Origin of the sequence: Bifidobacterium saguinibicoloris (genome assembly GCF_019331725.1) — a bacterium.
GTDB lineage: Bacteria > Actinomycetota > Actinomycetes > Actinomycetales > Bifidobacteriaceae > Bifidobacterium > Bifidobacterium saguinibicoloris.
In genome coordinates, this window is sequence record NZ_JAHBBF010000010.1 from 1 (window position 1) to 105,284 (window position 105,284).

65 protein-coding genes are annotated in these 105,284 nt (G+C 64.4%); 52 read left to right on the forward strand and 13 right to left on the reverse strand.

Going from position 1 to position 105,284, the window contains the following annotated elements; translation table 11 throughout:
- The 9 genes from KIH78_RS07240 to KIH78_RS07310 form a co-directional block, all read left to right on the forward strand.
- Positions 1-746: carbohydrate ABC transporter permease (locus KIH78_RS07240; protein ID WP_219131822.1), on the forward strand; the 746-nt coding region annotated here is incomplete at its 5' end.
- 190 nt (positions 747-936) lie between these two features.
- The gene (locus KIH78_RS07245; RefSeq protein ID WP_219131823.1) at positions 937-3,075 is read left to right on the forward strand and encodes a beta-galactosidase; all 2,139 of its coding nucleotides are present in this window, start codon (positions 937-939) and stop codon (positions 3,073-3,075) included.
- A 65-nt stretch (positions 3,076-3,140) separates the two neighbouring features.
- Positions 3,141-4,196, forward strand: coding sequence for a LacI family DNA-binding transcriptional regulator (locus KIH78_RS07250; protein WP_219131824.1), 1,056 nt, complete (start codon positions 3,141-3,143; stop codon positions 4,194-4,196).
- Between the two features lie 312 nt (positions 4,197-4,508).
- Positions 4,509-7,313: a family 43 glycosylhydrolase gene (locus KIH78_RS07255; RefSeq protein WP_219131825.1), complete on the forward strand. Its 2,805-nt coding sequence runs from the start codon at positions 4,509-4,511 to the stop codon at positions 7,311-7,313.
- A gap of 212 nt (positions 7,314-7,525) precedes the next feature.
- Positions 7,526-10,303 (forward strand): glycosyl hydrolase 53 family protein, encoded by a 2,778-nt coding sequence (locus KIH78_RS07260; RefSeq protein ID WP_219131826.1) that lies wholly within the window; start codon positions 7,526-7,528, stop codon positions 10,301-10,303.
- A 540-nt stretch (positions 10,304-10,843) separates the two neighbouring features.
- Entirely contained in the window at positions 10,844-17,488 is a 6,645-nt protein-coding gene (locus KIH78_RS10640) for an Ig-like domain-containing protein (protein WP_338024127.1), read from the forward strand.
- 265 nt (positions 17,489-17,753) lie between these two features.
- Entirely contained in the window at positions 17,754-18,608 is an 855-nt protein-coding gene (locus KIH78_RS07300; protein WP_219131827.1) for an aldo/keto reductase, read from the forward strand.
- 82 nt (positions 18,609-18,690) lie between these two features.
- The gene (locus tag KIH78_RS07305; protein WP_219131828.1) at positions 18,691-19,527 is read left to right on the forward strand and encodes an HNH endonuclease family protein; all 837 of its coding nucleotides are present in this window, start codon (positions 18,691-18,693) and stop codon (positions 19,525-19,527) included.
- 323 nt (positions 19,528-19,850) lie between these two features.
- Entirely contained in the window at positions 19,851-21,122 is a 1,272-nt protein-coding gene (locus KIH78_RS07310) for an Nramp family divalent metal transporter (RefSeq protein WP_219131869.1), read from the forward strand.
- Positions 21,123-21,279: 157 nt separating this feature from the next.
- Here KIH78_RS07310 and KIH78_RS07315 read toward each other — a convergent pair whose 3' ends face one another.
- On the reverse strand, positions 21,280-21,723 hold the full coding sequence (locus KIH78_RS07315; RefSeq protein WP_219131829.1) for a hypothetical protein: 444 nt from the start codon (positions 21,721-21,723) through the stop codon (positions 21,280-21,282).
- 298 nt (positions 21,724-22,021) lie between these two features.
- Between KIH78_RS07315 and KIH78_RS07320 the strand changes: the two genes are divergently transcribed.
- Positions 22,022-22,951: an endonuclease domain-containing protein gene (locus KIH78_RS07320; RefSeq protein WP_236034497.1), complete on the forward strand. Its 930-nt coding sequence runs from the start codon at positions 22,022-22,024 to the stop codon at positions 22,949-22,951.
- A gap of 697 nt (positions 22,952-23,648) precedes the next feature.
- On the opposite strand, the gene KIH78_RS07325 is transcribed toward KIH78_RS07320, so the two are convergent.
- Positions 23,649-24,650 carry an aggregation-promoting factor C-terminal-like domain-containing protein gene (locus tag KIH78_RS07325; RefSeq protein WP_214312086.1) on the reverse strand — a complete coding sequence of 334 codons (1,002 nt, stop codon included), beginning with the start codon at positions 24,648-24,650 and terminating at the stop codon, positions 23,649-23,651.
- A 523-nt stretch (positions 24,651-25,173) separates the two neighbouring features.
- Here KIH78_RS07325 and KIH78_RS07330 point away from each other — a divergent pair.
- From KIH78_RS07330 to KIH78_RS07380, 11 genes are all read left to right on the forward strand, one after another.
- On the forward strand, positions 25,174-26,733 hold the full coding sequence (locus KIH78_RS07330) for a sugar transferase (protein ID WP_219131830.1): 1,560 nt from the start codon (positions 25,174-25,176) through the stop codon (positions 26,731-26,733).
- A gap of 66 nt (positions 26,734-26,799) precedes the next feature.
- Positions 26,800-28,707, forward strand: coding sequence for a DUF4012 domain-containing protein (locus KIH78_RS07335; protein ID WP_236034498.1), 1,908 nt, complete (start codon positions 26,800-26,802; stop codon positions 28,705-28,707).
- A 122-nt stretch (positions 28,708-28,829) separates the two neighbouring features.
- On the forward strand, positions 28,830-30,266 hold the full coding sequence (locus tag KIH78_RS07340; protein WP_420830137.1) for a tyrosine-protein kinase domain-containing protein: 1,437 nt from the start codon (positions 28,830-28,832) through the stop codon (positions 30,264-30,266).
- 30 nt (positions 30,267-30,296) lie between these two features.
- The gene (locus KIH78_RS07345; RefSeq protein WP_274608280.1) at positions 30,297-31,427 is read left to right on the forward strand and encodes a glycosyltransferase family 4 protein; all 1,131 of its coding nucleotides are present in this window, start codon (positions 30,297-30,299) and stop codon (positions 31,425-31,427) included.
- Positions 31,424-32,833: a glycosyltransferase gene (locus KIH78_RS07350; protein WP_219131832.1), complete on the forward strand. Its 1,410-nt coding sequence runs from the start codon at positions 31,424-31,426 to the stop codon at positions 32,831-32,833. Before KIH78_RS07345 ends, KIH78_RS07350 begins: the two co-directional genes overlap by 4 nt.
- A complete protein-coding gene (locus tag KIH78_RS07355) occupies positions 32,826-34,055 on the forward strand; it encodes a hypothetical protein (protein WP_219131833.1) in 1,230 nt (409 codons plus the stop codon). Before KIH78_RS07350 ends, KIH78_RS07355 begins: the two co-directional genes overlap by 8 nt.
- Before the next feature lie 4 nt (positions 34,056-34,059).
- Complete coding sequence (locus KIH78_RS07360) at positions 34,060-35,088, forward strand: glycosyltransferase family 2 protein (protein WP_219131834.1); 1,029 nt, start codon at positions 34,060-34,062, stop codon at positions 35,086-35,088.
- A complete protein-coding gene (locus tag KIH78_RS07365; RefSeq protein WP_219131835.1) occupies positions 35,089-36,219 on the forward strand; it encodes a glycosyltransferase family 2 protein in 1,131 nt (376 codons plus the stop codon).
- On the forward strand, positions 36,216-36,797 hold the full coding sequence (locus KIH78_RS10815; protein WP_219131836.1) for a serine O-acetyltransferase: 582 nt from the start codon (positions 36,216-36,218) through the stop codon (positions 36,795-36,797). The genes KIH78_RS07365 and KIH78_RS10815 overlap by 4 nt, the downstream gene beginning before the upstream one ends.
- A 38-nt stretch (positions 36,798-36,835) precedes the next feature.
- Positions 36,836-38,266 (forward strand): lipopolysaccharide biosynthesis protein, encoded by a 1,431-nt coding sequence (locus KIH78_RS07375; protein ID WP_219131837.1) that lies wholly within the window; start codon positions 36,836-36,838, stop codon positions 38,264-38,266.
- 56 nt (positions 38,267-38,322) lie between these two features.
- Positions 38,323-39,441: a polysaccharide pyruvyl transferase family protein gene (locus tag KIH78_RS07380; protein WP_219131838.1), complete on the forward strand. Its 1,119-nt coding sequence runs from the start codon at positions 38,323-38,325 to the stop codon at positions 39,439-39,441.
- Between the two features lie 72 nt (positions 39,442-39,513).
- Here KIH78_RS07380 and KIH78_RS07385 read toward each other — a convergent pair whose 3' ends face one another.
- The 7 genes from KIH78_RS07385 to trxA form a co-directional block, all read right to left on the reverse strand.
- A complete protein-coding gene (locus KIH78_RS07385; protein ID WP_219131839.1) occupies positions 39,514-40,917 on the reverse strand; it encodes a hypothetical protein in 1,404 nt (467 codons plus the stop codon).
- Positions 40,918-41,013: 96 nt separating this feature from the next.
- Positions 41,014-41,568: an arsenate reductase/protein-tyrosine-phosphatase family protein gene (locus tag KIH78_RS07390; RefSeq protein ID WP_219131840.1), complete on the reverse strand. Its 555-nt coding sequence runs from the start codon at positions 41,566-41,568 to the stop codon at positions 41,014-41,016.
- A 176-nt stretch (positions 41,569-41,744) separates the two neighbouring features.
- Positions 41,745-42,257 carry a hypothetical protein gene (locus KIH78_RS07395; RefSeq protein WP_219131841.1) on the reverse strand — a complete coding sequence of 171 codons (513 nt, stop codon included), beginning with the start codon at positions 42,255-42,257 and terminating at the stop codon, positions 41,745-41,747.
- Between the two features lie 288 nt (positions 42,258-42,545).
- The gene (locus tag KIH78_RS07400) at positions 42,546-42,746 is read right to left on the reverse strand and encodes a helix-turn-helix transcriptional regulator (protein WP_219131842.1); all 201 of its coding nucleotides are present in this window, start codon (positions 42,744-42,746) and stop codon (positions 42,546-42,548) included.
- Positions 42,743-43,165 carry a hypothetical protein gene (locus KIH78_RS07405; protein WP_236034501.1) on the reverse strand — a complete coding sequence of 141 codons (423 nt, stop codon included), beginning with the start codon at positions 43,163-43,165 and terminating at the stop codon, positions 42,743-42,745. Before KIH78_RS07405 ends, KIH78_RS07400 begins: the two co-directional genes overlap by 4 nt.
- Before the next feature lie 166 nt (positions 43,166-43,331).
- Complete coding sequence (locus KIH78_RS07410) at positions 43,332-44,972, reverse strand: hypothetical protein (RefSeq protein ID WP_219131843.1); 1,641 nt, start codon at positions 44,970-44,972, stop codon at positions 43,332-43,334.
- A gap of 145 nt (positions 44,973-45,117) precedes the next feature.
- Positions 45,118-45,486 (reverse strand): thioredoxin, encoded by a 369-nt coding sequence (gene trxA / locus KIH78_RS07415; protein ID WP_214312158.1) that lies wholly within the window; start codon positions 45,484-45,486, stop codon positions 45,118-45,120.
- Positions 45,487-45,645: 159 nt separating this feature from the next.
- On the opposite strand from trxA, the gene KIH78_RS07420 reads away from it, so the two are divergent.
- The 20 genes from KIH78_RS07420 (at position 45,646) to KIH78_RS07515 (ending at position 72,926) form a co-directional block, all read left to right on the forward strand.
- On the forward strand, positions 45,646-46,263 hold the full coding sequence (locus KIH78_RS07420; protein WP_214312314.1) for an NUDIX hydrolase family protein: 618 nt from the start codon (positions 45,646-45,648) through the stop codon (positions 46,261-46,263).
- Positions 46,260-47,096: an alpha/beta fold hydrolase gene (locus KIH78_RS07425; RefSeq protein WP_219131844.1), complete on the forward strand. Its 837-nt coding sequence runs from the start codon at positions 46,260-46,262 to the stop codon at positions 47,094-47,096. The genes KIH78_RS07420 and KIH78_RS07425 overlap by 4 nt, the downstream gene beginning before the upstream one ends.
- A gap of 115 nt (positions 47,097-47,211) precedes the next feature.
- On the forward strand, positions 47,212-48,333 hold the full coding sequence (gene nudC, locus KIH78_RS07430) for an NAD(+) diphosphatase (protein WP_219131845.1): 1,122 nt from the start codon (positions 47,212-47,214) through the stop codon (positions 48,331-48,333).
- Between the two features lie 268 nt (positions 48,334-48,601).
- Positions 48,602-50,380 carry a L,D-transpeptidase gene (locus tag KIH78_RS07435; RefSeq protein ID WP_219131846.1) on the forward strand — a complete coding sequence of 593 codons (1,779 nt, stop codon included), beginning with the start codon at positions 48,602-48,604 and terminating at the stop codon, positions 50,378-50,380.
- 170 nt (positions 50,381-50,550) lie between these two features.
- Complete coding sequence (gcvH, locus tag KIH78_RS07440) at positions 50,551-50,955, forward strand: glycine cleavage system protein GcvH (protein ID WP_214312166.1); 405 nt, start codon at positions 50,551-50,553, stop codon at positions 50,953-50,955.
- Positions 50,952-52,196, forward strand: coding sequence for an App1 family protein (locus KIH78_RS07445; protein WP_219131847.1), 1,245 nt, complete (start codon positions 50,952-50,954; stop codon positions 52,194-52,196). Before gcvH ends, KIH78_RS07445 begins: the two co-directional genes overlap by 4 nt.
- Before the next feature lie 163 nt (positions 52,197-52,359).
- Positions 52,360-55,068, forward strand: a complete 2,709-nt coding sequence (locus KIH78_RS07450; protein ID WP_236034502.1) for a S9 family peptidase — start codon at positions 52,360-52,362, stop codon at positions 55,066-55,068.
- 149 nt (positions 55,069-55,217) lie between these two features.
- Positions 55,218-56,261 (forward strand): 3-isopropylmalate dehydrogenase, encoded by a 1,044-nt coding sequence (locus tag KIH78_RS07455; protein ID WP_214312178.1) that lies wholly within the window; start codon positions 55,218-55,220, stop codon positions 56,259-56,261.
- Positions 56,262-56,522: 261 nt separating this feature from the next.
- Positions 56,523-57,710, forward strand: coding sequence for a lipoate--protein ligase family protein (locus KIH78_RS07460; protein ID WP_219131875.1), 1,188 nt, complete (start codon positions 56,523-56,525; stop codon positions 57,708-57,710).
- Between the two features lie 268 nt (positions 57,711-57,978).
- The gene (locus tag KIH78_RS07465) at positions 57,979-58,674 is read left to right on the forward strand and encodes a Crp/Fnr family transcriptional regulator (protein WP_236034510.1); all 696 of its coding nucleotides are present in this window, start codon (positions 57,979-57,981) and stop codon (positions 58,672-58,674) included.
- Positions 58,675-58,874: 200 nt separating this feature from the next.
- Positions 58,875-61,154, forward strand: a complete 2,280-nt coding sequence (locus KIH78_RS07470) for a transglycosylase domain-containing protein (RefSeq protein WP_214312193.1) — start codon at positions 58,875-58,877, stop codon at positions 61,152-61,154.
- 360 nt (positions 61,155-61,514) lie between these two features.
- Positions 61,515-62,876 carry an NADH:flavin oxidoreductase/NADH oxidase gene (locus KIH78_RS07475; RefSeq protein WP_219131849.1) on the forward strand — a complete coding sequence of 454 codons (1,362 nt, stop codon included), beginning with the start codon at positions 61,515-61,517 and terminating at the stop codon, positions 62,874-62,876.
- A gap of 120 nt (positions 62,877-62,996) precedes the next feature.
- On the forward strand, positions 62,997-64,145 hold the full coding sequence (locus tag KIH78_RS07480; protein WP_214312195.1) for a quinone-dependent dihydroorotate dehydrogenase: 1,149 nt from the start codon (positions 62,997-62,999) through the stop codon (positions 64,143-64,145).
- A gap of 304 nt (positions 64,146-64,449) precedes the next feature.
- Complete coding sequence (locus KIH78_RS07485) at positions 64,450-65,259, forward strand: DeoR/GlpR family DNA-binding transcription regulator (RefSeq protein ID WP_214312203.1); 810 nt, start codon at positions 64,450-64,452, stop codon at positions 65,257-65,259.
- Positions 65,260-65,261: 2 nt separating this feature from the next.
- A complete protein-coding gene (gene galT, locus KIH78_RS07490) occupies positions 65,262-66,512 on the forward strand; it encodes a galactose-1-phosphate uridylyltransferase (protein ID WP_219131850.1) in 1,251 nt (416 codons plus the stop codon).
- A 115-nt stretch (positions 66,513-66,627) separates the two neighbouring features.
- Positions 66,628-67,875 carry a galactokinase gene (gene galK / locus KIH78_RS07495; RefSeq protein ID WP_219131851.1) on the forward strand — a complete coding sequence of 416 codons (1,248 nt, stop codon included), beginning with the start codon at positions 66,628-66,630 and terminating at the stop codon, positions 67,873-67,875.
- A 379-nt stretch (positions 67,876-68,254) separates the two neighbouring features.
- A complete protein-coding gene (locus tag KIH78_RS07500; protein WP_236034503.1) occupies positions 68,255-69,829 on the forward strand; it encodes a DHA2 family efflux MFS transporter permease subunit in 1,575 nt (524 codons plus the stop codon).
- A gap of 213 nt (positions 69,830-70,042) precedes the next feature.
- The gene (locus tag KIH78_RS07505) at positions 70,043-70,315 is read left to right on the forward strand and encodes an ACT domain-containing protein (protein ID WP_214312216.1); all 273 of its coding nucleotides are present in this window, start codon (positions 70,043-70,045) and stop codon (positions 70,313-70,315) included.
- Between the two features lie 105 nt (positions 70,316-70,420).
- The gene (locus KIH78_RS07510; RefSeq protein ID WP_219131852.1) at positions 70,421-71,785 is read left to right on the forward strand and encodes a PFL family protein; all 1,365 of its coding nucleotides are present in this window, start codon (positions 70,421-70,423) and stop codon (positions 71,783-71,785) included.
- Positions 71,786-72,254: 469 nt separating this feature from the next.
- A complete protein-coding gene (locus tag KIH78_RS07515) occupies positions 72,255-72,926 on the forward strand; it encodes a tRNA (cytidine(34)-2'-O)-methyltransferase (protein ID WP_219131853.1) in 672 nt (223 codons plus the stop codon).
- 460 nt (positions 72,927-73,386) lie between these two features.
- Here KIH78_RS07515 and KIH78_RS07520 read toward each other — a convergent pair whose 3' ends face one another.
- From KIH78_RS07520 to KIH78_RS07530, 3 genes are all read right to left on the reverse strand, one after another.
- Positions 73,387-74,526 (reverse strand): hypothetical protein, encoded by a 1,140-nt coding sequence (locus KIH78_RS07520; protein ID WP_219131854.1) that lies wholly within the window; start codon positions 74,524-74,526, stop codon positions 73,387-73,389.
- A gap of 468 nt (positions 74,527-74,994) precedes the next feature.
- Positions 74,995-76,959: a zinc ribbon domain-containing protein gene (locus tag KIH78_RS07525; RefSeq protein ID WP_219131855.1), complete on the reverse strand. Its 1,965-nt coding sequence runs from the start codon at positions 76,957-76,959 to the stop codon at positions 74,995-74,997.
- A gap of 106 nt (positions 76,960-77,065) precedes the next feature.
- On the reverse strand, positions 77,066-79,318 hold the full coding sequence (locus KIH78_RS07530; protein ID WP_219131856.1) for a WD40 repeat domain-containing protein: 2,253 nt from the start codon (positions 79,316-79,318) through the stop codon (positions 77,066-77,068).
- Between the two features lie 169 nt (positions 79,319-79,487).
- On the opposite strand from KIH78_RS07530, the gene KIH78_RS07535 reads away from it, so the two are divergent.
- From KIH78_RS07535 to KIH78_RS07585, 11 genes are all read left to right on the forward strand, one after another.
- Positions 79,488-81,248 carry a zinc-ribbon domain-containing protein gene (locus KIH78_RS07535; RefSeq protein ID WP_219131857.1) on the forward strand — a complete coding sequence of 587 codons (1,761 nt, stop codon included), beginning with the start codon at positions 79,488-79,490 and terminating at the stop codon, positions 81,246-81,248.
- Between the two features lie 230 nt (positions 81,249-81,478).
- Positions 81,479-82,411, forward strand: a complete 933-nt coding sequence (locus KIH78_RS07540; RefSeq protein ID WP_219131877.1) for an HhH-GPD family protein — start codon at positions 81,479-81,481, stop codon at positions 82,409-82,411.
- Between the two features lie 94 nt (positions 82,412-82,505).
- Complete coding sequence (locus tag KIH78_RS07545) at positions 82,506-83,165, forward strand: hypothetical protein (RefSeq protein WP_219131858.1); 660 nt, start codon at positions 82,506-82,508, stop codon at positions 83,163-83,165.
- 181 nt (positions 83,166-83,346) lie between these two features.
- The gene (gene rpoB / locus KIH78_RS07550) at positions 83,347-86,961 is read left to right on the forward strand and encodes a DNA-directed RNA polymerase subunit beta (protein WP_219131859.1); all 3,615 of its coding nucleotides are present in this window, start codon (positions 83,347-83,349) and stop codon (positions 86,959-86,961) included.
- Positions 86,962-87,108: 147 nt separating this feature from the next.
- Positions 87,109-91,233 carry a DNA-directed RNA polymerase subunit beta' gene (locus KIH78_RS07555; RefSeq protein ID WP_219131860.1) on the forward strand — a complete coding sequence of 1,375 codons (4,125 nt, stop codon included), beginning with the start codon at positions 87,109-87,111 and terminating at the stop codon, positions 91,231-91,233.
- 269 nt (positions 91,234-91,502) lie between these two features.
- Positions 91,503-93,224, forward strand: a complete 1,722-nt coding sequence (locus KIH78_RS07560) for a serine/threonine-protein kinase (RefSeq protein ID WP_219131861.1) — start codon at positions 91,503-91,505, stop codon at positions 93,222-93,224.
- Entirely contained in the window at positions 93,221-93,826 is a 606-nt protein-coding gene (locus KIH78_RS07565; RefSeq protein ID WP_219131862.1) for a hypothetical protein, read from the forward strand. Before KIH78_RS07560 ends, KIH78_RS07565 begins: the two co-directional genes overlap by 4 nt.
- Positions 93,826-99,132, forward strand: coding sequence for a hypothetical protein (locus KIH78_RS07570; RefSeq protein WP_219131863.1), 5,307 nt, complete (start codon positions 93,826-93,828; stop codon positions 99,130-99,132). Before KIH78_RS07565 ends, KIH78_RS07570 begins: the two co-directional genes overlap by 1 nt.
- A 222-nt stretch (positions 99,133-99,354) precedes the next feature.
- Positions 99,355-99,837 (forward strand): hypothetical protein, encoded by a 483-nt coding sequence (locus KIH78_RS07575; protein ID WP_219131864.1) that lies wholly within the window; start codon positions 99,355-99,357, stop codon positions 99,835-99,837.
- A 13-nt stretch (positions 99,838-99,850) separates the two neighbouring features.
- Entirely contained in the window at positions 99,851-101,266 is a 1,416-nt protein-coding gene (locus KIH78_RS10820) for an FHA domain-containing protein (protein WP_219131865.1), read from the forward strand.
- Between the two features lie 87 nt (positions 101,267-101,353).
- Positions 101,354-103,306, forward strand: a complete 1,953-nt coding sequence (locus tag KIH78_RS07585; protein WP_274608278.1) for a zinc ribbon domain-containing protein — start codon at positions 101,354-101,356, stop codon at positions 103,304-103,306.
- A 260-nt stretch (positions 103,307-103,566) separates the two neighbouring features.
- Here the strand turns inward: KIH78_RS07585 and KIH78_RS07590 are convergent, their stop codons facing one another.
- Positions 103,567-105,117 (reverse strand): hypothetical protein, encoded by a 1,551-nt coding sequence (locus KIH78_RS07590; protein ID WP_219131867.1) that lies wholly within the window; start codon positions 105,115-105,117, stop codon positions 103,567-103,569.
- Positions 105,118-105,284: the final 167 nt, after the last annotated feature.

Below are 105,284 nucleotides of genomic sequence, written 5' to 3' on the forward strand. Positions count from 1 at the left end.
CCCAGGCGGACTTCACCAGTACGTTCGGTCTCGGCTTCGGCCGTTCGTTCGCCCTGTGGGACAACATCGCGACGGTGTTCACGTACCAGGACGGGATCTTCGGCCGGTGGCTCGTCAACACGATCCTCTATGTGGTGGTGGGTGCGGGCGGCGCGACCCTGCTGGCGATCATGGGCGGGTACGCGTTGGCGAAGTTCCGGTTCCCGGGCAGGAAGGCCGTGTTCGCGGTCATCATCGGCTCGATCTCGGTGCCGGGCATCGCGTTGGCGGTCCCGCAGTTCCTCCTGTTCGCCAAGCTGGGCCTGACGAACACGCCGTGGGCCATGATCATCCCGAGCCTGATCAGCCCGTTCGGTTTGTATCTGATGTGGATCTTCAGCGAGCAGGCCGTCCCGACCGAACTGCTGGAGGCCGCGCGCGTGGATGGGGCGTCGGAGTTCCGCACGTTCTGGACGATCAGCTTGCCCTTGTTGGCGCCGGGTATCGTGACGACGGCGTTGTTCACGATCGTGGCGACGTGGAACAACTACTTCCTGCCGTTGATCATGTTGAAGGACGCGGACTGGTATCCGCTGACGATCGGTCTGAACCAGTGGAAGGACCAGGCCTCGACTGCTGGCGGCCAGGCGATCCAGAACCTGGTCATCACGGGGTCGCTGATCACGATCATCCCGTTGGTCATCGCGTTCCTGTGCCTGCAGAAGTACTGGCAGTCCGGACTCGCCGCCGGCGCCGTCAAAGAATGACCGCACAATACACAATCGGACCGCAGCGTGGGGCCGCCGCAAAGGCGACGGCCCCACGCCATCGGACCACCAATCGCACGGAGACGCACGGCCTCGGCGCCGCATCCCCGGACCACACACGCACCAGACGTTCCCGCCGGACCAAACGCATCGGACCCCGGAGACGTCACGCGCACACGAAGGACATGACATGACAACCCGCAGAGCATTCCGCTGGCCGGCGCTGCTCACCCCCAACGGCGCAGGCATCGCATACGGCGGCGACTACAACCCCGACCAGTGGCCGGACGACGTCATCGACGACGACATCCGCCTCATGCGGCAGGCGCACGTCAACACCGTCGCCCTCGCCATCTTCAGCTGGGACCGCATCGAACCGCGCGACGGCGAATTCACGTTCGACTGGCTCGACGGCGTCATCGACAAGCTCGGCAAGGCCGGCATCGCCGTCGACCTCGCCTCAGCCACCGCCTCCGCGCCGCTGTGGTTGTACGAAACGCACCCTGAAGTCCTCCCCATCGACCGCTACGGGCACGTCATCAACGCAGGAAGCCGCCAATCCTGGCAGCCCACCAGTCCCGTGTTCAAGGAGTACGCGCTGCGCCTGTGCCGCAAGATGGCCGAACACTACAAGGACAACCCAACCGTCACCGCATGGCACATGGGCAACGAATACGGCTGGAACAACCGCTACGACTACTCCGACAACGCCCTCCAAGCCTTCCGCGCATGGTGCCAGGCCAAGTACGGCGACATTGACGCGCTCAACCGCGCATGGGGCACCGCGTTCTGGTCCCAGCACGCCAACACGTTCCAGGAGATTCTCCTGCCGCGCCACATGGGCGGCGACAGCATGGTCAACCCCGCCCAGCAGCTCGACTACGAGCGCTTCGGCAACGACATGCTCCTCGACTTCTACAAGGCCGAACGCGACGCCATCGAAGCGATCTGCCCCGACAAGCCGTTCACCACGAACTTCATGGTCTCCACCGACCAATGCACCATGGACTACGCGCAGTGGGCCGGCGAGGTCGACTTCGTCTCCAACGACCACTACTTCCACGAAGGCGAATCCCACCTCGACGAACTCGTCTGCTCCGACGCGCTCATGGACTCCCTCGCGCTCGGCAAACCCTGGTATGTGATGGAACACTCCACGTCCGCCGTCCAATGGAAGCCGCTCAACGCGCGCAAACGCCACGGCGAACTCGTCCGCGACGCCCTCGCCCACGTGGCCATGGGCGCCGACGCCATCAACTTCTTCCAATGGCGCCAATCCGCCTCCGGTGCCGAAGCGTTCCATTCCGCCATGCTCCCGCACGCGGGGGAGGACAGCAAGGTCTTCCGCGGCGTATGCGGACTCGGACAGGCGCTCGAAACCCTCTCCGCCGCCGGATTGCAAGGCGCCGAACTCGAACATGCGGACACGGCGATCCTCTTCTCCGCCGAATCGGAATGGGCCACCCGCTCCGAAACCCTGCCCAGCATGAAGCTCAACCACTGGCACGACGTGCGTGACTGGTACCGCGGCTTCCTCGACGCCGGCCTGCGCGCCGACGTGGTCCCGCTCGCCTACGACTGGAGCGGCTACCGCACCATCGTGCTGCCCACCGTGCTCGTCCTGTCCGCCGAAGACGCGCGACGCATCGTACGGTTCGCGGAACAGGGCGGCAACGTCGTCGTCGGCTACGCCACCGGACTCATCGACGAACACTTCCGCACCTGGCTCGGCGGCTACCCGGGCGCCGGCGACGGCCTCCTGCGCCGCATGCTCGGCATCCGTTCCGAGGAATGCAACATCCTCGGGCCCGAAGCCGAAGGCGAACCCGACGCCGTCACCCTCACGAACGGCCTGACCACCCGGCTCTGGCAGAACGACGTGACCTCCGTCGCGCCCGACGCCACCGTCATCGCCGCCTACGCTGGCGACGCGGCCGACGAATGGGAGCTCGACGGCACGCCCGCCATCGTCCGCCACCCCTACGGCGACGGCGTCGCGTTGTACGTCGGCTGCGACCTCGACCGCCACGACATCGCGCGTCTCCTCGACGAGGCCGACGTGCGCGGCCTCGTCGCAGGCGACGATGCGACGGACGTGGACCTCGCCGCGCAGATCATCCACACCACACGCGTGTCGCCGGACGGCTCCGTCCGCTTCGACTTCCGCGTCAACCGCACCCGACGGCCCGTCACCGTGACCGGCGTCGCCGGTGAACCGGTCGTCGCCCACCGCAGCGAACCCTGTGAGAACGCTCCGGACGCATCCGGCGCCTACGTCATCGGACGCAACGGCGTGCTCGTCACCAAAACCGCGACGCCCCTAGGCTGACGGCCTGCGAACGGGTAGAATGGCGTGGTCCGATGTTCGGTGCGAGAACAATGGAGGCGAACGGCATGGGTGAGACGAAGACGGCCAGAAAGCGCGTCACGCTGCGCGACGTGGCGCAGGCTGCCGGCGTCTCGCTCAAAACCGCCTCCAACGTCATCAACCACACCGGGCGCATGAGCGAGGAGACGCGCACCAAAGTCGAGCGCGTCATCAAAGACCTCGACTACCGTGTCAACGTGGCCGCACGCAACCTCAACCGTGACCACACCGGATTCATCACCCTCGCCGTCCCCTCCCTCACGCCCCCATACCTCGCCGAACTCGCCAACCGCGTCATCGACGCCGCACGCCGGCAGGACTACTCCGTGTACGTCACCACCTACGCGGAAGGCTCCGCCAAAGGCGCGCGCAACCTGCTCGAACGGTTCAACACCACCGTGTCCGACGGCATGATCCTCTCCATGAGCGAAGTGGAGACCATCACCCCCGACGACCTCGACGTCGGCTTCCCGCTTGTCGTGGTCGGTTCGCGCACCACCTGGGGGCTCGCCGACCGCGTCACCACCGACGACGTGGCTGCCGCAGCCACCGCAGCCGGATATTTGTACGACCGCGGCTCCACGCGTCTCGCCGTCGTCGGCGCGCGCGGCGACTACGACGAGGCCGCCCTGCTCGCCGCCAAGGAAGGCAACGCGCAGCAGCGACTACGCGGCATCCTCGAAGAGAGCATGCGACGCGGCATCACGCTCGACCCGCGCCTCGTGGGCGCCACCGACCTGACCTGGACCATCGGCGTGGGTGCGCGCGTCACCCAGCGGCTCATCGACTCCGGCGTGCCGTTCGACGGCGTCGTGGCGTTGAACGACCAGCTCGCCATCGGCGCCATCGCCGCGCTGCGCGCCGCCGGCATCGACGTGCCGGGCAGCGTGCAGGTCATCGGATTCGACAACTCCGAAGAGGCCGAATACCTGCAGATCCCGCTCACCACCATGGACTCCCGCTTGGAATGGATCGCGCCCACCGCCGTGGAACGCATCCTCGGGCGCATCCGCGGCGACGTGGTGAAGCCGCAGCTCATCACCGGTGAGTCCGGTGTGGTGGCTCGCGCCTCGACGCGGTAGGGGTGGTGGCTGACGGGTTGCTTCGCTTGCAGTTCTCTCCGTGAATCGGTTCGGTCGATTCTGTCCTATTTGCTTCGCGGAGGGGCGGTTTTGCGAGGTGGTTGGTCGGTTTCGTGACGTGTTGATTCGGCAGGGCTGCACAACACGGTGGTACACCGGTTGACCATAGAGGCGTGGCCTGCTAGGATTCCGTTTCGTATGGTACACAGCTGTACCACTCGACCGGAGGTGCCTCGCAATGCAGTGAGAGGCGCTCCCGGCCGGGTGTTCGGAGGAGAACCGCGCCATCGCGTGCGAAGGAGCAATCACACCATGACACTACGGCATCTCATGAAAGCGGTGACCGCGCTCGCCATCGCATCGGGCATGGCGTTCGCCGGCGCCGGCGCCGCGACGGCCGCCGAAAGCGGCGCATCTGCGACAGCCGCCGCAACCGCCGCAACCGCCGCCGCAACCACGGCAGCCACCGCATCGCCCACCATCACCAACGACACGTTCTGGAAGGACACGGACGGCAACCCCATCTACTCGCAGGGCGGCGGCATCTTCGACTTCACCGATCCCGCAACGGGCAAGACCCTCCACTACTGGTACGGCGTCCACTTCAAGGAGGCCGAGACCTACGCGGCCAAGCCCACCGACCCGATCAACAGCAACACGTTCGTGTCCGTGGACGTCTACAGCTCCACCGACCTCGTCAATTGGAAGAACGAGGGCCAGGCGCTCACCCGCGAGCAGGCCGACGCCTTCTCCGCGGACTTCGGCGGCCGCAAGGCCGGCTGGGTGTGCCGCATGGGCGTCGCCTACGTGAAGTCGCTCAAGAAGTACGCCATGCTCATCCAGCATGAGATGCCCACCGACGACTCCGGCAAGAAATTCGACAAGAAGGTCCTCCTCGCCACCTCGGACACGCCCACCGGCCCGTTCACCGCGGAACGCCGCCTCGACATGAAGGACTACGGCCTCGGCACCACCAACACCGGCGACCAGTCGGTCTTCCAGGACACCGACGGCACCGGCTACCTCATCTACTCGTACGGCTCCGGACGCGGCTCCCAGTGGGTGGCGCAGATCGGCGAGAAGGACGGCCGCGTTGACCTCCTCAACCCCACGAAGGTCTACCAAGGCAGGGGCCGCGAAGGCAACGCCATGTTCAAGTACAAGAACAAGTACTACTACGCGTCCTCCGACCTGTTTGGCTGGGACTCCTCCCGCATCCACTACCTCGTGGCGGACAACATCTACGGCCCCTACACGCCTACGAACAGCACCGTCATCATGGACGGTAGCCGCGAGGACTTCGGCCACATCACCCAGACCGGCTTCTACTACACCGTGCACGGCAGCAAGCAGGAGACCGTGATCCATGCGGGCGACCGCTGGGCCGACTTCGCCGGCAACGGCCTCGGCTACAACCAGTGGAACCCGCTCTCCTTCTCCGCGGACGGCACGCCCAGCTTCAACTCGATGAGCCAGTGGTCGCTTGACGCCGCCACCGGCGAATGGGCCGTCGGCAAGGACAACAACTACGTGCTCAACGGCTCGTTCGAGGCCGACCGCGTCCCGCTCGGCGTGAACGGCTACAACGACAAGGACGGCAAGAACATCCCCGACCTGGCCGGATGGACGCGCACCAACCCGGCCGCCGTCTACAACGACGCCGACAAGGCCGGTCGCGTGGGCGACTACAACCTCCAGTTCAACTCCGCCTCCGCGTACACCGCGAAGATCGAGCAGACCGTCAAACCCGCGCGCTTCGCGTTCCCCGACGGAGAATACACGCTGTCCGTGCAGCACATGAGCACCAAGAACCTCAAGGAGGCGACGCTGTATGCGGTCTCCGGCGGCAAGACCTATGAGACAAGCCTCGCCGAATCCACCGGCGGCAAGTGGGTGGAGACCAGCGTGCCCGTCACCGTCTCCGGCGGCGAGGCCGTCGTCGGCATCAGCGTGGACGGCAACGCCGGCGACCTGCTGCGCGCCGACGACGTCACTCTCGTGCGCGCCGACGGCTCCGACGGCGACAACGGCAACGGCGGCGACAACGGCGGCACCACCGACCCGGACAACCCGGATCCGGACACCCCGTCCATCGACTCCAGCGAACGCCTCGTCAACGGCGGCTTCGAGGAGGGCTCGCTCGGCGACGGCGCATGGACGATCACGGGCCGCAACGGCGTCAACAACGCGGCCGTGGGCGTCAAGAACAAGGACGCCCATGACGGCGGCTACGCGCTCGGCTCCTGGACTTCCGGCACGCAGGACTACGCGCTCACCCAGACCGCGAAGGACCTGCCCGCCGGCTGGTACGAGCTGTCCGGCTGGTCCGAGGGCGACCCCGCCCAGTTCGACGAGATCACCCTGGACCTGCTGAACGGCGAGGACGTGCTCGGCTCCTCGAAGGTCGCGCTGTCCGGCACCGACCCGTCCAACCCCAAGGCGTACGTGTGGGGCCAGTCCAAGACGATGGTGTACTTCGCCGGCGGCGACCTGACCGCACGCCTGTCGGTCCGCACCGCCACGAAGGGCGCGTGGGCGTCGTTCGACGACTTCTCGCTCAAGCAGGTCGCCGCGCCCGCCGTCTCCGCGCTGGAGCTCGCGTCCGCGCCCTCCAAGACCGAGTACACGGTGGGCGACGCGTTCGACCCGTCCGGTCTGGCCGTCACCGCCGTCTACCTCGACGGCCAGGGCAAGGAGGTGCGCCTGCCGCTCGCCTCCGACGAGTACACGGTGTCCGGTTTCGACTCCTCCGCGGCGTCCGATGCGGTGACCGTCACCGTCGCGTCCAAGGCCGATCCGTCCAAGACCGTCACGTTCACCGTGAAGGTCGCCGCGAAGTCCGACGGCGGTTCCGGCGACGGTTCGGGTGACGGCACCGGCGACGGCTCCGGCGACAACGGCGGTTCCACCGACCCGTCCAAGCCGGGTTCCGGCGATGGCGCGGGCGACGGTTCCGCCGACGACGCGGCCAAGCCGACGCCGTCGAAGAAGCCGTCCGCCAAGGGCGAGGGCCTGCCGAAGACCGGCGCGTCCGTGACGGGCGCTGTGGCGTTCGCGCTGGCCGTGCTCGCCACCGGCGGCGTCGCGCTGGAGCTGCGTCGTCGCGTCCGCGACTGACATCAGCCCACCGAAGAACCGGGTTCCGGACCGCCCGACGACGGACGGTCCGGAACCCGGTTCTCCTGCGGCCGGACCAACCGGACCATCCGAATCGGAGACCTCACGGGCGTACGGCCCGTACCTCTGCACAACTGCCTGATGACGGCGACCATTGGCGGCCGTCGTCAGCCATCGACAACCCGACAACCATCACGCACCAAAGGAACCCCATGAACCAACGCACCACATGGCGACGCATCGTCGCGTCCGCCGTAGCCGCCACGACCGTCTGCGCGGGCGGCGCCTTCGCCATCCTGCCTGCCAACGCCGCCGAAAACGGACCCGTCAAAGCCGACGTGACCGTCAAAGCCATCGACGGATTGAGCGACGACTTCATCGGAGGCATGGACGTCTCCTCCATGCTCTCGCTCGAAGAAAGCGGCGTCACCTTCAAGAACGCGGACGGACAGGCGGAGGACCTCTTCACCCTTCTCAAGGAATCGGGCGTCAACTACGTGCGCCTGCGCGTGTGGAACGACCCGTTCACCGCCGACGGACAAGGCTACGGCGGCGGCAACGTCAACGCCGCACGCGCCCTCGTCATGGCCAAGCGCGCCACCAAGGCCGGCCTCAAGGTGCTCGTCGACTTCCACTACTCCGACTTCTGGGCCGACCCCAGCAAACAGCAGGCGCCCAAGGCATGGAAGTCGTTCGAAGGTGACGCCGACAAGACCGCCCAGGCCGTCTACGACTACACCAAGCAGACGCTCACCGAATTCAAGGACGCGGGCGTCGACGTCGGCATGGTGCAGGTCGGCAACGAGACCACCGCCAAGATCGCCGGCATCTCCGGCTGGGACGGCATGAGCAAGGTGTTCTCCGCCGGATCCAAGGCCGTGCGCGAAGTGCTGCCGCAGGCGAAGGTCGCCATCCACTTCACCAACCCGGAGAAGGCCGGCACCTACGCCACATACGCCAAGCAGCTCGACAGCCACAAGGTCGACTACGACGTGTTCGCCAGCTCCTACTACCCGTTCTGGCACGGCACCACCGACAACCTCACCAAGGTGCTCAAGCAGGTCGCCTCCACATACAAGAAGGACGTGATGGTGGCCGAAACCTCCTGGGCGTACACGCTCGACGACGGCGACGGCGACTCCAACACCGTGCCCGAGAAGGTCGCCGCCGCCGACCTGAAGAAGTACGACATCAGCCCGCAGGGCCAGGCCGACGAGATCCGCGCCGTGGCCGAAGCGGTCAACAACGTGGGCGACAACGACGGCGACGGCGCCAACGACGGCCTCGGCGTCTTCTACTGGGAGCCCGCCTGGGTGCCCGTCGGCACCGGCGGCAAGGACAACGCCGACCTCGTCGCCAAGTGGGACACGTATGGCGGTGGCTGGGCCACCAAGGCCGCCGGCGAATACGATCCCAACGACGCCGGCAAATACTGGGGCGGCTCCGGCGTGGACAACCAGGCGCTGTTCGACTTCGACGGCAAGGCCCTCGCCTCCCTGCCCATCTTCAGCTACATCCACACCGGCGCCGTGACCGACCACGTGTTCTCCAAGATCGATCCGGTGTCGATCGTCGCGGCCGACACGGACCCCGTCGCCGACATCAAGGCGCGCCTCCCCAAGGAGGTGACCGCATGGTACAAGGACGGCGTCAGCGAGACCGAAACCGTCACCTGGTCGGCCGACGCGCTCGACTGGATCCGCGGCGCAGGCACGTACACCGTGTCCGGCATCACCAACGCCGGGCACGACGTGACGGCCACCATCACCGTGACCGCCGCCTCCGCCACGGACTACATCGTCGACGGCGGCTTCGAAAACCCCGCCAACGACAAGAACTGGACCATCACCGGCACCGGCGCCTCCATCACGACCGACACCGGCAACACCGCCGACGGCACCCGCGCGCTCAAATTCTGGGCCGACAAGGCGTTCTCGTTCACCGCATCCCGGACCATCACCGGCCTCGAACCCGGCGAATACGTGCTCAGCGCCATGAGCCAGGGCGCAGCCGAGGACAACTCGTCCATTACGGACGGACTGACCCTGTCCGCCACGACCGGGTCGACCGGCGGTTCGGGTTCGGACGGTGGTTCGGACGGTGCGGCCGGCGGCAAGACCACGTCCGACGCGCTCGAACTCAACGGCTGGATCAAGTTCGACACCGCCACAGTCCCCGTCACCGTGGGCGCCGATGGCACTGTGACCGTCACCATCAAGGGCGACCTGCCCGCCAAGGCGTGGGGCAACGTCGACAAGGTCTCGCTCGTCAAGAAGGTCGAGACCCCGGCCAAGCCGGACACCACGGCACTCGACGCGGCGGTCGCCAAGGCGAAGGCCGTGGACCGCGACCGGTACACCAACGAGTCGCTCGCCAAGCTGGATGCGGCGCTCGCCGCCGCGGACGTGCTGCTCGCCGGCAGCGCCTACACCGCGCAGGACGTGGCCGACGTGACCTCGCTCGTCGACGCCGCGTTGGGTTCGCTCGCCACCAAGGAGATCACCAGCCTCACCGTCACGCCGTCCAAGACGGAATACACGGTGGGTGCGGCGATCGATCCGGCGAAGGACCTCAAGGTCGTCGGCAACTATCCGGCCGGCATGGGCAACGTCGAGCTGGGCTTCGGTGAGTTCCTGCTTTCGTACGACTTCTCCGCCGCCTCCGACGCCGCGAAGGTCACCGTCACGCTTGCGTCGAATCCGGACGTGTCCGAATCGTATGTGGTGAAGGTCGTCGCCAAGTCCGGTTCGGGCGAGGGTTCGGACGGTTCCGGTACGGATGGTTCCGGTTCGGGTGAGAACGGTTCGGGCGACGGTTCGGATACCGAAGCGAACAAGCCGAAGCCGTCCGCCGGGAAGAAGCCGTCCGCCAAGAGCGAGGGGCTTTCGAGGACCGGTGCGTCCGTGACGGGCGCCGTGGTGTTCGCGGTGGCCGCGCTCACGGCCGGCGGTGCTGCGCTGGAGCTGCGTCGTCGCGGGCGTAGCCGGTAGCGGCTGATGGGTCGGCGATTGGCTGGGCTGATCGCCGATTCGTTCCGGCGCTGATATGACGGTCCGTTTCACGGGGAGTGGTCTCCGCGAAACGGACCGTCATCGTATGTCCGGGTTGTTTCGCTGGGAGGCCGGTTCGCGAGGCAGGCTGGCGGATTCCTGACTGGTTGTTTCGCTGGGGAGGCTTGGCGGCTGTGAATCGCTACGGTGGTACACCGGTTGACCTTAAGGCGTCGCCCTGCTAGAGTGAAGTCCCGTATGGTACACAGCTGTACCACCTGACGGGCAATGCAGTGACCGCCGGGTGCATCGGAGGAGAGCAACAGGAGCTCGTAAGGGAATCAGGACATACATGACGGTGTCGAGCCGGTTCATGACGCACCTTATGGGCACGACGACGAGGGAGCGACAAGCAATGAACGGAACACCCAGACACAGTCGATCGGGAGGTTGGCTGCGCGACATCGGACGGCGGATCGGGAATGCGACGGGCTTCTGGCGTCCGCGCCATCGGGCCCCGACCACGCATCGGCATCGGGCGTGGCGGCATCAACCCGCGGAGGCGCTCCGCACGCCACCACCGACGGCGCCACTACCAGCGCCATCTCCGCCGCACCGCGCATGTCCCGCAAGGCGATCGGCGTGATCGCCGCGGCCGCCACCGCACTGGCCATGCTCGCCGTCGGCACCGCGGCCAACGCCAACGCCGATGTGACCAACACCGCGGCCGGCGCCACCGTCCGCCCGGTCGACAACATGGGCTTCGAATCCGGCCTGGACGGCTGGACCGCCAAGGGCGACGTCCAGACCGTGGAGGGCGGCGCCTCCGAAGGCGACCACTACGCCGACCTCGCCGCAGGCGCCTCCATCACCCGCACCATCACCGGCATCCCGCAGGGCAGCTACTCGCTGAACCTCAACGTCAAGGGCTCGGCGAGCAGGAACACCGCCAACCTCACCGTCTCGGACACCGGTGGCCCCAACTCGGTGCTCAAGCTCGACGCCTACCTCAAGGCCGGCCAGTGGACCGCCACCTCGCACCGCAACGTACTCGTCTACAACGGCCAGATGACCGTGACCATCACCGCGGGCGGCAGCGCGCTCGCCGTCGACGCCCTCAACCTCCAGCTCGACTCCGACGACTCCAACACCGTGAGCAACTGGGACTTCGAACAGGGTACGGACGGCTGGACCACCACCGGCGACGTGACCGTGGCGGACAAGACCGACGCGGACACCGGCTCCAAGGCCATGCGCCTCGGCGCCGGCGCCACCCTCGCCCAGACCGTGAAGGTCACGCCGAACACCAAGTACGTGCTCACCGCACGCACCAAGGTCGCTAGGCAGGACACGTTCTCCACCGAGACGCACAGCAACTGGCGCGGCCAGGACGGTCTGCTCGTCAACCGCGAATCCACCGGCGACCGCATCAACATCGGCGTCAAGGGCGCGGACGGCACGGTGCTCCGCCAGGCGCCCTCCGGCACCACCGGCTACTCGCTCGTCAGCGTGGTGTTCACCACCGGTAACACGGACGAGGTCACCGTGTACGCGAACACCGTGCACGACGAGGCGTACACGAAGTCCGTCACCCTGCACAACAGCAAGGGCACGTACGTGGAGGACCCGTGGACCGGCAACGGCCAGGACGGCGCGTGGGTGGACAACCTCGACCTGTTCGCCATGCATGACGCCAACGTCGCCAAGGGCGCGGACGTCTCGTTCCTGCCGGTCATCGAGGACAAGGGCGGCAAGTACTTCGCCAACGGCGTCCAGCAGGACTGCCTGAACATCCTCGCCAACCACGGCGTCAACTCGATCACCAACATGATCTTCGTGCAGGCCGGCAACGACACCTACACGAGCACGGCCAACCCCCAGAAGATGTACCAGAGCTGGAACGGCCCGGACGGCAACCCCATGCCGTACCGCATGGTGCAGGGCGGCTACTTCGACAAGGAGCATTCCGCCGAACTGGGCGTGCGTGCCACCGAACTCGGCATGAGCTACCTGCCGAGCTTCCACTACTCCGACTCCTGGATCAGCGCCGCCAAGGCGTACACGCCGCTCGAATGGCTCAACAAGGCCTATGACGGCACCTACTCCAACTCGGACCTCAAGCACATGAAGGCCATTGTGTACAACTACGTGCACGACTTCATGACCGAACTCGTCGACAGGCATGTGAACCTCGCCGGCGTGAAGACCGGCAACGAGCAGGACGGCGGCCTCATCAGGCCCGTCGCCCAAGGCGCCACCAGCGAAGGCCATGCGGCCATCATCACCGCCTCCTACGAGGCCATCAAGGACGTGGCTCCCGGCATCCCCACGTACGTGCACACCAACAACGGCTACGATCCGACCTACGCGTTCAACCTGTACGAGGGCCTGTCCGCCAACGGCGCCGAATATGATGGTGAGGCGCACTCCCTGTACGGCGGCCGTTCCAGCGGCAACATCATCAAGTTCTCGAACGCGATGAACACGAGCGACGCCCACTGTCGGCACGACTACGTGAACGTGGAGGCCGGCTACAGCTTCACCCGCTACAAGGCCACGTTCGACCAGCAGACCAGCCAGATGACGCAGGCCGCCTACGACGGCAGCCCGAACGGCCAGTACAACTGGCTGCTCGACTACATGCAGGCCCCGCTCGACGCCGCCAACCCGTACGGGCGCACGCGCGGATTCTACTACTGGGAGACCGACTGGATCCCCACGCCCGGCGCCGCCAGCGCCGACGGCAGCTCCGCCGACGTCAACCAGCGCATCATGTTCAACAACGGCGACCCGAACATCAAGGAGATGGGCAGCGCCGAGGCCGGCAAGGCCGGCGACATGATGGACTCCATGTACGCGTACCTCATCCGCGGCGTCGCCAAGACGAAGACCGCTGACGTGACCACGCCGCTGAGCAACGACAACGGCTACGCCGACGGCCGCTACGAGGTGACGCCCGCCAAGGCGACCGCCATCGGCTTCGACGAATCCGAGCTCACGCTCACCGCGGGAGGCATGTCCCGGCGTCTCCAGCCGACCGTCCAGCCGACCGGCGCGGTGCTGTCCGACGACGCGATCGCGTACGGGTCCAGCGACCCGTCCGTCGCGACCGTCTCGCCGCAGGGCTTCGTGACCGGCGTGAAGGCCGGCACCGCCACCGTCACCGCGACGATCGGCGGCGCCAAGGCCACCGCGCGCGTCACCGTCAAGGACGCGACCGAAGCGTCCGCCGACGACCTGACCGTCACCGTCGGCGGCAAGCAGGTGCATGACGGCGACGTCGTCGCCGCGAAGGCCCTCGACCACGTCGACATGTCCGCCGCGCTCGCCGACGGCGTGAGCGACCGGAGCGTCGCGTTCACCTCCTCCGACACCGACGTCGCCACGTTCTTCGGCGAGACCTGGCAGACCGCGAAGGGCCGCATGGAGCAGCGCGTCGACGACGGCTCCGTCGTGCAGCTCGACGTGAAGAACGCCGGATCCACCAAGGTCACCGTGACCTCCGCGGACGGCAAGGCGAGCCTTACGTTCACCGTCGACGCCACCAAGACGCCCGTCGAGTCCGTCACGCTCGACAAGACCGACCCGATCACGCTCAGCCACGGCCGCTCCACGCAGCTCAAGGCCACCGTGAACCCGAAGGACGCCACCCTGTACAAGGTCACGTGGAGCTCGTCCGATCCGGACGCGGTCAGCGTTGACCAGGACGGCAACGTCACCGCCGTGGGCGAGGGCGACGCCACCGTCACCGTCACGTCCGACGACAATCCGGACGCGAAGGCCAGCGTGCTCGTCCACGCCGTGCCCGTCCAGGTGGAGGGCGTCTCGCTCGGACGTGACAGGCTCACCCTCCAGCAGGGGAGTGCGAAGCGTCTCGACGTGCTCGTCACGCCCGACGACGCCGACGACAAGTCCGTCACCTGGAAGTCCGATGACCCGTCCATCGCCAGCGTCGCCGCCGACGGCACCGTGACCGGCCATGCGATCGGCGAGACCACCGTCACCGTCACCACGGTCAACGGCGGCTACACCGACAGTCTCGTCGTCAAGGTGCAGAAGGACGCGGTCGCCGCCACCGGCGTCACGCTCGACCGTCACGAGGTGTGGCTCAAGTCCGACGCGTTCAGCGAACAGCCCGACGGCAAGACCGCCACCGTGCAGCTGACCGCCGCCGTCACGCCCGACGACGCCACTGAAACCGACGTCGACTGGACGTCCAGCGACGAATCCGTCGCCACCGTCAACGCGTTCGGCATCGTCACCGCGGTGAAGCCCGGCGTCGCCGTCATCACCGCCACCACGAAGGACGGCAAGCACAGCGACAAGGCCACCGTCTACGTCCCGACCGTGTCCGAAAGCTTCGACAACCGCGACGCGGGCAGCAACGCCGGATTCGGCAGGTTCGCCAACTACGGCGGCCAGCTCGGCGCCAAGGTCGTCGACGGTTCCGTGGACTCCGACGACGCCTCCGGCCACGTGCTCGAGATCTCCGGCGGCGGCTCCGGCGGCCGCGCCACGTCCAAGACGTTCGCCACGGCCGTCTCCAACGACAAGGTCGTGTTCGACGCCGACTGGAACGTGGGCGCACCCGCCGGCTCCAAGGGCGCGTTCCTCACGCTCGTCGACGGCTCCAACCACCGCTACCTGAGCCTGCAGACCAACGCGGGCACGGAACTCGTCTACGCCACCGGCGGCCAGTCGTCCACCAAGGACACGAACAGCCCGCTGACGGACGCCACCGCCGTAGGCAGCGGATTCGACAAGAACGACACATGGTACAACGTGCACGTCGAACTCGACTTCGCCGCACGGAAGATCACGTTCACCGTCACGTCGAAGAGCGACGCGAAACTCACCGCCACCCACACCGTGCCATTCGCCGAAGGCGTCGACTACGACGGCTCCCTCGCCGGCATCCAACTGTGGGGCACCCGCGGCGCCGGCACGCTCAACTGGACCACCAGGCTCGACAACCTCGCCGTCTACGCGGCCCAGCCCACCGCCAGTGCGGTCAAACCCAGCGCGACCACCGTGAAGCTCGTGCCCATCAAGGACACGCTCAGTGCCACGCGCAAGGTCACCGCCACCGTGGAACCGGCCGGATACAGCCAGGACGTGACCTACACGTCGCTGAACCCGGACATCATCACCGTGAGCGCGGACGGCGTCATCGCGCCCGTCACGTACTACGACGGCCTCGACGCGGTCAAACCCGCCAAGGCCACCGTGCGCGTCGCCTCGAAGCAGTCGCCGAACGTATACGCGGACATCGCCGTGGAGATCACCAACACGCCCGGAGCCTCCGAGTTCTTCGTCGTCACCGACGGCGACGGCAACGACCTCACCGGAGGCAAGGCGAACCTGAACGTGGGCGACACGCTCGCGCTCACCGCCAAGAGCACCGGCGGCGACGGCGACGTGCTGCTCAAGTCCGTCGAATGGACGACCAACGCGCCCAAGGTCGCACAGGTCGACAAGACGACAGGCGTCGTCAAGGCGCTCGCCGGCGGCACCGCCACCATCCACGTGAAGGCCACGCTCTACAACAGCGACAAGCCGCTCGAAGCCGATGTGGAGGTCACCGTCACCGGCGACGCGCCCGCGGCCGCCGACGGCATCGCCGTGACGAAGCAGCCCGCCAAGACCGCGTACGTGATCGGCGACAGGCTCGACACCACCGGACTGGAAGTCTCCGAAACCGTCGGCGGCAAGACGCTCGGCACGCTCGCGGACGACCAGTACGAGGTGAGCGGCTTCGACGCCGACCTGCCCGGCGACAAGACCGTGACCGTCACCTCCAAGGCCGCGGACACCGCCGGCAAGACCGCCACGTTCACCGTGACCGTCACCGACCCCACGCTGCCCGGCGACAACCTGCTCGCCAACGGCGGCTTCGAGAACGACCTCGACTCCTGGACGCCCACGTGGAACCAGAAGCAGGGCTCCGTCAGGGTGAAGGCCCAGAACAAGGCGAACAACCTGCATGAAGGCAAGAAGAGCCTCGACGCATGGAACGCCTCCGCCATGGACTTCACGATGGAACAGCAGGTGACCGGACTGGCCGAAGGCTGGTACGTGTTCTCCGGCTGGCTCACCGGCGATACCGGCAAGAACGACGACATCCGCCTGTACGCGAAATCCGTCGACGGCTCGCCCCTGGGCGACGCGGTGCGCGCAGAACTGCCCGGCCAGGTGAACGGCGGATATGAGTGGAAGAACCCCACCATGCAGCCCGTGCACGTGGGTGAGGACGGCGTCGTCACCGTCGGCTTCAGCGTGAAGCAGGACGGCGGCGGATGGGCCGTGCTCGACGACTTCTCGCTCGTGCGCGTCGACGCCCCGGACTCCGCCGTGACCGGACTGACCCTGGTCAGCGGTCCGACCAAGACCGAATACGCCAAGGGCGAGGAGCTCTCCACGGACGGCATCGCCGTGCGCCGGCTCCTCGAAGGCGGCACCACCGCGCCGCTGTCCGCCACGGACGGCGAGCTCACGTACAGCGGCTACGACCCGTCCAAGCCGGGGACGCAGACCGTCACCGTGTCCATGGCCGTGGGCGGCGACGCCAAGCACGTGGTATCCGCCACGTTCGAAGTGACCGTCAAGGACGATGCGACGCCGGATCCGGACCCGGATAAGCCGGATCCGGATAAGCCCGACCCGTCCGACAAGGACACGACCGCGCCGGTGTTCACGGGCGTGGATGACGCGACCATCGAGGTCGGCGCGGCGTTCGATCCGCTCGCCGGCGTCAGTGCCAAGGACGACGTGGACGGCGACCTGACCGGCTCGATCACCGTTGAGGGCGCGGTGGATACCGCCACCGCCGGCGAATACCGGCTGACCTACACCGTGTCCGACAAGGCCGGCAACAAGGCCACCGCGAAGCGCACCGTCACCGTCAAGGCGAAGGACGGGCAGTCCGGGACGGATCCGGATCCGGATAAGCCCGGTACGGATAAGCCCGGTACGGATAAGCCCGGTACGGACAATCCCGGTACGGACAACCCCGGCGGTGGGGCCGGTTCGGGTTCGGATGGGAAGACCGACACCGGTAAACGTCCGGCCGGCCTGTCCAGGACCGGCGCGTCCGTGATGGGTGTTGCGGCGTTCGTGCTGGCTGCGCTCGCCGTTGGCGGTGCCGCGTTGGCGGTGCGTCGCCACGGTCGTGATCGACTGGGCTGATCGGCGGATGGGCTGATCGGCGACTGGGCTGACAGTCGCCGGGCCCATTGCCGATTCGCTCCGGCACTGATATGACGGTCCGTTTCACGGGGAGGAGTCTCCGCGAAACGGGCCGTCATCATATGTCCGTGTCGTTTCGCTGGGGAGCCATTCCGCGAAGCAGGCTGGCGGATTGTTGACTGGTTGTTTCGCCAATGGGGTGCTGGCAGGCGCTGACCGTCCGATGCAGTACAGTCATATGCAGCACAAGACCTAAGGAGCTCTCATGACCACCATCCATGTGCCTCGCATCACCCTCAACGACGGACATCTCATCCCGCAGATCGGTCTCGGCGTGCTACGCATCGACGACGACGGCGTCACGCCCGTCGTCGAAAGCGCGCTTGAAGCGGGCTACCGCCACATCGACGGCGCCGCCGGCTACAACAACGAGGCCGGCGTGGGCCTCGCGCTCGCCGCCACCGGCTACAACACGGGCGAGAAGCGCAAGGAGCTGTGGCTCACCACCAAGCTGCGCGACTCCCAGCAGGGCTACGATTCCGCACTCAAGGCGTTCGATGACTCCCTCGCCAAACTCCAGGTGGACTACGTCGACATGTACATGATCCACTGGCCCACCCCGTTCGACTGGCGCAGCGGCGAGACCTGGAAGGCGTTCACGAAGCTCCGTGAGGAGGGGCGTGTGAAGACCCTCGGCGTGTGCAACTTCCTGCCCGAGCATCTCGAGCGTCTGCATGAGGAGACCGGCGAATGGCCGTCGGTCGACCAGATCGAGCTGCACCCCACGTGGCAGCAGCGCGAGGTCGTCGCGTTCTGCAAGGCGCATGGCATCGCCGTCGAAGCCTACTCGCCGATGGCGCGCGGCGCCGACCTCAACGCAGGCGACGGCACCATCGAACGCATCGCCGAAGCGCACGGCGTCACCCCGGCGCAGGTGATCCTGCGCTGGCACATCGAGAACGGCACCATCATCATCCCCAAGTCCGTGCATGCGGACCGTCAGAAGCAGAACCTCGACTTGTTCGGCTTCGTGCTCGAGCCCGAGGAGCACGCCGCCATCGACGAGCTCGACGGCCCGACCCGCGCCGGCCACGATCCGCTCACCTTCACCTACGCGTGATGCATCATTCACCTCCGTGCGCCCCGGTCCCGTCCGGGGCGCACGTCGTTCAGGACACCTCTACGCCTACAGTCAAGGAACCATGCCCCGTAACTCGCGTAATTACCGCAACTCCTACCGTTCCCGCAGTTCCCGCAGCCGCGGCACGTACGGTTCGTACGGCCCGCGCGGCGGTCGCACGCATTTCCGCCGTCGCCGCTTCACCGGCACGAGCCTGACGGAACGGCTGCTCATCCTGCTCGTCATCGCCGTCATCGCGGGCGTGAGCGCCGGCATCGGGCTGCCGAAGATCAGCCCGACCCTCGCCAAGGTGACGGGGGAGACGGCGGCGTCCGGCCCCGCCGTCGACGTGCTGAACACGCTCGCCGTGGACGACGGACAGAACGCGTCCGGCTACGACCGCGACGCGTTCGGCTATCGCGAGACCGACGACGACGGCAACGGCTGCGACATCCGCGAGGACATCCTCGCACGCGACCTCAAGGACGTCACGTTCAAAGGCCTGACCGGACATGACGCATGCACGGTGAAATCCGGTACGCTCGACGATCCATACACCGGCAAGACCATCCGATTCACGCGCGGCGTGCACACGTCCACCGCCGTGCAGATCGACCACGTGGTGGCGTTGGAGAACGCGTGGCAGTCCGGCGCGCGCGACTGGGACACGGCGAAACGCTACCGGTACGGCAACGACCCGTACAATCTGCTCGCCGTGGACGGTCCGGCCAACCAGGAGAAGGGGTCGGCTTCGGCCGCGTACTGGCTGCCGACGAACGGCGACTACCGTTGCGATTACGTGGCGCGTCAGATCGGCGTGAAGGCCAAGTACGGCCTGTCCGTCACGACCGCCGAGAAGGATGCGATGCTCGCCGTGTTGCACGGCTGCCCTGGCGAGGAGGTCCCGAAGGACCGGTGACGCCGCACGTCGCGTCGCGTCGTGCGATGTGCGATGGTCCGTCGGTTGCGTCCGGTAACACGGGTGCGCTATACCGTTGCGCGGATACATGAGGGGATGTGGACGTGCAGAAGCAACAGCAGAGACTGAACGACGACCGTGTGGTGGAAGGCGCCAAGGACACCAACGATCCGACCATCGCGAACGCGAGACGTCAGGGCGTGGGCTACGGGCGCGGGCACGCGGTGCGTGCCGCGGCCACGGGGGCCGCCGGTAAAGGCTATGGGCGCCGGCACAGCGCGGACAAGCACCGCGACTATGTGCTCGCCGGCGGGCCGGAACGGGTGGAATCGGAGATCGAGAAGGAACGTCAGGCGGCGCGGCATGAGGCCGGCGTGGTCCGTCACGGGCATTCGCTCGCCAGCATCCTGGGTCCCGCGTTCGTGGCGGCCGTCGCCTACGTGGACCCGGGCAATGTGGCCGCGAACGTCACTTCCGGCGCACGATACGGCTACCTGCTCGTCTGGGTGCTCGTGGTGGCCAATGCGATGAGCGTGCTCATCCAATACCAGTCCGCGAAGCTCGGCATCGTCACCGGCAAATCGCTGCCGGAACTGCTGGGCGAGCGCATGAGCGACGGCGGACGGTTCATGTTCTTCATGCAGGCGGAGGTCATCGCCATCGCCACCGATCTAGCGGAGCTCATCGGCGGCGCCATCGCGTTGAAGCTGCTGTTCGGCCTGCCGCTGTTCGTGGGCGGTCTGGTCATCGGCGCCGTGTCCACCGTGCTGCTCATGTTCGAGGGCGGGCGCACGCACCGCATGTTCGAGAAGATGGTGATCGCGCTGCTGCTCGTCATCACGTTCGGGTTCATCGCTGGACTGTTCATCGCGCCGCCGAACCCTGTGGACGTGCTGGGCGGCTTGATTCCGCGGTTCACCACCACGGATTCCGTGCTCATGGCCTCGTCCATGCTGGGTGCCACGGTCATGCCGCACGCCATCTACCTGCATTCCACATTGGTGAACGACCATTACGCGGGCGGTCAGGAGCGGCCCACCACGCGCGAGCTGCTGCACGGTTCGAAGATCGATGTGGTGTGGGCGCTGCTGCTCGCCGGCACCGTGAACCTGGCGTTGCTCATCCTCGCCGCGAACTCCCTGTACGGCGTGCAGGGCACCGATTCCATCGAGGGGGCGCAGCGGGCCATCGTCTCGGTGCTGGGCCCGGTGATCGGCACCATCTTCTCCGTGGGATTGCTTGCCTCCTCGCTGAGCTCCACATCCGTGGGCACGTATGCCGGCTCGGAGATCATGCATGGGTTGCTGCGCATCAAGGCACCGATGTGGGCGTGCCGCGTGGTCACGCTCGTGCCGGGGCTCGTGGTGCTCTGGTTCGCGCCGAACCCCACGGAGGCGTTGGTGATCGGCCAGGTGATTCTTTCAATCGGCATTCCGTTCGCCATCATCCCGCTGCTGCGGTACACGCATGACAGGAAGCTCATGGGCCGGTACGTGGACGGGCCGGCGAAGCATGCGATCTTCGTGGGTGTGGCCGCGTTGATTGTGGCGTTGAACGTGCTGCTCATCGGGCTGACGTTCGCCGGCATCGCGTGATTCGGCGCGGCCTAGGGGCGGCACGGTTCATGGGCCGGATGTGTCACAGGCCGGTGCGGTTCACAGGCCGGATGTCCGGGGCTTTACGACCGTTGCCCGCCGGCGTGGTTGCGTCGGCGGGCAACGGTCGTACTTTGTGGTATTGGGCGGACTCCGATCAGGCGGCGGAAGAGGCTTTCTTGCGGCCGCGGCGCTTCATCGTGCCGGCCACGGCGGCGTCCGCGTCGAAGATGACGGCCTTGTCGTCTGCATGGAACGTGCCGGTGACCTGCTGGTAGGCGATTTCACCCTCCGGCGCCTCGGACAGTGTGAAGAACTTGGCGAGGGCCGCGATCGGCGCGGAATCCTTGACGTTCACGGAGCTGGCCTGCTTGCCTTCCGGCTTGCTGAACTTCACCGCGTTCTCCGCCTTGGCGGTGGTGGGGACGATCGCCACCTGACGGGTCTTCTCGTTGACGAGCACCTTCACGTAGGCGGGGTATCCGAGGATCTCCGCGGTGGCCTTGTTGAAGCGGATGGCGGTGCTGGTGAAGGTCATGACGGTCTTGCCGATCGGCTTGACCAATTGCACTTCCTCGAATCCCTGCAATGCGGATGCCATAATAGTCTCCCTGATTGTTTGTCTATTTCCTGAGTAATTACAAGGATAATTGTATATCAGATGATGGCATATATGGATGGAATATTGTCTGTTAAATACATGGTTTTTGTCTCGTGTATTCAGTGCTAACGGGTGGGTATTTAAGGGGCGGTGTCTCCGGGGGGTGGTGCCTTCGAGGCACATGGCATCCGGTTCAGGCCGTCAACCGAATTGTGAAGATTTACGAGGGCTCTATCCACATTCGTTGAAATCATCATGATGGATGGCGGCGAACCGATACGGTCCGAATATGGATGACATGAACACCGTCGATGCTGCGGCGTCGATGCAGGAGAGCCTGGCGCAGCGCAAGCGCGAGGTCACAAGGCTGTGCGTCGAGGAGGCGATGCGTCTCGACCGGCGGCTGCTGTTCGGCATGACCACATCGCTGATGCTGCAGCAGGTGCCGGTGCCGGCGAGTTTCGACCTCGACCCGCGGATGCTGCACACGGTGTCAAGCTCGGAGCGGCGCAGGAACCGGGTAAGGACGCCGTACGCCCAGGCGCACGTATGGAAGGGCGTCGGCGATGACGCCATCGTGAGGATCAACCGGCACGTCTACGCGCTGGATCTGTTTCAGACGTGGGCGCAGATGGCGGTCCATGTCTCCCTTGAAGACCTGATCGTTCTCGGTGATTCCGTGGTCGAGGCCAAGCGGCTGGCCGCCCATGATGCCGACGCTGGTGATGCGCATCGGTCGTTCGTGACGTTGGTCGACGGCATGACGCAATTCAACGGCATCGCGAGGTGCCGGCTCGCATTGCCGTTGATCATGCCGAACGTGGCGTCGCCGCAGGAATCGCGCGGTCATCTCATGCTGCGCCGGCATGGCATCCCCGTGATGCGGACCAATTATGTGGTGCCGGACATGCGGTTCGAATCCGGAGCCGCCATGACCCTGGACATGGCGTGGCCGGAACACCGTGTGGCCGTCGAGTATGACGGCGACCAGCATCGCGTGGACAAGCGGCAATGGCGGCGAGACCAGGCGAAGCGCAATCCGTTGCGAGGTCGGGGCTGGATCATTCTGGAGGCGAATGCCTCCACGTTCGCCGACGAGGCCTCGCAGGCGGAATTCTCGTTCCATGTCGCCCGGGCCCTTGCGACGCGCGGTGCGGCGTTCGACTTCCATGTCGTCGCCATGCCGTTGGAACGGTTGTCCAGACTTGCCGCCCGTGCGTTGCGGTGAGTATCGCCTCTGCCCGATTGGGTGCGGTTCCGATGTGGTCGGCTGGAGTGTATCTGTGCGTGGCCGCGGATGTGGTGTGCACGGCCGTGGATGCGTGTACATCATTCGCCTGATTCGAAGGATCCAGTGGAATGATGGCATGAATCCGTGTCGGCGTTCCGCGTTTCAGGGTTTTTCCATGAAATGCCGACTGCAATATTGTCGGCATTTCGGTTTTTGGTGATGAAACGTCATATGGTGGCACTGCCGAGACGGTGGCGCTGTGCGTGAATCCTTGATTTTTCAAGGGTTTTGAGTCACAGTGATTGTGGTGGGCGAGGGGAGACCGGTCGATGGCAGATGTGCTTGTCGCGATTTGCCGATTATCCTTGAAAATCCGGAATGGTGGCGCGGGTTTTTGCCATCATCATCCGTTTTCTCCCGCAAAGCTCGAATGGTGTACGGACAATCCGGTGCGTGCGATTCCAAGTGTGGGTCGGAGGGGGCAACCATGACGCCGTGGCGGGTCTCCGTGCCATGATTCATTTCCTGGAGGGCCTCGGTTGGGAGGACCGTGAACCGAAGGAGGGAGATGTGTCCGGGGCATCGTCTGGCGCATGATACGGCATCGCCCCGTGGAATCCGAAGGTCTCCACGGGGCGATGGTGCCGACTGTGCCGCAGCCGAACGAATCGGTACGACGAATCAGTACGAGGAATCAGTAGCTGTGGTTGGTCAGCCAGTAGTTGTACGCCTTGGTGATGCCGCCGTACCGGCCGTTGCAGTAGCCCACGAACCACTTGAACTGGGTCTGGTAGTTGGTGGCCCAGTCCGCGCCGGCGGAGGCCATCTTGCTGCCGGGCAGCGCCTGCGGCAGGCCGTAGGCGCCGGAGGAGGCATTGGTGGCCTGCGGGTTCCAGCCGGATTCGTGGTTGATGATGTACACGGCGGCGGTGAAGTCCTCTTCGCTGTAGCCGTTGGAGATGAGGTAGTCGTGCGCCCAGGACTGCATTTCGGAGGCGGGCACGGTGGTGCCGAGCGAGGCCGATCCGCTTGCCGAGGAAGAGGACGACGAGGAGGTGGAGCCGGTGCCGACGAGCACGATCTTGTCCGTCGGGGCTTCCTTCACGTAGGAGGCGAACACGTTGGAGGAGACGACCTTGCCGCCCGCGCGGGTGACGAGGCTGGTGGTCTCCATGGTGCCGGCCTTGCCTTCCTGTTCGACCTTCTCCTGGCCCTTGGGCAGTGCGTCGGTCTCCTTCTTCACGGTGTTGAACGCGATTTCGCTGTCCGAGGTCTCGAGCGTCGCGCCGGCGCGTTCGATGGTGATGACCGTGGATTCGGTGACTTTGCTGGTGAGGGACGGTTCGACGGTGTCGTTCGGGTCGAGCACGATCTCGCCGGCGTCGAGCACGGACTTCACGTCCGTGAAGCCGGAGCCGAGTACGGTGCGGGATTTGCCGTTGATCTTGACGGTGACGTAGGTGGTCTTGCCGTCGATGGCGCCGCGTGCGCCGCCGCGGGAGACGTCCAGCGCGTTGGCGTCCGTCGCGGAGTATGCGGTGATGGGATTGTCGTGCTGGGACTGCTGGTAGAAATCACGTGAGACGAAGCCCGCCCCCACGAGCAGTCCCACTGCGGCCACGACTCCCGCTGCGCGCATCCACTGGCGTTTGCTCAGGGATTTCAGCGTGGGCGTGTTCCTGCGATGATTCGCCATGTTGCTCCTTACTTGAGCCTTGTCCGGTCCGCCGCGTCCGGCGTCCGTCGCATTCGACTATTCGATTGTTCGATTGTCCGACTACTTGGCACTCACTAATCCACCATTGTAGTAGTGAAGATGAACATTGGCTGAAATCGTTATGCTCCGGGGTCAGGCGAAACATGCGCTGCGTACTGTGGTGTCCGAATGGACCGGAAGGTACGTCGTCGGGGGGTTTGTGGACGGCGTGCTGGCGTGTGTGGTTTGCGCCGCAGGCGCCGTTCCCGTCCATTGCTTGAAGGTTGAGGTTTGAAGAGTGTGTCGCCCATGCCGTTCGGGGAAGCGGGCGGTTGTGCCGTGAGCTGTTTGCGGTAACAGTCGTTCTGTCGTCTTGTATGGCTGTGGGCGGGGATTATCGGGGGCATGATATGTACCCGATAGATACCCCCGGTACGGTATCATGCGGGCATTATGTCCCCTATGTGTGCATGTATTGGGGGCTCGCGTTGGAGAGCGCGAGGAGAAAGGTAAGGAGAGGCTGATGAGTCAGATTGCCCCTCTGGCACAGAAGACCGCTGTCGATGCCGTACGCCAGTTGAGCGAGATGCGGCAAGAGCAGCTGTCTCGCGTACTGTATTGGCGGTTTTTCGTCAATCTTGCGTTGATGCTGTGTGATGCGGCCATGTTCATCGCGGCGGGTGCCACGGTGCTGAACGTTCGTGGGGAGACCGACCCGTTGTATTCGGAGCGTTTCGGGTCCAGCGTGGAGTTGACCGCATATCTGGTTGTGGCGGCGCTGATCTGGGTGTGGTGCCTGAATCTGTCCGGTGTGTATCACCGGCATGTGATGGGCGACGGCTACCAGTTGAACATGAAGCTGTTCGCGGGCATGTGCCGCTGCTGGGTGGGTCTGTGCGCGGTGACGTATTTCCTCGATTTGCGGTTCACGCTGGTGAGCGTGACTCTGGTGACGGTGTCCGGTGCGGCGTTGACCGCCGTGGAGCGTGTGTTCGCGCGTATCCTCATCCGTCATGACCGCAAGGCGGGCGCCTATTCGTATGCCACCGTGGTGGTGGGGTCCCCGGAGGGCATCGGTCGTGTGATGCGTTTTCTGAACAAGCGCGAGCAGTTGAACTACCGTCCGGTGGCGGTGTGTCCGGTGAGGCTGAACCCGGAGACGAATCTCATCGAGGCCGATCCGGACGAGGATCGTCTGCGCGAGCTGGTGCCGCAGGTGGGGCGTGATGTGGAGCTCATCCGCTATGAGGAGCATGGGCTTGCGGAGGAGCTGGTGCGTCGTCAGATCCAGACGGTGATGGTGGCGGATGTGTTCCGCCGCTTCTCGGACAATTTCAACACGTTCTCCGTGCGTATGGAGTCGTTGGGTCTTGAGCTGGCGTTGATTTCCTCCGCCGCGGATGTGGCGGGCCATGAGACGCAGGTGCGTTCCATCCAGGACACGACGATTCTCACGATTCGTCTGTCCCAGTATTCGCCGGCGGTGCGCATGGTGAAGCGCGTGTTTGACCTGGTGGTCTCGTCGCTGGCGATTCTGTGCTCGCTGATCGTCACGCTGCCGGTTGCGATCGCCATCAAGCTCACGGATGGTGGCCCGGTGTTCTACACGCAGGAGCGCATCGGCTTGCGGGGCAAGCCGTTCCGTATGATCAAGTTCCGTTCGATGGTGACGAACGCGGACGAGCTCAAGGCGAAGCTGGCCGAACAGACCGGACAGACCGACCGGTTCATCTTCAAGATGAAGAACGATCCGCGTATCACTCCGGTGGGGCATTTCATTCGCCGCTTCTCCATCGATGAGCTGCCGCAGTTCCTCAACGTGTTCAGGGGCGACATGTCCGTGGTGGGCCCGCGCCCGCCGCTGCCGGAGGAGTACGCCCGCTACAACCAGGTGTATGCCACGCGCATGCTGGTCAAGCCGGGCATCACCGGCCCTTGGCAGGTGTCCGGCCGTTCGGATCTTTCCGCTGAGGAGAGCGAGCGTCTGGATGTGGCGTATGTGCAGAACTGGTCCATCGGCGGCGACATCGTGCTCATGTTCCGTACCGTCGGTGCCGTGCTCGGCCATAAGGGAGCGTACTGACGGGTTCTCTCGAGCAGGTGCGGTCAAATGCCAATCGCGTAGTTATGAATGGTGTATGAGATTTAGATGAATGGTTATCAGGGTCAGGGGTCCAAGGAGAGCGAAGTTCTCTCGGATGTCATCGTTCCTCACGTGGATGAAGAGGTCATCAGGCGTGAGGAACGGGAAGCCGAGCGTCGTAAGCACCGCCGCCGCATGAGCCGGGAGCACATTCGGCGTATCAAGCGCAGGAAGCGGATTCGTGCCATTCTGATGGTGTGCATCGTCATCATTCTGATTCTCATCGGTCTTGCTGCCTGGTTCATAGCCTCCGCCACGAAGACGAAGGGTGAGATTGAAGCTGCGGTCAATTCTGCGAGCCGTATCCAAGGTCAGGTGGAGAAGGGCGATGCGGCTGCTGTGAAGGCCTCTGTCAACGATTTCTCGAAGCACATCGATGCCGCCTATGGTCAGACCAAGCAGCCGGTTTGGGGTCTGGTCGGATTGGTTCCGTATTATGGCTCGGATGTCAGGGCGGTGCGTGACACCATCTCCATTCTTGAGGATGTCTCTATCAATGCTCTGCCGAAGTTGGCGGATTCCGCTTCCGTGCTCGACCTTGACAAGATAGGCGTTAGGGACGGGACGATTGAATTGGGAGACATGGCTGAGGCGGCGCAGGATCTTGACTCCGCGAATCAGATAATCAGTGATGCGAACGTGCGTTTGAACAACATCTCCGGTATGCATGTGCCGCAGCTTATCGATGCGTTGGCGAAAGGCAAAGCAAGGTTCGGGCAGCTCGCTGATTTGACTTCGACGGTCAGCCGCATGGCGGATGTCATGCCTTCGATGTTCGACCTCGACCAGACCGGACAGGCGGATTCCAATCCTCGAACCTATCTGGTGCTCGCCCAGAATAATGCGGAATTGCGTGCCACCGGGGGCATCCCCACCTCATGGAGCACTCTTTCCATAGACCGGGGCAAATTGTCCATTGGCACGTTCGACATGCCTCCGAGGAACGGCTTATATTCCGATCAGGAGGCAGGGGCTGTGCTCACACCCGATGAGGTTAATCTGTTTTCCGCGAAGATGGCCACCGATTATCAGGATATCAATTTCACGCCTGATTTCACCCGTACTGCGCAGCTTGCCAGTGACATTTGGCGGCGGGCTGGACGTGGCAATGTGGATGGTGTAATCAGTGTGGACCCGGTCATGTTGCAGCAGTTGCTGAAGGTCGTGGGCCCTGTGACTCTTACGGATGGCACCACACTGACGGGCGACAATGCCGAACAGGTTATTCTCAATCAGACCTACATCGATAAGTCCACACAGATTGAACAGGATTCCTTTTTCACGATGGCGGCTGGTCAGATTTTTGATTACGTGCTACACAATCTCAATGGCCATAACCAAGAGCTTGTATCCATCTTGCGAAAATGCGTAATGGATGGGCACCTGTACGTGTGGAGTGCTCACGAAGAGGAACAGCAGAAGATTCACGGTACGGCAATCTCCGGCGAACTCGCCGTGAACCCGGCGCATCCGGTTGCCGGAGTGTATTTCAACGACGGCACGATGGGCAAGATGGATTGGTACCTTAAGCGCGAGGTGACCAGTACACACGACAAGACCTATCCCAATGGTGCCAGACAATATACGATTCACATCAAGATGACGAATACCGCGGATGCTACCCAGGTGAACGCCGCACCGGGTTTGCTGCGTGGACATGACGGAAACGGGAACTCCCGTCACGGGGAGATTGTGACCGTATTGTACGTTTATGCCCCCGCCGAGGGGCGTCTGGTGAGTTGGAATCCCGATTTCGACCAAATCGCCACCCACAATGGGCTTACCGTGGGCGCAAAGACGGTCACGCTTAACCCTGGGGAAAGTGTCGAAGCCACAGTGCATGTGCTAGCCAGTCCAAAAGCTGGTGCCAATGCACTGGTGTTGAAACAGACACCATTGGTGAATGAGATGTGACCTAACCGATTCTTAATGAAATGAGTGTCTCAACAATGAACAATACAGATGTCAGCACAAGGAAAGAATGGAGCAATGCAGTGAACGAGGTAGACAAGAATCAGCAGAACGGCTTTACCGCAATGGATTTGCTGGCGGCGGTCAGGAAGCATCTGGTCACCGCCGTCATCACCTTGGTGGTTGTAGTCACGGCCGTTGCTGTGTACACCTTCACCCGTACTCCTCAATACACGGCGACGTCGGAGTTATTGGCCACGTACCGTACTTCCGCGACCGGGGATAATGGTGCCGCCGGCAATGAGCTCAACTCGGGAGCGAGCTATCTGACCAGTCAGATTCAGACTTATCCGCAGCTGGTAAAGACCGAATCCGTCCTCCAGCCTGTGATTGACGATCTGGGACTCAACATCACCGTTACGGATCTGGCGAAGACCGTGACCGCATCCAACCCGGCTGACACAATGCTTGTGGACATCTCTGTTGACAATAATAATCCGAAGATGGCTTCGAACATCGCCAATGCGGTAGCGAATAGCCTGAAGAAGCAGGTGACATCCACCCTGTACAGCGACGAGGGCGACAAGATTATCTCCCCGGTCAATTTGACTATTGTTCAACAGGCGTATGCACCGGTCACACCTGCCTCGCCCAATGTCAAGCTGTATCTTATTGCCGGCCTCGCAGGAGGCCTTCTGCTCGGCGTGGTCGTTGCCCTGATTAAAGATCTCATGGATACTCGTGTTCGTGAGGATTTGGATGTGACTTCCATTGTGGATGCGCCGGTGCTTGGTACCATGACTCGAAGCGATTCGTACGATGACAAGACTCCGGTGGTTATCGGCCATCCTGCTTCGCGTGAGGCGGAAGAGGTTCGGCGTCTTCGCACCAACATCGCATTCGTACTTCCGGATGAGGACCGTGCCAATGTTATTGTCGTGACGTCGGCGGGTCCCTCTGAAGGCAAGACGACGATGAGTGTGAACCTTGCGACCTCATTCGCTGAAAACGGCAGCAAGGTGCTACTGATCGACGCCGATGTACGTAATCCTGCCGTGAGCAAGAAGCTGGGCATCGAGGGAACTGTTGGTTTGACGCACCTCATCACCAATCAGGTATCCTCCCAGGAGGCTATCCAACGGTATTGGAAGCCCAATTTCCATGTGCTGCCTGCCGGCAAGCAGAATCTTAACCCCAGCATCCTGCTCAATTCCCAAGCTATGAAGGCCCTCATAACTCAGGTTGCTGGTGCTTATGATTATGTGATTATCGATACGGCTCCTATGCAGGTTGCCAATGATGCCGCCGTGTTTGCCAAGGATGGTCCGGAATTGCTTCTGGTCGCAGGAGTCGGTGTTACGGAAAAGAAGCGTCTTAAGCAAAGTGAGCAGGAACTTGAGACGCTGAACATCAAGGTCACTGGTGTTGCCATGAACTACGTCGAGCCTGAGAAGCCGCAGAAAAACGGTTATTACTACTACGGCGAGGATACCGAGCAGAAAGGTAAAAAGAGCAAGCATGGCAGCGCTAAGAAAAATCGCGTCAAAGGCAACGCCGCTTGATGCCTGACGGGGGTTCATATGCGTATCGCAATGATTGGCCACAAGCGCATTCCTTCGCGTGAAGGAGGCATCGAAATCGTCGTGGACGAGTTATCCACCCGCATGGTTGCACGTGGCGAGCAGGTCGTCGTGTACAACCGCAAGGGCCACAACGTGGCCGGCGAGGAGTTCGACAACCAGTCGAATGCGAGCGACAAGCCGTATATATACAAAGGCGTGAAGGTCATCCCCGTCACGACGATTGACGCGAAGGGACTGGCCGCGCTTACGTCTTCGTTCTTCGCAACGCTCAAGGCGATCAAGGCGCGTCCCGACGTCATCCACTATCATGCTGAGGGTCCGTGCGTGCCGCTTCGCCTTGCGCACTGGTTCGGTATCCGCACGATTGCCACGATTCACGGTCTCGACTGGCAGCGCGCCAAGTGGGGCAGGCTCGCGTCCACATACCTGAGACTGGGGGAGCGCACGGCCGCGAAGTGCGCAGACGAGGTGATCGTCCTGAGCCGCAACGTCCAGCAATACTTCAAGGACACGTATGGTCGTGACGTGCGGTTCATCCCGAACGGCATCGAACGTAATACGCCGGTCCCCGCCGATGAGATTACGCGCAAGTATGGTCTCAAGAAGGATGGATATGTGCTGTTCCTCGGCCGCATCGTGCCGGAGAAGGGCGTGCACTATCTGATTGAGGCGTTCAAGCGGATTGAAACAGACAAGAAGCTTGTTATCGCCGGCGGCTCCTCCGACTCCGCCGAGTACTACGAGAACATCCAAGCGGCTGCCGAGACCGATTCCCGCATCGTCCTGACTGGGTTCACCGAGGGCGGGGAGCTGGCCGAGCTGTATTCCAATGCCTACATGTACGTGTTGCCGAGCGACCTGGAGGGCATGCCGATGAGTCTGCTCGAGGCGATGAGCTACGGCAACTGTTGCCTGACTTCCGACATCCCCGAATGTGCGGAGGTGCTCAAGGGCCACGGCGTTACATTCCGCAAGGGCGACGTCGAGGATCTTGCCGCAATGCTCAAGACGTTGCTGGGCGATTCCGACCGAGTGCAGGTGTTCAAGAACACCGCCGCCGACTACATCACGACCAAGTACAGCTGGGACAAGGTGGTCGATCGGATACTCGCCCTATACCGAGGAGAGGATGTCGTATGAGGATTCTGCTCGTCAACAAGTACTTCTACCGCAAGGGTGGTGCGGAGACCTACTTCTTCGCGCTCGCGGAAGGATTGAAAGCGCTCGGCCATGAGGTCGCCTTCTTCTCCATGCAGCACCCGAGCAACGAGCCGAGCTACTGGAGCAAGTACTTCGTGTCCGAAAAGGACTACGTGGGTAAGATTTCCGCGTTCCAGCAGGCGAAGGAAGCGGCGACGCTCATCTACTCCTTTGAGTCGAAACGTAAGTTCGAGGCGCTGCTTGAGGAGTTCAAGCCGGACATCATCCATATGAACAACGTGCACCGTCAGCTGACTCTATCCATTCTTGATGCTCCGTATCTGAAGAAGCATCATGTACCGGTTGTATACACGGCGCACGACTACATCCTGCTGTGTCCCGCCTACACGATGGTGGATGGCCGCGGCCAGGTGTGCGATAGGTGCTTGGACCGGAAGTTCTTCCACGCAGTGGAGAATACGTGTGTGAAGAAATCGAAGGCGAAAAGCGGTCTCGCGTTCCTTGAGGCCGAGTTTCTGAAACGCCATCACAGCTACGACAAGATCGATCGGATTATCGCGCCGAGCGAGTTCATGAAAAATAAACTCGACGAGGGAGGGTACGCAGGCCGTACCGTCGCCATGCAGAACTTCCTGACCGAGAGCCAGATGGCGATGGCACGGAAGGTCGCCAACACGAACAAGTTTGATACTGCGGCACCGTATTTCCTGTTCTTCGGCCGTCTCTCCCAGGAGAAGGGCATCCTCACGCTTGTACGTGCGTTCCTGCAGGCATTGCCGGATTTGTCGGATGATTGGACGCTGCACATCGTGGGCGACGGCCCTGAACATTCCACTATCGAGGAGCTTGTCGGGCAGGCCGGACCAGAGTCGGGGAGTCGTATCAAATTACTCGGTTACAAGACCGGTGAGGACCTCCAGCGCGAAGTGGGCAATGCTCGCTTCAGCGTGCTGTGCTCCGAATGGCGTGAGAACATGCCGTATTCCGGGCTGGAATCCCTCGCTGCACAGACCCCGGTGATTGGTGCCAACATCGGCGGCATTCCCGAGCTTGTGGTGGAGGGAGAGACGGGTTTCCGATTCGAGAGCGGGAAACAAGACAGTCTCGCTGAGACGCTGGTGAACGCCTCTCGTGTGTTGTCCGATGGATATCGGCATATGCAGGTGGCAAGCACCGCTTACGTGCATGGCCGTTGCCAACAGGATGATTATGCGCAGCGATTGGTGAGGACTTATCAGAGCCTTCTCGGCGCAAGGAACAAAATCGAGAATGCCGATTTCCAACATACCGACGGTCAGGACGGCTTGATGGACAGATTCTCGACAGCTGGCATGTGGAATGAAAACGTGACGGTGCAGAAGAGCAAAGGATTCCGTGATGAGTAGCTCATTAAGGGCGGAAGTGGCATCAGGCAATCGCGCCGGCAGCATGTCAGTGTATTTGAATAAGGTGACTGTTCGAGTAATTACCTTACTGCCTTTGTCGACATTGCTTCAAGCTCAGCCAGGGTTTGGTGCAGTGAACCAGATGGTTATTGCGTTGAGCGTAGTGTGCTTTCTGCTGGCGGCTATGGTGACCGCCTATCCGATCGGATACTGGTGGCTCATGCTGGCGACATTCGCCTTGACCATGTTTGATGTAGCGATAACGAGAGGCACATTCGTCAACGTCAATTTGGTAGTGTACCTGATGTTCTGGGTGCTACTGTATTCTCTATTCTCCGCCAAAATGGATTCTCTAAGGTCGTTGATCATGGGCGACGTGCGGTGGATAAGGTCAATCGCCGTGATTTGGTGCGTTCTTGTGGCGATTTCGATTCCACTTCCACGCTCGTATTACATTGTTGAAGGACAAGGGCGCTTCTTCTGCTCATTCGCAGGTGATTCATTCAGACTAAGTCCAACAGCCTTGCTGGTTCTGGCCTTGATAACAATATGTCTCAAATTAGATTACAAGAATAAATGGTGGTATGGCTTGATGTCGATTGTCCCATTGTTCTGTGCTTTCATGGGATATTCCAGAACGTATTTGGGTGTCATATTGCTGATGTATATGCTGTTTATGTGGGAATTCGTCACCGCGAAAAGCAATTTCTTTATATCTATCGTAGGTGGCGGTATCGTCGCAGCTTTGATTATTTCGGTTTCCTCGATATCGTCAAAAATTGATTCGACTTCTCATGGTGGATATCTCGGATTCTGGGACACGCTTACCAGTGGACGTAGTTCGTTCTGGGCCTATGACATGCAACAGTATTCCCAATTTGGTTTGGTTAATGTGTTCTTTGGAGGAGGATTCAATAGAATATATGAAATCAATCAGCAAATTGGCATTAATATTTGGGCTCATAATGACTTTATTAATCTTCTCGTTACCAATGGTGTTGTCGGGTTGTTGATATATCTGATTCCTCTGATTCTGCTAGTTCGTACGAGTCATCGTAATTGCGTCGATGCACCTTGGTACTTGTATTGGATTCTTATGGGTCAGTGGTTGATTAATGCGTTCTTCAACATGGAATATACTTATGTCTGCGCTGCTATTGCAACTGCGTTTGCGTTGCTGATGCTGACGATTCCAAGTACGAAAAGACAGTATAGAAGGTAGTGTCATGCCGTTATTTTCCATTATCGTCCCTGTTTACAATGTAGAACAGTATCTCGGTGCTTGTGTCGATTCACTGTTGTCGCAATCGTTCCGTGATTTTGAAATCATACTTGTCAATGATGGATCCACGGATTCCAGTGGTGCTATTTGTCGTCAACTATGCTCAGAACATGATGATGTGATTCGACTTGTCGAGCAGGAAAACCGTGGACTGCTTCTGGCTCGGCGTGCCGGTTATTCGATTGCCAGTGGAGACATCATCATGACTGTGGATAGTGATGACAAGCTCCGTAGTGATGCGTTGGAACGTATTCATGATGTGTTCCATAGGCATCAAGTTGATATTGTGTGCTTTGAAGGTGGACGTACGGAGCGATATGAGGTCAACGGCTCTCCGATGTTTGCTGGTGAGCGTGTCTTCTCTGCCATGAACAAGATTGAAGTTCTCGGGAAGCTTTGTGATTCCTACCGTTTCAATTCCATTTGGTCAAAGGCATTCTCGCGGCGTGTTTTCGATGCTGATAATGGTTACGAGCAATATGCTGGTTTGAGCTTCGGTGAGGATCTTCTGCAAATTGTAGGTCTATTCGATAAGGCTGATACTTTCGCATACATTCCTGATGTGCTGTATTTCTATAGGCCCAATCCCGGCAGTCTTGTCCAGAAATTCAATCCTAAGAATTTCGAGGACCTCAAAGTGTCCAGAGGTTCGTTGGTCAGCTATGCGAAACGATGGGACACTGAATACCCTGGTCACAACTTGCTGACTCACGTGTATATGGTGAATCTTTGGATTACGGGTCTGTTGCTGCAATTGGCTGCGGGGTCGATGTCTCATGCGGAGTTCACTGGCTTCTGCAAACATGTACGTGAATCGGAGTTCTTCAGGCAGTCTTATGAGTGCAAAGCTGCCGTGAGGATGCTTCGTCCCGATATCAGAATCGTCATCACTTCCTTGGGGGTTGGTTTCTTTGCCCCTATTTGTGGGATGGCGTCCGTTAAGAATCTTGTTCTGGGCCGTGTAAGGAGCTGAATGATGTCGCCTGATTTCGTGAAAAACATGTATGGGCATATGCCCGGCAGAGATGGTCTGTTCTCTTTCTTGGCGTATGCTGCTTCCGTGTGGGGGCGTAAAACTAGTATCGAAGATATGGAGTCGCGGTTGCGGTCCATATCGCCAGAACCTCATGCTGAAGAGGACGAAACGGTGTATCTGCATGAACCTGCTTGTGATTTATCGGTCATCGTTCCTGCATATAACGTTGAACGTTATGTGTCCAGTTGTCTTGAATCGCTGATTGGGCAGTTGTCCACGTATGACATTGAATTCATTGTGATTAACGATGGATCAACCGATGGAACGTTGTCTATTCTTCAGGATTATGCTCAAAGGGATACTCGTATTCGTGTGATCAACCAAGACAATAGAGGGTTATCGGGTGCTCGGAACCGAGGCATTGATGAAGCGCGAGGACGGTACATCGCATTCGTGGATTCTGATGATGAGTTGGAAGCTAACCACATTCAGACGTTGATGGACGCTCTGGTCTCCTCACACAAGGATTATGTCACTTCGGGGTATTCTCGCATCGATGAGAATGGACGCTTGATTGAACGTGTCCTCGACAATACGTATGGAACTGCATGGGCCAGGATTTACAAGCGAGAAATATGGGATGGCCTGAGATTTCCTGAAGGCCTGTGGTATGAGGACACGATTATGGCGTATTTCATCAAGCCTCGCTATACCGAATACGTGATTCATGACACGAGCTATCTCTACCGAGTGCGTGGCGGATCGATTTCTCATGCGATGCACGGCAAGAAAAAAGTAGTCGATGCGTATTGGATTACTAAAAGAATGATATCCGACTACCGTGCATGGAATCTACCGTGGACTGACGAAATCTATAAGACCACGCTCAATCAATTGGGCTCATTGACATATTGGCGTACCCGGTCGCTACCGCGAGAGCAACGGATGACCATATTCAGTTGTTGTTGTGCATTGTTGCGGGTAACTAAGGAGTTCCAGCATTGTTCGGCCGGCACTGGGAAAGCCCTGAAAGCAATCGAACGGTCATTGAGAACTGGGAACTATACGTTGTGGGCGCTCGCAGGTGCGTACGGAACCATGGAGACCATGATCGGAGAACAACTGTGATCACGAGCAGAGAAGAATACAAGACATATTTGGAGCAGGACCGTATCGCGCTGGGCGAAACCCGGTCGCATCCGATGCCGTTTGATGTGATATGGCGATTCGAACGTCTGCTCAGAAAAGCGGAGTATTACAGGAATTGTCACCGCACGGTACTGGGGAGGTTGTACGCGTACTGGCTCCATTACCGGGTACATAGTTTCGGCCAGAAACTGGGCTTCTCCATCCCCATGAATGTGTTCGGTCCTGGGCTTTCCATAGCGCATGTCGGAACGATTGTCGTAAACGGCAACGCCAAAGTGGGGAAGAACTGCCGTATTCAGGAATGCACGACTATTGGCGCCACCAATGGTTCCGGGGATGCTCCGGTGCTGGGTGACAACGTCTTCCTGGGAAGTGGAGCGCGAATTATCGGCAATGTGACGTTGGCCGATGATGTTGCCGTCGGTGCCAATGCCGTCGTCGTGCATGATGTACGAAAGCCGGGAATTACCGTGGCCGGTGTTCCCGCAAGACAAGTCAGCGACCATGATTCGCACGACAATCTCAATCCTATGCTGGCCGAGCATGGGTTGCTGTAGTCGTTCCTGTGCCATGAAGTAGTGAGGTTGGATTTATTGTGGGCAAATACAAGAATCTGCTGCTGAACATTGGCGTATTCGCCTTGAACATTTTCGCCACGAAGCTGATTACATTCTTGCTGGTGCCTCTGTACACATTTAACATGAGCACGGCGGAGTTCGGTGTGACCGATATGGCGCTTACGGTGGTGACACTCATGGTGCCATTGGCATCCTTCTCCGTCGCCGATGCCGTATTGCGTTTTGTCATTGATGACGCAGAAAGCACAAACCGTTATGTGACCATCGGATTTGCGGCTATGTTATTGAGCTGCATTATTGCTGCCTGCCTGCTTCCGTTGCTACATCTCGATTTCTTCGGAGGACTGGGGCAGTACCAGCTGCTGTTTTGGCTAATGTATGTAGTGAATGCTTTCCTGCTGTATCTGGGTAATGTGGCACGGGCGTTAAACCACCTGAAACTGCTGACCGCTGATGCGATTGTCACTTCGTTGGTGACTGGTGGGTCCGCTGTGGTGTTCATCTCATGGATGCGTCTTGGAGCGGATGGTTATTTCTATTCCATGATTCTCGGGTCGTTTGTTGGTGTGCTCGTATTCCTGGTTTGGGGCCGATACCTTGGTCTATTGGTCAAGATCGACAAGGAGGATTGGCGACTTTTCAGAAGTATGATGATGTATGCCGTTCCTCTGATTCCGAACGCGCTGTTCTGGTGGATCGGCACCAGCATCAATCGTTTCTTCATCACAGGCATGCTGGGCATCGCCGCTTCCGGCTTGTTCGCGGCAGCCAGCAAATTGCCGAATCTATTGAATGTTGTGTACAGCATCTTTCAGCAGGCTTGGACGCTTTCCGCATTCCAGGAGTTCAAACGGAACGATGTCGGCCAGTTCTTTTCCATGGTATTCAAATTGCTTCAGTCGGGCATGGCCATCGGTGCCGCTGGCCTGACGGTGTGCACACCATGGCTTGCCGCATTGATGCTTCAGAAAGACTTCTATCCGAGCTGGGGGTTGATTCCTATTCTGGTGTTGGCGTTCTACTTTAATTCACTGAATGCCTATCTCGGGACCGTGTTTACCACCACACTTAAGACGAAAGCTTTGTTCACGACCACTATCGTCGGGGCTTTGGTTAGTATTGCGTTTACGTGGGGACTGATGTATCCTTTGGCGCTTTATGGTCCCTGCGTTGCCATGGTTATCAGTAATGCTGTGGTCTTCTTTATGCGTGTGTTTAGTTCACGTAGAATCATGAAAATTCGGATTAACTGGCTGACATTCTCTATTTCGGTGGGGTTGCTGATTATTCAAACGGTAGATATGGCTGTAAAGCCTGAATCATATATGCTGTTTTCCTGCCTTTTGTGCATCCTTATCGTACTCGTACAGCTGATTGATCTTCTGCCGGTGTGCCGATTGTTCCTCGCGAAATATATGCATCAGCCGCGGCATAGACATCATGATTAGCGTCAATAGAATGCGAAACCATCAATCAAATCAAGAAGAAATACAAGGAGCATACAATGAGCCAGATTAAAACCGCCATACAAATCGCGGCCTGTAGACTGCTCGGCGCATACCGCGTGCTTTGCCTGATGCAACCCGGACGGGCATTGCGCGGATTGAAACGCGCGAAACAATACTTGAAGGAACATGATGGAGAGCGGAGCTCCGCTTCTATTATACTGTGCGATGTACCTAACCACGGTAATCTTGGCGATCAGGCCATAGCTCTGGCCGAAGAGGCCTATTTGGTTGGCATCGGAATCACATCATTCGCTGAGGTCGATCAGATTGGCGGCATCGAGGACCTCGTATATTATCGGCATATCCTGCCGGCCGAGACGACGGTGATTCTGCACGGTGGGGGCAATATGGGGTCTTTGTACAAGAGCTTTGAGTTCCTTCGGGCGGCGGATATCGGTGCATTCCCGCATGGCCGTATCTTGTCGATGCCACAGACTGCCGATTATCGGAATGCCGAAGGCCGTATGCTGAGCCGCTATATGGAACATGTCTATGCGTCTGCCAAACAGGTCATGCTGCTGGCGAGGGACAAGCCTTCCTTTGAGGCAATGAAGCGGCTCTTCCCGACGGCACGGATTGAGCTGACGCCCGATATCGTGATGACGTATGAGACCCCGTATGCGCAGTCGCCCATCGCCAATCGGCATGGCGCACTGGTGGCGTTCCGAAGTGATGGGGAGGTCGCATCCCACCCTTCCTATAAGGATGTCGCCGATTGTTGCAATGCACTGGATATATCGAAGGTAGAGAAAACCGATACTGCGTTGGGAACAGGCGGATTGCTCAATATTCCAGCCGAGAAGCGAGAGCCCATGGTATACGCCAAACTGGAGGAATTCTCTCATGCACGCATCGTGGTGACTGACAGGCTTCACGGTATGGTGATGTCGGCGATAACCGGCACTCCCTGTGTCGCATTCAACAACAGCAACGGCAAGGTGAAAGCACTCTATGAAACATGGATGCGTTCCTGCCCGTACATCCGTTTCAGCGATGGCAGCGATTGGCGTGAGTGCATGGAATCGGTCCTCTCCGTGCAGGACAATACATACGATTTCTCGGCGTTCCGTGACCGCTTTGGCGCTGTGGCCGATTATCTCGGGTTACGTAACTGAATGTCGCTGTGAGGCTCTTGGATCATTGTGAACCAAGAGCCTCAGTAGAGTGTTCGAATCACATCATGACCATTACGTATGAACGTGCAACGAACGTGAAAGAACCCAGATGAACAGCGGGAACGCGGCGAAGGCGTATCCCTCGAACTGTATGTACAGGTAGACGAGCAGAATTAGCCAGCATACTGCGGTTTTGTTCCACGCGCACTGGTGGCGTCGAAGGAATCGTACGGAGGCCGCGAACAGCAGTGCGAAGCCGATGAGGCCGAACTCAATCAGGAAATTCGCGTATAGGCACATCGTCCACACGGTGTCGGGCGTGGTCGTGGCATACCAGTGCGCCGCATTGGCTGGATTAGTGTGCAATGTGGTCAGCGTATGAACCGCAAGAGTCGCTCCCTGATGTGCGGCCTGTGCGATATTGCCAGCCCCATATCCAGTCAGCATCGTCCATGGGTGCCGAATCAGGCCGCACAATGGGCCGAGCGGTTGCCAGATGCGTGCGAAGAATGAGCCATCGCCTTCCATACCGTTGTCGAGAATCGAATCCAGACGGGAATTCAGCGTAAAACAGGCGGTGGTTATCGCCAGGGCGCCAAGAAGCATGAGGATGCCTCGTTTGCGCGAAGCTTCATCATGCCAAGTGGTGCGGATGACGATTATGATGATCAGTGCAATGAGACAGTCCAGCACGATTCGCGTGCCCGAACCCATTGCCACGCTTCCCACAGCGAACACCACAATCAGGACGCATAATCGTTGTGCGAGCACAGAATCCCGAGAACGCATCAGCCAGTGCAACGGCAGCAGAATCCCGAACAGGTGCATACCGATGTAACTGGGTTCGGCGAACAGGAACTGCGGACGGCCCACTGTCCTGCCCCACAAACCATCTGTACTGTATGAACGGTACATGAGATGGTTGAAATAGCTATTGATGGCGTCAATATGTAGATGTACGCCCAGCCACTGGATGATGCCCACGCCAAATGCGAACCAGTATGCGGCGATGACGATGCGGACGCATTCACTCCAATCGAGATGCTTGTGGATGAATGCGATATCCAGTGCGCACATGGTCGCCGGCACCGCAATCACGCCGGACAGGCTCATCATGATGGCGACGTTGTGTACACCGAATGCGGCCCATCCGGCCGCGGAAAGATAAATCAGCACAATCGGCAGCAGTAGGAACGGCGCGTACCGATGGATGGTTCGCCGTAGCAGACCGGGATTCGCCAGACAGTAAACGAGAAGTAGCCACGGGCTGATTGGCGTCCAGAACGGCTGGAAGAAGCCGATCGTCGTGCCGTCCACCGGCAGCGTGAGCAACGCGAGATAGAGCAGGTAGTCGCTGCGATCGCACGGGGTGAACAGGCGTGGAACGATTGCGGGCTCATTGCCAGAGAACGGCGGAATTGACGCGGAGTCTGGGAGTCGTGACGTTCGGGGGATACCGGGAGTGGATGTGCTCATGTCGATTCCTTTCCTGTGCCCCGATGTTGTTCGCTGCCATCAATGGATGCACGCCGGCGGCAGGTGTATGGTCGGGGGAAGGGGGACGGGCATTCCCTATGCCACTGCGTCCAATATAACGTTCACCCCTTTGACGATTTCAGCGTAGACATGCTCGAACACCTCACGGGATTTGAGATGCGGGTCTTCGGTTTCCTCGGCTTTGGGCAGGAACGGGCGCAGCATCGAGACGGAGACCATTACCTCATGCAGTCGGTCACTGATGGTGTCCCCGGGAATCGGTCCGTCCGAGCGCAGGTGCGCGCACGCGTTGACAAAATCATTGAACAGGAACACCTTACGGCCGGCAAGCGGATTCTGCTCAAGCAGGTCAGCAATCTGCTCACGCTCGAAGCACAGAATGAGATTGGCCTCACGACTCGCATCCGTGGTGAGCGGGGTAGAACGGTGTGAATCGGCATCGATGCCGTCGGCCTTGAGCATGGCGACTGCCGATGGGTCGGCAGGATGAGGCGGATAGCGCAGCGTCCCAGCGGAACGAATGTCGAGTTCCCTCGAGCTCAAGCCATGCTTGACCAACACGGCACGTGTGTAATACTCCGCCATGACGGAACGGCACTGATTGCCGGTGCATACGTACAGAATCTGCATGATGATTCCCTCCCCGGAATGCAGAATGCTGCGATCCTCATCTGTAGGGTGTCGCTTCAACAAGGCTAACTGCAGCGGTGGAAGCGACACAAGGCATGAAAAAACCGGGAATCATACGAATCCCGGTTTTCTGTTATTCAGCTATCTCGGTTATGGTTTGAACCATACCGTAGGGTTCAGCGATGAGAGGTCGTCTTGCGCACGACGAACATGGCGAAGCCGGCGGCGACGAGCAACACTACGGCCAGACCGTATGGAGCGATGGCCGCACCGGTCTGGGCGATGGTGGCCTTGCCGGTGGAGCTGGTGGCGGACTGGTCGCCAGCACCGGTGGCGGGCATGGTCACCGAAGCGGTGTGGGTTCCGGAGACGGCGCCAGTCACCGTCACCTTGATGGTCTTGCCTTCCTGGCCGGGCTTGAAGACGTAACGCAGGGTCAGAGAGCCATCGGCCTTCGCGCTGAAGGTGCGCTCGCCAATCTGCTGGACATCGGAGACAGTGTTGTCGTCCCAAGTGACGGTGACGGCCTCGTTCGGCTCGAAGGTACCGGCAGGGAACGATACGGTGGCGGTGTTGCCGCTGACGGTGACGGTGGCGCCATACGAAGCGGCGAAAGCGGTGTTGCTAGCGAAGCCGAAGCTGAGCACGGCGACGATGGCGGCCAAGATGGCCATGATCTTCTTCTTCATCTTTCCTTACCTCCTGATAAATGAAGCATTCCGCGCAGATTGTGTTTCCCTTCTTCCTGCGTTCGGCCCTCACTGTACACCCTTCATGAAACCCCCGAATGCTGCTGGAGCCCTACGACTCGGGGGTATGTGACAACGCCGTCACACCGTGCGACATCGTTTGCACACGTCGGATTCGCTCGAAAAGCCGCTCATCGTTGGCATTCCGGCGATGCGCGGGGTTTTCGGGGGTGTTCATCCGAAATTCACGCCACACGACACGCCGAATGACGCATCGAGCGGCAGGCCCTACTCTTCGTCGTCGAAGCTGAACAGGTCCTCCACCGTCGTGTGGAACACCTTCGCCAGATCCATCGCCAACCTCAGCGAGGGGCAGTATTGGCCCTGCTCCAGACGGCCTACCGTCTCACGGCGCACGTTGACCAGATTCGCAAGGTCAGATTGCTTCAGACCGCGTTCAAGACGGTGAAGCTTGATCGTAGTCTTCATTCGTCGTCATCCTCGTTGGAGCCACCCTGATGTTCCAACCACAGGTACCGTGCGTCCACGATGCACAGGGCGAGCATCGCCAAGGCGGGCAGTGCCATCGGGGAGGCCATGAAGAACGTCCTGAGGATGAGACCGGACACGATGGCGGCGAAGCCTACGACCATGAGCACTGCGATCAAGGCGTAGAACGCGAACTGTATGGCAAGCAGCTGATGCCGATCGGACAATTCGTCCGAACGGGGATTGTCGCGGCGGAAAATTAGCAGCACGCAGATCTCGCCGACCATCCAAATCAGGGTGACCGTCACCGTGATGGCTAGAGCGATTAGGTTGCTATCGCTGAACATCTGGCTGGCGCACGCCGCCGCGCCCACGAGTTCCACCGCCATCCTGAAGGCGATGTACCGGTTGAATGTCATGATGGGCTCCTTTCGTGACGACGGCTGCCGGTCGTCCCGTCATCCCCATTGTGCCCTATGGCAGGCACGGCTCATGCCGGCAGGCACGGTTCCTGCGGACGGTGGTCCGAGGGCGCACGTTCCGGCCGACACTTCCGTCCTCACGCACACGGCGCCGCCGGTCCCGTCACTCGCTCTGGTTCCCGGTACCGGCGCCGGGCTGCGTGTTCTGCCCGCCCTGACCCGGCTGCTGGGTCTGGCTTCCCTGATTGCCCTGGTTGCCCTGTCCGTTCTGTCCGTTGCCGGTGGATGGCGTGGAGGGTTGCGCGGTCTGCCCGCCGTTCTGCCCGTGTTGACCGTTCTGGCTGTTTTGTCCGTTCTGTCCGCTTCCGGCCGTGCCGCCGGTGGAGCCAGTGCCGCGCCGGTACGTGCCGTACGAGCCCGAACGCCGTCCCGTCGAACTGGACGACGAGCCGGAGCCGTTCGAACCGGTGCCGCGGCTGGACAGGGAGGACGTGTACGCGTCCATCGACTCGCGCACCGCGCCGGATGCCGTGGACAGCGATTCGATGGCTCCCTTGAGGTCCTCCAGCGAGGCTCCGGTGCCGCCCGTCAGGGCGTTCGCCGCGTCGATGGCCTTCTGCAGCGTCTGCCGCGTGGAATCGTCCACCTGGCCGGCGCTTTCGTCGAGCAGCGTCTGCGCGTCCGTCACGGCCGTGGCGAGTTCGGAGCGTGCGGCTTCGGTGTCCGCCTTGGTCTTCGCGTCGCGGCTGTCCGTCACGGCCTTGACGGCCTTGTCCACCGCGGCGGCCTGCGCGTTCAGCGTGTCCGTGAGCGTGCCGTTGCGTGTGACGCGCGCATTGAGCTCGTTGAGCGACAGGTCCGCGCCGCACGACTGCGGCGCGCCGGCCCGGCGGGCCTGCGCCACCGTGGTCTTGAGGTCGCTGAGCGTCTTCGCGTCCGCCACGTCGGAGGTGGCGAGCGTGCCGTCCTTGTCCGCCTTGTCGAGTGCCGCCTTGAGCGTGGCGTCCGCCTTGCGGGCCGACTGCGCCGCCTCGCGGCAGCTGGTGAGCGCGTTGTCGAACGTGACCTGGTTCTGATGCCGGACGACGAGCGCCGTGCCCGCGGCGATCGCGGCGACCGCCAATGCGGCCGCCACGCCGATGATGATTGGCTTGCGTCCGATGGCACGTGTGCGGCCTTTCGACGTCGTGCGGGGCTCGCGTCCGTCGTCCGTCCTGTGCGACGGCTCCTTGGCGTCCGTTCCGTCCGATGCGGATCCGCCGGTACCGGCCATGCCCACGACGGTCGGCGCGTCCGATGCCGCCCCGGCCTTCGCCGGACCGGCGGCCGGGCCACCGCCGACGCCCGGGCCAAGCGCGAGCGTCTCCTCCTCGGTGAGGTCGGCCACGTCGGCGAGCTCGTCCTCCACGGAATCCCGTCCTGTGGAACCCGCGGCCGCGGAGATATGGTCCGACGACCCGATGATCGGCGGGATGACGCGCGTGCCCGCCGCCTCGTCCGCGCGGGCCTCCGCCGCGTCGGTGAACAACGGCAGCACCATGGTCTGCGATCCGGCGTCCGTGGGAGGCGTCGGCACCGGTGCGGTTCCCGCGCCTGCTCCTGCGACGGCGCCGTGCGACGAAGCGGTGCCGTCCGACGCGCCTGACGTGGGCGCGTGCGTGTCCCCGAGCCTCGGGAACGTGAGCTCCGGAATGTCCCAATCGGTGTCCTGTCCGGCGTTGAGCAGCGACGAGACGCGTCCGTCCGTACGGCTCCGGTCCCTCTTGTCTGGTGTGGTATGCGGTTCGATGTTCGATTCAGCCATGCGTGATCCGACCCCTCTGCGATGTTGCCCCTCGAAAACCACAGACCATCATAGTGTCGGCGTCGCCGTGCGGAAAGCGGCATGATACGGAAAACGGCCGCCGATCCCCGGCGGCCGTCACGGCTCATCGCTGTTCGTGCAGGGCTCACTCCTGCGACTGGGCGGCCTGCGCCTGCGCGGCCTTCACATCCAGCTTCTTCGCCTGGCCGATGAGGTCGTCCAGGTCCTCGGCGCGCAGCGCGCCCGCCTGCTGGAACACCACCTGGCCGGACTTGACGATCATCAGCGTGGGCACGGCCTGGATGCCGGCGGCCGCCGCCAGATCCTGGTTCTGATCGATGTCGACCTTCGCGAACACGATGCCCTGGTTGTCCGGCTGCTCGCTCGCCGCCTCGTAGATCGGGCCGAACGCGCGGCACGGGCCGCACCAGGTGGCCCAGAAATCGACGAACACGAGCTCGTTGTCGGTGATGGTCTTCTCGAACTCGGCCGAGGTGATGGTGGTGGTTGCCATGGGGAGCCCCTTCCTTGACGCTGATGGGCGAAACTGCTGAGCTCCAGCAAACCAGCATGGGCGAACAAAGGCAAGGGGTTGGGCCCACGGCTGATTCGGATGCGTGGGACGCCCGTTGCGCCGTCAGGAACGCGCGCGATAATGGGACGCATGCCAGTGATGAATGATGAGGTGCCCGACGAGGGCGACTTCGACGCCGGCCGTCGGCGCGGTGAATTCGACCATGTGACCCCGGAGGACTTCATCCGCGGCTCCGGCCACGGCAATCCCCCCGGATGGCTCGACCCCGCGGACATCAACCGCGCGCGCAGCCAGATGCCCATCGCCTATGTGGAGATCGTGCCCGTGCGCACCGACGAATTCGGACGCGTCAACCAGATCGGCTCCCTGCTTCGCGTCACCGAGGACGGATCCGTGGAACGTGCCCTCATCTCCGGACGCGTGCTGTTCCACGAGACGCTGCGCGAGGCCATCGCCCGCAACGTGGCCAAGGACCTGGGCGACATCGCCCTGCCCATCCTGCCCCTCAACCTCCAGCCCTTCACCGTGGCCGAATTCTTCCCCACGCCCGGGCTGAGCGAATACTACGACCCGCGCCAGCACGCCATCGCGCTGTGCTACGTGGTGCCCATCGCCGGCGACTGCCGTCCCCAGGACGAGACGCTCGACGTGGAATGGGTGGACCCCCACTCCGACGTGCTCGACACGTTCCTCGCCCAAATGGGCAACGGGCACGACCGCATCGTCCGCAAAGCATTGGAATGGATCGCGATATGACCTTCGACATTCACAACCGCATCCTGCGCAAGGGCGCAGGCACCCCGCTCATCCTCGTCAACGCCTATCCGGTGGACGGACGCATGTGGGAGGAGTGCGCCGGACACATCATGGCGCTCGCCGACGAGGCCGGCCTGCCGCCATTCCCCATCTGGGCCCCGGACATGCCGGGCTCCGGCCTCTCGCCCGCGCCGGGCGACGAGGCGTCCGGACGTCGCGCCGCCAACGGCTCCTACCCGGACGCGCTGGACCGCATGGCCGAATCGTACGTGGCCCTGCTCCACGCCGCCGGACACGAGAAGGCCGTGTGGGTGGGACTGTCCATGGGCGGCTACCTCGTGACCGACCTGTACCGCCTGCATCCGGAGGCCGTGGCCGGCGTGGCCCTGTGCGACACCATGGCCGCATCCGACGGCGTGGGCGGCGAAGCCCGCCTCGCCACCTCCGACGCCTGTGAATCCACGGACAGCGTCGAGCCCGTCATGCACTTCGCCAAGCCCTCGGAAGGCGACTCCACCGTGAAGCGCAGCCCCACGTTCATCGCGAAGATGACCCGGTGGATCAATGACCAGAACCCCGCCGGCCTCGCCTGGCGCCAGCGCATGACCTACGGGCGCCCCGAACTGGCCGGCGTGCCCGAGACCATGCGCGTGCCTGTGGCCGTGGTCTCCGGCGAGCTCGACCCCACCAGCAACCCCACGGTGATGAAGCCGCTCGCCGAACGCATCCCCGGCGCGGCGTTCACCGCCATCCCGGACTGCGGCCACTTCAGCGCCGTGGAACACCCCGACGTGGTGGCCCGCGCCCTGGTGGACCTCGTCAGGCGCGTCTGACCGGTGCCCCGCGCCGGCCCGGCCGGCGTGGGGGCGTGCCGTCTGCGCGGGGCATGCGTGAACGGTGCGCGAATAGTGCGCGAACAATGCGCGAACAATGTAGGGAAGAGAAGACATGACCATTTCGTTCAATCCGCTGGCGCTCACGCAGACGCTGCCGTTCCTGCCGCTCGCACAGGGCGACATCGACTACCAGACCGAACGCCGCACGGAATCGGGCGTCATCGCGGACACGCTCGCCGAACCCGCCACCAAGGTGATTCTCACCCGCGGCGGCAAGATCGCCGTGCCGCGCGGCCAGGGCGAACTCGTCGACTACCAGAACGTCAAACTGCGCCTCGCCACCCTGCCGGGCGCCTACGTGGCCGGCGAACTCGCCGCCCACCCCGAGGTCGTCCCCATGTTCCTCGGCAGCTACGGCGGACGCCGCGACGAACACGTCGTGGCCGTCGACGTCACCCGCATCACCCGCATCGGCGACACCGACGAACAGGGCGCCGACGCCGCCTTCGACGAACCCGAGGACGGCACCGACGGCGGCGTCCTCACCTCCGCGGCCGGCACCGGCCGCGGCGCCGCACGCAGGGGAGGCCTGCTCGAGCAGTCACTCGACCGGTTCGACTGGGTGGACCTGCGCGGCTTCGCGCCCCACGCCAGCGCACGCGAGGCCGGACAGGCCACCACCGCCATCTCCCTGAGTATCTGGCACACCCGCCAACGGCACTGCCCCACCTGCGGCGCACCCGTCGAGACCGCCAACGGCGGCTGGGCGCAGCGCTGCACCAACCCGGCCGACGGCCGCCGCCTCCTGTTCCCCCGAGTGGAACCCGCCGTCATCACCATCATCGTGGACTCCGCCGGCCGCGCCCTCATGCAGCACAACAACGCGTGGAAGAACCCCATGCTGTACTCCGTGTCCGCGGGATTCGTCGAGGCCGGCGAGAACCTCGAGCATGCCGCCCGGCGCGAGGCCAAGGAGGAGGTCGGCATCGAACTCGGCGAGGTGCGCTACCTAGGCTCCCAGCCGTGGCCGTTCCCCGCCTCCCTCATGGTGGCGTTCAAGGCCCATGCGCTCACCACCGACGTGCACGTCGACGGCGTGGAGACCCGCGAGGCCGTGTGGGTGAGCCCCGAGGAATACACGCAGGCGCTCATCTCCGGACGCATGGCCGCGCCCGGCAGGGCCACCATCGCCCGGTACATGATCGAGGAGTGGCTCGGGCACGACCTGCCGTGACGTGCGGGTCGAAAGGCTTGGACTGACGTGACGACACGCCCGGCCGTACGCCCGGCGTGTCGTCAGGGGCGTCGGCGGCGAAAGTGACGAAAAGACATATATCGATTCGTGATATTGGTCACAGGACATGCCGTTTTCGGGAAATGCACTGGAATCATGCGGATTCACGTAACCGGCTATGGGGGGTAGGTGCTGTACAGTGGCGTCCAGTTCGTTACCGGAGCAGTAGTCACCACAGGGGTGACGGCAGTAGAGCTAAGGAACAGAAATGACTGACGGACAGGGACAGCAGCCGCAGCGGCCCGCGATGCGGCCGGAATACGGCGCCATGCGTGAGGATTTCGAAGCCACGCAGACCATGGCGCCCCTCGGCATGGGGGAGACCGGGCCCTCGGCGCAGGTGCGCGTGCCCGGCGCGGAGGCCGGCGCCAACGGATTGGCCGGACTCGTCGGAGCCACCGACGCCGCGGGAACGACCGCGCAGGGCGGCTTCACCACCGCCGCCAAGACCACGGCCGAACCGACGTTCACCGCCTCGCCCACGGACGGGTTCACCCCGGTCGCCGGCGCGCACACCGGCATGACCGGCGGCCACACCGCGGCCAAGAGCCGCTCCCGCAAGGGCCTCATCATCACGCTCATCGTGGCGGGCGTGCTGCTCGTCGCCCTCATCGGCGCGTTCTTCGGCGCCCGCTGGTACTACGCGGACCGCGTGGCCCCCGGCGTGCGCTTCGGCTCCGTGACCGTGGCCGGACAGACCCGCGACGAGGCCAAGGCCAGCGTCAAGCAGGCCATCAAGGACACCGCCATCACCGTCAAGGACTCCACCAGCGGCCAGAAGACCACCGCCTCGCTCGAACAGCTCGGCGTGAGCATCGACGTCGACAAGACCGTCGACGCCCTCATGAACGCGAAATCGTCCTCCAACCTGCTCGAGGACGTCTCCCGCGTCAACCCGCTGAGCCATGCCGACGTCGCGCTCGCCGCCACCACCGACGACGCCGCGCTCGCCGACTACCTCTCCGAACAGCTCATCGCGGAGAACGAGCGCGCCGTGCCCGCCTCCATCGCCTACAACGCCGAAACCAAGGCGTTCGAAGCGTCCGAAGGCACCGCCGGCAAGACGCCCGACGCCACCAAGGCCGTCGCCGCCGTCAAGCAGGCCGTCGCCCAGCCGGGCGCCGCCGCCACGGTGACCATCGCCGACAAGACCGTCGACGCGCCCATCTCCCTCGAGACGGCCCAGCAGACCGCCGACCAGGCCAACGCGCGACTCAACAACAAGATCGTCCTCACCAACGGCGACGCCAAGCAGGTCGAGCTGCCCACCGACGAGGTGGCCAAGTGGATCAAGGCCGAAAGCGAACCCGCCAAGGGCACCATCACCCTCGGCTACGACGCGGACGCCATCAGGCAGTACCTGTCCCAGCAGCTGCCCGGCCAGCTCAACCAGGAGATGGTCTCCCAGACCGACATCGTCGACAACAACGGCACCGTCATCATCGCCGCCGAGACCAAGGGCGTCAACGGCGTGACCATCAAGGACACCGACAAGGCCGCCGACGCCGTGCTCGCCGCCCTCCAGAAGGGCGAGGGCGCCACCGTGCAGGTCGACGCCGACGTCACCAAGTTCGACACCAAGCAGAAGGTCAGCGAATGGCGTCTCGTGGTGGACAAGAGCGCGCAGAACGTCACCGTCTACCAGAACGGCAACGTGGTGAAGACCTTCAACGTGTGCACCGGCAAGGCCAGCACCCAGACCGACAACGGCACCTTCTACGTCTATCTGAAGTACAAGACGCAGACCATGCGCGGCGAGGACTACGTCACGCCGAACGTGCGCTGGGTCACCTACTTCAACGGCGGCGAGGGCTTCCACTCCGCCCCGTGGAACTACAGCGCCATCGCCAGGGGCGACCCGGTGAACCACGGCTCCCACGGCTGCGTGAACATGTACGACGATGACGCCAACTGGATCTACACCAACATCCCGGACGGCGCTGTGGTGCAGGTCGTCGGCTCCCAGCCAACCAGCGCCGTGCGCTGACGTCCGTTCCGTCACCGCCTGCGAGGCTTGCGCCTCCGTCCGATTCAGGCCCCCGACGCATCCGACGCGTCGGGGGCCTCGTCGTGCCGTAGGGCGCGGGCATGACCGCCGCGCCCGATTCATCCCGTGGGCGGAGGGCGTGTCCGGCGAGGGTTGGTACTCTTGGTGCCATGAGTGATGAATTCGATGACAAGCCGCTGAACCTCGACGTGCCCGAACACCTCGAATACTCGCAGGACCACGTCTGGGTGGACACCACGCTCGACCCGGCCGTGCTGGGCATCACCGACTACGCCGCGGAGAAGCTCGGCGAACTCGTCTACGTGGACCTCCCCGAGCCCGGCACCCGCGTGGAGGCGGGCGACGAAGTGCTCGAACTGGAATCCTCCAAGGCCGTGGAGCCGCTGATCGCCCCCGTGGCCGGCACCATCCGCTACGTGAACCAAGCGGTCGCCGACGATCCGAGCGTCGTGAACTCCGACCCCTACGGCGAAGGCTGGATCCTCAAGATCGAGCTCGACGACGATGAGCCCGACCTGCTGAGCGCCGAGGAATACGCGAAGGTCGTCCGATGACCGACCGCAGGGAACCGGACGACGCCGCGGTGCGCGGCCCCGACGCCACGGCCGGCGCGGCGGACGACATGCCCACCGTGCCGATTCCGGCGCGCCACGCCGTCACCACGTTCGACGCGGCCTCCCGTCGCGAACGCTTCGAGGTGCAGCCGCCCCTCGAGCGTCTCATGCGACGCGTGGTGACGCGCACGTTCAACACGTGGGTGCGCCTCGCCACGCGCGGCGCCAGGAAACTCGACTGGTTCCCCCGCGTCGACCCCTACGTGGGGTACGGCACCAACGACTACTCCCGTCTCATCTGCCGCACCGTCTACGCGCCCGAGCACAGCATGTACGGCGCGGCCATGCGTGGCATCCGCGGCATGCTCGCCATCCCCTCGCCCCACACGCAGGTGAAGATCCGCATCGACGGCGTGCCGCTGGAGACCGTCCAAGTGGGCGCCTCCGAACGGTACGACGCCGTGGACGCGCATCCGGACATGGACAGCGAATACGCGATCTCCGACACCTCCGGCTACCTCGACCTCGTGGCCGAACACCGGCTCGAATCCGGCGTGCACAACGTGTCCTACCGGGTGAACGGACGCAAGCCGGTGCGCGCGAAGCTGTTCACCATCCCCAAGGACGCGAAGGTCGGCGTCATCTCCGACGTGGACGACACCATCATGATCACCCAGGCGCCCGTCCTGTGGAAGGCCGCATGGAACCTGCTGTTCCTCAACCCGGACAAGAAGGCGTCCGTGCCCGGCATGAGCGTGCTGTTCACCAAGCTCGCCGACCTGTACCCGGACGCGCCGTTCTTCTACCTGTCCACCTCGCCGTGGAACGTCGAAGGCTCCATCCGCCACTTCATCGAGAACCACGGATTCCCCGAAGGGCCGCTGCTCCTGCGCGACCTCGACCCGCGACCGAAGACGTTCATCCCCTCCGGCCCGCAGCACAAGCTCGAGTTCGCCGAACAGCTCATGGCCGACTTCCCGGACATGAAGTTCATCCTGGTGGGCGACGACGGCCAACGCGACCCCACCACGTACGCCACGATCGCCCGGCGGTACCCGGGACGCGTGCTCGCCATCGCCATCCGCCAGCTCACCCCGCGCGAGGCGGGCCCGCTCGGCATGCCCTCCGGCGTGACGCCCACGCAGCCCACGCCCGTGACCGACGTGCCGGTATTCACCGGGCCCACCGGCGCGAACCTCATGAAGACGATGCTCCCGTACCTCAAGGCGCACCGCGGATAGCGGGGCTGATGGCCACGCCGCCCGGAACGGCGGTCGTGACCCGTTCCGGCGTGTGCCGGCCTGTTCCGGCGCGTCGCGGCTCCATGCGGTACCGCGGTGTACCCCAAGGTGCGCAAACGATTGCGGTCGGCTTATAATCGCCGTTATGACTGATGAGAAGAGCATGACGGGCAACGGCGCCGACGCCATCGGGACGGCCGGATCGAACGGAACCGGCGAAACCAACGGGACGACCGGAACCAACGAGACCAACGAAACCGGAGGAACGCCCGCATCGGACGGCATCACGCACATGCCGCAGGCGGTGCGCGAACTCGCCGAAGCCGCCCGCGAAACGGCCGAACGCCACGAACAGACGCAACGGGAAAGCGACGACGTCGACCTGACCCTGCCGCCGCTGGTGCCGCAGGCCCTGCGCGAACCCACGCGGCGCGAACACCACGGCGACGTGTTCATGGACCCCTACGAATGGCTGCGCGACAAGGACTCGCCGCGCGTACGCGCCTACATCGACGCGCAGAACGAACTGTGCGCATCGCGCAACGCGCACCTCGAACACCTGCGCGACACCCTGTTCGACGAACTCAAGGCACACGTCCAGGAGACCGACATGTCCGTGCCCGTGCGCATGGACGACTACTGGTACTTCGCGCGCACGCGGGAAGGACGCCAATACGCGGTGCAATGCCGCGTGCCCGTGCGCGGCGCCGACGACTGGGATCCGCCGAAGGTCGACCCGGCCGCCGAACCCGGCTCCCTGCCCGGCGAACAAGTGGTGTTCGACATGAACAAGGAGGCGGAGGGCCACGACTTCTTCCGTCTCGGCGGCATGGACCTGAGCCGCGACGGCCGATGGATGCTGTACGGCGTCGACACCGACGGCGACGAACGCTACGACTACCGGATCCGCGACCTGGACGCGATGACACGGGCCGGCGGCGACGGCCAGCAGGCCGGTCCGCTCGTGTCCGACGCGTCCGCCGACCTGCCGGAACGCTTCGACGGCGTCGGCTCCGCATGCCTCACCCCCGACGGACGCTACGTGTTCTGGGTGGAGGTCGACGACGCTTGGCGTCCCTGCGCCGTCTGGCGGCACAAGGTCGGCACGCCCGTCGAGGACGACGCGTGCGTGTACCGGGAGGCCGACGAACGCTTCTGGCTGGGCGTGGGCCTCAGCTTCGATGAACGCAACATCGTCATCGGCACCGGATCCAAGACCACCACCGAAGTGCTCATGCTGTCCGCCGACGACCCCGAAGGCGAATTCCGCGCGTTCATCCCCCGCAAGGATGGCGTCGAATACGACGTGAGCTTCGCACGCTTCGAACAGGCCGGACCCGACGGCGAGGACATCCCGCTCGCCGTCGTCTACCACAACGCGAACAACCCGAACTTCGAGATCGACGTCATCGACATGCGCGACCACGAACCGCCGTTCCGCCTCGGCGAAGGCGTCTGCGTGGCCGAAGGATCCCCATACGGCTGCGAACGCGGCGGCGCGTCGGACGAACCCATCACCAAGCCGTACGAGAACCCGCGCAACCCTGCGCTGCTGCAGGGCCTGCGCGGACTCGGCATCGAAGGCATCTCCATCCACCGGCACTTCGTCTCCCTCGCCTACCGGGCCGACGGCCTGCCGCACCTAGCCATGATGCCGAAGGCCGAGGCCGCCGAGGACTTCCTCGCCGGACGGCCCTGGCGGTTCACCGAACTGCTGCCGCCCGCGCTGGACGGCGACTGGGACACGACGGCGGCGGACGGAACGGCCGAATCGGACGGCGTCGGTGCGTTGGACGGGGCATCGGACGACGAAAGCGAACACGTCGGACAGGACGGCGCGGAACGCGAGACGGAACGCAACGAGGAACGCCTTCCCGGCGAAACCCGCAGGCTCTACACCATCGGCACCGCAGGCAACCCCTCCTACGAGGCGCCGCGCATGCGCTACTCGTTCACCAGCTACACGCGGCCGGGCGAACTGCACGACGTGGACCCCGCCACCGGCGAGGACCGTCTCCTCAAACGCGGCACCGTGCTCGGCGGCTTCGACCCACGCCGCTACCGGGAACGCCGCGTCTGGATCCAGGCGCGCGACGGCGAACACGTCCCCGTCTCCCTCGTCTGGCGCGACGGCACCGACCTCCACGACGCGCCCATGTTCATCACCGGATACGGCGCCTACGAGATCTCCTCCGACCCCGCCTTCTCCGTGGCACGCCTCAGCCTGCTCGACCGCGGCGTGCTCTACGCCGTGCCCCACATCCGCGGCGGAGGCGAACTCGGCCGCGCCTGGTACGAACAGGGCCGGCGCCTCAACAAGAAGCACACGTTCGAGGACTTCGTCGACGCCACACGCGCCCTCCAGGAGGCGCACCTCGCCGATCCGGCCCGCACCGTGGCCGACGGCGGATCCGCCGGCGGCCTGCTCATGGGCGCCGTGGCGAACATCGCGCCCGAACTGTATGCGGGCATCGAGGCGGACGTGCCGTTCGTGGACGCGCTCACCTCCATCCTCGACCCGTCCCTGCCGCTCACCGTCACCGAATGGGACGAATGGGGCGACCCGCTCCACGACGCCGACGTCTACCGGTACATGAAGTCGTACACGCCGTACGAGAACCTGCCCGCGGCCGGCAGCGCGGCGGGCAAGGCGTTCCCGCGCATCCTCATCACCACGTCGATGAACGACACGCGCGTGCTCGTCGTCGAACCGCTCAAATGGCTCGCCGCCATGCAGGAACGCGGCTTCGACGCCATCGCCAAGATCGAGGTGGAGGCCGGGCACGGCGGCACCTCCGGACGGTACAAGCAGTGGCGCGAAGTGTCCTACGAGAACGCGTGGTGTCTCGACGTCATGGGCATCGAGGAGTAGTCGGCCGAGGGGGCGTGCGGGCGTGCGGCAGCGGGTGTTCCGGCCGGCGCTCGCAGGCGTACGAGGTGTGGCACGACGCGTCTCACGGCGCGTTCAGCTTATGGACATCGTCCATGGGTGCGAAGGGCGCGCGGGTAACGTGTCGTGCCATGACTGATAACGCAACGAAGAAGTACAAGATCGCCGTCATCCCCGGCGACGGCATCGGCAAGGAAGTGACCCCCTGGGCGCAGAAGGCCCTCGAAAAGGCCGCCGAAGGCGTGGCCGAATTCGAATACGAGCACTTCGACCTCGGCGCGGAACGCTACCTGCGCGACGGTGCCATCCTGCCCGAAGAGGAAGAGGAACGCATCAAGGCCAACGACGCCATCCTGCTCGGCGCCGTCGGCGATCCGCGCATCAAGGCCGGCATCCTCGAACGCGGCCTGCTCCTGAAGCTCCGCTTCGACCTCGACCAGTTCGTCAACCTGCGCCCGTCCAAGCTGTACAAGGGCGTCACCTCGCCGCTCGCCAACCCCGGCGACATCGACTTCGTGGTGGTGCGCGAAGGCACCGAAGGCCTCTACTGCGGCGCCGGCGGCGCGGTCCGCCGCGGCACCCCCAACGAGGTCGCCACCGAAGTGTCCATCAACACCGCGTACGGCGTGGAACGCGTGGTGCGCTACGCGTTCAAGCTCGCCATGAAGCGCCGCAAGCACGTCACGCTCGTCCACAAGAAGAACGTGCTCGTCAACGCCGGCGACATGTGGCAGCGCATCGTCGACAAGGTCGGCGAGGAGTACCCCGAGGTCTCGCACGACTACCTCCACATCGACGCCACCACCATCTTCCTCGTGTCCGACCCGTCCCGCTTCGACGTGATTCTCACCGACAACCTCTTCGGCGACATCATCACCGACGAGGCCGGCGCCGTGGTGGGCGGCGTGGGCTACTCCGCGTCCGGCTGCATCAACGCCACCGACGAATACCCGTCCATGTTCGAGCCGATTCACGGCTCCGCGCCGGATATCGCCGGCCAGAACAAGGCCAACCCCACCGCCGCGATCCTCTCCGCCGCCATGCTGCTCGAGCACCTCGGCTTCGACGAGGCCGCCAAGCGCATCCATGCCGCGGTCGAAGCGGACATCGAGGAGCTCGGCTCCACCGTCCGCACCACCGACCAGGTGGGTCAGGACATCCTCGACCGCATGTGATTCGGCTCGTGTGATGCGGCCGGGCCGGGCTTGTTCGGCCGGTCTCGGTCGGTTCGGCCGGTCCGGCTTCCGAGACGCCTCGTCATCCTCGTGATGGCGAGGCGTCTCGCGTATCTGCGACCGGTTTGTTTCGCTAATGGGGGTATCTGCGAAGCAGTCTGGTGGGACCGTGACGGCTTGTTTCGCTGAGGGCGCGGAGGCGGTTGTTATGGTGACGGTATGACTGTGGATATGACTGCGGATACGACCATGGATGTGCCCATGAACGAGGCGCGCGGGGAATACGAGGTGCGCGGGGAGTATAAGGTGCCCGGCGGCAAGCTGGTCGCGGTGACCGTCCGCTTCGACGGTGGGGGAGCGGTGACGTCGTGCCGTCTCGACGGCGACTTCTTCGTGGAGGCGACGTCCGACGCCGCTGCGGACGCGATGATGCGCGACGTCGAACGCGCGTTGGCGTCCGGCGGCTCGGTGGAGGCCGCCATCGCTCGCCATCCGGACGCGACGTTCGTCGGCGCGGACGCACAGGCGATACGGGAGGCCTTCTCCCGTGCGACGGACCGACGTCGCAGCGGACGACGCGAGACGACGACCGAAGCCGACGGGACGTCGGAAGCCTGCGCCTCGGCGGAAGGGCGTACCGCCGTCGGCGACGCGGAGGACGCGGACTTCGCCGCGCGGTGGGCGCGGCTGTGGCCGCAGCTGGCGGTTGTGCACGACGTGCCGCGGTCGCCCGCGGAACAGATGCGCGTCGACGAGGCATGGGCGCGCGACGTCGCCGCCGGACGACGTCCCCCCACCCTGCGCGTATGGGAATGGGCCGGACCGTGCGTCGTCGTCGGACGGTTCCAATCCGTTCCGGACGAAGTGCACGAGGACGTGGCCCGCGCGGAAGGATTCGACGTGGTGCGTCGCTGCACGGGCGGCGGCGCCATGTTCATCGAACCGGACAACACCATCACCTATTCGCTGTATGCGCCGCTGTGGTTCGTGGACGGCATCGACGTGGCCGCCTCCTACCGGCTGTGCGACCGGTGGCTGGTCGGCGCCCTGCGCGGGCTGGGACTGGACGTGCGGTTCGCCGGACTCAACGACATCGCCTCGCAGTACGGCAAGATCGGCGGGGCAGCGCAGCGCAGGTTCCCGGCTCCCCCGGCCGCCGCGCCTCCGATCGCCGTGCCCGCGGCCGCCGCGCTCGCGGAACCGGAGACGTCCGACGATGCCGTAGGGCGGCGCGGACCCGGGGCGGTGCTGCACCACGTGACCATGGCGTACGACATCGACGCCGTCAGGATGGCGCGGGTGCTGAACACCAGCCGCGAGAAGATGAGCGACAAGGCGGTCAGGTCGGCCGTCAAACGCGTCGACCCGCTCAGAAGCCAGACCGGCATGGGGCGGGACGAGGTGATCGGGCATCTGCTGGCATATGCGCGGGAGCGGGTTCTCGGCTAGAAGGACGGGAGTGGCCTGACGAAACGCGTCCGTACGATTGCCGACCGTACGGATACACCGTCGTCGCCGGTCCCGTCGTCCCTGTTCCCGAGGTCGTGCGTCTGTGGAAAACGGACGATGCGCGGCGCTGCGCGGCGGAGCGCGGTGATGCGTCGGGCTCCCGGACGATGCATGACGGGCCGATGACGGTGCGGTACAATGATGCGGAAACCGGCCGGCGAATCCGATGAGGGAATGGTGATGCGAGGTGGCGCTCAAGCCCAATGCGATGCCTGAACAGGAGAACGTCCTGCTGCATACGGCACTGTTCAAACAGGTGTCGCCTGAACAGGCGGAGGAGCTCATTCCGCATCTCAACCAGGCCGTGTACGACAAGGGCGAGGCCATCTTCGAACAGGGCGGCACCGACCACCGCATGTACCTGCTGGAACGTGGCAGGGTCAAGCTCATCCGCGAATCCGCCGACAGGCGCGTGCAGCTGCTGTCCATCCACGCCCCCGGCGAGGTGCTCGGCGAGATTCCGGTCTTCGATCCCCACGGCGGCCCGCGCACCGCGTCCGCGCTGGCCATGAACCATGGCACGCGCGTGGTGTGGCTCGAGCACGACGCGCTGTTCCATTGGCTCGACCAGCATCCGCGCGTGGCCATCGACATGCTCCAGGTCATGGCCGGACGCATGCGCGCCAACAACGAGTACATCTCTGACCTCGTGTTCATGGACGTGCCGGCGCGTCTCGCCAAGACCCTGCTCAACCTCGCCTCGCGGTTCGGTGAACCGGTGGAGGCCGGGCTCAAGGTGCCGCACGACCTCACTCAGGAGGAGATGGCGCAGCTGGTGGGCTCCAGCCGCGAGACCGTGAACAAGGCGCTCATGGACTTCGCCAACCGCGGATGGATCGCGCGCGAGGGACGCTCCATCATCATCTACCAGCCCGGCATGCTCATCCGCCGTTCGCGCAGGTAGACGCCCGCGGCCGCTCGCTCCCGCCGCCGCCCGTTTCCACGGCCTGCACGGAGCCGCGTCCAGCGGACGTGGAGGTTCCTTGGAGCGGCCTCGCCGCCCGTATGCAGCGGGAGCCGTGGTGAGTGGGGTTACTGTGAATGATTGTGGTGTGCGGCGCAAGGGCGCTTGCACGGTAGACCCGCCCACTTAGAATGGGCCGCATGCCCAAAAAGAAGTCCTTTACCGCTCGACGTGTGTTCACTCTCCTGCTGGCGTACATCATGCTGTGCGTGGGTGGCGGCGCAGTGGTCTCCCTGATGTTCCTGCCAGCCGTGTTCGGTGCCAACTCGGTGGCCAAGGCCGTGGTCCCGTCCCTGAAGGTCGAAGGCGTCGACTTCGATGTGACGGCCATGCCGCAGAAGTCCGTGATGTACGCATCCGACGGCACCACCAAGATCGCCGATTTCTACGCCGACAACCGTACCGTCGTCCCGCTGAAGAACATCTCCAAGGCCATGCAGCGCGCCGTGGTGGCGCGTGAGGACCGCCGATTCTTCCAGCATCACGGCGTCGACGTGCAGGGCGTCATGCGAGCCTTCTTCCAGACGTTCGTCAAGAAGGGTGATACGCAGGGCGGCTCCACCCTCACCCAGCAGTACGTGAAGAACGTGCTCGCCATGCAGGCGCGCGAGGACGACGACCCGATCGCCGAATACCACGCCACCGAACAGACCATCGCCCGCAAGGTGCGCGAGATGCTCATCGCCGTGCAGATGGAGAAGCAGTACACCAAGTGGGAGATCCTGCAGGGATACCTCAACATCGCCCAGTTCGGCAACCACAACCTCTACGGCGTGGAGACCGCGGCGAAACGATACTTCAACACGTCCGCCAAGGACCTCACCGTGATCCAGGCCGCCACCATCGCGGCCATCACGAAGAACCCGGCCAAGTACGACCCCACGTCCGAAGGCAACCTCAAGGCTTCGGAGGAGCAGCGCAACATCGTCCTCAAGCTCATGCTCGACCAGGACTACATCTCCCAGGCCGAGTACGACAAGGACGTGAAGATCCCGCTCAAGGACACGCTCAACGTGCAGAGCATCGACTCCGGCTGCCAGGTGGCCGGCGATGCCGCGTTCTTCTGCGACTACGTGACCCGCCAGATCCTCAAGAACAAGGAGTTCGGCGCCACCGAGGAGGAGCGCAGCAAGCTCCTCAAGGAGGGCGGCCTGACCATCGTCACCACCATGGACGTCAACGCGAACTCCATCGCCATGCAGACGGCCCGCAACACCATCCCGCCCGACGACCCCACCGGCTTCGAGGTGACGATGGCCGTGATCAGACCCGGCACCGGCGAAGTGCTCGGCTTCGGCCTCAACCGCACCTATGACGCCACCGACCGCGCGAAGACCGATTCCACCCGAACGGCCGTGAACTACGCCGTCGACCAGGTCGACGGCGGCGGATGGGGCTTCAACGTGGGTTCCACCTGGAAGCCCATCAACCTGGTGGCGTGGATGCAGCAGGGCAAGTCCATCAACCAGGCGCTGAGCACCTCCACCAACGTGAGCACGCGCGGCTTCAGCTGCAACGGCATCCGATTCACCACCAACTGGCACGTGGAGAACTCCGGCGGCGGCACCGTGAGCAGCGAGACCCCGCTGCAGGGCCTCATCAAGTCCCACAACACCACGCAGGCCGCCATGGCCTCCCAGATCACGCTGTGCCCCATCGCGGACGCGGCCAAGGCCATGGGCTACCACAACTCCATCAAGGGGCATGAGGACATCTACGACTCCAACTCCTTCCAGCCCCCGATGGTCATCGGCACCGTGCAGGCGTCCCCGCTGACCATGGCCAACGTGTACGCCACCATCGCCGCCAACGGCGTGGAATGCACCCCGATCGCCATCACCAAGATGACCGACCGTTCCGGCAAGGAATACAAGGTGCCGTCTGCCAACTGCCATCAGGCCATCGACTCCGGTGTGGCCCAGACCGCCGCGTACGCGCTCAACCAGGGCGTCGTCACCAAGGGCGGCAACGCGGAGCTCGCCCAGTTGGACGACAACCGCAAGACCTTCGCCAAGACCGGTACGAACGAGAAGACGTACATGCTCACCGGCGGATTCATCCCGCAGGTCAGCGCCTACGTGGCCGTCGGCAACGCGGAGGAGCAGCAGTCGTTCAGCTACAAGACCATCAACGGCGTCTATCACTCCACCTGGTACGGCATGTACATCGCCGAGCCCGCGTGGCGCGAGTTCATGCAGAACTACGTGAACGCCGCCGGCATCCCCATCAACAACGACTACGGCAACCCGGATTCCCGGTTCATGACCGCCAGCTACAGTTCGTCCGGTTCCGGCCGACGATACAGCAGCAGCGGCACCAGCGGCGGTACGACCAGTGGAACGACCGGAGGAACCACCGGCGGCACGACCAGCGGTACGACCGGAGGCACCGGCACGACCGACGGCACCACCGGACAGTGATCCGTCCGATTCGCCCGATCGGCCCGTCCGAGGCACTGTGACGTCCCCGTGACGTCCGATGCATGACGATGCGAACGCCCACCCCGACGGGGTGGGCGTTCGTCGTATCCGCAAGCCGCGTTGCCGGCGTTCCGTCCGCCGGCGTTCCGTCCGTCGGCCCTCCGTCGGCGTTCCGTCGACGGGTGGGCATTCCCGACGAAACCATCGCCGCCTTTCGGCCGCACTACAATGGGGACCGACAAGCATCCGACGCGTCGCATCGTGCCGGCACACGTCAATCGCGTCGCCCCTTGCGCGGCGACGGACGGACCGGACGGCGACGCATCGGGCGGACATGACATCGAACGAAGGGGACCGCACATGGCGCAAGCCGACATCGAACAGACCAACGGGGACACCGGATCCGCCCCCATCGAAACGCCCAAGGGCTTCGACTTCCGCGGGCTCGACGTGCCGAATCTCGCCGGAGCCGCCGCCGCGGCCGGCGACGGGACGGGCAAGGGCAAGGCAGGAAAGGCCGGGAAGACCGGCAAACCCGGCAAGGGCGGCAAGAACGGCAAGGCGAAGAACAAGTCGGACAAGCAGGCGAAGGGCGCCGACGTGAACGCCGCCGAAACCGGCGAGGGCAAGACGCGCGGGGGAACGGGGCTCTTCGAGCCCATCACCCTGCGCGGGCTCACCATCCGCAACCGCATCTGGCTGCCGCCGATGGACACCTACTCGGCGTTCGCCCGCGACGGCCGCCCCACGCCGTTCCACTACCAGCACTACGTGTCCCGCGCGCTCGGCGGCTTCGGCATGATCATCGCCGAAGCCACCGCCGTGGCGCCCGAAGGACGCATCTCCCCCTGCGACGTGGGCCTGTGGGCCGACTGGCAGATCGACTCCTGGCGTTGGATCGTCGAGGACATCAAGCAGGCCGGCGCCGTGCCCGCCATCCAGCTCAACCACGCCGGACGCAAGGGTTCCTCCGGCTGCTTCGCCGTCGGATACGAAGGCGAGACTGTGCCCGAAAGCGCGGGTGGATGGCAGACCGTCGCCCCCAGCCCCATCCCGTTCGGCGGGTATGACACGCCGCGCGCCCTGACCGTCGACGAGATCCACGGACTCGTCGGAGCGTTCGCCGCCGCGGCGGGCCGCGCCGTGGCTGCCGGCTTCCAGGCCATCGAGATCCACGCCGCGCACGGATACCTCATCTCCCAGTTCCTCGACCCGCTGAGCAACGAACGCGAGGACGAATACGGCAACGGCTTCGAAGGCCGCATCCACTTCCTGCTCGAGGTGACCGACGCCATCCGCGGCGTCATCCCGGACGACATGCCGCTGCTCGTGCGCGTCTCCGCCACCGACTGGGCCGCCGGCGGCTGGGACCTCGACCAGACCGTCGCCCTCGCGAAGATCCTCAAGGAGCACGGCGTGGACCTGGTGGACGTGTCCACCGGCGGCATCGTCTCCGGCGTGACCATCCCCGCCAAGCCCGACTATCAGGTGCCGTTCTCCGCGCAGGTGCGCAAGCGCGCCGACGTGCCGGTCACGGCCGTGGGGCTCATCACCAAGACCAAGCAGGCGCAGAAGATCCTCGCCAAGGGCAAGGCCGACGCGGTGGAGATTGGCCGCGCCGCGCTGCGCGACCCGTACTGGCCGCTGCGCGCCGCCGCCAAGCTCGGCGTGCCCGTGGAGGACGCGCCCTACCCGCCGCAGTACGTGCGCGGCGCGTTCTGAGACGTGCGTCGGTGACGTGCGCGTTTCGAGGTGAGCGGCGTCGTGCGCGGGTGTCGCCGGTCGCGGACGGTTTCTCCGTGACCGGTGACATCGACGGCGAATGGTGAGACAATGGGACGCATGAGTTACGTTTCCGACAGCTTCTGGCATGACGCGGTCAACAAGGCGACCTGCGACCTCTTCACCTTCGGCTACAAGCACATCATCAAACCCAACTTCGTGTTCAACGTGCCCCCGGACGAGGCGCACGACCGCATGATCGAATTCTGCCGGGTGGTCCGTCACGTGCCGCCGCTGCTGTGGGCGGAGCGCACCATGCTCGACTACACGGACCCGATCCTCGAGACGAACGTGATGGGCGTCGACTTTGCCAACCCGTTCGGCCTGTCCGCCGGACTGGACAAGAACTGCGAGATGGCGACGGTGCTCGACAACGCCGGATTCGGCTTCGAGACCGTCGGCTCCACCACGTCCCGCCCGTGCGCCGGCAACGCCAAGCCCTGGTTCCACAGGCTCCCCGAATACGATTCGATGATGGTGCACGTGGGACTCGCGAACATCGGCTCCGACAAGGTCATCGAACGCGCCGAGGAGGCGTGGACGCACGGACACGGCATGCAGGTGTCCGTTTCGATCGCCCGCACGAACGACGACCGGTGCGGCGACCTCGACGAAGGCATCGAGGACTACTGCATCTCCATGCGTCGGGCCGCCGGACGCACCGCCATGATCGAGGTCAACGTGTCCTGCCCGAACACGCACGCGGGTGAGCCGTTCACCGCCTCGCCCGAAGCGCTCGACCGCCTGTTCACCGCGCTCGACGGCATCGACCGCCCGCAGCCCACGCTCGTCAAGCTGCCGCTCAACAAGCCGTGGGAGGAGTTCCGCGACCTGCTTGCGGTGCTCGCGGAACACAACGTGCAGGGCGTGAGCCTCGCGAACCTCAACAAGGACCGCACCGGCCTGCAGATCCCGCGCGAATGGGAGGGTGGCCTGTCCGGCGGACCGTGCACCGTGGCCAGCGAGGAGCTGGTGGCGCGCACGTACCGCGAGTTCGGCGACCGGTTCGCCATCGCCGGCATCGGCGGCGTGTTCACGCCGGAGCAGGCGTACCGCAAGATCCGCGCCGGCGCCAGCCTGGTGATGTTCATCTCCTCGCTCATGTACCGCGGCCCCCAGCAGATCACGGTGCTCAAGCGCGGTCTGGCCGAGCTGCTGCGCCGCGACGGGTTCGCGTCCGTCTCCGAGGCGGTCGGCGTCGACGCCTGAGAGGGGTGCGTCGGGGCCGGGCCCGGTTCCGTGTGGTCCGGTTGCGTGTGGTCCGGTTGCGTCCGATTCTTAAGGAACGGGCGTCTGAAGGTCCGGTGGGAGGTTCCTTGCGTCCGATTCTGTAGGAACGGATGCTGCGGGGTCTGCGTCGGGTCCGGTTCCGTCCGATTCTTAAGAATCGGACGTTTGGGTGTGCACCGGTGATGTGCTTTTTTGTTCGCTAACGTTTTCAAAATCGAAAATATGCGACGCGAAACGCACAAGTCGGTTTGGTATATGGAAGTTTGTGTGCGATAATGTTCGTATGATATCGTCACAACGTCAACACCTGATACTGAGCAGGCTTCGCACCAGAGGTGCCGTGCGAATCACGGCCCTCAGCAAGGAGCTCGGCGTCTCCGCGATGACCATTCGCCGCGATATCGCCGAACTCGCCGACAAAGGCCTTCTGAAGCGCGTGCACGGCGGCGCCGTCACCACCAGCACGCTGTTGAGCGAACCGTTGTTCTCTGTAAAGTCGCAGATGGACATCGGGCTCAAGGACGCCATCGCCCAGGAGGCCGTCAAATACGTGGCCCCCGGCGACGTCATCGCCATCGGCGGCGGCACCACGGCCTACGTGTTCGCGCAACACCTGCTGGAAAGCCAGCAGGCCAGCGGCATCACCATCCTCACCAACTCGATCCCCGTGGCCGAACTCGTCCAGGCGCTCGAATCGAAGGATGTGGAGGTCATCGTCACCGGAGGTGTGATCACCCGATCCAATTCGCTGGTCGGGCCGATCGCCGACAAGGTCATCGCCTCTCTGCGCGTCAACACCGTCTTCCTCGGCACGCACTCCGTGTCGATTCCCCGCGGCTTCCTCATGCCCAATTCGCTCGAGGCCGCAACCGACATGGCGATGATGGACATCGCCGATCGGACCATCATTTTGACCGACCACACCAAGTGGAGCTGCACATCGCTGTCGTTGTTCGCGCGGTTCGACCAGGTGGACACGGTCATCACCGACGACGGGCTCGATCACGATACCGCCGCCAAAACGAAGGAACTGGTCAACGAGCTCGTCCTGGCCGAACAGACCGAGCCCGAACAGGAAAGTGAACAGGAGTAACCATGACCGATTTCGCAGCCTACGAGCCCGGCGAATACGCGAAGGAGCACATCCGCATCACGCCGACGACCCTCGCCGACGGACGCGACTTCTTCTACCTTGACGACGACCCGGAGTACGTCTCCGGCAAGAAGACCCGCGAGCTCAAGGACCCGCGCAACCTGCCGTACCGCTTTGCCAACCAGCTGAACGCCGCCGGCGAGGAGGTGCCGTACGCGGCCCCCGAGATGCGCCGCGACCCGCTCACCGGCGACTGGATCCCGATGGCCACCGCGCGCATGAACCGCCCGATCACCGCCGGCCCCGGCGCCACCGCCAAGGGCAACCCGCTGGCCGCCCGCAAGCCCGGCGACCCGTACCAGGACGGCGAGGTCCCGGACACCGACTACAACGTCGTCGTCTTCGAGAACCGCTTCCCCTCAATGGTGCGCGTGCCCGGCCGCTCCGAGGACGTCACCTACGTGGACGGCAACCCGCTGTGGGAGAAGAAGATGGCCGCCGGCCGCTGCGAGGTCATCTGCTTCGACCCCGATGAGCACGGTCTGCCGGCCGACCTGCCGGTGAGCCGCCTGCGCACCGTCGTCGAGGCCTGGGCGTTCCGCACCGCCGAGATCTCCAAGATGGACGGCATCGAGCAGATCTTCCCGTTCGAGAACCACGGCCAGGAGATCGGCGTCTCCCTCGCCCACCCGCACGGCCAGGTCTACTGCTACCCGTTCATCGCCCCGAAGATGGAGAAGGAGCTCCAGCACACCGAGGCCTATCATGAGAAGACCGGCGGCAACCTGCTCAAGGACCTCATGAACGCCGAGCTCGAAGCCAAGGAGCGCGTCGTGCTGCGCAACCACAGCTGGGTCGCCTACGTGCCGGCCGCCGCCCGCTGGCCCCTCGAGGTCCACGTGGCCCCGGTGCGCGACGTCCTCACCATCGACCAGCTCAACGACCAGGAGCGCTGGGACCTCGCCTCGATGTACTCGCACCTGCTCAAGCGCGGCAACGCGTTCTTCGACAAGGGCGACGGCAAGGGCATGGACCTGCCGTACATCGCCGCCTGGCACCAGGCCCCGATCCACGACCCGCGCCGCGAGAACTACCGTCTGAACCTCCAGTTCTTCAGCTTCCGCCGCGCCGCCAACAAGATCAAGTACCTCGCCGGCTCCGAATCCGGCATGGCCGCCTGGATCTCCGACACCACGCCGGAACTCATCGCCAAGCGCTTCCACGAGCTCGGCGACGTGGACATCGCCGACTGACCTGCACATATACGCACGCAACGCGGTCCCATCCCGCCCATCCCCGTCGTCCGACGGCACGGACGGGGAGGGACCGCGCCCACCAACCATCCGCAACGAAAGAACGAGAACACCAATGACTGCTGTTGAATTCATCGAACCGCTGACCCACGAGGAAGGCGTCTCCCAGGCGACCAAGCTCTTCGTCGACACCTACGGCGCCGCGCCCGAAGGCGTGTGGGCCGCCCCCGGCCGCGTCAACCTCATCGGCGAGCACACCGACTACAACGCCGGCCTGTGCCTGCCGATCGCGCTGCCGCACCGCACGTTCATCGCGCTCAAGCCGCGCGAGGACACCAAGGCGCGCGTCGTCTCCGACGTCGCCCCGGACAAGGTCGCCGAAGCCGATCTCGACGGACTCAAGGCCCGCGGCGTGGACGGCTGGTCCGCCTACCCGGTGGGCGTCGCCTGGGCGCTGCGCGAGGCTGGCTTCAAGGTCAAGGGCTTCGACGCCGCGTTCGTCTCCTGCGTGCCGCTCGGCTCCGGTCTGAGCTCCTCCGCCGCGATGACCTGCTCCACCGCCCTGGCGCTGGATGACGTGTACGGCCTCGGCTACGGCGATTCCGACGCCGGCCGCGTCACCCTCATCAACGCCGCCATCAAGTCCGAGAACGAGATGGCCGGCGCCTCCACTGGCGGTCTCGACCAGAACGCCTCCATGCGCTGCACCGAAGGCCACGCGCTGCTGCTCGACTGCCGCCCGGAGCTCACCCCGCTCGAGAACGTCTCCCAGCAGGAGTTCGACCTCGACAAGTACGGCCTCGAGCTGCTCGTCGTCGACACCCAGGCCCCGCACCAGCTCAACGACGGCCAGTACGCCCAGCGCCGCGCCACCTGCGAGGAGGCCGCCAAGGTCCTCGGCGTCGCCAACCTGCGCGTCGCCGCCGACGGCATCGCCAAGGCCGACGACCAGTTCCAGGCCCTCAAGGAGACGCTCGACGCCCTGCCCGACGAGACGATGAAGAAGCGCGTGCGCCACGTCGTCACCGAGATCGAGCGTGTCCGCTCCTTCGTGCGCGCCTTCGCCAAGGGCGACATCGAATCCGCCGGTCGCCTGTTCAACGCCTCCCACGACTCCCTCGCCGCCGACTACGAAGTCACCGTGCCCGAGCTCGACGTGGCCGTGGACGTGGCCCGCCACAACGGCGCCTACGGCGCCCGCATGACTGGCGGCGGCTTCGGCGGCTCCATCATCGCGCTCGTCGACAAGGGCCGCTCCCAGGAGGTCGCCCAGAAGATCGCCGACGAGTTCGAGAACCGCGGCTTCCACGCGCCTCGCGCCCTCGCGGCCTATGCGGCCCCGTCGGCATCACGCGAGGCGTGATGCCCTTCGTGGACATCGGGGATGTCCACTCACCTCGCCTACGGAGAGTCCACTGGACTCTCCGTGTGGCGGCTCGGCCCGCGAGGCGTGACCTTCACGGCGACGAACCGCGACACGCCCGGCGGACTTACGAAGCATCCGTGAATCCGCTACGGTGAGGTCTTGATTTGATAACCGCATGCCCCTGGCGCATTCTCAGCCAGTGGGCATGCGGTTTTTCGTTGCCGTCGGGACCCGGACGTTAGGGGTTTTCGACGCGAAGCCGATGACGCCGCATGCCACGCCTTCCGGAGGATTCCCGGAAACGATCCGTGGCGGGCAAAGCCATGGCCGCGTCGCCCGACGACGACGGGAGTCGAGTATCAAGAGAGGCCTCACGTTGTCCGAAACGCAGACAACCAACAATCAGCACACCGATCGGCGCGCCGCCGACACCACCAAACCGCATTTCGACGACCTCGCCTACGAGGTCGCCACCCCCACGAACGATGACGCCGGACGCGACTCCGGTCGCTTCGCGCATCCGCACCGCGTGATGCTTGGCCTGTACCTCGCCGTGTTCCTCGGCATGCTGTCCGAAACGTCGATGAACATCGCCCTGCCCGACCTGATGGACGAGTTCTCCGTCTCCTCCGGCACCGTGCAGTGGATGGTCGTCGGCTACATGCTCGCCATCGGCGTCGTCCTGCCGTGCGTCGGGTTCCTGCTCAAGTGGGTCAAGGCGAAGACGCTCGTCATCTTCGCGCTCGTCTGCTTCCTTGCCGGCGCGCTTGTGTGCACGTTCGCGACCGCGTTCCCCGTGCTGCTCGCCGGCCGCATCGTGCAGGGCGTCAGCACCGGCATCGTCCTGCCCACCATGTTCGCGTCGATCATGCGCGTGTTCCCGCCGGTCAAGATCGGCGCGGCCAACGGCGTGGCCGGTCTGGTGATCATGTTCGCGCCGGTCGTCGGCCCGACCATCGCCGGCGCGCTCATCGGCGCCGTCTCCTGGCGTGCGATCTTCGCCCTGTTCGCGCTGATCGCCGCTGTCGCGCTCGTGCTCACCGCGCTGTTCTTCGTGACCCCGATCGAACGCACGCGTCCGGCGGTCGACGTCATCTCCATCATCACTTCCGCAATCGGTTTCGGCTGCCTCGTCGCCGGCGTGAGCCTCGTCGCCGACATGGGCTTCTCCCCGGCCGTCATCGGCCTGCTGGTCGTCGGCATCGTGGTGCTCGCGTTCTATGCGCGCCGCCAGCTCACCATCGCCGATCCGCTGCTCGACCTGCGCGCGCTCGGCGTGGCCGCGTTCCGCACCCCGGCCATCATGGTCTCCTGCTCGTTCGCCTGCACGCTCGCGTTCATGTACCTCGTGCCGCAGGAACTCCAGCGCGGCCTTGGCCTGAGCTCCACCGTCGCGGGCATGCTCATGCTGCCCGGCGGCATCGTCAACGCGGTGTGCACGCTGGTCGCCGGCCGCCTGTTCGACCGTCACGGCGCCCGTCGTCTCGTGTGGAGCGGCGTGGTGATGGCCGTGATCGGCGGCGCGCTGTTCTATGCGATCGGCGTCGGCGCCCCGATCGCGCTGTTCCTCGCCGCGCACATCATCGTGATGATCGGCATTCCGTTCATCCAGCAGTCCACGCAGTCCGCCGCGCTCAAGGCGCTGCCCGGCCGCATGGCCGCCGACGGCAGCACCATCCTCAACACGATGCAGCAGGTGTGCGGCGCCATCTCCACCGCCGTCGCCACCTGCCTGCTGGGCCTCGGGCAGACGCACTACGCGGCTGCCGGCGGCTCGAACCCGGCGCAGGGCTTCGTGGACGGCTCGCGCTACGGCTACCTGTTCGGTCTCGCTCTGGTCGTGGTCGTGCTCGCGTTCTCGTTCGCACTGCGGGAGCGTCATGACGCGCCGAAGCTTGTGCCGGTCGAAACGGGCGTCGAACGCGCCGAGAAGGAGAACCTCGCGGCGTGAACCCCACGGTCGGACGACGTGACGTACGTGACGTACGTGCCGTCCGGACACGACACGGTCGGATGACGCGACGTCCTGACCGACGTCGCATGACATCGGATGACGTAACGTGACGTCGCAGGCCGCGGGCTTGGACGTTACGACGCATCGCAACGGGTGTCTTCCTATACTGGAAGACACCCGTTTCTCGTCTTCCCCAATCTCAGGAGCTTCATGAACAAGGCAATCATCACCGTCGTCGGACACGACACCGTCGGCATCATCGCACGCGTCTGCACCTACCTGTCCAACCACAACGTCAACGTGCTCGACATCTCCCAGACCATCATCGACGGCTTCTTCAACATGATGATGATCGTCGACTACTCCAACTCCGACAAGGAATTCAGCGCCATGGTCGGCAACCTCGAGGACCTCGGCGACGACATCGGCGTACGCATCCGCTGCCAGCGCGAGGAGATCTTCACCAAGATGCATAGGATTTGAGTCGGCCCGCTCGGCAGGCCGACTCACGCGAGGAGGTGGAAAGCCCGGTGGGCTTTCCACCGACGGAGCCATCCTTATAATCGAACTTTCCAGAAAGACAACACCATGCTGAATATCATGGAGGTCCACGAGACCAATCAGATGATCGAGCAGGAGAAGCTCGACGTGCGCACCATCACGATGGGCATCTCGCTGCTCGACTGCGCCACCGACGACGTCGACGAGACCTGCGACAACATCTACCGCAAGATCACCACCTACGCGAAGGACCTCGTCTCCACCGGCGAGGACATCGAACGCGACTACGGCATCCCGATCGTCAACAAGCGCATCACCGTCACCCCGATCTCGCTGGTAGGCGCCAGCTGCTGCAAGACCACCGGCGACTTCGTCAAGATCGCCCACGCGCTCGACCGTGCGGCCAAGGAGGTCGGCGTCAACCTCATCGGCGGCTACTCCGCGCTCGTCTCCAAGGCCATGACCCCGGCCGAGGAGCTGCTCATCAGGTCGCTGCCGCAGGCGCTGAGCGAAACCGAGGTCGTCTGCTCGTCCGTCAACGTTGGCTCCACGAAGACCGGCATCGACATGAACGCCGTCGAACTGCTCGGCCACATCGTCAAGGACATCGCGCATGCCACGGCCGACAACGATTCCTACGGCTGCGTGAAATTCGTGGCGTTCTGCAACGTGCCCGACGACAACCCGTTCATGGCCGGCGGCTTCCACGGCGTCACCGAAGGCGACGCGGTCATCAACGTCGGCGTCTCCGGCCCGGGCGTCGTCTCCCGCGCGCTCGACGCGGCAAAAGGCAAGGACTTCGAATTCCTGTGCGAGACCATCAAGCGCACCGCGTTCAAGATCACGCGCGTGGGGCAATTGGTCGCGCAGGAGGCCTCGCGCCGCCTCGGCGTGCCGTTCGGCATCATCGACCTGTCGCTGGCGCCGACCCCGGCCGTGGGTGATTCGGTCGGCGAAGTGCTGGAGAAGATCGGCCTCGAACAGGTCGGCGCGCCCGGCACCACCGCGGCGCTCGCCATGCTCAACGACCAGGTCAAGAAGGGCGGCATCATGGCGTCCTCCTACGTGGGCGGCCTCTCCGGCGCGTTCATCCCCGTCTCCGAGGACAAGAACATGATCGACGCCGCGGCCTCAGGGTGCCTCACCATCGAGAAGCTCGAGGCGATGACCTGCGTGTGCTCGGTGGGTCTCGACATGATCGCCATCCCCGGTGACACGTCCGCCGCCACGATCTCCGGCATCATCGCCGACGAGGCGGCCATCGGCATGGTCAACCAGAAGACCACTGCCGTGCGCGTCATCCCGGTGGAAGGCAAGGGCGTGGGCGAGATGGCCAACTTCGGCGGTCTCATGGGCTACGCGCCCATCATCCCGGTGAACCAGACCTCGTGCGAGGCGTTCGTCACGCGCGGCGGCCGCATCCCCGCTCCGATCCACTCGTTCAAGAACTGATTTCCGGGGCCGGCTCATTCGGTTGCCGATTGCACGGCGACCGGATGAGCCGGCCCCGTCGTATTCATGCGTGTTCTATGCGCCATTCGATGGCCATCCGCGCTACGAGGGGTGCATTTCGGATGCTCCGGACATCCATCTCTCCTACGAGGGGTGCCCTTTCCTCGGACCGTGACCCGAAACGGGACCAACCTCATTGGAATCACGCCGTTCGGAGCGGTTGCATACCCGGCGGGCCACCCCTCGTAGTCAGGGTAGAGCTTCGCGAACGTCGAAATACGCCCCTGATAGCGCGGATAGGCGTTCTTGGCGGTCACGCGACTGCCGATGGAAGCCCGAATCGTCCGGTCGTCACGGAATCGGTCGCATCGGGCAGAGCATGGCCTATGCTCGGTTGTCGGTCGCGGCCCGTGAGGGTGCCGCGTACGAGCACGCAATCGAGACGAATGAGAAATCGACGGTGAAGCATATGAACGAAACCGAAACCACACCGGATACGACCCCGGAGGCCTCCGGTAACCCGGAGGACAAGGTCGAGAAGATGTTCGAATACGGCTACCGCAAGTCGAACTACGGGCCGGACGAACTCGTCACCGACGCGCACGGCAACCCGATCTCGGTGGTCGACGCGATGCTCTCCGCCGAGAAGGCCGCGGAGACCGAGACCGTCACCCCGCACCTGTGCTACTACAGCCCGCGCATCCCCGGCAACACCGGCTCCGCGATCCGCCTGTGCGCGGTGACCGGTACCATCCTGCATCTCGTGGAGCCGCTCGGCTTCAACCTGCGCGACACGAAGCTGCGCCGCGCCGGCCTCGACTACCACGACATGGCCCACGTGGTGCTGCACCCGAACTTCGAGAACCTCGTCGAATCTATGCCGAACTCGCGCATCATCGCGTTCACCGCGCACGCCACGAAGCTGTACACGGACATCGAATACAGGCCGACCGACATCCTGCTGTTCGGACCCGAACCGGGCAACATTCCCGATCCGATGGACATCATGGCCGGTCCGCACGTGGCCGAACAGGTCCGTCTGCCTATGCGTCCGAGCCTGCGCTCGCTGAACCTCACCAACTGCGCGTCCATCGCCATCTACGAGGCGTGGCGCCAGCTGAACTTCGCCGGCGGACGCTGAAGCCTGCGGCCGGCGAGCCTGCAGTCAGCGAGACTGCGTCCGGCGATCCGACGGCCGGTGAACCTGCGGGTTGGATGGTTTCGTGGCTGATGGCCTGTGGCGGGTACGGCCGGTGCCTCAGCGTACGTTGGCGACGGTGTTATTCGTCGTCGCCGTCGGCGGCGTACGCTGAATCCCGCCGAGTGTACGTTGGTGACGGTGATGGTGGATAATGCCGTGCGGAACGTGCTGTTGGAACGTGCTGTCGGTGGAACGTGCTGTTGGAACGTGCTGTCGGTGGAACGTGCTGCGGATGGAAGGTCTCTGTCCGATTTCCGCCCGGTTCCGTCCGGCGGCGGGCCCGTAGTTCTGTCCGATTTCCGCCCGGTTTCGTCCGATGGTGCCATCCAGGATCCGGGGACTTTCCACTTGACGACGACTGACTCCGGTGGTTGCACCGTCGGCGTCGTCAGCCCACTGCTCACCGGCGATACGGGTCGTCGGCCGTGAGTTGGGGCACGCCGCTATCCCTGAGCATCATGAACAGGCGGTTCGAGATGAAGGCGTCCTCGTAGGTGCAGTGCAGAATCGTTGTGACTCCGGCCGCGCGTAGCGTCCGATCCCGTTCGTCCCTCTCGTTGAACAACTGCCTGGCGGTTCTGCCATGCGTCATGGAAGGGTCCTCGTATTTGGCCATGCCGTCGTATTCCAATACGATGATCCGGCCGTCGTACAAGCGCCATACGAAATCCGCGCGGAAGCGGCGGACCGGATATGCAGGATCGCGGAATTCGACCTGAAGCTGCGGTACGGCGAATCCGTTGTCGATGATGATCGCTCGGACCATCGATTCCCCGCCGTTTTCGCTTTCGGCGGTGGCGTGACGCAGCAGTGTCTGTATCGGAGTGCCGTCCTCGTGCATGCCTTTGCACGCTTTCCTCACCGTGTCCATGTCCAGGCCTTTCCTCGCCGCGGAATCGAACAGCGGCAATGCGAAACGGAACGGCAGACTCAATCCGCAGTCGATCAGAGTCCGGGTGGCGTTGGTCACTCTGATGCCGTTGACGCGTTCCGATTCGATTGATGGAACGTAGAGACGACGAACTTGGTATGGGGCTTCCTTCGTCTCGTCGTGGCCGCGTCCGTCCAATCGGGGAGACACCCGGTATCCGTTTACCGGCATCCGGCGGGACAGTTCGGCTTTGGACGTGATAAGCCGGCCTTCGTTGTTCGCGAGGTAGACGCATCGGTCGTGGATATTCCATGAATGGTCGAAGCCGTGGGCATCGGCCGCGGTCATTGCGGCGAATATCCATCGTGGATGCAGTCGAGCCAATCCGCGGGCCACATGGAGCGAACGTTGGCATGTATTCATCGTCCGCCAATATTCGGGCGGCACGTAGAGATTCTGGTAGGGGGAAATCAGTTCGCCACGGTCGGCGCGACGTTTCAGCGCCCGACGGAGGGCGTCCTCGTCTCCGAACGCGCAGCGTTGTTCCCGCATCGCCTGTTCGAGGCAGGAGTTGACGGCTTTGTGCTGCTTCATCACTCTACGGTAGATGGTGTTCAGGTGATTATGCAATATGACGATTGTGGATGACACGCCGAGGGAACGTGGCATTGTGGATAACCTCGGCATTCCAGGGTGTGGATGTGTCGGTTTGGTCTGATTGGTCCGGTTCGTTCGGTTGGTCCGTTCGAATCGGTCTGGCCTGATTCGTTCGGTCGGCCTGATTCGTTCGGTCGGTTCTGTTGGTCTAGGTGATCTATTTGATTCGGACTGGTGGAATCGTCGGTCTGGTCGGTTCGGTCGGTCTGGTCGTCTGGTTGGTCTGGTTGTCCTGTGGGTGTGTATGTCGCCGATTCGGCCATGGGTGACTGATTGTGCCGTACGTTGGTGACGGTGTGATTCGTCGTCGCCGTCGGCGGCGTACGCTGAGGTTTGTTCAGTGTACGTTGGCGACGGTGGGTATGGGGAAAGCCGTCGGGAACGTACGGTGACGTTTGAGATGGGCGGCGAGGACGGGGCCGTTGGGGGAGTGTGACATGGACGTCCGGATAGTGACTCTCGGAATCCAAGTCGTCGCCGTCACAGCACCGGCGAGCCGCACTGCGGGCAGAATCTCGCCGGCCGATTGCCGAGTGCGGCGCCGCACCGGGCGCAGAATCTCGACGTCGACGGGGATATCGGAGATACCGGAGATACCGGAGATACCTGCATCGGCGTGGACGATGCGGTGGCCGGTGATGCGGTGGCCGGTGACGCGGTGCCCGTAGCCGTCGGCATAGGCGGCATGGACGGTGCCGGAGGCACCGGCATCGGCACAGGCACGGTCCGTCTGGCTGCGGCTGCGGTTTCGGCTGAGGTTTCGGATGCGCTCACCGGCATGGGTACGGGCAAGGGTTCCGGAACCGGTGTCGGCACCGGTTCCGGAACCGGCGGCATGTCGGCGTGCGGCGGTTCCGACGTCTCCGTTTTGCCATGTCCGCTCCCATACCTGCGACGGCGTATCACCATGATCACCGTGACCACGATGGCCGCGATCACGGCGAGTGCCACCGCCGCCACCATGACGATGTCCCACACGCCCATGCCGCGCAGCCATCGCCAGAGGAAGAAGCCGGAACCGCCCGTGCCGGTGCCGGTGTCATAGACCCGCCATGTGGTGGTGCCGGCCTTGTCATCCGATGCCGCGACGACGAACACGCCTGCCTTGGCGCTCCATTTCATGGAATCGCCTTTGCCTTCTCCCCATTCCGAGGGCAGATCCATCTTGGTGGAGGACAACGTGCCGTCGGCGAGATTGATCGTCGAAAGGAACGTGCCTTGGAGCGGCGAACTGCCGGATCCTCCCTGGTACCGGAACACATAGGCCCCGTCGTGCGAGAAGCCCAGGAACACGCCTGAATACTTCAGATATTCGTCGTCGCCGGGGTGATAGGAAGGTACGGTACCGTGCCGGATCGCCTTGCCGGTCGTCACGTCGACGAGCGTCCACTGCGAACCCGATACAGGACCGGAGCCGGTGCCGGTGCTTCCGGAGGGACCGTATCCCTTGGAGTAGGCCAGCACATACGATGAAGGGCCGAACGGGTCCGTCTCGGCGAAGGCCGTTCCCTTGACGAGCGGCGTCACCTTCGCATCGTCCAGTCCCAGACGGTAGATTTTCTGGTTCAGCACCTTGCCGCTGCCGTTGCGGTCCCTGACCAGATAGGTGATGAACATCGCCTTGTCGCCTTCAGTCATGTTCGCATGCGGCGCTCCGACCACCATGTCGTGCAGGTCGAATCCTTCGGGGGCCGTGATGACTTTGGAATCCGTCTGTTTGCCGGTGGAGGAATTATAGGTGCGCAGCGTGTATTCGGTCTTCGCGCCCTTCATCTCCTTCGCGACGACGAACAGCCGTGACAGGTCGCTGCCGGGGCGGATCGTCGAATCCGTAGGCAGGTCGAGGGTGACGAGGTGCTGCTTGGACACGTCGTAGACGGCGTAGCTGCTGCCGTTGTCGTCGTCCTTCCTGAGCAGCACGCGGTCGCGTGTCGCGGTATCGACCTTGTATGCGGTCATATCGCCGGACAGCTTCGTGACGTGTTTCGTGGAGGCGTCCATCCGGTTGAGTGTGTGCGTGCCGGCGTCGATGAAGAACGCCGCCGAGGAGTCCCTGGCGATGACGCCTTCGCCGCCGATTGGTGTGGTCTTGAGATTGGGGAGCGACACCAGATACCAGGATTGCGCATCCGAGTCGATGCGTTCCGCGATGGCGAGGGAACCGTCCTGCGAGACCTCCATCACGTTCATCGCGCCCTGCATGACCGCGCTACCCGACTGCACCGGTGTGGGAGGTGCGCCGGCCGCCAGGGCTTGGACCGGTGATGCCGCCATGCCGTACAGCAGCATTGCCAGCAGGATGAGGATCGCCGTGCGGCGGGCGGGTCGGGTAAGCCGTCGGATCGTTCCGCCGTGATGCGTCCCTTGGGATGACGTTGCCGTCGCCATGGAGTCGGCGCAGGTGCGTGCGTCGTCGGGCATGCCGTCGAGGTTCGTGTCGGCCATGCGCGCGTTGCCTGTGATATGCGCGATTCCAGCCGATTCGACGGTATGTGTTGTCCGCTTGTTCATCGGGCCTTCTTCATTGCGTTTCGTTGTGTCTCGCCCTGCCTCACCGCAGCGGCCGTCCGCATCTGGGGCAGAGCGGCGAGACGACGCCGGTCCACGTCATGCGGCAGTACGGACAGAACCGCGTCGGGCCGGGTTGCGCCGGCGTGGGTCGTCCTTGCGCCGGGGGCTGCAGTGGAATGGATTGTCCCGGGATAGGTTGCGTCGGGCCGGGTTGCGTCGGCATGGCCTGTGTCGGGCCGGGTTGCGTCGGCATGGCCTGTGTCGGGCCGGGTTGCGTCGGCATGGCCTGTGTCGGGCCGGGTTGCGTCGGCATGGCCTGCGTCGGGCCGGGTTGCGTTGGTGTGGGGCGTCCTTGCGTCGGGCCGGCCTGCGCCGGCTGACGGTTGCCGTATCCAGTAGGCGCATACGGACTCATAGCTTGCGACCCGGGGGCGTTTGGACGAGCGGCCTGTCCGATCGGGCCGTAGACCGGTGACGGTCCGGCGACCCCCTGTCCCGCGTACCGCGGCGGTGCCGCGGGAGCGGCCGGCACACCCGGTACGGCTCCCGGCACGCTGGGCGCACCGGGCGCGCCGGGTACGCCGGGGCCACCCGTCGCAATGGGGCCACCCGGTATGGCCGGCGCCGTGTTCGCCCACCCGCGCCGCCGGGCGACGAACACGCCCACCAGCACCACGGCCACCGCGAGCGCCACGCCGCCGGAGGCCACGCCTATCCACATCCACGGTTTCCAGCCATGCGACGAGCCGTCCGAGCCGTCCGCGGCATTCCCGCCGGCCCGGCCTTTGCCGTCCTTGCCGCTGGCGCCGTCACCAGTACCGTCCTTCGCCGCGCCCGGCGTTCCGCGTTCGAGATCGTAGACCAGCACCTGCTTGCCGTTCCCGTCCGGCACGGCGAACCGGGAGCCGTCCCACGAAGCCGTGGCATGGCTGCTGCCGTACGATCCCGACACGGATTGCGGGATGGTCATCGGCTCCACCTTCCGCCCGTTCGTCACGTCGTAGGCGTACAGAGTGGTCGACCGTCCGGTGGCCGCCTCGTAGTAGATGACCGACCCATCCATGCTGCCGTTCGGCGCGGTGCCGTCCGAGGTGGTGAATGCGGTGGCCTTGCCCAACTTCGGCTCGCCCTTCCCGGAGACGCCGGTGATCGGGGCGACGCTCAGCGTTCCGCTGCGTGAGCTTTCCGGTTCGTTCAGCGTGGCGTACCAATCGTCGCCGTGAAGGAAGACGAACACGAGTTGTGCGTCGCCGGTGTCCGTGTGGTCCACGGAGCCGTCGTCCATGTGCACCCGGTAGAGGTTCGGTTCGCTCCAGTTGTAGGCCCAGACCGTGGAGCCGTGGTCGTCGGCCGGGCGCAGCGCCGGTGGATACGAGGGGTCGGTGCCGGCGGGGACCTTGGCTGTGCCGGTCACCTTGAACGTGGTGGCGTCCACGCGTCTGATGGTGCCGTCCGTGCCCGCCACGAAGTAGCATGATCCGTCCTTGGGCGCCACGACGAGCGGGCTGTGCGTCTCGTGCGTGACGTCGAAACTGCCGGTCTCCTTGCCGTTGGACGTGTCGAAAATGTGCACGGTCGAATGGTCCCCGGTGCGGCCGTCGTTTTCGTTCTCGACGGCGATGATGCGCGTGCCGTCATGGGTGAGCTGCCAGTTGCCCACCTTGCCCAGCTTCACGATGGCGACCGTCTTGAGCGTCTTCGCGTCCGTCACGGTGAGGGTGACGTCGCCGTCGTCGCCGGGGTTCTCGAGGAGAAGCCGTTTGCCGACTTCGTCCGTGACCGCGTATTTCGCGTCCGGCAGGGTGTCCTGCTCCTTGCCGGTCTTCGCGTCGATGACGTGCAGCGTGTCGCTGATGTCCGTGACGTACAGGCGTGTGCCGTCCGGTGAGAAGGTGACGTCGAGCGGTGATTGGTCGAGTGTGATGCGTTGCGGATCCGTGGAGAACCGCGACTGTCCGTCCGCCCCGGCTTTCGCCGGCGTCGCCCGGTGTGCGCCGTCGCTTGTGCGTTCGATGGCCGACGCCGTGCGCGGCGCGCCGGGTGCGGTGACGCCGACCGGCGCGAGGGCGAGACAGGCAAGCATGCCGATGGTCCCGATGCAGGCCACGAGCGTGAGTGCGGCGGCGCGGATCGTCGTCACGGCGGCCGATCCGCGTGGTGCGGTCAGCTCGTGCGCGCTGCGTGCGGCCGTTCCGTGCGTGTGGTGCGTATGGTACGTGTGCCATGCCCGATTCATCAGACGTTCCCCCTTACGGCGCGTGCCGTTGCGCCATATGGCCAAGTCTACGCCCATACGGCCTTCGGACCTCGGATGGAGCCGGGTCGTGGCGTATGCTGGACGGTACAGGGGCATGCGGTGTGGCCTGCCTGGGGAAGCGAGGGAGACGGATATGGATGGGGTGCATATGGAACGGCCGTGCGGCCGTATGGCTGTGGCGCGTGTGATGTGTGCGGGGGAGTGCATGAGGGTTCTCGCGATGCGGCTGATGCCGTTGCTGGCGGCTTTCGCGTGCATGGCGGCGATGCTTGCCATCCCGCCGTCCGCCTATGCCGCCGGTGCGGTGAACCCCCGGGTGACGGGTCATGTGGATTTCAACCGTTATGCGAATCTGGACGTCGTCGATGTCTCGAAGGACGGGTCGGTCGCGGTCGTCTCGGCCACGCCGCAGAACGATGACTCCAGCGGTGAATACGACATGGTGAACTTCAAGGACATGTCCATCACCGAACTGAAGGATTCCTCGTATTCCATGCTCATCTCCGACGATGCGAAGCGCGTGTTCTACGCCGCGGACGACGGTTCGGTGAGGATGGTCGATGCGACGTCGAAGGACATCACCACGCTGCCCGGTCTGACGTGGAACGACAACTCCCACTTCGTGCGTGCCGGCGGGGACCGCCTGCTGGTCGCCAACGGCGCGGGGCGTGACACGCTGTATGACGTCGCGCGCAAGCAGACGCTGGACACCGTCACGGAGACCAACCGGAGCCTGATGTCCCTTCCGACGGTCGACGCCGACCTGTCGACGATGTACGTGTTCGACATCGCCGAGGACGCTTCCGACGCCAAGCTGCGGGTGTACAGCCTCTCCGACGGCCATCGCGAACAGGCGAAGGACGTGTCGTTCCCGGACGGCATGATTCCCTCCGGTCAAGGCGTTGGCTCCTTCTCCTACTTCATGATCGGCCCGTATGACGGCAAGCTGATCGTCGCACTGCAGTTCAGCCTCGCCGAGGGGACGAACGTGTACCGTCTCGGTCTGCTGAACATATCGGACGGCACCATGACCTATCTGACCGGCCGGCCCGCCTACCCCCTGAACGAGTCCGCCGACAACCGCTACATGCTGGCCATCGAGGGGGATTCCGGCGAGCCGTCCGACGATCTGGAACTGTCCACCAGGGACGGCATCGACGGCATCGGGGCCATCACGGTGCGTGACGTGGCGGGAGGACGTGCCGTGGGACGCATCACGGACCGTTCCGAGATGCGCGCGTTCATGCGCGCCAGCCAATCGGATTCGGTGGCCATGTGGCCTGTGCCGTCCGATGACGGCAAGTACGTGTTCTTCGCCACGTACGACGACCTGAAGGATTCCGAGTTCGGGGTGGCGGACATGTCCGCCGGCAAGGTCTCCCAGGTGAGGCTGCCGGAATCCGATGACGCGGCCATAGGCGACGGCGGGTTCGGTTCCATCGCGGTCAGCGGAGACGGCGGCACGGTGCTGGGGGTCACCGATCTGCCCGCCGGTTCGCACGGCAAACGCATCATCGTGTACGACACCGGCGTGGGTGGCGCCACGTGGTCGCGTCCGTCGACGTGGATCAAGCTTGGTGTGGGCGTTCTCGCCGTCGCCGCGGTGACGGTCGGCGTCATCCTGCTGGTATTGCGTCTGCGCAAGCGCCGCAAGGCCGCCGTCGGTGCGTCGCCAGCCGCCGTCGCGTCCGCCGATGGTTCGACGGCCGCGCCGCAGCCGGATGCGGCCGCCCAATCAGGCGGCATGCCGGCGGTTCCGATGCCGCCTGCGCCGGCGGTGCCGGCCGGGTCCGCGGTGCCGTCGCCGTCCCTGCCTCCGATGCCGGGGTCGCCGCAACCCGTGCCGCAACCGCAACCGGAGCGGCCCGAACCGCCCCTGTCACGCCCGAAGTTCTGTTCGCAGTGCGGCGCTGCCCTGCCGGACGATGGGCGGTTCTGCACGCAGTGCGGCCACCCGATGTTCTGATTCCGGTGACCTGCGGACGGTTCCGTCGCAGGCGGAACCGTCCGTCCGCGGCTGCGGGATGGGGCGCGGCGCGTACGTGTTGTACGGCTGTGCCTGCACAATGGGGCCTTCGACGGACGTGCCTGTGAACGGCAGGTACGATGGCGTCGGCCGTGACGGCATGAATCGGAGACCATCGGCGGCACGCAGGGAAGGCGGAACAAGACATGACACGTGACGGCGGCGACACCATGGCGACGGGCGCGTACGCGACCGTGCCGGAACCGACGCCTCGGCATGCCGTCGAACATGTCCGCCGGAGGCTCGCCGCATGGTGGGAGACGAACGCGCGCGACCTGCCGTGGCGGTTCGGACGCACGACGCCGTGGGGCGTCCTCGTCTCCGAGGTGATGAGCCAACAGACGCAGATGAGCCGCGTCGTGCCCTACTGGAGCGCATGGATGGACCGGTGGTCCGACGCCGCCGCGCTCGCCGCCGCGCCGAAGGCCGAGGTCATCACCATGTGGGGGCGGCTCGGCTACCCGCGCCGTGCATTGCGCCTGCAGGAATGTGCGAAGGTCGTTTCGGCCGAGTGCGGCGACGAACTGCCGCGCACGTACGACGCGTTGGTCGCGCTGCCCGGCGTCGGCGACTACACCGCGTCGGCCGTGATGAGCTTCGCGTACGGCGAGCGCGTGGCCGTCATCGACACGAACATCCGCCGCGTGCTGTCACGCGTGTTTCTGGGCGAGGAGTCGCGCGGGGGCGCGGCGAGCCCCGCCGAACGGGCGCTCGCCGACGAGGTCCTGCCGAAGGATGCGTCGCGCTCGGTGACGTGGAACCAGTCGGTGATGGAGCTGGGCGCATTGGTGTGCACGGCGAAGAACCCGCTGTGCGACCACTGCCCGGTGGCGGGGGAGTGCGCGTTCCTGGCCGCGGGGCGTCCCGGGCTTGGTGAGCGGCGTACGCGCCCGCGCCAACGGTTCCAGGGGACGGACCGTCAGGTGCGTGGTCTGGTGCTCGAGGCGCTGCGCCGGCTGCCGGAGGGGACCGGCGTGCTGGAGCGCGCGACCGTCGAATCGCTGTGGAAGGACCGCGACCAGCTCGACCGGTGTGTGGCCGGTCTCGACGAGGACGGTCTCATCGAACTGCTGCCCGGCGGGGACGTGCGGCTTCCGCAATAAGGGACGGTTTCGTACGGCGGTATGTGAAGAAGGATGCGGGAATGGCGTCGGGCGGCCATGCCATGACCGGACGGGAATCTAGACTGGGGGCGTTATGGCAGTGCAGAGGAACACGGCGGGCAAGGCTCCGAAGAAACGCAGGCGCAAGCTCAGCAAACGGCAGCGGGCGATCTACCGTCGCCGCCGCATCGTGGTGGGCGTGCTGCTCGCGGTGTTCCTTGCATTGGCGGTGTTCTGCGTGTACAGCATCTCGCGCGGCGTGGGCTTCGTCTACGATGCGACGTTCGGCTCGGTCTCGCATGCGGTGATGGAACGGTCCACCGCCCCCGAGCCACATCACAGCTCGGGCGTGCGCGATTGCTCGGCGAAGGACACGCGGCTGGAGCTGACCGCGAAATCCGCCACGGTGCCGGTGGGCGGCTCCCTGGAGTGGGTGGCGACCATCGTGCACGAGGGCAACGATTCCTGCCTGCTGGACGCCTCCGATTCCGGCCGTGTGCTCACCATCACCCAGAACGGGCAGAAGGTGTGGAGCTCCGACGTGTGCCCGGTGGACGCGCGCCGTCTGCTCATGGCCAAGGGGGACAAGGACATCCAGTCGATCACGTGGGGCGCGAACAGCACCACGGACGGCCAGTGCGTGGAGAACCAGGACGAGCTGCCGAAGGTGGACCGCGGCACGTACGTGGGTGTGCTGCGGCTCAAGAACGCGCCGAAGGTGAAGAGCCAGCCGGTGACGATTGAGGTGCAGTAACTAGACTCTCATACACGGCATTTGTGAAGATAGTGTGTCGATTTGTGAATGGGCGAGGTGCCGCCGGATGAATTCGCGGTGAACGTCTCCTCATATCACTACTATTTTGTGTTTGCATACGGTGTGTCATATTGCGGGCATGCCACCAACGATGAAGCGTCCGCATAGGCATATGGTGGCCATGCGGCGCTCCCGGGGAACCATACGATTAGCGAGCGATAAGGAACGTCCATTGGCTACTGAGTCCAAGACGAACACCACCACCATCACCGCACGCGCCGACCAGCACGACATCGACCTGCACAAGGCGTCGGACCGCGTGAACTTCGGTTCCATCAAGGAACCCATCGACGTGCCCTACCTGCTGGGCGTGCAGACCGACAGCTTCGACTGGCTGATCGGCAACGACCGCTGGAAGGCGCGCGTCGCGAAGGACGAGGAGAACGGCACCGTCACCACGCCGCACATCTCCGGCCTCGACGAGGTCTTCGAGGAGATCTCCCCGATCGAGAACTTCGCGCAGACCATGTCCCTGACCTTCTCCGACCCGTACTTCGAGGAGCCGCGCCACACGGTCCAGGAGTGCAAGGAGAAGGACTACACCTACTCCGCGCCGCTGTACGTCAACGCCGAGTTCGAGAACGGCGACACCGGCGAGATCAAGAGCCAGACCGTCTTCATGGGCGACTTCCCGCTGCAGACCCCGCACGGCACGTTCATCATCGGCGGCACCGAGCGCGTCATCGTCTCCCAGCTCGTGCGCTCCCCGGGCGTCTACTTCGACCGCCAGCAGGACCGCACCTCCGACAAGGAGGTCTTCGGCGCGAAGATCATCCCGAGCCGCGGCGCATGGCTCGAGTTCGAGATCGACAAGAAGGACCAGCCGCAGGTGCGTGTGGACCGCAAGCGCAAGCAGTCCGCCATCGTGTTCCTCATGGCCATCGGCATGACCAAGCCGAAGATCCGCGAGGCGTTCAAGGACTACCCGCTGGTGCTCGACGCCCTCGAGAAGGAGACCCTCCAGACCCAGGACGAGGCCCTCGTCGACCTGTACCGCAAGATCCGCCCGGCCGACACCCCGACGCCGGACGCCGGCAAGAACCTGCTGGACTCCTTCTACTTCAACACCAAGCGCTACGACCTCGCCCGCGTGGGCCGCTACAAGATCGACCGCAAGCTCGGCCTCGAGACCGACATCAACGACCGCGGCCTCAAGCACGAGGACATCATCGCCACCATCAAGTACCTGTGCACGCTGCACGACGGCAAGAAGACCTTCCCGGGCAAGCGCAACGGCGAGGACGTGGACCTGCGCGTGGACGTCGACGACATCGACCACTTCGGCAACCGCCGCATCCGCCAGGTCGGCGAGCTCATCCAGAACCAGCTCAGGACCGGCCTGTCCCGCATGGAGCGCGTCGTGCGCGAGCGCATGACCACCCAGGACGCCGAGGCCATCACCCCGCAGTCCCTCATCAACATCCGCCCGGTGAACGCCACCATCAAGGAGTTCTTCGGCACCTCCCAGCTGTCCCAGTTCATGGACCAGAACAACCCGCTGTCCGGCGTGACGAACAAGCGTCGTCTCTCCGCGCTGGGCCCCGGCGGTCTGTCCCGCGACCGCGCCTCCATGGAGGTGCGCGACGTGCACCCGTCCCACTTCGGCCGCATGTGCCCGATCGAGTCCCCTGAAGGCCCGAACATCGGCCTCATCGGCTCGCTGGCGACCTTCGGCCGCGTGAACCCGTTCGGCTTCATCGAGACCCCGTACCGCAAGGTCGTCGACGGCCACGTCACCGACGAGGTCGAGTACATGACCGCCGACCGCGATCTCGACCACGTCATCGCCCAGGCCAACCAGGAGCTCGACGAGAACGGCAACTTCGTCAAGTCCGAGGCCCTCGCCCGAGTCGGCGAGGAGGAGGCCGTCGATGTGCCGGTCAGCCAGGTCGACTACATGGACGTCTCCCCGCGCCAGATGGTCTCCCTCGGCGCCTCGCTCATCCCGTTCCTCGAGCACGACGAGGGCCACCGAGCGCTCATGGGCACCAACATGCAGCGCCAGGCTGTCCCGCTCATCGAATCCGAGCGTCCGCTCGTCGGCACCGGCTCCGAATGGCGCGCCGCCAACGATTCCGGCGACGTCATCAAGTCCGAGAAGGACGGCGTGGTCACCTACGTCTCCGCCGACATGATCCGCGTGATGAACGACGACGGCACCACCAGCTCCTACAAGCTGGCCAAGTTCCAGCGTTCCAACCAGACCACCTGCTACAACCAGCGTCCGATCGTCCACGACGGCGAGCGCGTCGAGGCCGGCACCGTGATGGCCGACGGCCCCGCCATCGAGAAGGGCGAGCTGGCCCTCGGCAAGAACCTGCTCATCGCGTTCATGCCGTGGAACGGCTACAACTACGAGGACGCCGTCATCATCTCCCAGCGTCTCGTCCAGGACGACACGCTCTCCTCCATCCACATCGAGGAGTACGAGATCGACGCCCGCGAGACCAAGCTGGGCGCCGAGGAGATCACCCGCGACCTGCCGAACGTCGGCGAGGACGCGGTGGCCAACCTCGACGAGCGCGGCATCATCCGCATCGGCGCCGAGGTCGAGGCCGGCGACATCCTCGTCGGCAAGGTCACGCCGAAGGGCGAGACCGAGCTCACCCCGGAGGAGCGCCTGCTGCGCGCCATCTTCGGCGAGAAGTCCCGCGAGGTGCGCGACACCTCGCTGCGCGTGCCCCACGGCGAGACCGGCACCGTCATCGGCGTCAAGGAGATCACCCGCGAGGACGCCGAGGAGGACGGCGACGAGCTGCCCAACGGCGTCAACCAGATGATCCGCGTCTACATCGCCCAGCACCGCAAGATCACGGTGGGCGACAAGCTCTCCGGCCGCCACGGCAACAAGGGCTGCATCTCCCGCATCCTGCCCGAGGAGGACATGCCGTTCCTCGCGGACGGCACCCCGGTCGACATCATGCTCAACCCGCTCGGCGTGCCTTCCCGAATGAACCTCGGCCAGGTGCTCGAGCTGCACCTTGGCTGGATTGCGCACTCCGGCTGGGACATCTCCCTGGATCCGGACCTCGAGGCCGAGTGGAAGAAGCTCGTGCCCGCCGGCGCCGAGAAGGCCGAGCCGGGCACCCCGGTGGCCACCCCGGTGTTCGACGGCGTCAAGCCGGACGTGCTCAAGGGCCTGCTGTCCACCACGCTGCCGAACCGCGACGGCGACCGTCTGGTCGGCCCCGACGGCAAGGCCACGCTGTTCGACGGCCGCACCGGCGAACCGTTCGCGCGTCCGATCTCCGTGGGCTACATGTACATGCTCAAGCTCCACCACCTCGTGGACGACAAGATCCACGCCCGCTCCACCGGCCCGTACTCGATGATCACCCAGCAGCCGCTGGGCGGCAAGGCGCAGTTCGGCGGCCAGCGCTTCGGCGAGATGGAGGTGTGGGCCCTCGAGGCCTACGGCGCCGCGTACACGCTGCACGAGATGATGACCACCAAGTCCGACGACGTGGACGGCCGCGTGCGCGTCTACGGCGCCATCGTGAAGGGCGACAACCTGCCTTCCGCGGGCATCCCCGAATCGTTCAAGGTGCTCCTCAAGGAAATGCAGTCCCTCTCCCTGAACGTGGAGGTGCTCAACGCCGAAGGCCAGGCCATCGACATGAAGGACGAGGACGACGATCCGTCCAACTCCTCCGACGACCTCGGCTTCAACATCGGCGCCCGCCCCGACGCCGCCGCGAAGGAAGACCAGGCGGCCCCCACGCCCGAATACCAGTGAGACGCGGGGCGCCGCGCCGGACCGCCCGGAAGGCCGTGACGTCCATGTGACGCACGGCCCCGGGCCCGGCGGCGCGGACCCGCGCACCCCACGGTGCAAACGAACGAAACAGTCGTAGCAAAACGAGTAAGTAAGGACATCACAACAGTGCTGGACGTCAATGCATTCGACAAGCTGAGGATCGGCCTGGCCACCGCGGACGACATTCGCGGCTGGAGCCACGGCGAGGTCAAGAAGCCCGAGACCATCAACTACCGCACCCTCAAGCCGGAGAAGGACGGCCTGTTCGGCGAGCAGATCTTCGGACCGACCCGTGACTGGGAGTGCGCCTGCGGCAAGTACAAGCGCGTGCGCTTCAAGGGCATCGTGTGCGAGCGATGCGGCGTGGAGGTCACCCGCTCCCGCGTGCGCCGCGAGCGCATGGGCCACATCGAGCTGGCCGCCCCCGTCACCCACATCTGGTTCTTCAAGGGCGTGCCGTCCCGTCTGGGCTACATGCTCAACATCACCCCGAAGGACCTGGAGAAGGTCATCTACTTCGCCTCCTACATGGTCACCTCCGTGAACGAGGAGCAGCGTCACCAGGACCTGCCCGACCTGCAGGACGAGTTCGACCACGAGATCGCGAACTTCGAGAAGCGCCGCGACAACGAGATTGAGGACCGCGCCAAGAAGGTCGAGGCCGATCTGCACGAGCTCGAGGAGGCCGGCGAGGCCAAGGGCACCGCCAAGGCCAAGCTGCGCAACGGCGCCGAGCGCGACATGGCGGCCATCCGCCAGCGCTACGACGACCAGATCGCGCGCCTCAACGCCGTGTTCGACAAGTTCAAGAAGCTCAAGGCCGGCGACATCATCGACGACGTGGACCTGTGGCGCGAGATGCAGGACCGCTACGAGGACTACTTCGAGGGCTCCATGGGCGCCGAGGCGGTCAAGAAGCGCCTGCAGTCCCTCGACCTCGAGGCCATCGCCGCCGACCTGCGCGAGGAGATCAAGGACGCGTCCGAGCAGCGCAAGACCAAGGCTTTGAAGCGCCTCAAGGTCGTCAACGCGTTCCTGTCCACCGGCAACAAGCCGGAGGCCATGGTCCTCGACGTGATTCCAGTCATCCCGCCGGACCTGCGCCCGATGGTCCAGCTGGACGGCGGCCGCTTCGCAACCTCCGACCTCAACGACCTGTACCGTCGCGTCATCAACCGCAACAACCGACTCAAGCGACTCATCGAGCTCGGCGCCCCGGAGATCATGCTCAACAACGAGAAGCGCATGCTCCAGGAGGCCGTCGACTCCCTGTTCGACAACGGCCGCCGCGGCCGTGCCGTCACCGGCGCGTCCAACCGTCCGCTCAAGTCCCTGTCCGACATGCTCAAGGGCAAGCAGGGCCGCTTCCGTCAGAACCTGCTCGGCAAGCGCGTCGACTACTCCGGCCGTTCCGTGATCGTCGTCGGCCCGTCCCTGCGCATGCACCAGTGCGGTCTGCCGAAGCCGATGGCCCTCGAGCTGTTCAAGCCGTTCGTCATCAAGCGCCTCGTCGACATGAACTACGCGCAGAACATGAAGAGCGCCAAGCGTCTCGTCGACCGCGGCGACTCCGAGGTGTGGGGCGTGCTCGAAGAGGTCATCTCCGAGCATCCGGTGCTGCTCAACCGTGCGCCTACGCTGCACCGTCTGGGCATCCAGGCGTTCGAGCCGATCCTGGTGGAAGGCAAGGCCATCCACCTGCCGCCGCTCGCCTGCGCCGCCTTCAACGCCGACTTCGACGGCGACCAGATGGCCGTCCACCTGCCGCTGAGCGCCGAGGCCCAGGCCGAGGCCCGCTCGCTGATGATGGCCTCGGACAACATCCTGAAGCCGGCCGACGGCCACACCGTGACCATGCCGTCCCAGGACATGATCCTCGGCCTGTACTACCTCTCCACCGTGATCGAGGGCGCCAAGGGCCAGGGCCGCGTGTTCTCCTCGCTGGCCGAGGCCGAGATGGCCCTCGACCTGCACGAGATCGACATGCAGGCCAAGGTGCTCATCCGCGTGCCCGCCGACTTCGTCCTGCCCGCCGGCTGGGAGCCGGGCGAGCTCAAGGTGGCCGACCCGGCCGCCCAGAACGGCGAGGAGACCGTGCACGAGGAGCGCTTCCACGACGGCACCGCGCTGTTCGCCACCTCCTACGGCCGTGTGCTGTTCAACCACACGCTGCCGGTGGACTACCCGTTCGTCAACGAGCAGGTCGGCAAGAAGCGCCTCGCCAAGATCGTCGACGACATCGCCACCCGCTACTCCACCGCCCAGGTGGCCGCCTCCCTTGACGCCCTCAAGGACCTCGGCTTCACCCGCGCGCCGTGGTCCGGCGTGTCCTTCGCGTTCTCCGACGTCATCGAGCCGGCCGAGCGCGGCTCCCTCGTCTCCAAGTACGAGGAGGACGCCGCCACGATCAACGACAAGTACGAGATCGGCGAGCTGACCGAGGAGGAGCGCCGCCAGGAGCTCATCGACCTGTGGACCGAGTGCACCGCCGAGGTCTCCAAGGCCGTGGAGCACGACTTCGATCCGCAGAACAACCTCGCCATCATCGTCCAGTCGGGCGCGCGAGGCAACATGATGCAGATCAACCAGATCGCCGGCATGCGTGGCCTCGTGGCCAACCCGAAGGGCGAGATCATCCCCCGTCCGGTGAAGTCCAACTACCGCGACGGCCTGTCCGTGCTGGAGTACTTCATCTCCCAGCACGGCGCCCGCAAGGGTCTGGCCGATACCGCACTGCGTACGGCCGAGTCGGGCTACCTGACCCGTCGTCTCGTCGACGTGGCCCAGGACGTCATCGTGCGCGAGGAGGACTGCGGCACCAAGCAGGGCATCCAGATCCGCGTGGCCGACCGCGACGCCGACGGCAACCTCGTGCTCGTCAAGGCGGCGGACGGCGGCCCGTACTCCCGTCTGCTCGCGGCCGACGTGGTCGACCCCGCCGACGGCTCCACCGTCCTGTACCACCGTGACGACGCCTTGTCCATGGACGTCCTCAAGGATCTCGTGGCCCACGGCGTCGAGTTCGTCAAGTGCCGTTCCGTGCTGTCCTGTGACTCCACGCGCGGCGTGTGCGCCAAGTGCTACGGCTGGTCGATGGCCACCAACAAGCTGGTCGACGTCGGCGAGGCCGTGGGCATCGTCGCCGCCCAGTCCATCGGCGAGCCGGGTACGCAGCTGACCCTGCGTTCCTTCCACTCCGGCGGCGTCGCCTCCGCGTCCGACATCACCCAGGGTCTTCCCCGTGTCACCGAGCTTTTCGAAGCCCGTACGCCGAAGGGCGAGTCCCCGATCGCCGAGTTCGCCGGCACCATCAAGGTCACGGACAACGAGCGCGGCCGTCAGATCATTCTCGTCCCGGACGCCGATTCCGGCGCCCCGACGGAGGACGGCGAGATCAAGCCGCTGATCTACAACGTGTCCCGCCGCGTGCCGATGCTGGTCAAGGACGGCGAGCACGTCGCCACCGGCACCCAGCTCGTCGAGGGTTCCGTCGATCCGAAGAAGATCCTGCGCATCCTCAACAAGCGCGCGGCCCAGATGAACATCGTGGAGGAGGTGCACAACGTGTACCGCTCCCAGGGCGTCGACATCCACGACAAGCACATCGAGGTCATCGTGCACCAGATGAGCCGTCGCGTCACCGTGATCGACTCCGGCGACACCGACCTCCTGCCGGGTGAGCTGGTGGACCAGCGCCGCTTCCGCGACGTGAACAAGGCCGCCGTCAAGGCCGGCAAGAAGCCCGCCTCCGGCCGTCCGGAGCTCATGGGCATCACGAAGGCCTCCCTGGCCACCGATTCGTGGCTGTCCGCCGCCTCCTTCCAGGAGACGACCCGCGTGCTCACCGACGCCGCCCTGAACCAGAAGGTCGACGACCTCAAGGGTCTCAAGGAGAACGTCATCATCGGCAAGCTCATCCCCGCCGGCACCGGCCTGGCCCGCTACCGCAACGCGGTGGTCGAGCCGGACAAGGCGATTCGCGACACCATCTACCCGAACTTTGGTCTGGGCGGCGACGCGGACGGCGACGGCATCGACTTCCCCGACGGCGACATGAACGATGTGGACTTCTCCAACATCGACTTCGGCGACCTCAAGCTCGGCGAGGACTTCAACCCCGACGAGTTCCTCGGCGGAACCGAAGGCGGCGCCGACTTCGACCTCGGCGACACCGACCTGCCCGACCTGGGCGGCGACGACGCCTCCGGCAGCACGACCGACGGTACCGACGGCGCCAACGGCACCGTCTGAGCCGAACGCCCCGTCCCGCATCCGTCGCATTCCCCCGAACGCAGGGGGAACGCGACGAAGATGAACGGACGGTGAATCCTTGGCAACGGCCCGGGACCCCCATCGGGGGTCCCGGGCCGTTGCCATCGATAAACGGGGTTGTATTGTCGGTTTTTCAGAGTATGGTCAGGAATCAAGTATCGCTGTGGGCGGTACGGGGAAGGTAGTTCGGGTCCCTGATCGCCCGCGGCGTGGAAGCACGACCGAGAGAAGCAGAAGGGGCCGCACGTATGGTGGCTGAAAACACGCTTGTGGGCAAGCGGTACCGCATCCTGACCCGGATAGGCAAGGGCGGCATGTCCACCGTCTATCTGGCGATGGACTCCTCGCTGAACAAACAGTGGGCCGTCAAGGAGATCCGCAACGTCTCCGACCCCGTCCAGCGCGACCTCGTCATCAGAAGCCTCACCGTCGAAGCGAACATGATCAAGCGCTTCGACCATCCGGCCATCCCGCGCATCGTGGACCTCATCGAGGAAAAGGGCTCCCTGTTCGTCGTGATGGACTACGTGGAGGGCCAGACGCTGGCCAGCCTCCTCAAGAAGGAAGGCCCGCAGAAGGAGAAGGATGTCGTCAACTGGGGCATCCAGCTGTGCGACGTGCTCGACTACCTCCACCGCCGCAAGCCGCCGGTCGTGTTCCGCGACATGAAGCCCTCCAACGTGATGCTCACGCCGGAAGGCGCCGTCAAACTCATCGACTTCGGCATCGCACTGGAGATCGGCAAGGGCGAACGCCCCCTCATCGGCGACGACCGCCAGCTCGGCACGCCGGGCTTCGGCGCACCCGAACAGTTCGACCCGAACGGCACCGTGGACGAACGCACCGACATCTACGCGCTCGGCGCCACACTCTTCTACCTGCTCACCGGATCGCACCCGCGCAAGAACGGCATCGTGCCGATCCGCCGCATCAACCCCGCCTTGAGCGAGGGCCTCGAACGCGTCATCGACAAGGCGACGCGCGAGAACCCGGACGAACGCTTCAACACGTGCGCCGAATTCGCGTACGCGCTCAGGCACTACCAGGAGGAGGACGCGGCGCACCGCGGCGCGCTGCTCGCCAAGTGGCGCGGCTTCCTCGCTGCGGCCATCGCCTCCGTGGTCTGCCTCGCCCTGTCCGGCGGGTCCCTGCTGCTCGCCAACCGCGCGCAGGACAACGACTACGACTACTGGATGAACAAGGCCGGACAGAGCACCGGCGACGCCCAGGCCGTGGACGCCTACCTCAAGGCCGCCGACATCAAGACCGGCAGCGTCGAACCGTACGAGAAGCTCATCGAACGCTACACGGCCGACGGCACGTTCACCGACAAGGAGGAGCGCGTCTACAACGCCGCCATCACCGCCCACTCCGACGACCTCGCCAAGGACGCGGACGCGTGGGCCTCGCTCAGCTACGACACCGGCCGCATGTACTGGTACTACTACAACGGTCCGAAGATGAAGACCGCGTCCGGCGCCTCGCAGGGCTCCGACCCGATCCGCTACGCGCGCATCCGATCCGCCTCGCAGTGGATGCACAACGCCGCGAAGGACAAGAACTTCAAGAACGCGAAGATCGCGCAGATGTACGCGGACATCGCCGACTTCAACACGCAGATCGTCCCGCTCATCAACGAGGGCGGCGACGCCGGCAAGTACAAGCCGTACTTCACCAAGCTCAACGACCTCATCGCCTCGGCCGAGGCCGAGGACAACGACGTGATCCGTCTCGAGGCCGCGAACCTCACATTGGACGCGCTGCGCGTCTACCCGCGCAAGTTCCGCGCCGACGGCGTCGGACAGGACCAGATGACGCAGCTGGCCCGCAAGGCCGGCGATCTGGCCGGCAAGGTGACGCCCACCACGGACGCGCAGGACCAATCGAAGCAGCAGGCCGAACAGGCCCTGCAACCCACGTACGAGGCCATCGCGAACGCCTTCGTCGATATCAAGGGGGATGCCAAGTGAACGCCGATACCTTCAGGACCCTCGCGGTCGTGTTCCTGGCGCTGGCCATCGTGTTGGCCGTCGTCGCCGTGATCCTTTACCGCGTGTTCGACATCCGCGCCGTGCGCGACGCGCTCACCGGCCGCACCGCCGCACGCGAGATCGCCGACCTGCGCGGCGTGCGCGCCGGCTCCTGGCAGCATGCCGACGAATTCGGCAGGCGCGGCTCCAAGCGGTCGGACACCACCGGCGGCACCGGATCGCATGAGACCAGCGACATCGCGTTCCGTCCGGTCACCGGCACCGGCTCCGGCTCACTGCCCACCGAGGACGGCGAGACCCGCACCGGCGCAGGCGAACGTCTCGACGCGCCGGCCGCCAAGCCGGCGAAGTCCGCGAAACGGCCGCACAAGAACGCTGGCGGGGCAGCCGCGCCCGTAAGCGGTGCGAAGGACGACAACGGCAATCCGCTCGTCGAGATCCCCGTGAACCTGGCGTCCGCCGCCGAACTCGCCGACGAAGGGGAGACCTCCCTCATGCAGTTCCGCAAGACCGACCAGCATACGACCGACGACGATGACGAATCCCGCACCATTCTGGTCCGTGGAGGAAAGAGCAAGTGATGAATCCGAAGCACGAAGCATTCCATTGGCTCAAACCGGCCATCGGTTCGGCCATCGCCATCGCGGCGTTCGCGTTGGGCGTGGGCGCCATCGCCCCGGCCGCTGTGGCCGTCTCGTCCGCCGTCTCCGATCACGTCGCGTCCGCACGCAGCTTCCCCGCGGCCCGTGGGACCGGTGACGCCACCACCGTCGCCGCGGTCTCGCCCGCGGCGCGCGCCGCGCGGTCTACCCTCGCCATCGAGGCGTACCCGGCCACCGGCGGCGTCGTCGCGAAGGACGCGAAACCGGTGAACGGCGCCACCAACGCCGACTCCCTGCGTTTCCGCATCACCCTCGACACCGCCGACTTCCCGTCCGGCGGCTTCGACCGCACCACCGGCAAGTACGACGGCGACGCCAAGGACGACGTGGCGTTCAAGTTCCGCGTCAGCCCGGTCTCGCCCGCCGGCGCCGACATCGACATCCCCGTCACGTACGGCGCATTCGCGCAGGCCCGCGACGACGCCGGCAGGGTCATCGCCGACCAGTACGTCATCTCCGAACAGGACGACGACAGCCCGCAGCTCGACCTCAAGGCCACCGGCGAGGGCGCGAGCGCCGCGTTCGCCGTCGCCGCGTCCGACGACCCCGACACCGGTCTGCCCGTCGACGGCGACGACTTCGCCGACGGCATCACCGTGCCCGCCGCCGTGGTCTACGACACCACCCCGCCGGCCGCACCCACCGCCGCCGCGTTCTCCACCGCCGACGGCGACTGGCAGAAGGGCACCGTGGACGGCGCCGACACGCGCCTGACCACCGGCAACGGCTCCGTCACCATCACGTTCGGCGCCCCGGTGAACGGCGACAAGGTCACCATCACCGCCGCGGACGGCACCCCGAACGGCAACGAGATCGGCTCCGGCACGCCCACCGGCGACACGTTCGTCTGGACGCCCACCGCCACCGGTGAGTACAACGTCACCGACATCACCGTCACCACCACCGACGCAGCCGGCAACCCCGTCAGCGCCAAACTCTCCGACCTCCTGCCGGAGGCCGACAAGGCAGCGCAGATCGTCGTCGACAACGCCGATGAGCAGTACAGGGACGGCTTCAAGTACACCGTGGCCGGCAACAAGGGCAACGGCAAGGTCGACGGCTACTTCACCAGCGTCTCCACGATCACCGTGGAGCCGAAGAACAAGAACAACTTCAACAAACGCGTGTTCCTCAGGCATGTGAAGCTCATGGAATCGCTGAAGCTGCCGCTCTTGACGCTCACCCATGACGGCACCGCCGTCACCGGCGTCACCGCAGCCATCGACGAGAACACGCCGAAGGTTACCTTCACGGTCCCCAACGCCATGGACGGCACGTACGACTACCGGTTCGTCCTCGCGTTCGGCACGCAGACCTTCCACGTGGACGCCACCGCACCCGTCATCGACTCCGTGAGCTACGGCGCCGACGCGGCCAACGACCTCGCCGACGCGACCACCGGCGAGACGTTCGCCTTCAGCGGCGACCCGGACAAGGCCTCCACGCGCGACGTCACCTTCCACCTCACCGAAGCCGGCGCCGGACTCGACACGGACGGCATCGCCATCACCGGCGACGTCACCCCCATCGACGGCGGGACCGCCACCGCATTGAAGGAAGGCCGCGACTACGACCTCGCCCTCGACGACCAGGGCAACGGCGTGTACACGCTCGTCATGACGCTCAAGACCCCCGGCACCTATGACTTCTCGAAGATCACCGTCAAGGCCACCGACAAGCTCGGCAACCCGGGCGACGCGAACACCTTCGACAAGGTGCCCGCGGACGCCAGCAGCACCGCCCTGCCGAAGAAGCTCACCCTCGCCGGCAGCGCCAAGGACATCAGCACCACGCTGCGCGTCGTGCCGGCCTCCGGCGACGCCGACGCCAAGGTGAACGGCGTCGACTGGCACTCCAAGACCGTCACCCTCGAAGCCGACATCGACGGCAACCCGCTCGCCGCACGCCTCGCCGCCACGTACGCCAACAACGCCAACGCGGGCGAAGCCGTCACCGGCACGTTCAACGACGCCGCGACCACCGCCGTCACCCTCGCACAGGTGAAGGTCACGTCCGACGCGAAGAACCCGGCGAAGGCCACCGCCACGTGGACCGTCTCCCAGCCGGCCGCCGACGGCCTGTACACGGCCGCCGTCGCGTCCAACACCGATGCGGACCGTCTCTTCGGCACCAGCAAAGGCACGCGCAGCGTGACCTTCGGCGTCGACAGCCAGGAACCGACTATCACGGCCATCACCGGCCTCGCCGCGGCAAACACCTCCTATGACGGCAAGCGGATTTACGCCGCCTCTGGCGACCAGACGATCGGCATCACCGTCAAGGACTACCGCAAGGCCCCCGACGGTACCGTCACCACCAGCACCGACCACACGTCCGGCATCAAGACCGTGACCGTCGCCGTGCCGGCAGGCACCGATTTGGACGGCAAGGAGCTGCAGCCGGCGAAGACCGAGCAGGTCGCACTCGACGCCGACGGCAACGGCACCATCACCCTGCACGCCGAAGGCAAGTATGATTTGGGCGAGCTCACCGTCACCGCCGAGGACAACGTGACGAACAAGGTCTCCAAGGCCGCCAACGACGCCGCGTACGGGCTCAACGGGCTCGATGCCGCGGTGGTCATGAAGGCCGGCTCCGACGACGTCTCCGTCTCCGCCATCACCTTGACCGACAACGCGCCCGAAGCCAAGAAGAACATCATCGGAGAGAAGGACGGACACCCCGTCTTCATCGACGGTCGCCAAGGCTACTTCCGCGGCGACGTGTCCGCCACCTACACGGTGACCGACAAATGGTTCCCGCTCGCCCAGGGCAACGCCGGGGCGAAGGCCGCGAACCTCACCGAAGGCAGCAAGGGCAGCGGACAGGACCTGTCCCCGCTGCACGTGACCGACGGCTGGACCAAGACCGGCCAATACCAGTGGAGCGTCACCAAGCCGGTCCGCCTCGACGGCAGGACCGACAAGCAGGAGGGCGTGTACACCATCGCCTTCAGCTACCAGGGCATGCGCGACAAGGCCACCCAGGGTGCCGTCGACGGCGACTATCTCACGAACGGCACGTTCGTGATGGACTGGACCGCGCCGACGTTCGGCGAGTTCACGCTGAGCTCCGCCAGCCCGGTGTTCCGCGGCCTCCTGTTCGCCGAATCGGAGACCGTGACGCTCAACGGCATCAGCGACGACGTCGCCGGCGTAGCACCCGGCAGCGGCGACTTCGGTATCGCCGACCCGGACGACAACTTCGTCAGCAGGGCGCCCAGCACCGACCCGCACACCAGCGGATTCACGCTGGACAAGGGCTCGCTCGTGCAGGATGACGCCAACGGCACGCTCGCCTTCACCCTCGACAAGGACAGCTTCCGTCTGTGGACCAAGGGCACGTCCCTCGCCATCGGCGACAAGGCCGGTAACTACGCCACCACCGGCGACCTCACCTGGCACAGCGCGTTCAAGGGCCTCGACGGCGTCGTCATCGACACCGTGGCGCCCACCATGCAGGTCTCGTACGACAACAACGACGTGCGCAACGGCAAGTACTACAAGGCGCACCGCACCGGCACCGTCACCATCGTCGAATCGAACCTCGACCTCCTCCAGGCGCGCGACGGCGACCGCACCGTCGTCACCGCCACCGTGGACGGACAGACTCGCACCGTGCCGTTGAGCGCGTTCAAGGCCGTCTCGAAGGACGGCAGGACCTACGCCGCGACCTTCGCCGCCGACAGGGACGGCGACTGGACCATCGACGCAAGCTTCGCCGATCCGCTCCACGCCGCCGCCACCTTCCACGACGAATTCACCGTCGACACCGTCGCCCCCGTGCTCGAGCTCTCGTTCAACAACAACGACGTGCGCAACGGCATGTACTACGCGGCCGACCGCATCGCCACCGTACGTGAGACGGAACGCAACTTCTCCGAAGGCGAATCGGTGATCACCACCACCGCGACCGACGACAAGGGCGCTTCGCAGAACGCGCCGGGCGGCTCCGGCTGGACTCGTGCCGGCGGCGACAAGGAGACCACGCAGTGGACCAACACCGTGGCCTTCACCGGCGAACTGCACTACACCATCAAGGCCACCGCCACCGACCTGGCCGGCAACGTGGCGCAGGAGGTCAGCGCACTCGAATTCGTCATCGACAAGACCAAGCCGTCCATCAAGATCGAACGCGTGGAGGACAAGACCGCCTACGCCGGCACCGTCGCCCCGCTCATCGACACGGACGACACGAACCTCGACGCCAAGCACGTCAAGTGGACGCTCGTCGGCGCCCACCGCGGCGAGCTCAAGGACAAGAAGCTGCCCCAATCCACCACCAAGGACACGGACAACACGCAGACCGTCGACTTCGCCGACTTCGAACGCAAGGCCGACATCGACGACGTGTACACGCTCACCGCCGAAGCCACCGACATGGCCGGCAACACGTACAAGACCGCGAAGACCTTCTCCGCCAACCGCTTCGGCTCCACGTACCTGTTCAACGCGGGCACCGAGAACCTGCGCGGCACGTACCTGAAGAAGAGCGAGCCGGTCACCGTCACCGAGATCAACGTGTCCGGACTCCAGCCCGGCAAGTCCAACGTGGTGGTCGCCCGGAACGCCTCCGCCAAGCAGCTCTCCGAGGACGAGTACAGCGTCAAGGCCGGCGACGACAAGGGCTGGAGCAGCAACGTGTACACCATCCCGGCGAAGCAGTTCGCCGCCGACGGCTTCTACCGTGTGCAGCTCACCTCCACCGACAAGGCCGGCAACCTCTCCCAGAACACCATGGAGAAGAAGGACGTCGACCGCAAGGGCGACGCCGAGGTGAACTTCGCGCTCGACACCACCGCCCCCACCGCGCACGCGCTGAACATCCAGTCCGGCGCCGTGTACTACGACCAGAACGGCCGCAACGTGGGCGTGGACGCGAAGGACAACCTCGACCTCGACTCCGCCGAGATCGCGGTGGACGGCGAGGTGCAGGCCACGTGGAAGGGCTCCACGCTGCTCTCCTCGACGCCCACGTTCCGTCTGCCCGCGGACGGTGCCCGCCACGAGATCACCGTCACCTCCGTGGACAAGGCCGGCAACAAGGCCGTCGCCACGTACGACAACGTCTACGTGGCCTCCAACTGGTGGCAGTACGCGATGAACACGCCGGCGGTCCGCAACACGCTGATCTTCGGCCTGATCATCGTGCTTGCCGTCGTCGCCGGCGCCATCGTGGTGTTCAGCCGGCGCGGCAGGGGCAACGGCGACCCGTTGGCCGTGTGACCCGGACGGCGATGAGGGGCCGATGATGATGGGCGCCCGGTGGACACGGTCTCCTTCACGGGGACGTGTGCGCCGGGCGCCCCGTCGTTCCGGGCGACACGCCGGCTCCGGGGAAGCCGGGCGATATGGCCCGGCCCTTGCCTGCCGGACCTAGGATGGAATCGACGTTTCGATGATGATGCGGGCCGTCGCCGAAGGCGATGGGAAAGGAAGGAGAACGACATGGTCTGCGTGAATGGGGACTGCCGTCCATGGGATTGGTCGACCGATTGGTGGATCGTGGCGCTGCCGATCGCCATTCTGGTGATCGTGATCACCGCCATCGTGGTCACGATGGTGGTGGTGCCGCTGCTCGTGCTGCGCAATGTCCGCAAGAAGGAGGAGGCGATGCGTCGCCAACAGCAGGAATACGGGCAATGGCAGGGCGCGCCGTACCAGGGGATGCCGCCGATGCCGGCGGGACCGTACGCGCCGGCGAGTCCCGGTGCGCCGGGTGTGCCAGGCGTGCCGGGTGCGCCAGGTCGGATGGCGCCTCCCTATGCGGCACCGGGCGTGGCCTACCCATCCGCGACTCCGTACACGGGAGCGCCGGTGCCTTCGGCCGCTTCCCCCACGGTGACGGAAACGCCGGATGCGGTCGGTACGGTCGGTACGCCGGAGGAACACCCGACGACGACGCCCGGTGAAGGTGTCGAGGAACGATAGCGACGGTGGCATCGTGAAAGTCAGAACAACCAAGGACCGGCGAAGCGGCACGACGATCATGACGGTGTCCTCCACTCGTGGGGAGGGACCGGACGCCGCCCATGCGCAGATGTTCGCCGCAGGCGGACCGGCACTGCTGCCGTACCGCTGTGACGCGACCGACGGCGGCGTCACCATCACATACAACGTGACCGGATGCACGACGTTGCACGACGTGTTGCGTCAACCCGTGACGGATGGTTTGTATGCCGGCGCGCTCGTTGCCGCGTACACGGTGATGAACCTGTGTGAGGCCAACGGCGTGCCGCTGGCTGCCGTGCTCTGGGACCCCAAGCAGGTGTTCGTGGCGCCCAACGGCGGCGTCTACTTCGCCCTGGCACCGCTGACGGGACTGGGCGCCGGGCGTCACACGCCGGCGACGCTCGTGGGACTGCTGGGGGAGAACCGTCATGTGAAACCCGTCACGCCACGCGGCGAATGGCTGCAGGGTTCGGTGCACGAATTCGCCGCACAGGTGCCGGCGTTCACCGCCGTGCAATTCGGCGGACTGCTCGTCTCCCTCGGCCTGCTGAGACCACCCGCGCAGGATACGACCACTGTAGGGGCGACCGTGGGCGCGACCGTCGGGAGCGAGACCATCGCATCCGTACGGGAAGACGCCACCGTGGCGGGATCGACCATCACCGCGCGGGAACATACGGACCGGAGGTCGATGCTCCTGCAACGGTTGAACGGCGTCGGGGTCGAAACGCGGCCTGAGACGCCGGAGGAGCCGGAGATGCCGGAGGAGCCGGAGATGCCGGAGGAGTCGGAACCTGACGGAACGGTGCTCTCCCATTTCGGCGGCACGCCATCGGCGGTGGCTGAGAACCACGCCGTACCGACGGCCGTGCCGAATGCTCCTGCAATCCCCGCACCGGAAAACGGGTCGACGCCGCAGCCGGCACCGCAGCCGGCACCGGTGAGTCCGCAGGCGCAGGAGGAGACATCGCCGAAACCGACGATTCCGACGACGCCGGTCACGCCATCCCCGAGGCCGACGCAGCCGTCCGTACAGACCGGACCGTCTCCGGACGACCGGGCGGACGACGGAGAGACACGGATCTTCGGAAGCGCCGCGCGCACCGGCTTCACCGTCACCAGACTGCGCGACGGCCGTACGCTCAACGCCACCGGCGCCATCGCACGCAAGGCCACCATCGGACGGTCCAAGACGGCGGACCTGCACATGGGCGGCAACACCAACGTGAGCCGCATCCACGCCACCATCGAGATGCTGCCCGACGGCCGGTTCAGCATCACGGACAACCATTCCGCCAACGGCACCAGCGTTCGGGGCCGTGAAATCGCCGCCGGCGGCACCGAATTCCTCACCTCCGGGGAGGACTTCGAGCTCGCCGACGACACGTTCATCATCACACTGATCTAGACCGTCCCCACGCAGCGAAGTGGCCGCGGACAGGACGGAACGGAACCGGTAGGACCGGTCGTGAGACCGGGAATGACGGGAGGGACCATGAAACGATGCACAAGGTGCGGCACGATGATGCCGGACGGGCAGGCCTACTGCACGAACTGCGGCGCGCCTCTGGCCGCGGCGGCGGGTGCCGGCATGACCACGAATGCGCAGGAACAGGCGCAGGGGCATGGAAGACCCGCGCCGACGGTCCCACCGGTGCCTATGCCGGTGCCGCAGCCGGCCGCCGCGGTGCCGTCCCCGCCGTCTGCGGTGCCGCAGCCGGCGCCACCCGTACCGATGCCGACGGGCATGCCCGGCGCTCCGGACGCGTCTGCCGCCGGCGGCGACGCGAGCCGGACGGGTGGACGGAAGAAGCACGGGAAAGCGGTCCCGATCATCGCGGCCATCGTGGCGGTGCTGCTCGTCGTCGCCTCCGTGACCGGATTCCTCGTCTGGCGACACATGCACGCCACGGACGCCGCGGACACGACGCAATCGGCCGCGTCCGCCAAACCGAAGAAGAAGACCGCCGAACCGAAGACAACGCCGAAGAAAACCACCAAACCGAAGGTCAGCGAAGTCGCCATGACCGACTTCGTCTGCGACGGCCATATCACCTCCGACTGGCAGTGGACGGGCAGTGCACTCGTCTCCGTCCCCATCCCATGCCGATCCGGCGACTCCACCACCGACACCTCCGACTCATCCACATACTCAAGCGCATCCGACCCGGAGGACGGCGAATACTCGGTGGGCGTCTGGACGCCGGCGATGGACCAATCCAAGGAGATCCACATCTCCATGCTCGAATCCGGGGAGAAGGAATACTCCGAACCGAAGATCGCCGCCACCTACGGCGACAACCCGGCCGTGTTCGTCATGTACGCCGTCAAGACCAAAGCCGTAGGCACCACGCCGGAAAGCGTCCACTTGTACGCACACCAGGTTGACCTCGACGCCGGCACGCTCGGCAAACGCATCGACCTACGCACCGAAGAAGACAACCACCTCGACAAGCAGGAGGACTACAACTACGGCATCCTCGGCTCGTCCAACACCACCGTGGCCATCGCCAAGACATGGGTGACCGACGAACCCTACCCCGGTGACGGCGACCACGACGACCTGCACGTCGGACACACCCAGGTGATGGGCCTCACCCGCGACAAGACCGAAGCCGCCACGCTGCAGAACCTCAAGGACTCCATCGAGGACCAAGGTTACGGATACAAGTCCGTCGTCAAGACCACCGCGAGCAACGTGACCATGCAGGACGTCTACATGGTCACGGACAGCTCCGGCTACCACCTGTACTCCATCGACGGCAACAAGCAGACCGCCTCGTTCGGTGAAGACTACTGTCCCGGCAACTCCGACGTCTCAGGCTGCAGCGTGGAGACCATCCGGTACATCGGCGGCGACCATTACGCGATCAGCAGCATATCCGGCGACATCATCCTCGACACCTCCACCGGCAAAGGCGAATACATGACCACAGTGCTCGGCATCGACGACGCCAAGCCGTACACCGAGGTCGACGCATGGGACCAGTTCTCCGACGGCACGCTGTACATCCTCTACAAGGGATACGACGGCGAGAAACGCGTCTTCCTGCTCGACAAGGACCTCAAGAAGACCGAAGTGCTCGACAGCGACCAATGGAACAGGCTCCTGCTCGACAGCGGCGAATTCCACGGCATCAACTACCTCACCAAGCGGATCTACGTGAAGACCACCGACCAGCAGATCACGGTGGACGAGCACGGTGAATCCACCGGCGAGTACACGGAACTGCCGGAGGAGAGCGTGTTCACCGCATGCGACCACACCGCCATGAAATGGATGAAATGGTCCGTCGCCGCCCACACCGGCGATGGCAGTGACACCCGCGGCGACACGGTCACCGTGACGCGCGGTCAGGAACCCGGCCAGCCGGCGCCGAGCACGGGGACGGATGATTCCGGTACAGGTTCCGGTGCGGACACGGACAGCGACTCCGACACGGACTGAAAACGGCGATGCCCCGCATGCCGCTATGCGGCGTGCGGGGCATGCGGCGTGCGAGGGTCGACATCCGTGGAACCCGGTACGGAATCGGACGGACGCAATGGACGGGTGGACGCAACGGGCGGACGGATGGATGAACCGACGGCTGAACCGAGGCAACGGACGGGTGGACGGACGCAATGCGGCTGTAATGATGGACCCCTTCGGAATACTCCGAAGGGGTCCATCATTACAGCTTTCGGCAGGATGTGCCGCGGGCGGGATCAGAGCTTCTCGTTGAAGCCGTCCTGGCAGACGCTGTCCAGATCGTCCAATGCCTCGGACGGGTTGGACTCGTCGGCCATGTCGCGCAACGCGTCGCTCAGATCGCTGGACGCGTCGTACGGGTAGCTCAGATCGTAGAACTTACTGCTCAGGTCACGGAACTTGTTGTAGGTGTCCGTGCCGTATTCGATCTTGCTCAGATCGCCCAGCGCCTCCATCTGGCTCATGATGTCGCCCAGCTGGGTGATGTAGTCCTTGATGGCGGAGGCGTAGTCGGCCACGGCCTTCACGTCCTTCGTCTTGGAGACCTTGTCCAGGGCGGCGGTGCAGCTCTTGATGTACGTGTCGTACTGGGAGTAGAAGTCGCTGTCCGAATAGGAGGCGTTCGGCGTGTCGTTGCACGCGATGGCGGCCTCGTTCATCGGCACGGCGACGTTCGCCATCTTGTTGGCGAAGCTCTCGTACTGCTTGACCTTCTTCATGTACTTGTCGTACTGCTGCTTGACCTTGTCGTCACGCGTGGCCACCTTGAGGTCGCCGAACGCCTGGCTCTCGTCGGTGAACTCCTTGAGCTGCTTCTTGAGCTTGGCGGCATCGGCGGAATCGAACTTCGAGGACGAGCCGTAGACGGCGCTCGTGGCCTTGGTCACCTCGGAGGAGACGTCGCTGTACTGCTTCTGGATGGAGATGGTCTTGTTCATGCCGTCCAGATAGTCATCGGACTTCAGCGAGAACGGCTTGACCACCACGAACACCACGATGAGCACCACGGCCAGCACGGCGGCGACGATGCCCACGATGATGCCGATGAGCGCGCCCTTCGACATCTTCTTCTTCGGCGCGGCACCGGGAACACCGGGAACGCCAGGAACCGGAGCGCCCGGAACCGGGGTGCCGGGAACGCCCGGAACGCCAGGGGTCGGAGCGCCCGGAACCGGGGCCTGACCGTTCGGCGCAGGGTATTCGGGTGCGCCGGGAGCGGGGAATCCGGCTTCGGGAGCACCCGCCGGTGCGGGGTATTCAGGGGCGTTGACGGGGGCTGCACCTTCAGAGGCCGTTGCCGGCTCGACGGTGCCGTTAGGTGCGGGCGCTTCGACCGGCGCCGTCGCCTCAGGAGCGGCATCACCTGAAATGGGAGCGCCTTCCGGAACGCCGGCTTCGGGTGCCGTGGGGGTTCCGGGAACGGCCGGAGCCGGGGCTGCCGGAGCTGGGAACTGGGGAGCGGCGGGGAACGCCTGTTGCTGGGGGAATCCCGCGACCGGCTGGGGCTGGCCCTGCGGGAACTGCGGTTGCGCCGGATACTGCGGCTGCGCTGGGAACTGTCCCTGCGGGGGGAATCCCGGTTGCGCCGGGAACTGCGGCTGCGCAGGGTATTGGCCCTGCGGGGCGAACGGTGCCCCGGACGGTGCCGTCTGCTGCTGGGGCGCGGACTCCGGGGAGGGACGCCACTCCTGTTGCGCCGGCTGGGTGGACTGGTCGAAGGGGACCTGTCCGTTCTGCTCGGGTTGGGCGGGCTGTGCCTCCGTCGCGTTCGGATATTCCTCACTCATGAAAGTTTCCTTTCCTTCCCCTCATCCGGTCGGGTCATTCGCCTTCGATGACCATGTCGTACAGCCGGGTGCGTGTCTCCAGCCTAGCATCGTTCGGCCTGTTTTCTTGGAAGCCGAAGATGATCACTTGGAAACGACGCGTCCGGGTGGGGTGCCGGATGAGGGGT

Excerpts from the sequence above, each read along its gene's own strand:
- KIH78_RS07245 (WP_219131823.1), top strand. The coding sequence starts at position 937 with ATGACAACCCGCAGAGCATTCCGCTGGCCGGCGCTGCTCACCCCCAAC.
- KIH78_RS07250 (WP_219131824.1), top strand. The coding sequence starts at position 3,141 with ATGGGTGAGACGAAGACGGCCAGAAAGCGCGTCACGCTGCGCGACGTG.
- KIH78_RS07255 (WP_219131825.1), top strand. The coding sequence starts at position 4,509 with ATGACACTACGGCATCTCATGAAAGCGGTGACCGCGCTCGCCATCGCA.
- KIH78_RS07260 (WP_219131826.1), top strand. The coding sequence starts at position 7,526 with ATGAACCAACGCACCACATGGCGACGCATCGTCGCGTCCGCCGTAGCC.
- KIH78_RS07300 (WP_219131827.1), top strand. The coding sequence starts at position 17,754 with ATGACCACCATCCATGTGCCTCGCATCACCCTCAACGACGGACATCTC.
- KIH78_RS07305 (WP_219131828.1), top strand. The coding sequence starts at position 18,691 with ATGCCCCGTAACTCGCGTAATTACCGCAACTCCTACCGTTCCCGCAGT.
- KIH78_RS07315 (WP_219131829.1), bottom strand. The coding sequence starts at position 21,723 with ATGGCATCCGCATTGCAGGGATTCGAGGAAGTGCAATTGGTCAAGCCG.
- KIH78_RS07320 (WP_236034497.1), top strand. The coding sequence starts at position 22,022 with ATGAACACCGTCGATGCTGCGGCGTCGATGCAGGAGAGCCTGGCGCAG.
- KIH78_RS07325 (WP_214312086.1), bottom strand. The coding sequence starts at position 24,650 with ATGGCGAATCATCGCAGGAACACGCCCACGCTGAAATCCCTGAGCAAA.
- KIH78_RS07330 (WP_219131830.1), top strand. The coding sequence starts at position 25,174 with ATGAGTCAGATTGCCCCTCTGGCACAGAAGACCGCTGTCGATGCCGTA.
- KIH78_RS07335 (WP_236034498.1), top strand. The coding sequence starts at position 26,800 with ATGAATGGTTATCAGGGTCAGGGGTCCAAGGAGAGCGAAGTTCTCTCG.
- KIH78_RS07340 (WP_420830137.1), top strand. The coding sequence starts at position 28,830 with ATGGATTTGCTGGCGGCGGTCAGGAAGCATCTGGTCACCGCCGTCATC.
- KIH78_RS07345 (WP_274608280.1), top strand. The coding sequence starts at position 30,297 with ATGATTGGCCACAAGCGCATTCCTTCGCGTGAAGGAGGCATCGAAATC.
- KIH78_RS07350 (WP_219131832.1), top strand. The coding sequence starts at position 31,424 with ATGAGGATTCTGCTCGTCAACAAGTACTTCTACCGCAAGGGTGGTGCG.
- KIH78_RS07355 (WP_219131833.1), top strand. The coding sequence starts at position 32,826 with ATGAGTAGCTCATTAAGGGCGGAAGTGGCATCAGGCAATCGCGCCGGC.
- KIH78_RS07360 (WP_219131834.1), top strand. The coding sequence starts at position 34,060 with ATGCCGTTATTTTCCATTATCGTCCCTGTTTACAATGTAGAACAGTAT.
- KIH78_RS07365 (WP_219131835.1), top strand. The coding sequence starts at position 35,089 with ATGATGTCGCCTGATTTCGTGAAAAACATGTATGGGCATATGCCCGGC.
- KIH78_RS07380 (WP_219131838.1), top strand. The coding sequence starts at position 38,323 with ATGAGCCAGATTAAAACCGCCATACAAATCGCGGCCTGTAGACTGCTC.
- KIH78_RS07385 (WP_219131839.1), bottom strand. The coding sequence starts at position 40,917 with ATGAGCACATCCACTCCCGGTATCCCCCGAACGTCACGACTCCCAGAC.
- KIH78_RS07390 (WP_219131840.1), bottom strand. The coding sequence starts at position 41,568 with ATGCAGATTCTGTACGTATGCACCGGCAATCAGTGCCGTTCCGTCATG.
- KIH78_RS07395 (WP_219131841.1), bottom strand. The coding sequence starts at position 42,257 with ATGAAGAAGAAGATCATGGCCATCTTGGCCGCCATCGTCGCCGTGCTC.
- KIH78_RS07400 (WP_219131842.1), bottom strand. The coding sequence starts at position 42,746 with ATGAAGACTACGATCAAGCTTCACCGTCTTGAACGCGGTCTGAAGCAA.
- KIH78_RS07405 (WP_236034501.1), bottom strand. The coding sequence starts at position 43,165 with ATGACATTCAACCGGTACATCGCCTTCAGGATGGCGGTGGAACTCGTG.
- KIH78_RS07410 (WP_219131843.1), bottom strand. The coding sequence starts at position 44,972 with ATGGCTGAATCGAACATCGAACCGCATACCACACCAGACAAGAGGGAC.
- trxA (WP_214312158.1), bottom strand. The coding sequence starts at position 45,486 with ATGGCAACCACCACCATCACCTCGGCCGAGTTCGAGAAGACCATCACC.
- KIH78_RS07420 (WP_214312314.1), top strand. The coding sequence starts at position 45,646 with ATGAATGATGAGGTGCCCGACGAGGGCGACTTCGACGCCGGCCGTCGG.
- KIH78_RS07425 (WP_219131844.1), top strand. The coding sequence starts at position 46,260 with ATGACCTTCGACATTCACAACCGCATCCTGCGCAAGGGCGCAGGCACC.
- nudC (WP_219131845.1), top strand. The coding sequence starts at position 47,212 with ATGACCATTTCGTTCAATCCGCTGGCGCTCACGCAGACGCTGCCGTTC.
- KIH78_RS07435 (WP_219131846.1), top strand. The coding sequence starts at position 48,602 with ATGACTGACGGACAGGGACAGCAGCCGCAGCGGCCCGCGATGCGGCCG.
- gcvH (WP_214312166.1), top strand. The coding sequence starts at position 50,551 with ATGAGTGATGAATTCGATGACAAGCCGCTGAACCTCGACGTGCCCGAA.
- KIH78_RS07445 (WP_219131847.1), top strand. The coding sequence starts at position 50,952 with ATGACCGACCGCAGGGAACCGGACGACGCCGCGGTGCGCGGCCCCGAC.
- KIH78_RS07450 (WP_236034502.1), top strand. The coding sequence starts at position 52,360 with ATGACGGGCAACGGCGCCGACGCCATCGGGACGGCCGGATCGAACGGA.
- KIH78_RS07455 (WP_214312178.1), top strand. The coding sequence starts at position 55,218 with ATGACTGATAACGCAACGAAGAAGTACAAGATCGCCGTCATCCCCGGC.
- KIH78_RS07460 (WP_219131875.1), top strand. The coding sequence starts at position 56,523 with ATGAACGAGGCGCGCGGGGAATACGAGGTGCGCGGGGAGTATAAGGTG.
- KIH78_RS07465 (WP_236034510.1), top strand. The coding sequence starts at position 57,979 with ATGCCTGAACAGGAGAACGTCCTGCTGCATACGGCACTGTTCAAACAG.
- KIH78_RS07470 (WP_214312193.1), top strand. The coding sequence starts at position 58,875 with ATGCCCAAAAAGAAGTCCTTTACCGCTCGACGTGTGTTCACTCTCCTG.
- KIH78_RS07475 (WP_219131849.1), top strand. The coding sequence starts at position 61,515 with ATGGCGCAAGCCGACATCGAACAGACCAACGGGGACACCGGATCCGCC.
- KIH78_RS07480 (WP_214312195.1), top strand. The coding sequence starts at position 62,997 with ATGAGTTACGTTTCCGACAGCTTCTGGCATGACGCGGTCAACAAGGCG.
- KIH78_RS07485 (WP_214312203.1), top strand. The coding sequence starts at position 64,450 with ATGATATCGTCACAACGTCAACACCTGATACTGAGCAGGCTTCGCACC.
- galT (WP_219131850.1), top strand. The coding sequence starts at position 65,262 with ATGACCGATTTCGCAGCCTACGAGCCCGGCGAATACGCGAAGGAGCAC.
- galK (WP_219131851.1), top strand. The coding sequence starts at position 66,628 with ATGACTGCTGTTGAATTCATCGAACCGCTGACCCACGAGGAAGGCGTC.
- KIH78_RS07505 (WP_214312216.1), top strand. The coding sequence starts at position 70,043 with ATGAACAAGGCAATCATCACCGTCGTCGGACACGACACCGTCGGCATC.
- KIH78_RS07510 (WP_219131852.1), top strand. The coding sequence starts at position 70,421 with ATGCTGAATATCATGGAGGTCCACGAGACCAATCAGATGATCGAGCAG.
- KIH78_RS07515 (WP_219131853.1), top strand. The coding sequence starts at position 72,255 with ATGAACGAAACCGAAACCACACCGGATACGACCCCGGAGGCCTCCGGT.
- KIH78_RS07520 (WP_219131854.1), bottom strand. The coding sequence starts at position 74,526 with ATGCCACGTTCCCTCGGCGTGTCATCCACAATCGTCATATTGCATAAT.
- KIH78_RS07525 (WP_219131855.1), bottom strand. The coding sequence starts at position 76,959 with ATGGCCGACACGAACCTCGACGGCATGCCCGACGACGCACGCACCTGC.
- KIH78_RS07530 (WP_219131856.1), bottom strand. The coding sequence starts at position 79,318 with ATGGGCGTAGACTTGGCCATATGGCGCAACGGCACGCGCCGTAAGGGG.
- KIH78_RS07535 (WP_219131857.1), top strand. The coding sequence starts at position 79,488 with ATGAGGGTTCTCGCGATGCGGCTGATGCCGTTGCTGGCGGCTTTCGCG.
- KIH78_RS07540 (WP_219131877.1), top strand. The coding sequence starts at position 81,479 with ATGGCGACGGGCGCGTACGCGACCGTGCCGGAACCGACGCCTCGGCAT.
- KIH78_RS07545 (WP_219131858.1), top strand. The coding sequence starts at position 82,506 with ATGGCAGTGCAGAGGAACACGGCGGGCAAGGCTCCGAAGAAACGCAGG.
- rpoB (WP_219131859.1), top strand. The coding sequence starts at position 83,347 with ATGCGGCGCTCCCGGGGAACCATACGATTAGCGAGCGATAAGGAACGT.
- KIH78_RS07560 (WP_219131861.1), top strand. The coding sequence starts at position 91,503 with ATGGTGGCTGAAAACACGCTTGTGGGCAAGCGGTACCGCATCCTGACC.
- KIH78_RS07570 (WP_219131863.1), top strand. The coding sequence starts at position 93,826 with ATGAATCCGAAGCACGAAGCATTCCATTGGCTCAAACCGGCCATCGGT.
- KIH78_RS07575 (WP_219131864.1), top strand. The coding sequence starts at position 99,355 with ATGGTCTGCGTGAATGGGGACTGCCGTCCATGGGATTGGTCGACCGAT.
- KIH78_RS07585 (WP_274608278.1), top strand. The coding sequence starts at position 101,354 with ATGAAACGATGCACAAGGTGCGGCACGATGATGCCGGACGGGCAGGCC.
- KIH78_RS07590 (WP_219131867.1), bottom strand. The coding sequence starts at position 105,117 with ATGAGTGAGGAATATCCGAACGCGACGGAGGCACAGCCCGCCCAACCC.